This is a genomic window from Mucilaginibacter sp. L196, from assembly GCF_009765905.1.
GTDB lineage: Bacteria > Bacteroidota > Bacteroidia > Sphingobacteriales > Sphingobacteriaceae > Mucilaginibacter.
In genome coordinates this window covers 625,313-740,655 of record NZ_LMUO01000009.1, presented here as the reverse complement: position 1 = coordinate 740,655, position 115,343 = coordinate 625,313, and the positions used below count along the sequence as shown (strand labels likewise).

General features: G+C 40.6%; 81 protein-coding genes and 1 tRNA gene (2 of these 82 running past the window's edge). 27 read left to right on the top strand and 55 right to left on the bottom strand.

All coding sequences use genetic code 11. The features are described 5' to 3' along the window. From GSQ74_RS06760 to GSQ74_RS06735, 6 genes are all read right to left on the bottom strand, one after another. Positions 1–241 carry the start of a DUF4856 domain-containing protein gene (locus GSQ74_RS06760; RefSeq protein WP_158991406.1) on the bottom strand. It extends 854 nt beyond the left edge of the window, so the window shows 241 of its 1,095 coding nt (coding positions 1–241); the start codon lies at positions 239–241; its stop codon lies beyond the left edge, outside the window. Between the two features lie 87 nt (positions 242–328). Further along, a complete protein-coding gene (locus tag GSQ74_RS06755; RefSeq protein ID WP_158991403.1) occupies positions 329–955 on the bottom strand; it encodes a response regulator transcription factor in 627 nt (208 codons plus the stop codon). A gap of 252 nt (positions 956–1,207) precedes the next feature. Then, positions 1,208–2,221 carry a hypothetical protein gene (locus tag GSQ74_RS06750; RefSeq protein ID WP_158991401.1) on the bottom strand — a complete coding sequence of 338 codons (1,014 nt, stop codon included), beginning with the start codon at positions 2,219–2,221 and terminating at the stop codon, positions 1,208–1,210. An 11-nt stretch (positions 2,222–2,232) separates the two neighbouring features. Next, positions 2,233–2,922, bottom strand: coding sequence for a DUF4157 domain-containing protein (locus GSQ74_RS06745; protein ID WP_158991398.1), 690 nt, complete (start codon positions 2,920–2,922; stop codon positions 2,233–2,235). Further along, the gene (locus GSQ74_RS06740; protein ID WP_158991396.1) at positions 2,912–3,115 is read right to left on the bottom strand and encodes a hypothetical protein; all 204 of its coding nucleotides are present in this window, start codon (positions 3,113–3,115) and stop codon (positions 2,912–2,914) included. The genes GSQ74_RS06745 and GSQ74_RS06740 overlap by 11 nt, the downstream gene beginning before the upstream one ends. Positions 3,116–3,459: 344 nt before the next feature. Next, on the bottom strand, positions 3,460–6,246 hold the full coding sequence (locus tag GSQ74_RS06735; protein WP_216846683.1) for a DUF5695 domain-containing protein: 2,787 nt from the start codon (positions 6,244–6,246) through the stop codon (positions 3,460–3,462). Between the two features lie 237 nt (positions 6,247–6,483). On the opposite strand from GSQ74_RS06735, the gene GSQ74_RS06730 reads away from it, so the two are divergent. Then, positions 6,484–10,056 (top strand): family 43 glycosylhydrolase, encoded by a 3,573-nt coding sequence (locus GSQ74_RS06730; protein WP_158991393.1) that lies wholly within the window; start codon positions 6,484–6,486, stop codon positions 10,054–10,056. A 134-nt stretch (positions 10,057–10,190) separates the two neighbouring features. On the opposite strand, the gene GSQ74_RS06725 is transcribed toward GSQ74_RS06730, so the two are convergent. Beyond that, on the bottom strand, positions 10,191–12,482 hold the full coding sequence (locus GSQ74_RS06725) for a S9 family peptidase (protein WP_254060824.1): 2,292 nt from the start codon (positions 12,480–12,482) through the stop codon (positions 10,191–10,193). Positions 12,483–12,784: 302 nt separating this feature from the next. Between GSQ74_RS06725 and GSQ74_RS06720 the strand changes: the two genes are divergently transcribed. Next, positions 12,785–14,560, top strand: coding sequence for an aminopeptidase P family protein (locus GSQ74_RS06720; protein ID WP_158991391.1), 1,776 nt, complete (start codon positions 12,785–12,787; stop codon positions 14,558–14,560). Between the two features lie 50 nt (positions 14,561–14,610). On the opposite strand, the gene GSQ74_RS06715 is transcribed toward GSQ74_RS06720, so the two are convergent. From GSQ74_RS06715 to GSQ74_RS06675, 9 genes are all read right to left on the bottom strand, one after another. Continuing rightward, entirely contained in the window at positions 14,611–16,065 is a 1,455-nt protein-coding gene (locus GSQ74_RS06715) for an APC family permease (RefSeq protein WP_158991388.1), read from the bottom strand. Between the two features lie 48 nt (positions 16,066–16,113). Beyond that, positions 16,114–17,937 (bottom strand): DUF885 family protein, encoded by a 1,824-nt coding sequence (locus tag GSQ74_RS06710; protein WP_158991386.1) that lies wholly within the window; start codon positions 17,935–17,937, stop codon positions 16,114–16,116. 186 nt (positions 17,938–18,123) lie between these two features. Further along, complete coding sequence (locus GSQ74_RS06705) at positions 18,124–19,026, bottom strand: AraC family transcriptional regulator (RefSeq protein WP_158991384.1); 903 nt, start codon at positions 19,024–19,026, stop codon at positions 18,124–18,126. A 336-nt stretch (positions 19,027–19,362) separates the two neighbouring features. After that, on the bottom strand, positions 19,363–20,607 hold the full coding sequence (locus GSQ74_RS06700) for an FAD-binding oxidoreductase (RefSeq protein ID WP_158991381.1): 1,245 nt from the start codon (positions 20,605–20,607) through the stop codon (positions 19,363–19,365). A 53-nt stretch (positions 20,608–20,660) separates the two neighbouring features. Continuing rightward, positions 20,661–21,662 (bottom strand): 4-hydroxyproline epimerase, encoded by a 1,002-nt coding sequence (locus tag GSQ74_RS06695; protein ID WP_158991378.1) that lies wholly within the window; start codon positions 21,660–21,662, stop codon positions 20,661–20,663. 1 nt (position 21,663) lies between these two features. After that, positions 21,664–23,247, bottom strand: coding sequence for an aldehyde dehydrogenase (NADP(+)) (locus GSQ74_RS06690; protein WP_158991374.1), 1,584 nt, complete (start codon positions 23,245–23,247; stop codon positions 21,664–21,666). A gap of 12 nt (positions 23,248–23,259) precedes the next feature. After that, positions 23,260–24,195: a dihydrodipicolinate synthase family protein gene (locus tag GSQ74_RS06685; RefSeq protein ID WP_158991371.1), complete on the bottom strand. Its 936-nt coding sequence runs from the start codon at positions 24,193–24,195 to the stop codon at positions 23,260–23,262. Positions 24,196–24,293: 98 nt separating this feature from the next. Next, positions 24,294–25,682, bottom strand: a complete 1,389-nt coding sequence (locus tag GSQ74_RS06680) for a SusD/RagB family nutrient-binding outer membrane lipoprotein (RefSeq protein WP_158991369.1) — start codon at positions 25,680–25,682, stop codon at positions 24,294–24,296. A 26-nt stretch (positions 25,683–25,708) separates the two neighbouring features. Then, positions 25,709–28,732, bottom strand: a complete 3,024-nt coding sequence (locus GSQ74_RS06675; RefSeq protein ID WP_158991366.1) for a SusC/RagA family TonB-linked outer membrane protein — start codon at positions 28,730–28,732, stop codon at positions 25,709–25,711. A 302-nt stretch (positions 28,733–29,034) separates the two neighbouring features. On the opposite strand from GSQ74_RS06675, the gene GSQ74_RS06670 reads away from it, so the two are divergent. After that, the gene (locus tag GSQ74_RS06670; protein ID WP_158991363.1) at positions 29,035–31,401 is read left to right on the top strand and encodes a glycoside hydrolase family 127 protein; all 2,367 of its coding nucleotides are present in this window, start codon (positions 29,035–29,037) and stop codon (positions 31,399–31,401) included. Positions 31,402–31,487: 86 nt separating this feature from the next. On the opposite strand, the gene GSQ74_RS06665 is transcribed toward GSQ74_RS06670, so the two are convergent. The 10 genes from GSQ74_RS06665 to GSQ74_RS06620 form a co-directional block, all read right to left on the bottom strand. Continuing rightward, entirely contained in the window at positions 31,488–32,723 is a 1,236-nt protein-coding gene (locus tag GSQ74_RS06665) for an MFS transporter (RefSeq protein WP_158991360.1), read from the bottom strand. A gap of 86 nt (positions 32,724–32,809) precedes the next feature. Beyond that, on the bottom strand, positions 32,810–35,815 hold the full coding sequence (locus GSQ74_RS06660) for a glycoside hydrolase domain-containing protein (protein ID WP_254060823.1): 3,006 nt from the start codon (positions 35,813–35,815) through the stop codon (positions 32,810–32,812). A gap of 56 nt (positions 35,816–35,871) precedes the next feature. Then, complete coding sequence (locus tag GSQ74_RS06655) at positions 35,872–37,044, bottom strand: exo-alpha-sialidase (RefSeq protein WP_158991357.1); 1,173 nt, start codon at positions 37,042–37,044, stop codon at positions 35,872–35,874. Beyond that, positions 37,041–38,222, bottom strand: coding sequence for an AGE family epimerase/isomerase (locus GSQ74_RS06650; protein WP_158991354.1), 1,182 nt, complete (start codon positions 38,220–38,222; stop codon positions 37,041–37,043). The genes GSQ74_RS06655 and GSQ74_RS06650 overlap by 4 nt, the downstream gene beginning before the upstream one ends. Position 38,223: 1 nt before the next feature. Beyond that, positions 38,224–40,329 (bottom strand): GDSL-type esterase/lipase family protein, encoded by a 2,106-nt coding sequence (locus GSQ74_RS06645; RefSeq protein ID WP_158991352.1) that lies wholly within the window; start codon positions 40,327–40,329, stop codon positions 38,224–38,226. Positions 40,330–40,376: 47 nt separating this feature from the next. Then, positions 40,377–41,612, bottom strand: coding sequence for an MFS transporter (locus GSQ74_RS06640; protein WP_158991349.1), 1,236 nt, complete (start codon positions 41,610–41,612; stop codon positions 40,377–40,379). Beyond that, positions 41,609–42,796, bottom strand: a complete 1,188-nt coding sequence (locus GSQ74_RS06635) for a kelch repeat-containing protein (protein WP_158991346.1) — start codon at positions 42,794–42,796, stop codon at positions 41,609–41,611. Before GSQ74_RS06635 ends, GSQ74_RS06640 begins: the two co-directional genes overlap by 4 nt. A gap of 10 nt (positions 42,797–42,806) precedes the next feature. Continuing rightward, complete coding sequence (locus tag GSQ74_RS06630; RefSeq protein WP_158991344.1) at positions 42,807–43,736, bottom strand: dihydrodipicolinate synthase family protein; 930 nt, start codon at positions 43,734–43,736, stop codon at positions 42,807–42,809. 140 nt (positions 43,737–43,876) lie between these two features. Beyond that, positions 43,877–45,436, bottom strand: a complete 1,560-nt coding sequence (nanU, locus tag GSQ74_RS06625; protein WP_158991341.1) for a SusD family outer membrane lipoprotein NanU — start codon at positions 45,434–45,436, stop codon at positions 43,877–43,879. 17 nt (positions 45,437–45,453) lie between these two features. After that, a complete protein-coding gene (locus GSQ74_RS06620) occupies positions 45,454–48,804 on the bottom strand; it encodes a TonB-dependent receptor (protein ID WP_158991338.1) in 3,351 nt (1,116 codons plus the stop codon). A 294-nt stretch (positions 48,805–49,098) separates the two neighbouring features. Between GSQ74_RS06620 and GSQ74_RS06615 the strand changes: the two genes are divergently transcribed. Beyond that, entirely contained in the window at positions 49,099–49,806 is a 708-nt protein-coding gene (locus tag GSQ74_RS06615) for a FadR/GntR family transcriptional regulator (RefSeq protein ID WP_158991335.1), read from the top strand. 8 nt (positions 49,807–49,814) lie between these two features. On the opposite strand, the gene GSQ74_RS06610 is transcribed toward GSQ74_RS06615, so the two are convergent. The 3 genes from GSQ74_RS06610 to GSQ74_RS06600 all read right to left on the bottom strand — a co-directional run bounded on the left by GSQ74_RS06610 (position 49,815) and on the right by GSQ74_RS06600 (position 56,474). Further along, positions 49,815–52,415: a family 20 glycosylhydrolase gene (locus tag GSQ74_RS06610; protein ID WP_158991333.1), complete on the bottom strand. Its 2,601-nt coding sequence runs from the start codon at positions 52,413–52,415 to the stop codon at positions 49,815–49,817. A gap of 367 nt (positions 52,416–52,782) precedes the next feature. Next, a complete protein-coding gene (locus GSQ74_RS06605) occupies positions 52,783–54,078 on the bottom strand; it encodes a DUF3472 domain-containing protein (protein WP_158991331.1) in 1,296 nt (431 codons plus the stop codon). 74 nt (positions 54,079–54,152) lie between these two features. Next, positions 54,153–56,474, bottom strand: coding sequence for a glycoside hydrolase family 20 protein (locus GSQ74_RS06600; protein ID WP_158991329.1), 2,322 nt, complete (start codon positions 56,472–56,474; stop codon positions 54,153–54,155). 185 nt (positions 56,475–56,659) lie between these two features. On the opposite strand from GSQ74_RS06600, the gene GSQ74_RS06595 reads away from it, so the two are divergent. Both GSQ74_RS06595 and GSQ74_RS06590 read left to right on the top strand, forming a co-directional pair. Then, entirely contained in the window at positions 56,660–58,510 is a 1,851-nt protein-coding gene (locus GSQ74_RS06595; RefSeq protein WP_158991327.1) for a beta-galactosidase, read from the top strand. Between the two features lie 112 nt (positions 58,511–58,622). Then, positions 58,623–59,693: a LacI family DNA-binding transcriptional regulator gene (locus tag GSQ74_RS06590; protein WP_158991324.1), complete on the top strand. Its 1,071-nt coding sequence runs from the start codon at positions 58,623–58,625 to the stop codon at positions 59,691–59,693. A gap of 45 nt (positions 59,694–59,738) precedes the next feature. Here GSQ74_RS06590 and GSQ74_RS06585 read toward each other — a convergent pair whose 3' ends face one another. Then, entirely contained in the window at positions 59,739–61,142 is a 1,404-nt protein-coding gene (locus tag GSQ74_RS06585) for a hypothetical protein (RefSeq protein WP_216846682.1), read from the bottom strand. Positions 61,143–61,337: 195 nt separating this feature from the next. Between GSQ74_RS06585 and GSQ74_RS06580 the strand changes: the two genes are divergently transcribed. Beyond that, positions 61,338–63,074 (top strand): thiamine pyrophosphate-dependent enzyme, encoded by a 1,737-nt coding sequence (locus GSQ74_RS06580; RefSeq protein ID WP_158991321.1) that lies wholly within the window; start codon positions 61,338–61,340, stop codon positions 63,072–63,074. 75 nt (positions 63,075–63,149) lie between these two features. On the opposite strand, the gene GSQ74_RS06575 is transcribed toward GSQ74_RS06580, so the two are convergent. The 8 genes from GSQ74_RS06575 to GSQ74_RS06540 form a co-directional block, all read right to left on the bottom strand. Continuing rightward, the gene (locus GSQ74_RS06575; RefSeq protein WP_158991319.1) at positions 63,150–63,785 is read right to left on the bottom strand and encodes a trimeric intracellular cation channel family protein; all 636 of its coding nucleotides are present in this window, start codon (positions 63,783–63,785) and stop codon (positions 63,150–63,152) included. A 57-nt stretch (positions 63,786–63,842) separates the two neighbouring features. Beyond that, positions 63,843–64,232: an OsmC family protein gene (locus tag GSQ74_RS06570; RefSeq protein ID WP_158991317.1), complete on the bottom strand. Its 390-nt coding sequence runs from the start codon at positions 64,230–64,232 to the stop codon at positions 63,843–63,845. 2 nt (positions 64,233–64,234) lie between these two features. Further along, positions 64,235–65,119, bottom strand: coding sequence for a pirin family protein (locus GSQ74_RS06565; RefSeq protein ID WP_158991314.1), 885 nt, complete (start codon positions 65,117–65,119; stop codon positions 64,235–64,237). A gap of 12 nt (positions 65,120–65,131) precedes the next feature. Beyond that, positions 65,132–66,013 (bottom strand): urea transporter, encoded by an 882-nt coding sequence (locus GSQ74_RS06560; protein WP_158991311.1) that lies wholly within the window; start codon positions 66,011–66,013, stop codon positions 65,132–65,134. Positions 66,014–66,232: 219 nt separating this feature from the next. Then, positions 66,233–67,126: a LysR family transcriptional regulator gene (locus GSQ74_RS06555; protein ID WP_158991308.1), complete on the bottom strand. Its 894-nt coding sequence runs from the start codon at positions 67,124–67,126 to the stop codon at positions 66,233–66,235. A gap of 43 nt (positions 67,127–67,169) precedes the next feature. Next, entirely contained in the window at positions 67,170–67,598 is a 429-nt protein-coding gene (locus GSQ74_RS06550; protein WP_158991306.1) for a DUF1810 domain-containing protein, read from the bottom strand. 39 nt (positions 67,599–67,637) lie between these two features. Then, positions 67,638–69,932, bottom strand: coding sequence for a GH92 family glycosyl hydrolase (locus GSQ74_RS06545; protein WP_158991303.1), 2,295 nt, complete (start codon positions 69,930–69,932; stop codon positions 67,638–67,640). 81 nt (positions 69,933–70,013) lie between these two features. Next, positions 70,014–71,207 carry an anhydro-N-acetylmuramic acid kinase gene (locus GSQ74_RS06540; protein WP_158991300.1) on the bottom strand — a complete coding sequence of 398 codons (1,194 nt, stop codon included), beginning with the start codon at positions 71,205–71,207 and terminating at the stop codon, positions 70,014–70,016. A gap of 123 nt (positions 71,208–71,330) precedes the next feature. Here GSQ74_RS06540 and GSQ74_RS06535 point away from each other — a divergent pair, with 123 nt between their 5' ends. Both GSQ74_RS06535 and GSQ74_RS06530 read left to right on the top strand, forming a co-directional pair. Continuing rightward, positions 71,331–72,602, top strand: a complete 1,272-nt coding sequence (locus GSQ74_RS06535) for an acyltransferase family protein (protein WP_158991298.1) — start codon at positions 71,331–71,333, stop codon at positions 72,600–72,602. Between the two features lie 82 nt (positions 72,603–72,684). Then, positions 72,685–75,540, top strand: coding sequence for a pitrilysin family protein (locus tag GSQ74_RS06530; protein ID WP_158991295.1), 2,856 nt, complete (start codon positions 72,685–72,687; stop codon positions 75,538–75,540). A gap of 61 nt (positions 75,541–75,601) precedes the next feature. On the opposite strand, the gene GSQ74_RS06525 is transcribed toward GSQ74_RS06530, so the two are convergent. Continuing rightward, positions 75,602–77,251, bottom strand: a complete 1,650-nt coding sequence (locus tag GSQ74_RS06525; RefSeq protein WP_158991293.1) for a serine hydrolase — start codon at positions 77,249–77,251, stop codon at positions 75,602–75,604. An 80-nt stretch (positions 77,252–77,331) separates the two neighbouring features. Then, positions 77,332–77,919, bottom strand: coding sequence for a hypothetical protein (locus GSQ74_RS06520; RefSeq protein WP_158991290.1), 588 nt, complete (start codon positions 77,917–77,919; stop codon positions 77,332–77,334). Positions 77,920–77,976: 57 nt separating this feature from the next. On the opposite strand from GSQ74_RS06520, the gene GSQ74_RS06515 reads away from it, so the two are divergent. The 8 genes from GSQ74_RS06515 (at position 77,977) to hflX (ending at position 87,225) form a co-directional block, all read left to right on the top strand. After that, complete coding sequence (locus tag GSQ74_RS06515) at positions 77,977–80,565, top strand: ligase-associated DNA damage response DEXH box helicase (protein WP_158991287.1); 2,589 nt, start codon at positions 77,977–77,979, stop codon at positions 80,563–80,565. 226 nt (positions 80,566–80,791) lie between these two features. After that, positions 80,792–81,802 carry a recombinase RecA gene (gene recA, locus GSQ74_RS06510; protein ID WP_158991285.1) on the top strand — a complete coding sequence of 337 codons (1,011 nt, stop codon included), beginning with the start codon at positions 80,792–80,794 and terminating at the stop codon, positions 81,800–81,802. A gap of 162 nt (positions 81,803–81,964) precedes the next feature. Then, on the top strand, positions 81,965–82,423 hold the full coding sequence (locus GSQ74_RS06505; RefSeq protein WP_158991282.1) for a hypothetical protein: 459 nt from the start codon (positions 81,965–81,967) through the stop codon (positions 82,421–82,423). Positions 82,424–82,522: 99 nt separating this feature from the next. Then, positions 82,523–82,969, top strand: a complete 447-nt coding sequence (locus GSQ74_RS06500) for a cytochrome B (protein WP_158991280.1) — start codon at positions 82,523–82,525, stop codon at positions 82,967–82,969. A gap of 209 nt (positions 82,970–83,178) precedes the next feature. Continuing rightward, positions 83,179–84,588, top strand: a complete 1,410-nt coding sequence (locus GSQ74_RS06495; RefSeq protein WP_158991277.1) for an anthranilate synthase component I family protein — start codon at positions 83,179–83,181, stop codon at positions 84,586–84,588. 2 nt (positions 84,589–84,590) lie between these two features. Further along, positions 84,591–85,163: an aminodeoxychorismate/anthranilate synthase component II gene (locus GSQ74_RS06490; RefSeq protein ID WP_158991274.1), complete on the top strand. Its 573-nt coding sequence runs from the start codon at positions 84,591–84,593 to the stop codon at positions 85,161–85,163. After that, positions 85,160–85,945, top strand: a complete 786-nt coding sequence (gene trpC / locus GSQ74_RS06485; RefSeq protein WP_158991272.1) for an indole-3-glycerol phosphate synthase TrpC — start codon at positions 85,160–85,162, stop codon at positions 85,943–85,945. The genes GSQ74_RS06490 and trpC overlap by 4 nt, the downstream gene beginning before the upstream one ends. 95 nt (positions 85,946–86,040) lie before the next feature. After that, positions 86,041–87,225 (top strand): GTPase HflX, encoded by a 1,185-nt coding sequence (gene hflX, locus GSQ74_RS06480; protein ID WP_158991269.1) that lies wholly within the window; start codon positions 86,041–86,043, stop codon positions 87,223–87,225. 90 nt (positions 87,226–87,315) lie between these two features. Here hflX and GSQ74_RS06475 read toward each other — a convergent pair whose 3' ends face one another. The 4 genes from GSQ74_RS06475 to mqnB form a co-directional block, all read right to left on the bottom strand. Further along, positions 87,316–88,119: a methyltransferase domain-containing protein gene (locus tag GSQ74_RS06475; protein ID WP_158991266.1), complete on the bottom strand. Its 804-nt coding sequence runs from the start codon at positions 88,117–88,119 to the stop codon at positions 87,316–87,318. Between the two features lie 172 nt (positions 88,120–88,291). Next, complete coding sequence (locus tag GSQ74_RS06470) at positions 88,292–89,155, bottom strand: alpha/beta fold hydrolase (protein ID WP_158991262.1); 864 nt, start codon at positions 89,153–89,155, stop codon at positions 88,292–88,294. A gap of 176 nt (positions 89,156–89,331) precedes the next feature. Beyond that, positions 89,332–90,186, bottom strand: coding sequence for a menaquinone biosynthesis family protein (locus GSQ74_RS06465; RefSeq protein ID WP_158991260.1), 855 nt, complete (start codon positions 90,184–90,186; stop codon positions 89,332–89,334). Positions 90,187–90,247: 61 nt separating this feature from the next. Further along, positions 90,248–90,886 carry a futalosine hydrolase gene (gene mqnB, locus GSQ74_RS06460; protein WP_158991257.1) on the bottom strand — a complete coding sequence of 213 codons (639 nt, stop codon included), beginning with the start codon at positions 90,884–90,886 and terminating at the stop codon, positions 90,248–90,250. A gap of 78 nt (positions 90,887–90,964) precedes the next feature. On the opposite strand from mqnB, the gene GSQ74_RS06455 reads away from it, so the two are divergent. The 4 genes from GSQ74_RS06455 (at position 90,965) to GSQ74_RS06440 (ending at position 96,820) form a co-directional block, all read left to right on the top strand. Beyond that, on the top strand, positions 90,965–91,381 hold the full coding sequence (locus GSQ74_RS06455) for a 6-carboxytetrahydropterin synthase (protein WP_158991778.1): 417 nt from the start codon (positions 90,965–90,967) through the stop codon (positions 91,379–91,381). A 9-nt stretch (positions 91,382–91,390) separates the two neighbouring features. After that, positions 91,391–92,029, top strand: a complete 639-nt coding sequence (folE, locus tag GSQ74_RS06450) for a GTP cyclohydrolase I FolE (protein ID WP_158991254.1) — start codon at positions 91,391–91,393, stop codon at positions 92,027–92,029. A gap of 76 nt (positions 92,030–92,105) precedes the next feature. Continuing rightward, positions 92,106–92,993, top strand: a complete 888-nt coding sequence (gene fabD / locus GSQ74_RS06445) for an ACP S-malonyltransferase (protein ID WP_158991251.1) — start codon at positions 92,106–92,108, stop codon at positions 92,991–92,993. Positions 92,994–93,061: 68 nt separating this feature from the next. After that, entirely contained in the window at positions 93,062–96,820 is a 3,759-nt protein-coding gene (locus GSQ74_RS06440; protein ID WP_158991248.1) for an ATP-binding protein, read from the top strand. A 62-nt stretch (positions 96,821–96,882) separates the two neighbouring features. On the opposite strand, the gene GSQ74_RS06435 is transcribed toward GSQ74_RS06440, so the two are convergent. Next, positions 96,883–97,230: an iron-sulfur cluster assembly accessory protein gene (locus tag GSQ74_RS06435; RefSeq protein ID WP_158991245.1), complete on the bottom strand. Its 348-nt coding sequence runs from the start codon at positions 97,228–97,230 to the stop codon at positions 96,883–96,885. A 93-nt stretch (positions 97,231–97,323) separates the two neighbouring features. Between GSQ74_RS06435 and GSQ74_RS06430 the strand changes: the two genes are divergently transcribed. The 3 genes from GSQ74_RS06430 (at position 97,324) to dnaA (ending at position 101,214) form a co-directional block, all read left to right on the top strand. Then, entirely contained in the window at positions 97,324–97,854 is a 531-nt protein-coding gene (locus tag GSQ74_RS06430) for a hypothetical protein (protein ID WP_158991242.1), read from the top strand. Positions 97,855–97,860: 6 nt separating this feature from the next. Then, positions 97,861–99,408, top strand: a complete 1,548-nt coding sequence (locus GSQ74_RS06425) for a methylmalonyl-CoA mutase (RefSeq protein ID WP_158991238.1) — start codon at positions 97,861–97,863, stop codon at positions 99,406–99,408. Between the two features lie 378 nt (positions 99,409–99,786). Then, positions 99,787–101,214, top strand: coding sequence for a chromosomal replication initiator protein DnaA (gene dnaA / locus GSQ74_RS06420; protein ID WP_158991235.1), 1,428 nt, complete (start codon positions 99,787–99,789; stop codon positions 101,212–101,214). A 434-nt stretch (positions 101,215–101,648) separates the two neighbouring features. On the opposite strand, the gene GSQ74_RS06415 is transcribed toward dnaA, so the two are convergent. The 7 genes from GSQ74_RS06415 to tsaD form a co-directional block, all read right to left on the bottom strand. Beyond that, a complete protein-coding gene (locus GSQ74_RS06415) occupies positions 101,649–102,200 on the bottom strand; it encodes an NUDIX hydrolase (protein ID WP_158991232.1) in 552 nt (183 codons plus the stop codon). Next, entirely contained in the window at positions 102,197–102,598 is a 402-nt protein-coding gene (locus tag GSQ74_RS06410) for a hypothetical protein (RefSeq protein ID WP_158991229.1), read from the bottom strand. The genes GSQ74_RS06415 and GSQ74_RS06410 overlap by 4 nt, the downstream gene beginning before the upstream one ends. Positions 102,599–102,609: 11 nt before the next feature. Beyond that, positions 102,610–103,398, bottom strand: a complete 789-nt coding sequence (locus GSQ74_RS06405; protein ID WP_158991226.1) for a YgcG family protein — start codon at positions 103,396–103,398, stop codon at positions 102,610–102,612. A gap of 11 nt (positions 103,399–103,409) precedes the next feature. Next, on the bottom strand, positions 103,410–103,844 hold the full coding sequence (locus GSQ74_RS06400) for a TPM domain-containing protein (protein ID WP_158991223.1): 435 nt from the start codon (positions 103,842–103,844) through the stop codon (positions 103,410–103,412). Between the two features lie 99 nt (positions 103,845–103,943). Further along, positions 103,944–104,522, bottom strand: coding sequence for a LemA family protein (locus tag GSQ74_RS06395; protein WP_158991220.1), 579 nt, complete (start codon positions 104,520–104,522; stop codon positions 103,944–103,946). A gap of 288 nt (positions 104,523–104,810) precedes the next feature. Then, the gene (locus tag GSQ74_RS06390; protein WP_158991218.1) at positions 104,811–105,005 is read right to left on the bottom strand and encodes a hypothetical protein; all 195 of its coding nucleotides are present in this window, start codon (positions 105,003–105,005) and stop codon (positions 104,811–104,813) included. An 85-nt stretch (positions 105,006–105,090) separates the two neighbouring features. Further along, positions 105,091–106,092: a tRNA (adenosine(37)-N6)-threonylcarbamoyltransferase complex transferase subunit TsaD gene (gene tsaD, locus GSQ74_RS06385; protein WP_158991216.1), complete on the bottom strand. Its 1,002-nt coding sequence runs from the start codon at positions 106,090–106,092 to the stop codon at positions 105,091–105,093. 256 nt (positions 106,093–106,348) lie between these two features. On the opposite strand from tsaD, the gene GSQ74_RS06380 reads away from it, so the two are divergent. Beyond that, positions 106,349–110,782 carry a translocation/assembly module TamB domain-containing protein gene (locus GSQ74_RS06380; RefSeq protein ID WP_158991213.1) on the top strand — a complete coding sequence of 1,478 codons (4,434 nt, stop codon included), beginning with the start codon at positions 106,349–106,351 and terminating at the stop codon, positions 110,780–110,782. Here the strand turns inward: GSQ74_RS06380 and GSQ74_RS06375 are convergent. The 3 genes from GSQ74_RS06375 to GSQ74_RS06365 form a co-directional block, all read right to left on the bottom strand. Then, entirely contained in the window at positions 110,779–111,981 is a 1,203-nt protein-coding gene (locus GSQ74_RS06375; RefSeq protein WP_158991210.1) for a bifunctional 3,4-dihydroxy-2-butanone-4-phosphate synthase/GTP cyclohydrolase II, read from the bottom strand. The genes GSQ74_RS06380 and GSQ74_RS06375 overlap by 4 nt on opposite strands. A gap of 106 nt (positions 111,982–112,087) precedes the next feature. Beyond that, complete coding sequence (locus GSQ74_RS06370; RefSeq protein WP_158991207.1) at positions 112,088–113,503, bottom strand: LptF/LptG family permease; 1,416 nt, start codon at positions 113,501–113,503, stop codon at positions 112,088–112,090. A 94-nt stretch (positions 113,504–113,597) separates the two neighbouring features. After that, positions 113,598–113,978 carry an START-like domain-containing protein gene (locus tag GSQ74_RS06365; protein WP_158991204.1) on the bottom strand — a complete coding sequence of 127 codons (381 nt, stop codon included), beginning with the start codon at positions 113,976–113,978 and terminating at the stop codon, positions 113,598–113,600. Between the two features lie 155 nt (positions 113,979–114,133). Here GSQ74_RS06365 and GSQ74_RS06360 point away from each other — a divergent pair. Both GSQ74_RS06360 and GSQ74_RS06355 read left to right on the top strand, forming a co-directional pair. Then, positions 114,134–114,207, top strand: a tRNA-Met gene (locus GSQ74_RS06360). An 839-nt stretch (positions 114,208–115,046) separates the two neighbouring features. Next, positions 115,047–115,343, top strand: the beginning of a protein-coding gene (locus GSQ74_RS06355) for a DUF885 domain-containing protein (protein ID WP_158991201.1). Its footprint extends 1,014 nt past the window's final position; 297 of the gene's 1,311 nt are visible here — the first part of the coding sequence; the start codon lies at positions 115,047–115,049; its stop codon lies off the right edge, out of view.

Genomic DNA, 115,343 nt, shown 5'->3' with positions numbered 1-115,343 from the left:
ACATGTTCAGCAACCTTTGTCCGTCAACCGGCCCTGTGGTTGCAGATGCCATTAGCGCTGCCATTTCATTAGCCATACTTAAACGGATGCTGGCATCTGAATAATTAACATTGGCAAAATTGTAAGTTGCTGGAACAGTATAGGTTGGTGTAGGGTCTGTTTTGGTTGATGATTTTTTACAGCTTGTTGTAAATAACAATGCTGCTGAAATTAAACTAAGTGCGGTAAATGTTTTTTTCATGATGAGCTGTAGTGTTTTATTACGGCTCAAAAGTATAAGTAACCCAAAGGCGAGACAATACCCCCACGGGGGTAATTTATAATTAGTCTAAATAAGATTAGTATAACTCATCAAATCGGCGGCATTTTTGAAAGTAAAACCAATTTTTTTAATGATGTTTTTACGATGGGTCTTTATAGTATGTATGCTTAAAAATAACTTTTCAGCAATTTCCTTATTGGTCATACCCGCTGCAATCAGTTGAATAATCTCTGTTTCACGGGAAGATAAAGCATTTACAGGTTCTTCTCTTTCAGGTAGTAATTTACTCCCGAATAGGGTTTCAAAGGTATTCTTGCAAAAGAACTGTTCGCCATTAGCCGTTTTATAAACTGCTGTTACAAGTTCTTCCCTGCTGCATTCTTTAAACACATAATTTTTTATGCCCAGATCAATTATGTCCAAGACTTTATTCTTTGCAGCCCTGTTAGATAAAACAAGTATCCGGGCATAGCTATGATTTGAATAAACGTTTTGTATATCCTTTATGGTAAATCTGTTATTATAATCATGATCAATGATGATAACCTGTGGTTTTAGTTCAACAATGAGTTGCTCCATCTCACCAGAAGACTTGGCGCTACCTATAATTCGGATATCGATTATATCCAATAGCATTGATTTTATTCCCTCTCTCGTTAATATTTGGCTGTCTGCTATAAGAACATCAATCATTATTGTTTAGAATTATTCTAAACAATAGTACGGAGAGTTTTTTAAAAGAGTTGCCTGGGATTCTAAAATTGTAAAAATCTTATATCGATTGATTTTATAAGATCATAATTATTGGGTTTATTGTGTTCTGCTTATTGATAAAAGTTATAAGAAACCTGATCAACATTTTAGGTAACTTGCAATAGACATTTAAACGGGGCTACACAAATGATTTCTTTACTTGCTAATAAAAAGTATATATCTTGATTTGATTTAAAGATCTGCCACTTTCCTAAAGGTGTTGTTCGTCCCTGATTTCCCCTCGTGAGTAAAACTTTCCCAACCATTCGCCAGTAACATGCCATGCTGCTGCTCTTTCCCATCATAGCCCTCAGTCATTGTTTTTATATATTCATTGGCTGCTTTTCTTCCTATTTCTATGTATTGCTTCAATATGAATGTCTTAATTAAACTGTCTTTGGCACCTCGAACTTTAACCATAAAATCCCTGATCCACAATTGGTCCCTAGAGGTGTATTGGTCGAAAATAAAGCGTCCATTTTCAGTTTGGGCACGAAGTCCTTCAACAGAATGATCCACATCTATCTTTTGGGGAATCAGATTGTTTAAACTTTTACTGAATGATATTAATTGGGGTTTTGAAAAAGCGGGACGTTCGTTGTTTTTACTAAATGCCACCAACTGATCTATCGTGGGAGGAGTAAGCTTCCATTCTTCAATATCTGGTCCATTAGCATTTTTGATTGCCTCTTTAAATACCTTTTGGGCTGTAGCTAACTCTTCTATTCTCGCATCAGTTAAGTCCGTGTTCTTTTGGTATTTAATGTGTGACCTACCGAGTACCTTAAAATAGACAAGGAAATCCACCAACTCTTTTTGTAACTCACCGTCCTTAAATATTGTTGAAGTTATTTCGTTAATGAAAATCTCTTCGTACTTATGTGCAATAACCAGTTTGTTTTTCACATTGTGCAACTCATTCACCTCATGTGGTATTTTTTTACTATCATACATTTTTTCAATCACTATTCCTTCGCCATTTTTATAATCGAAAGCGATTCCTTTAGCACCGGTTACAGTTACATCAATTCCTAATTTATGTAGCTCAACGGCAAGCGAAGCCGCATACACACTACTATCGCAACCTGTTAAAATTATATTATTTCCCGAAGCTAACCCTTTTCCGTGCAAAAGACCGGCAAGAGCCTCTACGGAATGCCCCAAATAGCCCTGCCCCTCTTGAAAATGTCCATTTAGGTAATTCACCTTGTCAAACGTTATTCCATCAAGTTTATCGATTGAAAATATTTTTTTTCCATTATTTCTTCCTTTAAAAACTCATTGGTATTCTGGATTTCGGATTGGCTAATTAACCTTGAATACCCAATTGAAGCAATGTCCGAACTTTCATCCGCATCTGCTCCTTGAATAATTACTCTTTGGGCAGTACCAAGTTTATTACTTTTTGATGTAACATTTAAAGATTGGTTAGACCTAAGTTGAAAGGCTAAAGCCATAACTTTTTTCCCCATCGAATCTGCTTCTATCTCCAATCCTTCATTATCATTAACTGGAGTTGTACCTTTCATTTGCAAAGTTGGCTGCACTCTTCCCTGCTTCTGCTGCACCACATGCCAGGCCTCATGCGGCAAGTGTTTTTCCTGGCCTGGTGCAATATGTATATCGGTACCGTGGGCGTATGCGTGGGCCTGTAACTGCGCAGGTTTAGGCGAGTTATAATTCACCCTGACATCATTCATACTAATGCCCGAAAGGTTTTCAATCCCGACCTTTAAATTATCGGGCAGGCCTGTATTGTTAGCTTGCTTTTGTACTGGTTCAAATTTTCCATGTACAGGTTCCTCTTCTGTATTTTCTTTCCGTTGTACTATTTTGTTAGTTATATGATTATTTGCTAATACCTGAGAAGCCTCAAATTGCTTTACTTTCGGGCTATTATCTGCCATTTCCTGATACGCTTTCAATTGCTGTACCCGGGGGGCTGTTATTCATGGCTTCCTGTAATTTTCTTTGCGTAATGGCCTCAGGCCTGTTATCAACAAATTTAGACGCAGGGCTATTACTGTTTTGTTTTTGAACAGCTACGCTAGTGAACGCTTGAATTTTGTTTTGTTGGGTTTTGTCGGCGTGCATGCTCATTGTGAAATGATAATTGTGCATCAAGATACACTTTTAGATATAGAAAAGCCTAACATCTCTGTTGAGCTTGTCAAATCGGCTTGATAGTATCCGTAAGTTATAATGATTGGTTAGGATGTCTTAAGTCATCTAAAAATGGCATCAGTTGTTCGATTGTTGTCTCTGCCTCTCCGCCAGCACAAATGCTGCCCATTTTAGTGGGTGGCATTTTTTGTTTCGATACGACCTGAATTTATTCAGAGAAGTAAGGTAGTATGAGCCTTCAGTTATTGCTTTTGTTTAAGCCTTTCTTTTAATAACTACCAAAAATCTCAGAAGCTGTCTAAAAATGATAAAACCATTCTCTATGATCTACTTATTTCTATATTCAGCGGCTCATTAGTCAGGTTAATGACATATGCTCCCCGCTCCATTTTTGAAGGGCTAACTAATTTATATGTTGATGCGGAAGCCCCATTTGCAGGATGCTCTATATGCAGATAAGCCACAGGTGTATATTGATCGGCTGGATTTAATAATACATTCACTTTACCTGTTTCAGGATTAAACGTTACCGATTTAAATGTACCGGCATCTAATGTGAGCCATAAACCTGCAGGGGCAATATAAATACGTGATTTTGCCGCTGTAGTAATTTCTACATTAACCGCATCTGGCTTAATTGTCATGTTGCCGCCAAATACTAACCAGCCCAGCTCTTTATCATGTGTAATATAAGTGGCTGTATTTAATGCGTACCCAAAAAAGTTAGACCCATAATCCCCTGATAAACCGTCAATTTTTAATGTTGATGGATACGAGTGGAAAGCCGCAGGACCGAAACCATCCTGGGTAATATTAGATATAGAGCCCATTACACCGCCATAACCAACACGCAAAAGGTATAAGTCGTTTGGTTTAGCCCGGTATTCGCTTAAAACCGGAATGGCATTTATACCCGAGCCATAGTGATGAAGCTGACGCTCGATACGTTGCAATTTACCACCGTAAAGAAAATCCCAATATCTGCGTGCCGAGCCATTGTACCCCCAGTTAGGGATGGTAGGCATATACCCAAGTATGGCATCGATAGTTATTTCTGCTTTATCTGTATAACCAAAATATTCCGACCATAAATAAACCTCTTCCTGCCCTGTTGAATCCCATGGCATTTCACTACCAAACGGATACATCAATGTACGCCAGTGATCGGCTCTTACTTTCATCGCTTTTTCAAGCAAATCGGCCTTATCATTCCAGCCTTCTGCTTTCAGATCCATTAGTATTTTAAAGAAGACATCACCTTCCATTTGCCCAAATTGCACATAGTATGGCGCTTTATCTATCATTGCCATTGTGGTTTGGTAAGCATTATCCAAATACCATTGCCAGGTTTGCCCGCTAACTAAACCGGTATGGTAACGAGCCAAACGATACATTACCCAATGTGCCGAAGCAACATGTGGATAGTTATATGACCTGCCAATATCATTCGCGGCAACATGGTTCCAGGCCGACCAGGTATTCCAGCGGATACTATCACTGTAAGTACCTTTTGGTAACGAATCAGGTTGATAATAAAACACGCTTTTTTTCACACCGTATTTTTGTTCACCTTCACTATGTTGGATATTGCCCCATAAAGTGTGGTCCACAAAACGTTCCAATTTATCAACTTCAGCTTTATCGGGCTGTACCAATTCCTTCATCATAGCGCCAAGCCATGAACCTGCTCCACCCTCATCACTTAAACCAGCTATCCATGCCCGGTTATCCTGCGTTACCTGCTGCTTTTTATCATAATCATAAGTTATAACAGATTGATCGCGACCGAAAACATCTGATTTATTCTCATACCATTGCTTGGTGGTTAAAAAGTTGCCAAAATCTTTTAAAACATCTGTTTCTGGTTTTATCACCTTATAATTAATAGTTTGGCATAAACCATCAGCATAAGTAATGGTAAGCCTTGCCCTGCCCCATGTTACACCCTTTATATCATACGTTTTCCATTTACTTTCAGATGATGATGCCGGGGTGATAGCTAAGGCACCTTCAGGTTCAACCTGTATGGATTTTACTTCTTTAGGATAATTTAAAAAAAGCTTGGCATTAACATCCTGCGGTAACACATACCCGGGGATACCCACAGTAACAGGACGTTTATTTTCAGCAAGTTTATGCTCAATACCTTTAATAGAATCGGCAAGCAGGAACTTAACACCAAATGAAATCGTTTCGCCCGGATTTAGTTTAACAGAAGTTGGCGTGTTCCAAGGTTCAGCGTTTTTCCATTCATTTTCGGCATATGCTTTACTGTATACCATCCATTCGTAAAAACCTTCAAAATCAATCCCGCGCGGGGTTGGGTCATTGTTTAATGGGTTATAAGCCTCGAAAGGTGTTTTACCAAAAGGCACAACCACTAAAGCAGGGCCATGGCCATTTAAACGGGTAACTTGTAAGTAACCCGCGTCCTTACCAATATATGGGTCGTAAAAAACATTCTCAGCATGAGTTTCCTCAAGCGATTTGCCCTGCATAATGTTATTAAATATCATAGGTATACCTAATGAACCTATCTCAACCACTTTATCACTTTTATTCTTCAACTTGAATTGTAATACTAAATGGCCATCGGCCACCTTCCAATAACGTTGTATGTTTAAAGGAATATCGGCAGGCAACGTGGCTGAAAGATCAGCGGCAGCTAATACAGTTTTACTTTTATTTGGCATAGGGTTAACTGCTGCGCGTTTTGCTGCGGTAGAATATCCCTTCCAATCTGCGTCACCGGCCGACTTTAAACGAAGCTCAATATCTCCTAACTGGTACATGCCATCGCTGCTGCGCACTTTAAGGCGATCACCGGGAGTAAAATCAAATTTTTTATTGCTATTTGGCCTTAAAGCAGCAACAGTTTGTGAGGCTTTAACCAGTTGTAATTGAAAATCAGGAGTTGCATATGTTGATATGCCGCTTTCAAGTCCAAGGGTTGATGGCCTTTTTTCAAGAGCTTTCCATGGATCTTGCGCGTATGAATTATCAACACAAAAAAGACAAAGCGTGATAAGAAAGACACTGCATTTTAAGCGCTGGTTATTACGTTTTTGTGCTGGTTTTATTCTATCTAAAAAGTTGGATATTAACATAGTGTATTCGGGTACTAAAATTTATGATTGTAAAAGTAAAAGTTTAGCCCCCTTACAATTTACTGTAATTTGCCAACTTGTAGCAACTTATTATCCTGTTAATATTATTGAACAGGTGTTTCAGTATCAAAATATTATAACACGTTAATTAATTGCCACATTAGGTTAATTAATGAAAACAATGGGCTTTGTAACCTGCATATATTTGTATAAAGCATTATAAATTCCATCCTGAGTATGCGCTTACGCTCTGTCATTATATTTTACTTTCTTTTACTTTTACCCGGTTTTATACTGGCTCAAAAACCGCAATACCAGGCAGCGGGCAATGGCAATCCGGTAATACCGGGATATTTTGCAGATCCCACCGTTAAAAAGTTTGGAGACACTTATTATATATACGCTACTACCGATGGTAACGGTGGTGGCTTGGGCCCATCGCAAGTATGGACCTCCAAAGATTTTGTGAACTGGACTTTCCAGGATATGAACTGGCCGACAACCCATAACTATTGGGCACCAGATGTAGCGTATGGCAATGATGGTAAATACTACCTGTATTATTGCCAGCCAACGGTTGAAGTATATGGCGCGTCATCATCAACACCTGTTGGGCCGTGGACTCCATTATTTTCCGACGGCAAAGCCGTTGTACCAAATTACCTCGTACCGAAAGTAATAACGCTTGATGGACAAACTTTTAGAGATGATGACGGCAGATTTTACATGACCTGGGGCACATGGGGAATATATCCCGGTTTTGGCTGTGGTGTAGGTTTGCTTAACCCGGATATGCGTTCGTTTTCAAAAACTGGGCAAATACCCAACACGCTTGCCAAAGATTTTTTTGAAGGATCATTTATGTTTAAACGGAAAGGGATTTATTACCTGATGTATTCTTCAGGTTTTTGTGAAGATGGTACCTACCGTGTACAATATGCGCAAAGCAAAACAAGCCCGATGGAAGGTTTTACATTTGGCAAAAACAATCCCATCCTATCAACAAGTGCCGATGGGACAATTCATGGCCCCGGACACAACTCGGTACTGCAAATAGGAGATGATTATTATATCGTCTATCACAGGCATAATAACCCCCACTCGGGCGGTGGCTATAACAGGCAGGTTTGTGCCGATAAATTAGTTTTCGATGCTGATGGTAATATTGAAAAAGTTATTCCAACGCATACAGGTATAGGTTTTTTGGGGCCAAACAGTATCCCTTATCCCGACCTCGCCTATCAGAAAAAGGTAACGGCGTCCTCTTATTATAGCGATGATTACAAACCATCATTTGCTGTTGATGCCAATAACGGCACCTTATGGAAACCTAAGACCAATAACACCACACCACAATGGTTACAGGTGGATTTGGGTAAAGTAACACACGTAAAAAACGTGCTAACTCAATTTGAATACGCGACATGGTATTACCAATACTATATTGAATATTCAACAGATGGTAAACACTGGAGGCTTTTTGCAGATAAAAGAAATAACCTATGGCATGGCAGCCCCTACGTTGACAACGGAGATGTTAAAACAAGGTATATAAAATTGACCATCACCAACACAGAATACCCGGGACTGTACAAAGCTGTTTGGAACTTTAAAATATATGGTGAAGGAAATGCACCTTTAATGCCTGCAAATATTCATACGCCTACTGTAGTTAAAAAATATACGCAAAAGGGCTTATTAATTAATCTTGATGCGAACACCCTGCAACCGGGCGCCATGATAGGCAACTGGAATAATACCGGTATACTTAGTGGCAGCTTTAAAGCCGCAGGCAAAACGCCGTTTGTTGATATTATAGCAGGTAAAAAAGCGGTTGTATTTACCGGACTGCAATCGTTAAAATCATCTTTTAATGTGCCGCTTTCACTGGCGGGTAATAACAGCTATACGGTCTCATTCTGGGCTTATACATCGCAATTGAAAGATGAGAATCCGCTACTTTCCTGGGCAGTGGGCAACGACCAGCTTACAGGCGCGACGTTTGGCTATGGGACCAACCGCGATGCCGGTGCCGCCCAGCATATTGGCTTTGCCGATATTCAATACAACCACACACCCGCAGCAGTTAAATGGCATCATATAGCCATTACTTTCGATGGCACTTTTGAAAAGGTATATGTTGACGGCGAACTAAATAACCAGGAAAATAAAATGCTGTTTGTTAAACCTGCGGAGAACTTTTCACTCGGTAGCAAAAGCAATGGTGAAGCCTACTTTTCCGGGGCGATAGCATCCCTACAGGTTTATGATCGCCCTTTGGCTGATCCATCCATTAAAAACTTGTTCACACAGGTAAAGCAACCGGAAGTAGCTGTATACCTCGATGCTTCCAAATTACCTTACGGCGAATTGCAAAACTGGAAGAATGAAGGTTATATAGGCGGCGGTTTAAAGTCGGTTAAAGGTGGATTGGTTGTAGCAGATGTGGCAGGCAAAATAAGTGCGACTATAAAAGGCAATCAAGCTTTAAAATTAGATCAACCTTTAGGGTTAAAAAACAATTACAGCATCGCTATTAGTGTGTTTACTACCATCACCCAACAACATAAAATGATAGCCGGTTTTATGGGAGCAAGTGAAGATGAAAGCCTGTACACAAGTTCTGCAATAACACGGGGTAAATGGCATTACCTGGTTAAAACCGTTAATGGCAATAACGCGAAGGAATATATTGATGGACAGCTAATCTCTTCATCAAACACTACCCTAAGTACCACTATTGATACCTTACAGATAAGTGCTGAAAATGGGTTCTCAGGTGCTATTGCAGGCATCAGCATTTATAAACACGCGCTCACTGCTGATGAAGTAAAAGACTTGAATAACATTTGGGTAAAAAGCCTTCATGTCCCTATGGACACCGCATTGTTTTACAAACAAAATCCAAAAGCATTAACACCGGGAATAATCAGCATGCAGGCAGGCCATAATATTACAGATACCGCAAGCAATCTGCAATACAACTTTACACGCTTGTTTAATGGCACTATAAAAGAAAGCGGTTGGGTGGATAATCCTTATTATGTTGACTATGGACTTGATTCAAATAAGGGGTACAGTTACACTTTTAAAGTACGGGATAACTTAGGTAACGTAACCTCAAACAGCCCTGTAGCAATGGCATCAACGGCAGCATCCCAATTTGTTGTTTATACCGACACGTTTGCTAACCAGAAAGACTATTTAAATTCAAACACAAGCGCGTCAATCTGGGATGGCTTTATAGGCAAGGGCGATAAACAAACGGCATCAGGAATCAATGCTGTTAACGATACTTTAACCCTATCCTCAGAAGGCTCAAGCTGGGACGGTAACGCGCCTTATGGACCGTTCATCTACAAAAATGTAAAAGGAGATTTTATTGCTGAAGTTGAGGTTAGCAATGTGAGTGGATTAGCCCAAAAGAAAGTATTAGGGAACAACGATGTCGGGCTGATGATAAGAGCCGTCAACAGTTTAACAACAACCGAGCAGCTCCTGCAAAACAGTATCTTCCCCGCATGGAATGTAGGAAATCTTTTAACCAACTTTGTAGATGGAAACCGACAGCAATTAAATAAGCAATCGGGCTGGAATTATAATAAATACCTGCAAATACAGCGCGATGGCAATCTATTCTACCTGCGCACCAGCAACGACAAAATCAATTGGATTAACCTGCCCGGCAGCCCTGTATTACGAAATGATTTAGATCAAAAAGAAGTACAGGTGGGTTTGTATCAATGCACCTACGGGCCGGTCAAAGGCTTTGGAAGTTTCTCAAACTTTAGTTTGGTATTGAGTAAATAATGCTTGTAATTCAACCTCTGACGCTGCGCTCAGTGACGCTTTGCTATTGCAACAAAAAAAGCCTTGCAGTTTTCACATGCAAGGCCATAATTAACCAACCAACCTTTATTATTAACTAAACCTGTTACAAGCTATCAATGTTCGCCAATTTCTCTTCCCGGTGCATCTACATTCAGTAAATGCTTAACAAAAAAATCTCTTTTTTTCCTGCGTCCATAAGGGCCGCCATCGGTATGGTCTGCACCTGGTACCGTAAGCAGATCAAAATCCTTGTTATTTTTTATCAAAGCGTCTACAAAGCGATAGGTTGACTCAGGCGGCACATTTTCATCGGCCTCGCCAACAATCAGTAACAGGCTTCCCCCCAGTTTGCCCGCATTGGTAATGTTTGACTGCTGCTCATAGTGCGGACCAACAGGGTAACCCATCCATTGCTCGTTCCACCATTGTTTGTCAATACGGTTATCGTGGCAGCCACATGCTGATACAGCTGCTTTATAAAAATCTGAATGAAACAATACCGCTTGCGCCGAATTTTGGCCCCCTGCAGATTTACCATAGATCCCAACACGTGTAGTATCTGCTTGTGGATATTTTTTAGCCAACGCTTTTATCCATAAGATGCGGTCAGCAAAACCTCCGTCAATCAAATTCTTCCAGCAAACATCGTGGAAAGCTTTTGAGCGGTTTGCTGTCCCCATACCATCCGCTTGCACTACAATAAAACCAAGCTGCGCTATACTCTGCATTTCGTTAATCGGACTAAAACTTTTCGGTACGTAAGAATCCTGCGGACCGGCATAAACATATTCAATTATAGGATAGCTTTTTGCAGGGTCAAAATCAGCGGGGCGGTAAACCACGCCCCATATATCTGTTTTGCCATCCCTTCCTTTCGCTACAAATACCTCGGGCATTTTTAAGCCTGTTGCCAATAATGCCTGTGTATCGGTTTTTTCAACTTGCATTATCTTTTTGCGGTCATCCGTTTTGCATAATACGGTCACCGGTGCAACATTAACCTCGGAGTAAGTATCCAGGTAATATTTCCTGTCAGGCGAAAACACGACACTATGATTCCCTTTTTCAGGAGTCAGGTCAACCATGTTTTTCCCATCAAAACCTATGCGGTAGTAATGGATAAAATAAGGATCCTCTCCTGGGTTTATGCCGCTGGCTGTAAACCATATTTCGCGTTTTTTGCTGTCAACACTATCAATATCCCTTACCACCCAATTGCCTTTGGTTACCAGTTTTTGGCTACCTGTAATATCATTTACCAGGTAAATATGTCGCCAGCCGTCTTTTTCAGTTATCCATACTATTTCGTGGCTATCGGGTAAATAACGTGTGTATAAACGTTGTTCATAAATAAAGGTATTTGTTTTCTCATCAATAACATTCCGGGTTTTGCCATTGGTTACATCAACCTCAACAACCCTAAAACGCTGGTGTCCTCTGTCAACCTTTTCGTAAGTATAATATCTGTCGCTTCCTTTGCGCCAGTGGGCAGCAGGCGCCCCAAAAAAGTCTATAATATCCGCATCAACCTTAATTTTGCTTTTATCTGCTATGTTAAATATGTAAGGTGTATAAGTGCTGAACGGATCACCCGGCTGATCATATTCATGAGACCTCAATTGCCCCCGCGTTGTACCCGGAACCGAACTTAATACATAATACACCTTCTTTGGCTCAATAGGATTAATCAAATAACCAATAATATGTTTACTATCCGGCGACCATGAGAACTCACCATAAGGCTTATCCAAACTACCATCCCGGGTGATTTGCATTTCCTGATCGCCGCCAATCTGCTTTATAAAAAGGTTTCCTCCTTTGCTAAAGGCGCTCCATTTTCTGTCGGGCGATATAGAATCTCTTTGTACACTTTCCCAGCGATAAGTGCGGGATTGCAGGGGCCTTGAACTGTCGTACCAATTATAAGCGGTATCAGCCGTTTTGGCACATTGATAGGTATTTAAATTACACTGCAACCAGGTAGAGTCCATTTTAAAGGTAACCGATTTACCATCGGCACTAAAAAACATTTTGTTGATGTTAAGTTTTAGCTCATGTACACTAATACCTGTAGCCGTTTTAATACCATCTGCTAAACGTTGCTGATCGAATACTTTTTCTTTGGTGCCTTTTACCGTGTTTACATAGTAATATTCCTGCCCGTTATCCGGCAAATGTTTAACATACCAAAAACTATTATCCTGCTGCCAGTTGGCGTGGATGCTGGCATTAAGCGGGATTGTTTTTAGCAACGAATCCAAACGTTGTTGTTTGATATATGATTGTACAACGTCCTCCTTCGAAGGATAATATTGCTCAAGCTTTTGCTGTTGTGCATATATTATCTGCGCAAAAGTTAAGGCCAAACCACTTAGTAAAACCCGTTTTGAAAAAAGAAACATCATTATGTGTATTTTAGCTATTAGTGCTTACGAAAATATCATTATAAACCATCTGCTTTGTTGAATAAATTAGCTGATAGTAACCATGTTTTAACCCTGCTTATCCGATACCTTAATTAATCTTACACCATAGGGTGTGAAATTTAAACTCAACACGCACTGCTTTTCGACTGTATTTTAGTAAGTAGACATCTTATTTTAGTAGAAAATGTTCAAAAAAATTAAATATGGTTAACAACCGGATAAAATTTATGAAATACAATAAGGTTACTAATAGTAATTTTACCGCGTTAATCCGATGAAAAATGACAACTAAAGAAAAAATTGCCGCCATACGTGAGCAAATGAAGGAAAATAGAGTTGATGCTTACATTATCCCCTCTGCCGATCCGCACATCAGTGAATACCTGCCCGATCATTACAAATGCATTCAGTTTGCTTCTGGCTTTACCGGCTCCGCAGGCACATTGGTTATAACGCAAGATTTCGCGGGCTTATGGACCGATTTCCGATATTTTACCCAAGCTAATGAACAACTGCACAATAGTGGCTTTGAATTAGTTAAATTAAAAATACAACATGCACCTGAATATATTGCATGGCTGCATGAAACGCTTGCAGATAATGCCACAGTTGCTTTTAACGACAGGTTATTGTCGGTATTTTTAGGCCAGCTGTTAGAAAATCAACTGGCAGATAAAAATATTGAATTTAAAAGCTATGATCTTTTAGATTCGATATGGGAAGGCAGGCCAAAATTACCAATAGAACCTGCTTTTTTAATTGATACAAAATACGCCGGACAATCAACCACGGATAAATTAACCACATTAAGAAAATCGCTAAAAGCACTAAAAGCCGATTATCAATTAATATCCTCTTTGGATGATATTGCGTGGTTGTTTAACATCCGCGGTAAAGATGTAAGTTATAACCCGGTTGTTTTAAGCTTCGCATTGGTAAGCGCTAGCAGTGCTGTCTTGTTTATTGATCCGGTTAAATTATCATCTTCAGATGCGGAGGCTTTGCACAAATCAGGCGTAAAAACATTCCCATATACCGATATTGAAGATGCATTGGCCGCATTACCTGAGAATTGCAGCGTATTCATCGACCCAAAAAGAAACTGCTTTGGTGTGTTTAAGTTAATCCCGGTATCAGCAACTTTTATACATGATGTAAACCCCACCACACATTTTAAGGCTACTAAAAATGAAACTGAAGTAGCAAACATGCGCTCAGCGATGGTAAGGGATGGAGTTGCCATGACCCGCTTTTTTAAATGGATGGAAGAAAACATCGGCAAAATTAAGATAACCGAAATTACTGCTGCCGAAAAGCTGAAAGGTTTCCGCGCTGAGCAAGATGGGTTTGCAGGAGTAAGCTTCAATACAATAGGCGGCTACAAAGCTCATGGTGCTTTACCACATTATTTTGCAACCGCGGAAAGTGATGTTGAGATTTTAGAAGAAGGCTTATTTCTTGTTGATTCCGGCGGCCAGTACTTTTATGGCACTACAGATATTACACGCATGATAGCGCTTGGTAACAACACCGAGGAAGAAAGAACCGACTACACACTTGTTTTAAAGGCGATAATAGAGGGCTCTAAAACATTATACCCTAAAGGCACATGCGGTTACCAAATAGATGCGATATGCCGCAGGCCTTTGTGGGATTACGCGATAAACTACGGTCATGGCACCGGGCACGGTATCGGCTTTTATCTGAATGTGCATGAAGGGCCCCAGGTATTAAACCCAACTAACACCGCCGTACCACTTGAAATAGGTATGATTACCTCAATTGAACCCGGTATCTATCGACCTGGAAAACATGGCGTACGTATTGAGAACCTGGTATTAACCATCCAGAATGTGAGCAACGAGTTTAATGATTTCTACTCCTTTGAAACTCTCACACTCGCTTTGATAGATACTACATTGATCAAAAAAGAGCTGTTAGAGAACAGCCATATCCAATGGCTAAACAAATATCATGAAACAGTAGTTGAGCGCTTAAGCCCATACTTAACCGTTGAGGAACAAGCCTGGCTGAAAGAAAAAGCTAAAGCTATATAAAAAGTAAAAGGGGTATATGCCCCTTTTACTTTTTAGTGATATTTACGAATCTAAACCTCTGCAACCTCTTCCGTTAAAGGCTTTTGGTTACGCACTATCAAATAATACGCGGGGATGCCTGCCAATGTAATAATCAATCCCGGCCAGGTATAGTTAGGTTTAAATTTGATAAGTAGTATACAAAATGCAAGCCCCATAATAATATAAAGTATTGGCAATACCGGATAGCCAAAGGCTTTGTAAGGGCGCTCGGCGTTGGGGTGTTTTTTGCGAAGGATAAATATGCCGATGATGGTAAGCATATAAAATACAACTACCACAAATGATATCATATCCAGCAGATCACCATATCTGCCGCTTAAACCCCATATGCAGGCAAACAGGCATTGTATCCATAAACCATAGCCCGGTACCGCATTTTTGTTAAGAATGCCGGCTTTATTAAAAAACAGTCTGTCTTTAGCCATGGAGTAATATACCCTTGCTCCTGCCATTATCAAACCGTTATTGCAACCAAAGGTTGATATCATGATCAATACAGCTATGATAATTGTACTCGCGCTACCAAATATATGCTGCGATGCTGCTACCGCTACCCTGTCTTTATCAGCAGTTGCTATTTCGTGGAGTGACAGCACACCGGTATACATAATATTGGTCACAATATAAATAACGGTCACAATCAGGGTGCCTAATGCCAGGCTTAAGCCAATATTTCTTTTAGGGTTCTTGATCTCCCCGGCTATAAACGTTACGTTATTCCAGGAGTCGCTGCTAAAAATAGAACCAACCATTGACGAAGCAATTGCCCCTAAAGCAGCCACGGTGGTGTATGATGAAAAAGAACCGGATGTATTTAAAGCATGCAAATTCCAGGCATTGCTCCAATTGGCTTTCCATATATCGCCCTTAAGCGCAAAAAAACCAAATATAATCAATCCAAACAAACTTAGCAGTTTGGTTAATGTGAAAGTAGTTTGTATTACCTTACCACTTTTGATACCCCGGGTATTAACATAAGTAAGCAGTACAATAAGCACCATTGATACCAATTGTGCTGCACTGAAGGTAAAAAATCTTGCCTGCCCAATACTATTAACCCCAGTTTGAATCTTCCACAAAATATGCTCATCGCTTACAGCCGGAACCAGATAGGCCATAAATTTAGAGAAAGCTACCCCTACCGCGGCTATGGTAGCGGTTTGTATCACGGTAAAAAAACTCCAGCCATATAAAAACCCTACTAATGGGTTATATGCCTCCTTTAAATAAACATATTGCCCACCCGCCTTTGGGTACATGGCACTTAATTCGCCATAACTTAACGCGGCGGTAAGTGTCATAAAACCTGTTACCAGCCAAACAAAAATAAGCCATCCCGCACTGCCTACGCTCCGGGTAATATCTGCGCTTACTATAAATATACCGGAGCCTATCATGCTGCCTGCTACAAGCATAGTGGCATCAATTAATCTGAGGGATGGCTTAAAAGGAGTGTTGCTCATTGATTTCTTTCGGGATGATAATTGATACAGATAGTTTAATTATGGAATCTATTTATTGAAATCGTAAAACCTCCAATTGGTCTTAAAGTCTTTGCTTAATGGCGCCCCTGTAAGGGTAGCTCTTATCATCTCAACCGGGATAAGATTTTCCTTCATTACCGCATCATGGAATTGTTTATAGGTCATTTTTCCGCTATCAACCAGTTCGTGTTTCAGGCTCATGAATTGTAAAGCACCCACCAAATACGCAACCTGGTAAAGCGGACTATAATCACCCTGGAATGAACGCCTTACTTCACCTTCGGCATTTGCTTTTTCATGGCCTACGCTATCTACCAAAAAGTTGATGCATTGCTGCGGGGTCCAGTTACCTAAATGATAATTAAGCGAGAAGATAATACGCGCGCAACGGTGCATTCTCCAAAACAACATCCCCAAACGTTGCTCAGGCGTTTGCGCAAAACCTTTGTCGTACAATAACAATTCCCAATAAACCGCCCAACCTTCAATATTAAATGGTGTTGCAAAATCCTGGCGATATGGTTTATAACGCGAATCCATAAAATATTGCAGATTATGACCCGGAATAAGTTCATGCTGTACAGTAGCAGTCGAAAAATCAGGGTTATTGCCACGCATGCTCATCAGCTTGTTATCTTCTTGCATGCTATTGGTTGGGTAAGATATGCTAATCTCCTTACCGCCTGTAAAAAATGGATTTACCAATTGCCTTTGCGGGCTCATCATAATCATTCCCCAGGTTTCATCAGCCAATGGAGGTATAGTTATCAGGTCTCTCGCTTTAATAAAGTCTAATGACCTGTTATATATGCTTACAATCAGCTCCGGTTGTTTACCGGCTTCTACATAGCTGTTTTTAACTTGTTCCAATGCCTTTTTCCAGTCGTTACCATAACCCATCTCCTGCGATGCTTTCAGTACTTCCTTATTGCACCAGGCAAATTCTTTATTAGCCAATTTAATCAATTCTTCCGGTGTATAAGGGATCATTTCAACATTTAGCTGGTTAATCAATTCCTCACGACCGATTGGTACGCCCACAATGCCGCTGGTATCAGCTTTTTGCATGGTGTGCAATTTTCCCTTTTTTATAACCTGATTGCTATATGCGTCCAGGGCGCTATCCAATGCCCCATATGGCGCAGGTGCCCACCAGGTAAACATTGGATCATAACCATTATAAAAATCGTAGAAGTTCTTTAGGCGGCTCTTTAGTCCTATTACAGCATCATGTGCCGTTATCGCCAATGGCATGTCTAAAGATTGAAGCTTACTAAACTGGGCTGACTCTGATTTAAGCTCTTTTAGTACAGTATTAAGCGTATTAGCAACTTGCTGTCCGTTTACACTGGCACCGCGCCTGCGCTCCTTTTCTAAAAAATAAATGCTATCCGCAAAAGGGATATATTGCTTTATGCTGCTATATTTTTGTTCCTGTTTTTGAAGATAGTCTAGTTCAAATTGTATTTTTTTCTTTAGCAAGATATAGTCAACCTTACCATAAACACTGATGGAGTTAAAATCTATCTGATCAAGTTGTTTTAAATAATCATTATTTACTTCTACCAGTCTTTTTCTTTGTTCTGGCGAAAAGAATACCGGGTCTTTATCCTGATATTCCTGATTGGGATCAAGATGGTAGGGCCAGTAAAATTCTTTGATGGCCTGAATATCCTGCCCATATTGGATAACCGTACCGCTTACCTCCGTAGCCTGCTCATACATACTTGCCGGAACATTGGCAGTTTGGGCCTTTGCAACAGGTGCTGATGAAAGCAGGTATACGAAAAAAAGTGGGGCAATAAATAATTTTGATAAAATGCGGAACTGGTATTTTTTACAATAAATCATGATGAATAGGGTTGCCCTGCAACAAGGTTTGTAATACCTGAATATTGCCTGGATTTAACTTATAGCGTTATATGCTATAGCAAAAATAAAAGGATTGGTAACCGCAAAATCACCTAAATTATCTGTTACTAACTGTTTTTTACCTAATACCGCAGATTTAAAAAGTATACAGTTATATCAAGATAATTAGCTTGCTATTTTTGAAAGGCTCTTTACGTTTTTGAAATAGTTATCGAGGTATTCGCGTGGTGATATGCCAATTACACATTTAAAAACACGATTAAAGTTGGTGATGCTTTTAAACCCGCATTTGTATGCAACTGTTGATATGCTTTCAAATTTATGTGCTGTAAGTTTTTTACAGGCTTCGTTTATCCTTATCTCATTTAAAAAAGAGATAAAGGTATGGCCGGTATGTTTTTTAAAGTACCTGCAGAATGACTCAGGTGTCATATAAGCCTCCATCGCTACATCTTCAAGAGTGATAGGTTCACTATAATTTTGCATAATGTAGTTGTAGATGTTTCCTATCCTTATACCTTCGTTTTCGGTAATCGCGGGTATGCTGCCATATGACGAAAGCGGCTCAACTTTATTATTGACCTTAAGCAAGCTATCAAGCAAATTAAAGAATTGCATCAATTGCTCAGGACCAGATGTATTTTTAATGGCGTTCATTACCTGCGATACTTCATGGAAGTTATCATCAGGGATCTTAAATCCTTGCTGATGCTGTTGCAGGAATATTTTAAAGGTCTTCATTTCAGGAAGATCAAATAACCCGGCCAAAACTCCATCGGGATTAAAAAATATGGTGAAGGCTTTGATTGACCGTCCACTATCGGAAGCAAAATATTCAGGACTGCTTTTAAACAGATGAGGCAAGTTTGCGCCAAGAAGGTATATTTCTCCTGATGTGTAATCATGCATATTATTCCCTGCTATTAGGGTTCCCTCACCACGCTGTACCCATGTAATCTGCGCTTCAGTATGGCGATGTAAGTAAGGATAATGATAAGGTAACTCTACCTGATCAATTATTACGCTCTTGTCATGAGCTACCGGGATGGTAAATTGCAGTACTTTCATGAGATGATCCTTTAATTAATTATTGTTGAATTTACAATTAATTAACCTAAATATTAAAATTATTCTCAATATGGGGTAATATATGAGAAGTACAGGTTAATTTTCAGCAGCATGCTAAGTGCTTTATATGCGAAACAAGAGCCATTACCGTATTATCAACACTTAAACCAATCCACAACCAAGTATTATTTTGTTTTCGCCTAAATTATCAAAATAATATAAAAGAATCAACTTAATGTATCTATAATACTGATGATACGCCACCCGTAAAAAATGATACGCATAAAAAAAGGATAGCAAAAGCTATCCTTTTTTTATAAAAGTAAAAATGTGATTTTAAAAACGATTGGGCGAAAAGGCGTTAATATCAATTGCTGTTTTTGATCCTTTTATTACCTCGCTAACCAGTAATCCGGTTGCTGGGCCTAAACTCAGCCCCATCATACCGTGGCCCGTTGCTACAACAAGATTATTGTATTTATTGCTGCGGCCAATGTAAGGTAAACCATCCGGCGATGACGGCCTGAAACCAAACCATATATCTTCTTCTGCCGGGACTTCAGGCCGCAGGTTAGGAAAATATTGTGGAATAGATTCAACTATCCCCCTCACTCTGCTCATGTTTATCCGCTTGTTGATCTTGTCCAATTCCATCGTGCCACCATATCTTAAATTGCCATTCATTGGTGTTATGGCTACTCTTGCTTCGGCTAATAAGGCCGGTATATGCATTCGTTTTTCAGGCTCCTTAACCATAAAAGAATAACCTTTGCCCGGCATTAACGGCGCTTTAATATCAACCAGCTTAGCAATTGATGGCGACCATGAGCCACCTGCGATAATATAATTATCAGCCTGCCATTTTTGAGATCCTGTAAATACACCCAATACTGTCGATCCTGAAGTTTCAATCTTTGTCACTTCGTGGTTCCTTACAATATTTACGCCCTTTGCAGTAAGGTATCGCAATAAAGCCGCCATCAGCGCCTGTGGATACAAGTGGGCATCGCAACGATAATGGACAGCCCCCAAAACATCCAGTTCAAGATTTGGCTGAAGCGCTTTACACTGGGCAACACTTAACACTTCCATATCAAGGCCAAGTTTTCTGCCTTGCTCCGCTAAGTGAGCTTCTTCTTCACCTGCTTTTTCTGTTTTGTAAAACATCAGGATGCCGTTCTCGGTCAGCTCAAAATCAAAGCCTGATTCTTTAGCAAGGTCTTTATAAAGACTTTTACTAAGCAAGGATAATTCAGTCAATGGTTTTGCCGAATCTTCTACATGTTTATTGTTAGCATTCTTCAGAAATTTAATCCCCCACGAAACCAAATCAGGATTAAGCGATGGCTTAACATAAAATGGGCTTTTATTATTAAACATCCATCTTACGCCCTGCTTAATCATGCCGGGCGCAGCTAGTGGAACAAAGTGGCTTGGTACAATCATACCCGCATTGCCATAGGAGCAATTGTCTGTCAAATCGCCTTTATCTAAAATGGTGACCTCATAGCCTGCTTTTGTTAAATAATAAGCAGAGCTAAGCCCCATTATTCCGCCCCCAATAATCAATACTTTAGACATAATAATATTTTATATGCTTAAGCTATGGCCTAAGACTTCAAATCAAATTAGTGTTATATCACCTGAAAACCGTGCGCGTAAGGGTCGTCATCATCAATTTTTATGGTGTTGTAGCCATAAACTTTTGCCCAGCCTTCAATGCCTGGAATAATAGCGTCTATCTCTCCTATCTTCACCACATCTTCAACAGTACCAATAAATTTACTGCCGATGATGCTTTCATGGATGAACACATCGCCTTTTTTTAATTTACCTTTTGCATGCCATTGCGCCATCCTCGCAGATGTGCCGGTGCCGCATGGCGAGCGGTCGATTGCTTTATCGCCATAAAATACCGCGTTACGGGCAGTAGCATCAGCAGATAATGTTTTACCCGCCCATAAAATGTGCGTACAGGTATTTATGGTAGGATCTAATGGGTGAACAAACGTAAAATTCTGATTGATAAGATCACGAAAAACCCTACTCCATCCTATCAATTCACCGGCACTGTAATTCTCCAAGCCCTTAAAATTAGGCTGAGGATCAATTATCGCATAATAATTACCCCCGTAGGCTACGTCAAAAGTCAACGTACCCAAATCAGGGCATTCCAGTGTCAGGTTCTGCGCGGCAAGATATGCAGGCACATTAGTTAGCTTAACCGATGTAACCTTGCTACCCTCTTGCTTGTAATTAATAATAACCAAACCCGCAGGAGCCTCCATTCTTATAATTCCAGGGACTTTAGGTTTGATAAGGCCCTCTTCAATAGCTATGGTTATAGTACCGATAGTACCGTGCCCGCACATTGGCAAACAGCCGCTGGTTTCAATAAATAAAACAGCCACATCATTTTCGGGATTGCTGGGCTCGTACAAAATACTACCCGACATCATATCGTGACCACGCGGTTCAAACATTAAACCAGTGCGTATCCAATCATATTCTTTTAAAAAATGCTGGCGTTTTTCGCTCATGCTTGCGCCTTTAAGCGCTGGCCCGCCACCGGCAACCAACCTTACCGGGTTACCGCAAGTATGCGCATCGATACAAAAAAAAGTTTTACTTGCCATTTTAGTTTTTCGTGAGGTTGTTATCTATCTGCCTCCAAATTTTTAACGGGTTTGCTGCCTGCAATTCCAAAGGCAGCAGGCTATCTTCCCAATCCTGCCATGCAATAGGCCTTACAAACCTATAAATTGCACCTGTACCAACCGAAGTAAAACGACTGTCGCTTGTAGCCGGAAAGGGGCCGCCATGCTGCATTGCCGCGCAAACCTCAACACCTGTAGGTACATTATTCAATATTACACGGCCTGATATGTCGGCCAAGGCATTTAAGATGCCGGTGTGGTTCGATAATTCATCTTTTTCGGCCATAACGGTAGTTGTTAACTGGCCTTCTAATGATTCTATCACCTGTTGTAACTGTGTTATATTATCACAAACTACTACTAACGACCATGGGCCGAATATCTCTTCGCTATATTTTTTATTGGCGATGAAATCACTTGCGCCTACTGTTGCTACTGTCGCTACAGATTGATTGATTTTTTCGGTATTAACTGCTGTTGATTTAGCAATTAACTTAATACCCGGTTCGCCAATTATTTTATCTGAAAGTGATTCGTAGTTTTTCCATATCCCTATTGTTAACATGGTTGCTGATGGCGTGGTTTCAATAGCATCGCCAAGGGCAGAAAGAAAACGATCTAATCCTGCTGATTTTACAGCTAATATTAAACCGGGATTGGTACAAAACTGACCCGCCCCTAAGGTTATTGACGATGCATATCTTGCAGCTACTGATTCTGCCTGCGAATCAAGTATGCCGGGTAGTAGTACTACCGGGTTAATACTTCCCAATTCTGTGAATACAGGAATAACGCTTTTACGCTCCTGTGCCAATTTTAACAGCGCCATACCTCCGTGGTACGAACCTGTAAAAGCTACAGCCTTGGTTTGCTCGTGTTTAACTAATTCAGCGCCTGTGGCATAACCATCATCAAATAACAGTGAGAAAACGCCATCAGGCATACCTGTTTCTTTTGCAGCTTTGCTTATGGCCTGGCCAACCATGGCACTTGTACCGGGATGAGCCGGGTGAACCTTTACAACAACCGGGCAACCTGACGCTAATGCCGAAGCAGTGTCGCCACCGGCAACAGAAAATGCCAATGGAAAGTTACTCGCCCCAAAAACAACAACCGGGCCTATTGGCGAATACATTCTCCTGATATCGGGCTTTGGCAAAGGTGTGCGTTCAGAGTTGGCGGTATCAATTACAGCATCAACCCACGAACCTTCTTCAACAAGATTGGCAAACATATTTAGTTGCCCTGTTGTACGGCCTAATTCGCCGCTTAACCTTGCAACAGGCAAACCACTTTCGGCTACTGCCCTGTTTACCAGTGTTTCGCCTAAGGTTGTTATCTCTGCTGCAATAGCTCTTAAAAATTTTGCTTTATCAGCGGGAGCAACATTCTTGTAAACTTTGAATGCTGCAGTTGCAGCATTCAAAGCATTATTAACCATTAAAGTATCCGCTTTTTGAAAAGCACCTTCCAACTGCGCCCCTGTCGACGGATCAAAAGCTTTAAAACTTTCATCGTCGGCTAAAGCGTAATCGCAGGCTATTATATTATTACCATTTATCATTTAGCTTGTTTATTAAGCATTAACTTCATTTAACCTCCCCCAACTTCCTTCCGGTAATTCCGGGCGAATAGCTAAAGCAGAATTGATGATATTAAGAACTCTTTCGCGCTCTTTACCTTTTAACGGTAAACGAGGCGCTCTAACTTTTTCGGTTCCTATACCTGTGCCAACTTCTGCAAGTTTAATGTATTGTACTAATTTGGCATGGATATCCAACTCCAAAACCGGAAGGAACCAGCGGTGAATAGCAATTGCTTCCTGAAAACGGCCTGCCTTAACCAAACGGTATATGGCAACAGTTTCCTTCGGGAATGCATCAACCAAGCCCGCAACCCAACCGTGAGCCCCCATTATTAAGCTTTCTGTAGCTATAGGATCAACACCTGTAAATATCTTATACCTGTCGCCAAATTTATTGATAAGCCTGGTGGTATTAATAATATCCCTTGTTGACTCCTTTATAGCCTGGATGTTTTCATAAACTTTCAAACGCTCAAACATGTCAAGTGTTATCTCAATTTTATAATCAACCGGGTTATTATAAATCATGATAGGCAACGGCGTACTTTCAGCAATTGCAGATAAATAAGCGATAGTTTCATCCTCATCAGCATTGTAACGCATTGGCGGCAATAGCATTAAACCGTCAGCACCAAGTTCGTATGCCTTTTTTGCAACCGCAACTGCACTGCGGGTCGACTGTTCTGCAATATTCAATATTACAGGCACTTTACCTGCAACATATGCTAAGGTATGTTGTAATAACACGAATTTTTCATTTTCGGTTAGCACACTAGCTTCGCCTAAAGAGCCACCAAGTATTATACCATCCACACCTGCTTCAAGCTGTGCCTTAATATTTATGTCAAACGCGTCTAAGTCAAGCTCTTCATTTTCCGTAAACTTAGTTGTTACCGCAGGGAAAACCCCTTTCCATTCAAATTTCATATACGTTTAAAATCTTAATTTATTATTGTTCAAAGGTACCCGAAGGTAAGGTTTCAAAAACTTACAAATTACCAATTAGTTGTTTAATATTAACATGATTATTTCGCATCCCACCAAACGCGGTCAGTTAATATTGCTGATTGTTGCGGCTGCGCATTTGTTGTAATTTCAATTTCCGGATACAATACCCTTCTTGGAATATCAGACAAAGCATTTGGAACTTTTACCATTGTTGGGTATCCTGTTCTTCTCCAATCATTAAATATTTCCAAATTCAAATAGTTTGAAATGAATTTTTCTTCAATTATTCTTTGCTCAGCATTTGCAGCGGTTAATGTACCTCTTGAACTTAAATAAGTAGTTATATCAGCAGTAGCAACACCTACCTTAGTCATATGTGCTGTTACCGCGCTTTGATAAATGGATTGTGCCGCAGCATACCCTGAAACAATGTATGTAGCCTCTGCCTTTAAAAATAAGGTTTCGGAGTAGCTCATCATGTAAACCCCCGCACCTATACCCATATAAAAACTACTTGGATAAGAGTACGATTCCAAGTCGCCGGGTGCCGAAGCTCCAATTTGTCTACCGGTGTATAATCCTGTTTCTGTTGAGGGAGATACCATTTTAGATAAGCGCGGATCATTTCTTGTAACGAGCGTATCAACAAAATCCGATGAAATTACAGCTGTGCTCACCTGGTTAAAATTGTTATACCATGGATTTGTCTGGCCTGCAGCACCCGGGAATATATACTCCAGATCATCATCACTGCTTTGCATTGCATTTGTTAATGCTGTTAACGCAAGCTGCGCCTGTGCCGCCGCTGTATAACCCGGCGCTTTGGTTAAGTGCATATAGTAACGGGCCTTAAGTGAATAAGCCAGCATTTTCCATTTGCTCATATCACCTGTATAGAAAAAATCATCCCCTGAAGGTACAGTGGTAGTACCGGCATTAATATCGGCTATACCCTTATCCAGTAAAGTTTGAATATCATTGTAAATAGCTTCCTGTTTATCATACACAGGAGAAAGGTTTGCTGTACCTTGAAGCGCCTGACTGTAAGGAATATCACCCCACAGATCAGTTGCATTTCCGAGAGCAAGGGCTGATAATATTTGAGCTATAGCCGCATAATTTAGCTTACCATCGGCTACAGCTTTAGTATTCATGATTTTAAGGTTAATTAAAACCGTGTTGTAATAAACGCTCCAATCACCATCTAAATCTGAATTGATTTCCAGGTAAGTGCCGATTTGTGGCGGCGGTTGATTAATAGCTGTTGTTTGCATAAAGTTTTGAACTATAAAGGCAGCATTACCACCATACATTTCATCTGCTATAGCAATTTCAACGGGCGGCAGTATTGTTGCTTCTGTTCCGTCAACGGCGTTATTAGGGTCTGTGTTTACATCGATAAACTTTTTACATCCTGAGGATGCCAATAAGACAAAACCCATTATATATATTGATATCTTTTTCATTTTTAATCTTTATAAGGAATGAATAATTAGAAACTGGCTTTAATACTGAAAATATATGAACGGGAAGAGGGGGTTGAGAACGCGTAGATCCCCCAAACACTATTACCTGTTCCATAAGAACTTACTTCAGGATCAGCACCGGTAAAATGTGGGCTATATATCCATAAGTTATTTGCAGTAGCGCTGATTGACGCTGCTTTGAACGGTGTTTTCTTAAGGAAATCTTTATTCAGACTATAAGATAAGCTTACATTTCTTAACTTAATATATGTCCCGTCCTGTATTGATGCTTCATAAATTGAATTGATGTATTGATAATACGTTTGCGCGCCTACACTTACTGTATTTGGTTTACCTGTGGTAGCATTTACACCATCGATAACCCTTGGTGCACGGTTTTCCGTAGCATAAGAAGTGCCATAGTAGTCGCCATACAAGTCAACATCATTTTCAATATCGCCACCATCCTTCACATCAAACATAAAGCTGAATGTGACATTTTTGTACCTGAATGAGTTAGTTAAGCCTGCTGTCCAGTTTGGATTGGGGTTACCTACAATCCCCTGTGTTGAAGATTCTTCAGGCAAACCATCATCCCCAATAAGCAACTGACCGCTTGAGTTACGTGCATACCTGGTGCCATAAAACACATCATAAGGCTGGCCAACTATAATACGGCCTAATTGATCGGTAGTTTTGTATAACGACAGCACTTTGCTCCTGTTAAGACTAAAATTTAAATTAGCATCCCATTGAAAATCTTTTGTTTTTATTGGGGTTCCTGTTAACAATGCCTCAACACCTTTATTACGTAAACTTGCTGAGTTTACTGTAGTTGTTGCATAACCAGTTGATGGTGCAATTCCTACAGCTGAAATTAATCCATCGGTTGTTTTGCGGTTATAGTAAGAGAAATCAAACCCAAACCGGTTATTTAAGAACTTCATTTCCAAACCTGTTTCAGCTTCATTTAAGCGCTCATTTTGTAGATATGGATTTCCGTAATTGCTGCTAACAAGCAAACCTGCCTGGCCTTGATATGGAAATTGTATGCTATTTACATTTGCCGGTACATAAGGTGTATTCAGCACATAAGCCCCAACATTATCGTTACCAACAGAAGCATAAGACAATCTTAGTTTTCCGTAACTGATAATTTTAGAAAGCTCAGGCGATAACAATTCAGAGAATATGAACCCAGTAGCTACTGAACCATATGGATAAAAGTCTTTCGCGGTTGATAATACTGAACTACCATCATATCTACCTGTTAAGTTTAATGACAGGAATCTGTTGTATTCAATATTAGCCTGGCTATAAAACCCTATTTTACGCTCCGTTGAATGGCTCTCGGAAGCCGTAACGGTTGAAGCTCCAGCTATGTTATAATAACCGGGGATGCTTAAGCCGCTACCTAATTCGTAATAACTCTGGTTGTAGGTTGAAAGCAGGTTATTACCTACCAGAAAATTCACATTAAACTTTCCAAATTGTTTTGTAGCATTAGCAATCAGGTCGTTATTAAACTGCCTGAAGTTATTATTCTGCTCAATGATCTCGCCTAATGTCCCTATGTTAACACTTGGGTTTTCCCAATATTTATCTTGCTCGCCGTAAATATCAGCGCCACCTCTTTCAGTAATGGTTAACCATTTGGTTGGGGTAAAATTCAATGTCATTACCGGGGTAAAACGGTTAACATTATAATGATTCGATTCGTTGGCAGCAGCCCATAAAGGATTATTCCTTGAATTACGATATAACCTTTGCGTGCCATCAGCATTTTCGTAAGGATATGGGTTCCATGATACCGGCTCGCTGAATAGCGTGAATAGCGGCCCATTTGATGAACCTTCCGGAAGCCTGTCCTGATCTGAGTTGGTATAACCTAACTGGAAAGTAAAGTTCAGGTTATCCGTAATTGCGTTATTAAACTTGGTAAATAATGTATTTCTTTTAAAATCATTATTCGGCTCAGTTCCGGTTTGATCCAGGTAAGAATATGACACAAAATAGCTGCTTTTGTCGGCACCGCCTTCAACAGATACCGCGCTGTTAGAACTGTGGCCCGTTTTAAAAAAAGTTGAATAAGGGTCATACTTTTTTGCAGGAACACCATTTATTTTCAAGGTATCCATTGCAGGGCCCCATGAAGTACTGATTTTCCCAGCGGCATCGTCGCCATTATAAAATATACCATTAGTACCTTGGGCATAATCAGTTTGGCGTTTAGGTAAAATAGCATTGTCAAAAGAAAAGTCGGATGAAAATGTAACAACCGGTTTTTTGTTTCTGGAGCCACTTTTTGTAGTGATTAATATTACACCTCTTGCACCTGCCGAGCCATACAAGGTAGTGGCGGCAGCTCCTTTAAGTACGTTTACACTTTCAATTGTATTAGGGTCAATATCTGATATTCTGCTGCTACCTGCACCCGAAGCTCCCGAGTTAACGATACCGGTTTCTGAGTTATCAATTGGTACACCATCAAGAACTATCAAAGCTTGATTATTACCCGAGATAGATATAGCCCCTCTTATTACAACATTAACTGATGCACCCGGAGCACCGGTTGAACTGGTGATTTGTACACCCGCAAGCTTTCCGTCAAGCGCATTCAGCACATTGGCTTGCTTGGTTTCCATAATTTCATCACCCTTAATTTCCTGTGTGGCATAGGTTAACAACCTTTTTTCGCGTTTAATACCTAATGCGGTTACTACAACTTCATTCAGGCCTTTTGATTCGCTTTGGAGCATTACCCTAATTGTTTGTTTACCATCTATAGGTATTAATCGCGGGGTGTATCCAATGTATGAAACCTCAATTTTTGCTGAGCCCTGATAGTTAATAGTAAAATCACCATTAGCATCGGAAGTGGTTCCGGAACTGGCGCCTTTTATCTTAATAGATGCACCGCGGATGGCAACGCCTGTCGAATCAACAATTGTTCCTTTAAGCTGGTTAGCTTGCGAAAACGCATTGAAACTGAACGCCATTATAATAAGGTACAATGGCGTTATTTTTTTTAGTAATAGTTTAATCTTCATAGAGTTTGAGTTTGGGAAAATTCGTTATGGAAATAAATCAATTAGCACTGTGATAAAATTATGGAAAGGCAAAACCACTTTTTTTACCCTTATTATCCAATACTAACTGTATATTATCATAGCATTAACAGCGTATTAATCAAGTATTAATGACATTTTTAACAATATCTACCAAAAACAATATTTTATAATAAACAAGCTAAAATCCGGGTATCATCTATCAATTATCAGCCATGATAAATGCGCGGCCATTGCTAACTTTATCTTCTTGAATTTTAAAATCTCCATTTTTTAATAACCCGATGAAAAAATATTTTTTGATTACAACTTGTGGTATAGCTTCTTTAGTGCTTAATATAAACAGAGCCAAGGCCCAATCATATGTGCCCGAATTAAATGACAGCCGTATTAAAATAAAACCACAAGTACCTATAAAGGCTTATTCCTTTGATCTGAAGGATGTGCACCTTTTAGAAAGCCCTTTTAAAGATGCCATGGAAAAAGATGCAGCCTACCTGTTATCCATTGAGCCCGATAGACTGTTGTCAGGCTTTCGCTCACATTCAGGGTTAAAGCCAAAAGGCGCATTATATGAAGGTTGGGAATCCTCAGGGCTTGCAGGGCATACTTTGGGGCATTACCTATCGGCTATATCTATGCAATATGCATCAACAAAAGATCCTCGTTTTTTAGAGCGTGTTAATTATATTGTAAAGGAATTAAAAGAATGCCAGCTTGCACGTAAAACCGGCTATGTAGGCGCCATACCTAAAGAAGATACTATTTGGGCGGAAGTAAAGGCCGGAGATATTAAATCAAGAGGATTTGATTTAAATGGAGGATGGTCGCCATGGTACACGGTACATAAAGTTATGGCCGGTTTGCTGGATGCCTATTTTTATACAGGGAACCAGGATGCCCTTACTATTTGCAAGGGTATGGGAAATTGGACAGGTGAAACCATAAAAAACCTTAATGATGATCAGTTGCAAAAAATGTTGCTTTGCGAATACGGCGGTATGGCCGAAACATTAGCCAACTTATATGCTGTTACAGGTAATAAGAGTTATCTTGAATCTTCTTATAAATTTTACGATAAGCGCATCCTTGATCCAGTATCCGAAGGAAAAGATATTTTACCGGGTAAACACTCCAACACTCAAATTCCTAAAATAATAGCCAGCGCCCGGAGATATGAACTTACAGGTGATAAAAAAGATGAGGATATATCAACCAATTTCTGGAATATCATTACCCTACATCACTCCTATGCTACAGGAGGTAACAGTAATTATGAGTATTTAAGCGATCCTGATGAGTTAAATGATAAGCTTACAGATAATACCACCGAAACCTGTAACACTTATAACATGCTTAAACTCACCCGCCACTTATTCGCGGTCCATCCATCAGCAACATTAATGGATTTTTACGAGAAAGCATTGTATAACCACATTCTAGCCTCACAAAACCATGACGATGGAATGATGACCTATTTTGTACCATTACGGATGGGTGGAAGAAAAGAATACAGTACGCCCTTTACCACCTTCACTTGCTGCGTTGGCTCGGGAATGGAGAACCATGTAAAATATAACGAGAGCATTTATTTTCAGGGTGCCGATGGTAGCTTATATGTGAATCTGTTTATTCCGTCGGTACTTAATTGGAAAGCGAAAGGGGTTACCATCACCCAACATACATCGCTGCCTTCAAATGATGTGATCAATTTCACCATCAACACCGTTAAGCCATCAACTTTTGCAATACGTATTCGCAAACCTAAATGGACAAGTGGTTATATTGTTAAAATTAATGGCGCTATACAACAGATAGTTGCTGATGAGGAAGGTTACCTGGTATTGAACCACAAATGGAAAAATGAGGATAAGATAGAATTCATCACTCCTGAAAAAATTTACACCGAACAAATGCCCGATAACCAATCGCGCAAGGCTTTATTTTATGGCCCGGTATTGCTTGCAGGCGAGTTAGGTAATACTGAGCCTGATCCGCTTAAAGGTGTACCTGTTTTTGTCACCAGCGAAACAGACCCTAACAAATGGTTGCAGATGGTAGACAAAAAAACACTTGAATTTAAAACCGTTGATATTTCAAAACCGGAAGAGGTAAGACTTATCCCTTTTAACGAAACAAAGAACGAATTTTATACCGTTTATTGGGACGTGTTCAGCCCATCTACCTGGACGGTACAGCAAAAGGCTTACGATGAAGAAAAAATAAAACAACAAGAACTCGAGGCCCATACTACCGATATTATACGCCTAGGTGAAATGCAGCCCGAACGCGACCATAACTTTACCGGTAAAAATGAAGTGACAGGCGAGGACCACCAAAAGAAATGGCGTTTAGCACAGGATGGCGGCTTCCTGAGTTTTGAGATGAAAACCGATCCTAATGCGCACAACACGCTAATCAACAGCTATTGGGGTATGGATAACCGCGGTAGAGTATTTGATATTTATGTAGATACCGTTAAGCTGACTACAGAGGACCTCAATAAGTTTAAGGAGAGCAAATTTTATAACATATCTTATGAAATCCCTATTGAGATTACCAAAGGCAAATCAAAGGTTACTATTAAACTTGTACCAAAAACAGGCAACGATGCCGGCCCCGTGTATGGTAGCAGAATGATAAAAGACTAATAATTAATTTCCAAACCAATGTATTCAAACGGCGGTAATCTTTTCAGGTTACCGCCGTTTGTGCATTTACTCTATCTATAACTTTTTTAAATAGCAATGCCTTTGCTGTTAGGCTTAGACTTGTTATATTCCAGAGAAGCCAGCATTATACTAATACCGGCCGCTATCGCGCCAAATAAATAGATCTCACTGTAGTTACCCCCTTCGGCTATTAACCCTGCCAGGGGAGCTGTAAGGCCTATACCTAAATCAAAGAAAGCATTGTAAGCGGCAATGGCAATGCCCCGGTTTTCAGCAAGCACATTTTTTAAAGCCATCACCCCAAAAGATGGAAAAACCAACGACATGCCAATACCAGTTAATCCGGCACCGCATATTCCGGCAGTTGCATTCGGGGCTTTCCATATTAATACCTGGCCGACAATCTCGACCAATAACGAGATCATTGCTACTTTGCCGCCTCCAAATTTATCAGGCAGATGCGCCAAAAATATCCTGACAACAATATAACCCGCGCCGAAAGCCGTAATAGCTAAATAGGCTCCCTGCCAGGATTGCTGGATAAAATAAAGGGTAATAAAAGAGGCAATGCCACCAAAACCAAAACTGGATAAAGCAAGACCAGTTCCTGATTTCCAAACCAATTGCACCGCCTTATAAAAGGGCAATTTAACTGCCTGTTTAGCTAGAACAACATCAGGCAATAGCAGCATTATCCCAAAGCTAAGCAACGGGAATAGCATAATGCTGCCGAATGCCACCCCTAACGAAAACTTGGTGGCCAGAAAAACGCCCAGCGGCGCACCACAAGCCATTCCTCCATACATTCCCATCCCGTTCCATACCATAACTTTGCCGGTATTATTTGATCCAACCAGGTTAAAACCCCATGTAAAAATGCCAATAACCAGGAAACTTTCGCCAATGCCCAGCAGTATCCTTCCACCGATCAAGATAGCAAGACTAAGCAATCGAAACGACGAAAGAGAAGAAGACAATAAACAAAACACAGCGGAAAGAGAGGAAAAGATTAACCCTGTTGTTGCAGATGCTCTACCGCCCTTGGTATCGGCAATCCGGCCTGCAAAATGGCGTGTACAAAGCGTTGCGGCATATTGGGTGCCAATAACCACTCCTACTACCAAATTACCAAAAAGCAATTGATTATGAACATAAGCAGGTAATACACCCAGCGATATGCCCATGATCAAAAATTCGGGGAAAATAATGGCAAATATTTTAAACAGATAACCTGAAATCTTTGGGGTCGGTAAAGCTTCGGAGCTGTTAAGCCCGGTATTTTTTTTATGTCTGAAAAGCATTCGTTATAAACAAATAAGTCGCGGCATACTCCGTGAAGTATGCCGCGAAATTACAGGTGTTTTTATTCTATAGTATCGATAACCTGTTACTGCTGTTGGATAATTAACAGCCAGCCTTTACCTTTTTCAACCGGTATATCATCGGATGCTGAAAACTGACTAGCCACCTGGAAACCTTTTATTGCAGGCGCTACGATAGTTGCTTTGGCAGGATCAATATGTAAAGCTTTCCAATCAATCAGCAGCTTTATTTTTTTGTCCGTAGCTGCCCAGCTTGCAATAGCCACCATTGCTTTTTTATCCTTTTTATAAACAGTAGCCAGTATTTCAGGATCAGTTGTTTTTACCGGATTGGTTTTTACCCAATAGCCTATCATGCGGCTGCCTTTTATTCCGAAATCATCCCAGGCTTTCCATATTGGTCGCGGGTCGGCATTATCAGACCATGGCATCCGGTTGGTCATGCCATATATCATCCCTCTCCATGGATTACCCCCGCCCTGCAACATCTCTCCCATAAGCCCGAAAGGTATCCCCGAAACTTCTGTAAGAAAGAATGCAGGATCATTATGCTGATAATCAAAATATTCGCCAAACCATAAGCGGTTCAGGTAAGGGAATTGATCCATGTAAAGATTAGCACTGTTGTTAAATCCGTCGCGATCATCATATTGATTAGCCGAATGCAGATCAATAATGCCGGGGTGTCCGTTTTGAGTAAGGACACGTTTAATGCGCTTCATTGTTGTACGGTCATATGCTACATCATCCAGATAAATACCGTCAATCCCAACGTTGTTTACCAGCCAGTTCATTCCCTCAACATAATAATTGTGCCAGCGGCTCATTCCGCTATTCACAATGGCCATATCTCTTACCTCGGGTACATACCAACCTGCAATGTAATCACTGTCCAAATGTTCCTGTAGCCAGGCATGGCCGCCACCTTTTCCTGTCGAGTAAACTTCGTGTCCCAAACTACGCAGCGGGAATAACTCGTAAGCGCTGTTTGAAAGCTCACGAACAGTATTGTAAATTTTTACTTTCAGCCCCAAATTATGCGCTGAATCAATATAAGCTTTCATGGCATCATGCGCGATGAACGGATAATTGATATATGGGTTAATAGGTGTGCCATGATGTATATTTATAACCGTAGCACCCTTTGCCTTAATGCTATCAACATTATCATACTTATGATAAAAACGTAATGACCATTGCTGCTCGGTGTTTATAGCATGAAAAGGCGTAATCATTAGGTTAATATCATAATACAGCGTATCTCCTTTTTTCATGGTGCGTTTACCGCTGTAACAGTTCACGTCGGTTTTATCTTTATTTTCAGAAATATCAATACCACCTTCGCCATTATTACCCCATGAAACAGGAAGCAACAAAGGTTTTTGCAGATAGAAATTTGTATTCAGCGGGCGTACATAATGCTGATCTCTTAGCGAGAACTGTAGCCCTGCATTAACATCGCCTACCCAGGCTCCGTCTTGATTTTTATGCGCTACGTCCCATTTCCAGCTATAAGCTGCTGGCATTTTAGTGCCCTTCAGGTTAAGCCCCATCATATATTGCGCCACATCCTTTTTAAACGGTATCACCATAGCAATGTCGTTCAAATCAATATTCTTCCGCGCGATCATCTGAATGCGGTAATGCATAAAGCCGTCAAATTCTATACCGCCCTTTACTTTCATCAGCAGCGAGGCTGAGCGACTAGTAGAAGACCAGCTTACCTGGCCGGGTTCAACATCGTTAAAAATCGGTTTGCTAGTTGTCCATTTAATGGCTGTGCCTGTTTTATCCTTAACAACCCATTGAAAAGGCGACTTCAAAATTTGCCGCGGCAGCTTGCCGATGCTGGTCATTTCCTCCGTAAAATAGGTTTCAACCTGTGCCGGTAAACCATTATCAGCAATCGTCAATTTCCGCCCAAGCAAACTAATAGTATTTCCGGCAAGCGTTAATGGAATATAAGGTTTGATAACATCATTCTTTTGCCCCATGCTAGAGTTCAGCCAGGTTAACCTTGTCTGTTTCCAGGGCTCGTTTACACCACCATCAGCAAGCACACGATTCGTAACTACCAAAGTAATTTTGACCATAGTTGGCGGCGCATCATTGGCTGTTACCGTTACTGTGCCTTTGTATATCCCCGCACCTGTGTTTTGGGGTAGATTAACCAAACACCAAAAAGTTTGTATGTGTCCAGCAGGAACATCCACTATTTTACTTATAATGGTATTATCCCAATTCCTTCCATCTGTATTCAAGCAGGAGAATAAACTTGCAGGTATTATTCCGCCAGAAGTACTTTTCAGGTCAGCAAATTTTATTTTAACATTCCGAATCTCTTTGTTAAATGCATACAAACCCAGCTGATAGCTAAAATTTTCGCCTTTTGCCGCCGTATCAATAAAATTCACGTTTGCACCTTTGTTTATCCAGCGCTCAGGAATATCCGTAGTCATTTTAATCGGATGCAGCCTGTCTTCAGGAAAAACAAGGTAGAGTTTATGCTGATTAGCAGCTATTAAACCGTCAACCTCTGCGCGGGTGGCTATCACCTCCATCGGGTAAAAACTGTTCAGCGCATTTATGGCCTCCAGGCATATTAAATTTGCCTTGGTTACCGACTGACTTTGCAAGCCTTTTAACCATTCACCATCAACGTGATTGCTCCATTTCTGATACACCGCATGCGGATAGTTTGATTTTGGATCTACATGATAAGGCAGATAATAAATATAATAAGTACCTGCACCTGAAGTGGGCTCAAAATAAATCATCCCGCTTTCACGTGTTAACTCGCCAGCTTTTACATTATAAATTCTTTTGTCCGTAGCTGAGTCAACTACAATAATGTTTTTTTCGGCTGGATTATCCCGCCTGCGCCATGGGATCCATACACTGGCTGCCCCGGCCGTATGCGAAACTTTAACAATAGCGCGATGATTGCCCAACGAATCGGGATTCCATTCATTATGCCCCGAAATATATTTTACTTGCTGTGCCCTTGCTGGGCTGCAACCAAACGTAAAAATCACTATCGCTACAGCCGCTGTTCTTAATATATTTTTCAAATTTAAACGAACCATGTTATTTTGATATTCTAGTCGCAGGTGCAATATTTTGCCACTTATTTTTTCCAGTCGATTATAGTAAAAATTAACTGTTTATAATCATCCTTCTCATAAAACACACCAATCTCGTTAGCCGATAATTTAACTAAATCGGAGTAGCCGGTATAATCACCCTTATAGCCATCCGGAGATTTTGCAATAACCTCGCTAAAAGGCCATGTCTTACCCTCGTTATAACTGATGCGCAAGGTAAGGTTATCCCTGCTGGTGGTATCGGCATTATTACAAAAAGCCAATATGCTTTTCCCATGTTTTTGGCCTATGTTGAGTATACTGCCCTGGCAAACAGGGTCGGGAAGCTGCCGATCGAAATAAGTGGTATCCCAGTTTTTACCCCCATTTTTGCTTATAGCCACTATTCTCGCTTTTACATTACCCAGCTGGTTGCGCGCATTAAGCATCACACGGGAATCAGAAAGCTCGGTTGCCATTACTTCATTGCCACCAGGCATAGGGACATCATCACTTATTTTAAATGTTTTGCCATGATCATCAGTGTAGTATCCGAACGCTCTTCCATCCGCATATCTTTTTTGCGGGGCACCGGCAGAATGATTGGCAGCAACATAAATGCGGTTTTTATATCTCCCTGCCACTAATTGTATGGCATGCCCGGGTGTATTGGCATAACTGCGCCAGTCCTCTACAAAATTATAGTCTTTATTAAAACTTGGCTGTTTAGGTTTATGTACCTGCAAAGTAATATTGACCGCGTCCGACCAGCTTTTACCATTGTCAACAGATGTTTTATACCATACTTCCCTAACGCCCAAACCCCTACGCAGCTTTGCTTCCGATACGTTTCCGGTATTGTAAAACAGAAATATACGTCCTTTGGGATAAGCCGGATCCGACATATCAACAACCGGGGCTGAATTATCTGTTTGAAGCGTATCATTTGACGCAACCACCTGTAAACCACTCCATGTTTTACCATTATCTTCACTACGTTTAAGTACCACTTTAACGTTTCCAAAATCACCTGCACCGTTTACTCTTCCCTCACAAAAGGCAAGCAGGTCGCCATTAGGAGCTTTGATTATAGCCGGGATACGAAATGTTTTATAACCTTCCGTCCCGGAAACAAAAACAGGCACACCCGTTGTCTGTGCCTGTACAATCGTAATACCTGTTATACAAAACAGCAGATAAATTAATAATGATCTCATTTTTTATAATTTTTTAAGATTTCAAGGCAATACCATTCCTGCCGAGGCAAATGAAAAGGGCCCTTAAATAGGTTACCTTTTGCAGTTTGCGCAATGCTGCCATCGCGATGCAGGTAGCCGAACCACTCCCCATGTTCCTTATCATGAAAATGACTATAAGCATAATCATGCACCAGTTTGTGCCATTCCGCGTACTTTTCATCTCCGGTCATGGTATATGCCAATAAGGTGGCAATGATCACTTCATTATGAGGCCACCAAAACTTCATATCCTGCCAGTATTCCTGTACGGGCTTGTTGTACACATCTCGGTAATACAAAATACCACCATGGTCTTTATCCCAGCCACGTTCCCACATATAATCAAGCATCTGGCAACCCAGCGCGATCAGATGCGGATCATTGTTCCGGTATTTCGCCTCATGCAAAATAAACCAGGCACCCTCTATAGCATGCCCCGGGTTAAGCGTACGGCCATCAATATGGTCTATTATACTTCCATCGGGAGCAACCTGTTCCATCACACACCTGATGTCATGTTTTATAAAATCGGTTTCAATTTCCTTTATCCATTGGCTGATATATTCATCGCACCTGGGGTCACCAATGGTTTCCCTTAATTGCTGCGCGGTGTTGATCATGATCATCGGTACGCCAATACCCTTAGCCGGGCGCGTTGAAGTAAACTTCGGCGGCAACAAACCGGGTATCGTTGCATAGTCTATACATTTACCAAACAGGTATCGTGCTTTCTCGGCAGCAGCTTCATCGCCGGAGGCCTTAGCATATGCAGCCATTGCGATAACGGCAAATGTTTCAGAAAAATAATAACGGCGTTTGCGTATCGGGCTTCCATCACGGGTTACGTGAAAGAACATCTGGCCATCGGTATCAAAACAATGTTGATTCAAAAAATCTATACCGACTTTGGCACCTTCCAGCCATTCTTGCTTAGGAGCTACGGTATTATAAAGCGTTGCTAATAACCAGGCGGCACGACCCTGTATCCAAACCGCCTTATCATCATCAATCAGACTGCCATCACGGTCACGCATCAGCAAATACCCACCAAACTCCGTGTCAATCGACCTCGGGAACCAAAAGGGTACTGTATCATTTAATAATTGATCCTGATAAAAATCAGCTAGTCTTTCCAAGTCATGTGTTGTATAACTCATCTTATTCAAATTTTTTATTATCGTGAAGGGGAAGGATAAATGTAGATGCCGGCAAACCTGAATTATTTACCAGGTTAGCATGTGTATAAGGCTGCATGCCATAAAACACCGTTTTTATCTTTTCGCCCGAGGGGATTCTTAGCCATACCTGGTTATTTTTTATGGCTGCGCTCACAGGCAAACGCTCGCCCTTTTCATTTACCAATTCAAAGCCGATTAATGATTTACCGTCATTGGTGGCCAGTTTATTGTTAAAAGTGATCATGACAGCGTTGTTCTTTTGAACCATTGAAACTACTGCCGGTCCATCGGCTATTACTGGCTCATGATAAGTATAGCGCCGGACCAGCAAGGCCAGCCGGTCAGCAACTACCGCTTTTCGCTTGTAATGCACATTTAACGAGTCGCCCATATCCATACTTACAGCCATATGTACCCCCGGGATTTGCTGCTGCATTTTGTTTTCCATATCCCTAAATGCAGGCCAGGACGGACGATTTATACCGGATAACTGAACAAAGTAAAAAGGAAGCTGATAACCCCATTTTTGCCGCCAGCTGCCAACCATTGTTTTAAACAAAAGGCGGTACAGATCCGGTTGGTCAGCATCGCTTTCGCCCTGATACCAGATAACGCCGCTAACCGGAAAATTAACCAGGTTGGCTATACCTGCTTCATAATTATAACAGGGGTCATAAGGATGGCGCTGGCCGAAAGCAGTCGCATTTTTTAAATTAACGTCGGCACGATCCCGGCACCATTTCATCAAAAAGTCTGATTTTCTCCAGTTACTCAGCATATCAACCAAAATGGGATCATGCTCCATCGTATAACGATCGATCCACGAATCAATAGGTGAGCCGCCTACGGCTATTTCGATAATTCCTATTGGAACATGCTCCGATGAATTTATTTTTTTCGCGAAATAATAGCCAATCGCAGAAAAATCTTTTGCAGAAAGCGCGCTGGCTGTTTTCCATGATCCGGAAAAGTATGCCAGTTTATTAATCTTAGTTAAGGCAGTGCTGTCCCAAACAACCGCATCCGGCTGTCTAAGCACCTCCATATTGCATAGCCTGATCATTTTGCTATCAGCGGCTTTTTGAATTTCGGATTGCCCATCAGCCTCCTGATTAAGTGGAAATGCCATATTAGACTGGCCTGAACATATCCACACATCGCCGATCAATATATTTTTGAGGGTAATAACGGAATCGTGATCTTTTATAGTCAGGTTAAACGGCCCTCCGGCATGCATAGCGGGCAGCATAACCTTCCAGTAGCCATCCATATCAGCTGTAGCCGTCCATTTATGTTGTTGAAAGTATACCTGGAGTAAGTCTCCGGCGTTGGCCCTTCCGGTGAGTGGTATTTGCGTATTTCTTTGCAACACCATGTTATCACTAAATGTAGCCGGGATTTCCAGACTGCCATGATAGCCGATGATGGCATCAGAAATAGTAGATGCTAGTATTGATGCTCCTTCCTTATCCGGGTGAATATTATCTGCAAACAGGTTCGGGCGTGCATATAGTGGTGAATGTAAATCGATCAGCCCAACATGGTTTACACGTGCAATCTCGGGAATAAGGTTTTGTATTTTCCAGTACCAATCCCTGGTTCCTGATTTAAAACGGGGATGACCACTGAATATAGGCGTTAGCCTGCATATGTATATTTTAACGGCAGGGTTTGCTTTCCTGAATTGAGCAATTAGCCAGGCATAATCTGCTTCAAAATCATCATGATAATCCGGCCAATCTCTGGGGTCTGTATCATTTAAGCCGAGATGTATAATGGCAATGTCGGGAGCAAAGGAGGTAGCTGCCTCAAATTCGGGTGTTTTATAATAGGGGTTATGGCCTTTTTTCAATAGTGTAGCACCACTGTGACCAAAATTTCTTACATCATAATTGCTACCTAATAATGCCTGCAGCTGTACCGGATAACATTCTTGTTCCCTGTGCTGAAGGCCATAGCCATAAGTAACCGAGTTGCCAACACAAGCAACTTTAATCGCCTTTTTTTGAGCAAAAAGGGACAAACTCATAAACAAAAGTGTGGTTAGTATTATCGGTGTTATCTTTTGTTTATTGTTCAATCTCATGATTTATATTATTTATTATTTAATAAAAGCGCCCGCTAAGCAACGGATTATACAGCATCTTTTTCTCCGGGACGCAAAAAGTATAGTTGAGCTGCTAAGGCCAGCAATACAATGCCAGCCAGCATCGCGAAATCTTTACCGAGGTTTCCGGCATCTGATGATTTACCCAGCAGACCGGTAATTATCGCACCGGCAAACACCCCTGTCATATTCATAATTCCATACGCAGTGCCCCGGTAACGGGATGCTACAAACTGGCACAGGATGGGCATATTGTTCGCGTCGAATATGCCGTAGCCCAATCCAAAACAAACTGCTGCACCGGCAACGGCATAGAAAGTATGTCCAAAGCCCATCAATAATAAGGCTGGTATGGTCAACCCCAAACCGATTACGCTGGTATAAATACGGCCTTTCGCATTTTTTTGAACCCATCTATCTGACAAAATTCCGCCAAATATCACCCCAATAAATGAAGACGCGGCAATGGCTATTGTTGAAACCGGGCCTGCCTTGGCCATAGGTATATTTAAGTTTTGCGCGAAGAGCGTAGGTAACCAGTTTTTACAGGCCCAACCGGGAACACTTGCAACCGCGAAGTAAAAAACAATGACCCAAAAGGAGATATTGGCAAACAAAATTGCCAAACCTTTAACCGTTGGTAATTTGTCGGAGGAGATGGGAAGATCCTCCAATATTTTTTCTGCCTGAGTTTTTTTCCCTCTTAAGAACAAGATCAATACCAGGGAATAGATCATACCTGTTAGCCCAAAATAGTGAAAAGTAGTTTGCCAGGAATATGCCGCGGCCGCGGTAGCACCAAAGCCGCCTAATGCTTGCCCGGCGTAAAACCCGGTCATATGGATGCCTATAGCGAGGGAACGGGTCTTGGACGAGTGAAAATCCGCGATTAATGATAACCCGGCAGGAATATACAGGGCTTCACTCACCCCCATTATAGCTCTAAGCCAATAAACCTGATTATAGGTGGTAGCATAACCCATACTGAAGGTAACTCCCGACCAAACAAATAAGCTTAAAATTATCAGCCATTTACGATTGAACTTATCGGCTATAAAACCAGAAACCGGGCTCATACAACCATATACCCATAGGAAAATAGCCATCAGGTAACCGAAATTAGTTGCCGAGTTCAATTCAGCTATATTTAGCTGCATGGTCGGTTTCATAACGGCCAGCATTTGTCGGTCCATGTAATTCAACAGGGCCACTACCCAAAGTAACCCAACTAAAACCCAGGGATAATTTTTCTCGTTGATCATTTTGCGTTATAAAACTCACCCATTGTTATGGCCGCGGTACGAGTGCCCGGCTTTATTTCACCACATGGAATAAAAATTTCGTTATCCCATTTTACGGCTGTTGTTGTAACCTGGCCGTAAAAGGGTAAGCTACCCATTAGTTCCCAGGTGTTTTTTAGTGTATTATAAATATACACATCCTTGCTAAATCCGGGGTGATGATTTAACAGCTGTAATTTTTCATTTTGTAATTGTTTTTTTTCAACATCATTACGGGCATGGCTGATCCAGTTATTAAATACCTCTATCTGGTGAAAAATTTTGCCTTTATCTCCGCCGATAAGAATAATATCATGATCACCTTCTGCAACAGCGGTGCCTGCCGACATGGTAGTTGTCGTATTACCATCGCCAACCGGGGCTAGCCTGATCCATTTATTTTCCTGCGGATCATAACAAAAGGTATTATTATGCAATGTACTTATACCTGCTGGTGTACTGCTACGGCCTCCAATTATATAAATGCAGGGATACTTACCATTTGACTGCGTAACGACAACAGAATGCGACATCGCTATCGGCATTGGCGGCAAGGTTTCCCATTGCTTTATTGCCGCACCCAGGTTTAATTTGAAGCATTTATTGCTTGGTATGCCCCTGCTTTCTCCTCCAAATAAATAAATCACATTTCCTATACTTATCATACAGGCATTTGCCAGCGGAACAGGCAACGAGGGTAGGTTTTGAAAACTAACATCCTGTTGTTTTTTGTCCCACTTCATCAAGAACACTTCCGAGCTGCAATCGGAAGTTTCTGTTTCACCACCCGCGCATACTACCCCTGCCGCTATTGAAGTACTTGCGCCATATGCGACTTTCCTTGCTAAATGTTTTGTTTTAGGACTTAGCCATGTAAATCCATTTTCTCCATGTTTTTCCAGGACGTATATATCGTCGTAATGTATTTTTTTTCCGCCCTGCCATGGCTTTGCCCCATCTGCAAAATTTGAACCTCCTGCAACCAATAACACATCATTACTAACCCCTGTAAAAACACCGGCCAGGCCTAATTGCTTATTACTATTAATGGTTGGCAATTGTGTAGGTTGCGACCATGTTATATGTTTTGTATTATTCTGGGCGATGTCTTTTAAGGAGAATAGCATTATGTATATAGTAAAGAAAAGTGCAATAATGATTTTCACTTCTATTGTTTTATTGTTTCATGCTCGATTTAAACCCGTTAAATCCCAGTGCTTGAACATCGGCTGTAAAGTGCTTAAATTGTTCACTATCCATATTCTTTACCGGTAGTCTAAACTCTCCGCAATCTACTTCAACAAGTTTCATATAAGCCTTGCCAACAGAGATGCCGCCGTATTTTCCAAGCAGCCTTATCATATCGATAGATTTTTGCTGAAGTGCCCGGGCCTTTGTTAAATCATTTTGATTAAATGCCGTGATCATTTCCAGATAAAGAGATGGAGCATAATTAAAGGTACTACCAACAGCGCCTTTTGCACCTAATACCAGGGCCGATAGCATATTTTCATCTCTTCCCCAAAGCATATCATATTTGCCATTCTTAAAGCTCATGCAGCTCTGAAAGTCCATAAAATCCTCGTGGGTATATTTAATTCCTGCAAAGTTATTCAGTTTACCGTCCAGCGCTTCAAGCATGCTCAACATCGCAAAGTTAGCCCCAGTTAATACAGGTATATGATAATAATAAAAAGGCATATCCGGAACTGTTTCTGCAATTTCCAGGCACATTTTGGCTAAAACATCAACAGTAGCCGGTTTAAAATAAGAGGGTGATGTAAACGATACACCATACAAATTCAAGAATTGGGCATGTTTGGCCAATTCTTTACAATCACTAATACTATTGCCGCCTAATAAGGTCATTACCTTAAAGTTAGTGTCATTTACCGTAGCCGAAGCCCAGGCCTCAGCAACTTGCATTTTTTCGTTGGTAGTTAGGGAAACACCTTCTCCGGTAGATCCACAAATGAAAGCGCCGGTTACGCCATTATGTTTTAAAAACCGATAATAATCAGGTATAATAGCAGTATTCAGTTGCCCGTTTTTATCCATCGGCGTAAAAGGAGCAGCTATTAATCCTTGTAAATGTTCAAATTTCATAACTAGTTGTTTTATTAATGCTTTAATAGCCGGGCACGTGGTTAAATTTTCTTTAGATACCGGGGCCACCACTCCCCGGTATTTCTAAAGTCTCTATTAAACCAAACTAATCCCCTACCCTAAAGCAGAGTTTCTTTATATTAAAATGATGAATAACCAGGTGTTTGCTTTAACAATGGATCGTTTACCAACGTTTGCTTATCAATCGGCCATAATAAAGCGTATGCATTTGCCACCGTCAATGCGGTATGTTCGTACACATAGCTATCACCCATGCTTCTTAAATCATACCATCTTTTTCCTTCAAAAATAAATTCAAAGAAACGCTCCTGTAAAATTGCCTCTCTGGGGTTGGCATCTACAGCCTGGTTAGGGTAGCTCATTGTGGCCGCATCATAATTTGCTCCATATGCCCTTGACCTTACCATATTAATCTCAGTAGCCGGGCTTTCGCCCAGGTAAACTTCGGCAGTCGCTTTCAATAAAAGCAAATCAGCATAACGGTATATTGGAAAGTCATTTGTGATCGATCTTACCCCTGCATTTTGTTCGCCCGCGTATTTATCAACAAAACAGCCGGCCATTTTATATGCTCCGCTTACTTTGGTATAACATGGTTGTATGGTAGCCAGCCTCCTGCTGTCAAGAGGATTAAACTGCCTGAAAGTGGATATTTTTATAGGGGCCCGCAGCAAGCCACCCCAGTTATCGGTAGTTGCGTTAAACTGGCGGTTTTGTATTGAATCATAATAAGCAATTATCAGGTTATTTTGTGGCACAAAGGAGCTTTGCACCCAAGCCATTGCATATTCATTAAGTGTATTGTGGATCGCGAATATGATCTCATTATTACCCCTGTTTGTAGTAGCAAAAACGCTTGAATAAGATGGCAATAGTGCTAAAGAAGGAACATTAGTCTGAATGGTGTTTAACGCAGTCAACGCAGTTGTGGCATCAGCGGTGCTGGAATTATGACTGCTTGTCCATAAATAAACTTCGGCCTTAAGCATTAACGTAGCTGATAATGACCAGTATCCTTTTGAATTCATAAACGCGTAATTTGTACCAAAGCTGGCTACCGACTGATCTATATCTGATTTAATAAGCGTCATTACACTTGCCGCAGGCGACTGCGTCTGATTCAGGTTATTGATGTTAACCACAATAGGTGTAGTAGTTATAATAGCATCGCCCCAACTGCGGTAGATTTGGAAATAATAGAAAGCGCGCATGCCATAACATATACCTAGGTAATAACTTTTATTTGCTGGTGTAACAACGGTTGTAGTATTTAAATTGGCTATCATAGTATTGATTTGGCCAATGTTAAAATAAAAGTTATTCGCTGTGGATACACTAGGAGGGAAACCATAATTATTTACGCCTGCAGTATTCAGATCTAGCGTTTCCTCCCACATTTTTTCCAATCCCTGTGTAGCTTCACCAGTAAATGCTGTGCTCGACCCGGGGTCAGTTCCAAATATATCTGCACGCATTTCACCTAAGCGCTGAAAACTTTCAGTCTGGGCACGAAAGACGCTGTGAATACCCGCAATATAAGCATCAAACTGCGTGGCTGTTTTAAAGTAAGTACTATTACTTATCTGGCTCACTGGCGACAGGTTTAGATCCTTGCGACAGGAAGGTATCAGGGTTAGTACACCCAATCCCGATAACAATATGATTATATATTTTTTCATTGTTAATTGATTAATAGTTATAAAGAAACTGAAACGCCTAATACATAAGTACGCGGTGTAGGGTAGGTACCCTGATAAATGCCATTAATAGTAGTGGCGCCAGTAGCCGGTGAGCCGGGGGTAGCTGCTGCGCCGGCAGTAACAGGTGCTTCAGGATCAGGACCGCTGAAACTTTTTACATAAAAGAGATTTTCACCACTTACAAATATTCGTGCGGATTTAAACACATGGCTTTTTGCCAGCAGCGCCTTAGGAAAATTGTAGGACAGGCTGATCTCACGGCAGGCCATATAATTGCCACTTTGATAAAATTCTGAATTCTCACCGTCCAAATTCGCGTTTCCATTATTGCCTCTTGTGTAATTAGCACCTGAACCTACCACCTGATCGGCATAAGTTACCCGTGGAATCATTGTATTGGTGTTGGTTGGTGACCAGGAATTGGTCATTTCACTTATCATATTAAACGTTCCCTGGTATTGGCCTAATGACCTGGCTTCAAAATCATTATAAATTACATTCCCTAATGAAAAATCGAACCGGGTATATAACGAGAATCCTTTATAAGAAGCATTAAAATTATATCCGCCTGTCCAATCAGGGAATATGTTGCCCAGGTAAACCTGATCGCGTGAGTCAATGATGCCATCATGATTCACGTCTTCCCAGTTTACATCGCCTGGTACAATATGCCCACCCGGCCCGGCAGGAAGGTTTGGCCCGGTAACGCCTCCAATTTCATCGTTGCGGTTTCCTGCTATAGCTTTTATTTGCGCCTCATTCTGGAAAATGCCAAGCTCTTTATAACCATATACCTGGCCTAGCGGCTGACCCTGCTGTATACCTTCTACATTTATCAACTTGCCGGTTTTAGGGTCAAATACCTGTGTGGTACCTACCCCATTATTGGGTTGGCCATTATTAGGTAGTTTCAGGACTTTATTTTTATCATAAGATGCGGTCGCGCCAAAATCAAGCCTGAATCCGTTAGGGCTGTTAATCAGATTAGCCTTTAATGTAAATTCAATGCCTTTGTTCTGGTAGGTGCCATCGTTTGTTAAAATACTTGAAAAGCCTACATCAGTTGGCAAAGTCAGGTTTGTAAGTAGATTGCTGTTAATCTTATCATAATAGTCCACAATTAAACTTATGCGGTCATGCAAAAAGCCCAAATCGATCCCCACGTCCTTAGTGGTACTGGTTTCCCATTGTAAGTTAGGATCGGGAAGTTGTGTGGCGGTAATAGCGCCATTCCCATTATATTGAGGATATGTAGTTGTTGCGTTATAGGTGCCCTGATAAAGGTAGGGGTTGTTTTGTAAGGACCCTACATTACCGTTTGCGCCATAACTAATACGGGGCTTAATAGTAGATATTATTTTACTGATGCCTGAGTTTTGAAAGAAATCTTCTTTTGCTATGTTCCATCCGGCAGACATGCCCGGGAAATAACCAATCCTATTTTGAGCAGCAAATGCTGACACACCATCTTCCCTCAATACCGCAGTAAACAAGTATTTTTGATCATAATCATAATTGAACCTTGCAAAACTGGATATAATCCTGAAATCTGTTTTGACACTGGTATTATTACCGGCTGCAAATAGCGTAGATGCGTTTGCAGTTGGTATATTATCAGTAGGCGCATTTGTTCCATAAACCTCATCACCAAAAGTTGATATATCATAATACTCACCTCCTGCTAATAAGTTGAAATTATTTTTCCCAAATGATTTAGTATAATTTAAAGTACCATCATAGGTCTGTGTGAATGTCCTGTTATAAATTGTAGTTGAAGGCCGTGTTACGTTTCCACCCTGTGGGGTAGTGAACATCTGCGCTAAAGTTTGCGTTTCCTCAGTAAAGTTTTGTATCAGGTTTTGGTAATAATAACCGCTGCCCGATACTTTGAAAGATAAGCCAGGAATTATAGTCCAGTTAACAGCTGCATTGGCTACAATATTATCAACCTCATTACTGTTTATTTCATGCTGCAGATAATATAATGGGTTACCGTCTGAGGCTGAATTCCCGGGATCAGGAACTGTATTAGCCGCATTTAGCCATGGGTTAAACGTTGGCTGTAACGATAAAGTCCGGTAAAATGTACTTAAATCGCTGGCTACAGGGCCTGCATTTTGTGAATCGGAGAAAGTAACACCGCTGGTTATTTCAACATTAGGCTTTACTTTATACGAACCGTTGAAATTTCCTGTATACCGCTTGTAGTCAGAACCGATAACAACTCCGGGCTCATGATAATAATCAAGGCTCGAGTAATAAGTACCCTTATCATTTCCTCCAGACGCGCTAAGGTAATGGTCTTCAGTTTGGGTATTTCTGAATACCATATCCTGAATTTCTTTTTCATTATCCTTGAAAATAATTTGCGTACCTGGATCAGCAGGATCATTCATTAGCTGCCATCCTTGTTTTAATAGATATTGATTAGATGGGGTTGATTCCTGTATGTCGTATTGTGCCAGCGCGGTAGGGGTTGTGCTTAACCCATACCCAGCGGAAGAGTTGATTGCCGCTAACGAACGTCCTGAATTTAAACTGCCTAACCGGCCGTAATAAATATATTGCTGCGCATCCAGAAACTGGTAACCTTGCCTATTCTGATTAAAGCCTGTAGTATATTTATAATTTATATCAGATGATCCCTGCTTACCCTTTTTTAAGGTAATAAGTATAACACCATTGCTTGCTCTTGAACCATAAATGGCTGTTGCCGCAGCATCTTTCAAAACATCGATAGAAGCAATATCTTCTTCAGCTATATCATTATATGACCTCACCACTCCATCCACAATGATAAGTGGTTGCTGTGGACTACTGATAGAAGCGCCCCCGCGCAGGGTAATTAATGGTGCCGCCCCCGGCTGACCTGTCTGGCTGATCACTTGCAAACCGGATACCGTTCCCTGTAATGCCGTTGCCACGTTAGAGCGAGGCTGCGTAGCTAAAACTTGCTGATCAAGCTTAGCCACAGCACTTGTTACCGTTTCTCTTGATTGTGTACCGTAACCAACAACCAAAACTTCATTTAAATTTTTAGTTTCCGGCACCAGGGATACGTTAATAGCACCTTGAGTTTTAACCTTTACTTCTGTTGGTGAATACCCAACAAATCTAAATACCAACACATCTCCACTTGCAGCTTTAATGCTGAATGCCCCGTTTACATCAGTTTGAGTACCATTAGTGGTCCCCTTTACTGCAACAGTCACCCCCGGTAGGGGACCGTGATCATCCGAAGCAATTACCTGCCCGGTGATTTTGATGTTTTGGGCCTGAACTACGGAACAGAGAAGCATCCCCATTACCAATAACCACGCCCGGTAGTAAGTAAAATTTAGTTTCATAATTTTTAGTTTTTAGTTTGCATTATGTCATACATAATGCAAGTATAAAAATTACAATTATTAATTCCAAGTAATTAAATCATAAATTTTAGTGCCTGAATTACTGAGTGTTAGATGTACACTTTAGAAAAAACAAGAAAAAAGGCCCATATTAGGCAATGGAGACATATTATAAAAAAAATAAATTTTTAATTTATTATGTCTGACATAAAACTTTTTTGTGAAATTGTTTAAGTTTGTGAAAACTTATCCTTTATTTACGGCTAAAAGGTCGTAAGGCTTATTACTGAATTTATGAAATCGATCAATCTTATTGAAAGTCTGCGTAATGTTGATACAAGCTCTCTTGTTGACAAGGTAGAGAAAAATTTAATAGAACTTTTTATAGAAAAAGAATTTAAAGTGGGTGATACTATTCCTACCGAGCTCGAGCTAAAAGAAGCCATGGGGGTAAGCAGGACCGTTATCAGGGAAGCATTACTCCGGTTAAGGATGATCGGCCTTATAGATTCAAAGAAACGCCGGGGTGCCGTTATTACCAGCCCGGACCTGACGGCTGTTTTACAAAAAAGCATGAACCCGCAGATGCTGGATGACAATACGCTACGGGAAATTTTCGAGATGAGGTTATCGCTTGAGATCGGAATGGCCGACTTTATTATACAGCGTGTTACGCCGGAGGATATTGTCGAATTGAAGGCCATTGTAAAGACTGAACCTAAGAAGGCGCAAGCGCATTTATTCCAGATTGAACAGGAAATCAAATTTCACGCAAAACTGTATGACATTACGGGTAATGAAACACTGAAGAACTTCCAGAAAATGCTATTGCCCATATTTCACTATGTACACCAAAGCGGGCTGCTCAAAAAACAAATTGTTTTAAAACAGTTTGTTTCACATGCCGGCCTTATTGAACTTATCGAAAAGGGGTCTGCTGAAAAACTGAGGAACGGGATACGCAATCACCTGGAAAATCACTTTTCGCGTTTGTTTGAATAACTGCCCAGCTAATTAGTTGAATAAGTGAACTGATCATCGCTGATGAAATTTTGACCTGATGGTTTAACAAAAACCGCGGTAAACATCCATTTTACCGGGTTTTCCCAATTACCTGAACGGAAGCTGCCCACGGGTAGTTTAATCAGCAGCTGATTCCACCCCTGATGCATATGTACGGCGGTTGGTACACGGTATTCATAGCCTTCATCCATAAGCGGGCTTTCTATATTTCCTTTCTCTCCGGCATGCGCCCAATGAGGGGGAGGAATTAGTTCGCCGTTTATCCAGATCTCGCTGCTGCGGTTATCCCATGTATTTAATTCGGGTGTTGATGTTGGTACAGACCGGGATATATTATAAAATCCTATCCACATTAAAGCACTGGTATCGCGGTTACTCCAAACATTCGCAACAGCGTAGTAAGTCGTACTATCAGCAGGCTTAGTCAATACGCCTCTCACTTCAGGATACCAGAAATGCCTTAATATAATTGTCCCCCCGGTAACCGGTAAATATTTTTGCTTTCCTGGTCGAAAGCTTTTTTTTTCAGGAGCGAATTTAGTCGTCAAAACACCTTTATTGGCATATGGCCCGTAAAGTTTCCATTTAATACCTGATTGCTTTATATAAGGAAAAGGCGTATCAGCAAAATATTGCTTTTGCTGATCAATGAGCCGGTTTTCAAAAGCTGAAAAAGTAGCGCTATCTATAATACCGGTGTGCCAGCCATCAGTGCCGCCCCCCCTCCAACTTCTTTCCGCAAAAGTTAACATGGCAGGATACACGGGGTTCATCGTCAGTATATCCTCTTGTTTTATTACATTTCGGTCGGGCCATAAGCATAATATGCCGCCTAATTTTTTTACGCTTCCACTATCGCAATCATTAATCTTACGATTAAAAATACTGATCACACTTTCGAGCGGATCCATGTGATTGATATACAGGTTACGTGAATCAATATAGCTGATCCGAGGATCAACAGGACCGTCTTTTACCCATAGTTGGCGTATAGTAGCCGTATCCAGGTTACCCCCGGGCGACCATGCGATAGTTTGTTTACCTTGTTCGTGGACGAATTGTATAACTGCCGGTAAGAAGTTTTTATTGGTTATTTTCACCTCATCGCCACCTATATTTAAATAGGGGATGTTGTATTCATCACAAACCTCTTTCAGGATATTTTTTACGATCAGCATACCCGAATCACTTTGCATATCGCAATGAAAAGCGCGCCTGAAAGCGGCGCTATGCCCCGGCATATCAATTTCCGGTATCAGGGTAATATATCTTTCCTTACAGAATTTAATGAGGTCCTTTAACTCATCAACCGTATAAAAAGCTCCTTTATTGCGTTCCATGTTATCCGCCTGTGTCAGTTGCGGGTATTGTTTTATCTGTAAACGCCAGGCAATATCTTCGGTCAGGTGCAAATGAAAAACATTAAGTTTATATCTTGCCATCACCTCGATCTGCTGTTTAAGCATATCCACAGATTCAAAATTACGGCCGACGTCCACCATGTAACCCCGCCAATTGAAAGCAGGATAATCTGTGATAGCAACGCCATCTATAACACTATTATCCCGCATCAGCTGTGCAAGTGTTTGAACAGCATTAAAACAATCATGCCGTGTGCCCGCCACTATACTAACGCGATTGCTGTTTACCTGAAACTGGTAAGCTTCTTCATTTACTCCGTGAGTAAGCACATTTTGACGCTCCAGTATGATTTGAGGTTCACCATTGTTGAGTACGTGGTCAGAAATTTTGGCGATTAGTCCTTTTTGCAGCATCAGCTGTTGCAGGCCGACTGCTACACTTCTAAACATCGTATCCGTTACCACTATATAGTGGCATCTGTAAAGCGGGAAGAGATCATTTGTCCAGTTAATTGACCGGGGCAACGGAACAATAGATGGTCGGGCTTGCAGATCGTATACATAGGGATAGATCAGGTGTTTCCACAACATATAGCCTCTGCCCTTTTCATGCAAACCATCATTGGTAAAAGCCGTATCCAGTTGCTGCTGAGCATTAGTAAACGAGGGGTATAGGTTAATAAATGTATATTGATGATCAGCGGCTCCTTTTTCAAGCAGCAGGTCCACCTGCTTTATCTGCTCTTCCTTATTAACATGGCTGGGGAATTTATTAAAAGTATTGTTAACCGGTAGGATGCTCTGTACGTATAGTCGCGTATCGGGCGATTCCCGGTGTATCCTATCGGCGATCAGAAAAATGTTCTTTGCAACGCTATCCGGAGCGCGGCCTGCGGCAAGATCATTAACGCCAATAAGCAAAAATATTTTCGACGGCTTACGGCTGGTAACTTCATCAAGCCGGTTTAAAACACCTGCAGTTACATCACCGCTGATCCCCCTATTTTTTATCGTTTGATCACTAAATAATTCACCCCATTCACTTCCGTTGGTTATGCTGTTCCCCTGGAATATAATATCATTTTTTGTTTCCGGAAGCACCCTGAAAAGTGAAGACCGTTGCTGATAAAATGTCGGAAAAGATTGATCATACTTACCTTCCGGTTTAATCTGTCCAAAGGCATAACCACTTACCGTTAACAATACCAAAACAATAATTCGTTTCATTTTCGCTTATAACTTAAATAAGATTAGACGCCGTCATCCAAGTCACACATATTTTGAAAGCGGAGTAATCACGCCCGGATAACCGGCAGTGAAAGTAGTAATAGGAACTGACAGTCGCTTATTTGGAGCCCAGATTTCACCAGACAAACGTTTGCATAGCGCCATTTAGAAGCTGTTTAAAATGATAAAGTATCGTCATTGCGAGGAACGAAGCAATCTATATACTTTACAGAGCTACTCTATAGATTCAGCACCTTTCTAATCGTCTTGCCTATGTAGAGATTGCTTCGTTCCTCGCAATGACGCTTTGTTTTTGTGTTTATATAGAAAACATTCAATCATTTTTAAACAGCGTCTAAGATGAACATTATTTTGCAGGTAATCCGAAAACCTGCGGTTGATGACCGTTAGCTTTCCGGACAAAAGTTTGATTAAGGATTGTAAACTTGTTAAAAAAGCCACCATTCTTTAAATAAAATGCCCCTCCGTTCAATCCGCCGCCATAATCTTTTCGGTATTTCATTTTTGCGGTAGCATCGCCTGTAAAGGTCGCTTTTGTCAGTTCTTGCCAATTGCCGTTCCGGTCACCAATCCACTGATTATTAAAAAAGGCCATCCTCGTCTTATCCCCTTGCTCAGGAATAAAATTTTCAACAAAGGAATACAGATTTGTTAAGCCGGTAACCGTTTGCGGCCGACTGAATCTTGCAACCAAATACCATTTATTTAGGTTGATATCTTTAAAATAAGCTGTAAAGATGGTCGATTTATGTATTGTATCAGGTTCTGCACTTAATAAAAAAGCATAGGTGCTGCCAGCTACCCACGGATAGATCATGTAGCTTTGTCCTCCCGATCCCTCATTGCCAAATTCCCCGATATGAGTTTGGCTTCCTTTTTTTATCAACTTAATACGCATACTATCAGGAATGCTTTTGGGATCCTCCGTATTGAAAGGGCTCCAAACAGAAAATAATATCCTCCGCTCAATTGTTGAATTAACCTGCATCCCAAAATATCCCTGACCAAACCCATCAGCCTGAAAATAGGATCCTATAACATCCATCCCGACGGGAACAGTCACCTCATTATAAAACCAACGGACCGTATTAAACTTTTTAGGTATACCATATCGTAGATGCACAGAGGGCCCCCGCCTGCCATAGTGAAAAGAACTCCCTGTTGCTACATAGCTAATTCCCGTATCGGCCCTAGCCGCGTGTATGATCAGATCTGACACATCAGCATAAACCTCCCCTGTTTTACTAATACCTTTAAGTTCAACCGTAAGATAACCGGGATCGCTCACAAAAAAGCCTCCTATTTTCACGGTATCATACGCCGTGTTAGCTACCTGTTTAATAAAAGTTCTGTTCCCAACCTTTATTTGGATGGTGCTTTTCCCTTGGGGTACACGTAACCGTAAGGCAACAGCAAGATTTTGCTTAACTGAAACCTTAAAATAAATTTTGCATACAGACTGTTGTTCTTTCCAGTTCATCAAACCGGCATCCACTATTGTTGCTGGGGCATTTACCCAGGCATTGCCTCCCAATGGAATAACAATATTGGGCTTTATCTGCAAAGTATCAGCAGCAAAAACCCTTGTATCAATCAACAGCATGCAACCGATAAACTGGCAAATGATTATTAGTTTTCTCATAGTTTATAATTAACGCCGCACAAATGTTTGTCCTGATGTTTTAGATAATTACTGCTGATAGCTTGATTGTCCTATTACTCAACTTTAACCTCATCAACAAAAAGCCACGCTTGATTTCCTTCTCCCGGAGAACCTTTTGGAATAAGCCCATCGCATTTTGCAACTATCTTTACGTATCTCGCGCTTATATGCCCTAATCCTGTCTTTAAAATATGGGATCCATCTTTGGTTGTTTGCAGGTCGGCCAGCCTTGCTACTTCTTTAAAATCTACCCCATTATCCGAAACCGATATACTTACCCATTGCGGCATATAAACCCAATCTGATGGTTTATTAAAAAACCTCGTTGTGATGGTATCCATATATTGCGATGTACCCAAATCAATTGTTCCGTCAAAATCCTGTCCGTCCCAACCCAGCCATTCGCCGTCATTAAACCTGCTATCGCTTCCCAAAATTCCATTATTCCAGGCATGTTCGCCACCTTTATTGTAGGACTTACTCGGTGGAGTTACTAATGTGGATGGATGCCCTGTACCCTTATTTATGGTAAATGCTTTGTTCACCTCGTCAACCAGTATACCATTATAAATTACACCAGCATTTATTTCAGCATCTTTAGTTATGGTGATAGGGCCTGTATATTTAAATGAATTAACCGTTGGATGGGAACCATCTGTGGTATAATACACATCATAACCCTTCGGAATGCCTGCTAGCTGTGCCTTCACCAACTTTGTTACCGAATCAACTGAAGTAGTCATTTGAATGTCGAACATATGGCGTGAATAGTTGACGTGATAGTAATCCAACCTTTTGATATAAGACAAAAGCCTGCTCAAAAATTGATCATAAGGTTGTTTATTGGTAGTCCATGCTACTTCGGCCAGTGCTATAGCCCTCGGGAAATACATATATTCAGCATGCTCAGGCGTTGGTACAGATTCCGTCCATAGATTACCCTGGGTTCCGATTATTAACTTTGCCTGTTCTGGCGTTAAACCATCCGGCACTGGATGATAACCATAAACAGTGGCAAGGGTAGTTAAACCCTCAAATGCAGGAGGTTCTGAGCTATCGGCAGACTGATAATGATCAAAATAACAATAGTCGCCTGGTGTCATTATTACCTGGTGGCCTAATTTTGCAGCATCAATACCGCCCTGTTCTCCGCGCCAGCTCATAACGGTCGCGTTGGGTGCTAAGCCGCCCTCTAAAATCTCATCCCAGCCAATAATCCTTCTTCCTTTTTGGTTGACAAATTTTTCAATCCTTTTTATAAAATAGCTTTGCAGTTCATCTACGGAATTTAGATGTTCATCTTTCATCCGTTGAAGGCATATCGGGCATTTGCGCCAATTTTCCTTAGATGCTTCGTCTCCGGCTATATGGATATATTTAGATGGAAAAACATCCATCACCTCGGTTAGTATATCAGTCAGGAAAATAAAGGTCGAATCCTTGGTACAAAATTCATTCTGTATTTGCGATGGATATGGGAATGCCTTGCCTGTACTATCTAAACAAGCAAATTGGGGATAAGCGGCAAGCGCAGCCTCTGCATGAGCAGGCATTTCAATTTCCGGAATAATGGTAATAAATTTAGATTGCGCGTAAGCAACCAGCTTGCGTAACTGATCCTGTGTATAAAAGCCGCCGTAAAGCGTATCATTCGGTCGTGACGCATAATCATAGGTGGTGTTGAAAGCCGTTCCTTTACGGTAAGCGCCAATTTGTGTAAGTTTTGGATACTTCTTACTCTCAAAGCGCCAGCCCTGGCTATCTGTTAAATGCAAATGCAGGGTATTCATTTTTTGCATAGCCATCAGGTCAACCATTTTTTCCAGGAAACTGTATGGCATAAAGTGTCGCGCCACATCAAGCATTAAACCACGGTAAGCAAATGCCGGAGCATCATCAATTATAACTGCCTGAGCTTTCCATTGTACATTTTTCACCAGCGTTGGGCTCTCTATTTCTGTTGGGAGTAATTGTAATAATGATTGAACAGCGTAAAATACCCCCGTAGGTGTTCCGGCTTCAATCTTAATACTACTCGGGCTGATTTCCAGATGATAACCTTCCGGTTGTTTTATGTTATCCGTTAGCCTTACAAGAATATCATGGCTACGTAATTTGCCGGTAGTTTTCAGTTTGATGCCGCCAGCTTTTTGAAATTTTAGAATCAGCGGACTAATAGCTACAGCCAGTTCTTTATCCTGATGATTATAAATAATGCGCGTGGCCTTGGTTATAACAAACTCCCCGGGCATAACCTTAACAGCATTGGGATACGGAATAATATTTATAGTTTGACTAAAAGCAGTTTGGAAAAAGCTGATGACAAGCAGTAGAATAATCAGGGTAAGAATCCGTTTTGATAAATTTACAATCACTTTAATACAAATTAGATTAAGATACCGCAAGTTAGCAATTAGCCTATAATGACCCGTAAATTCGAGTTATTAACCCTACGCAAACGTTTGTGTTTAACTGTAGCAGCTATTTTGTGGTTAATGAGCATAAAATAGTTAATTTCGTTTGTATAAAATTACTTACTACTAACACTGCTAAAATTAATATGAATAAAAGAGTTGTTTGCCTGCTATTATGTTGTTTACTTGCTTCAAAAGCCTTTAGCCAGGTGAAGCATACTTTTGAAGTTAGTGATGGCGCGTTTAAATACGACGGAAAAACCATCCAGATACATTCAGGGGAAATGCATTTTGCACGTGTGCCTGCACCTTACTGGCGTCATCGGTTAAAAATGATGCGGGCCATGGGCCTTAATGCTGTTGCCACCTATATATTTTGGAATTACCAGGAAACAGCACCCGGCGTTTGGGACTTTAAGACAGGCAATCATAACATCAGGGAGTTTATAAAAATTGCCCAGGAGGAAGGTTTAATGGTTATACTCAGACCGGGGCCATATGCCTGCGCCGAGTGGGAATTTGGAGGCTACCCGTGGTGGCTTCTGAAAAACAAGGATCTGGTGATCAGAAGTAATAACCGGCAATTTCTTGATTCATGCAAGGTATATATAAATAAACTGGCTGATCAGGTCAGGGATCTTCAAATCACACATGGTGGACCCGTGATTATGGTACAGGCAGAAAATGAATTTGGATCATATGTAATCCAGCGAAAGGATATTTCCTTAGCGGATCATAAAGCTTACAGCGCTGCAATAAAAAAACTATTGATCGAGGCAGGAATAGATGTCCCTTTATATACATCAGATGGCAGCAACGCGTTTGAAGGGGGGGCCATTACCGGCACACTGCCCACCGCTAATGGCGAAACAGATATACAACGGTTAAAAAAATCGGTTAACCAATACCACGGTGGCAAGGGCCCTTATATGGTTGCCGAATACTATCCCGGCTGGCTGGACCACTGGGGCGAAAAATTTGAAAAAGTCACGACAGAAGGTGTGGTTAAAGATTTAGAAGCTTACTTAAAAGACAGTGTATCGTTTAATCTGTATATGGTACATGGCGGCACTAACTTTGGTTTTACAAGTGGTGCAAATTACAGCAAAGAACATCAGTTGCAACCCGACCTAACCAGTTACGACTATGATGCACCTATTTCAGAATCCGGCTGGGTAACGCCTAAATTTACAGCCATACGTAACTTATTAAAAAAATATGTGAGTTATCCTGTTCCTGCTATTCCTGAACAAATTCCCGTTATACAAATCCCACCGGTTAAATTAACGGCAACTGTGAACTTACTGAATTTAGTAAACCATATGACACCTGTGGTGGCTGATACCCCTGAAACATTTGAAAGCCTTAACCAAGGGACCGGGTATATTTTATACAGCCGTAAATTTAGCCAACCAATAAATGGCTCGTTGGATATTGAGGGATTAAGGGACTACGCTACCATCTATGTAAATGGACAAAAAGTGGCTGAACTTAATCGCCAGCAAAATAAATTTACCTGCGACATCAATATTCCGGCTAACGCGCGCCTTGATATTTTAGTTGAGAACATGGGCCGCATTAACTATGGCAGCGAAATTATCCATAACTCAAAAGGAATTATAAGCCCGGTTGTAATTAATGGCAAAAACATCACCGGAAACTGGAAAATGTACAAATTCCCTATGAGCAAAACGCCGGTTCTGAGCCATAGCGCTATAAACATTAAAGGAAACCCGACAATTTATCAGGGTAGATTTAAGTTAGCGGCCATTGGGGATACATTTTTGGATATGCACACCTGGGGAAAAGGTATTGTATTTGTAAATGGACACAATCTTGGGAGATACTGGAACATCGGCCCTCAGCAAACACTTTATTTACCCTGCTGCTGGTTAAAAAAGGGCAACAATGTAATTACTGTTTTTGAACAGCAAAATGATAATCCACAACACGAAATTGTGACGGTTAAAGCACCGGTACTTGATGAATTGCGTTAAATAATTCAGTAACAAACCGGATGCTTTGGTGCTGAACGTTTGTTAGATATTTGTTTGTTAGATATTTTTTATCAATATTGCATTATGTATAACATAATGCAATATTGATAAAATGTATTCAAAGCCAGCTACCATAACAGAAATTGCCTCCCTTTTAAATATTTCCCCATCAACGGTATCAAGGGCACTTCATGATCATTCAAGTATCGGGCAGGCTACAAGGGTAAAAGTAAGGAATCTGGCAACGCAGCTTAATTACGAGCCTAACCTATCGGCTATATCTTTTCAGAAAGGCAGAAACTATACCATTGGTGTCATATTGCCGGAGCTTTCAGAATCATTCTTTTCTACCGTAGTTAACGCCATTGAAGATACTGCCGCGAAACAAAATTATACCGTATTAATAGCCCAGTCGCATGAAAATACGGAGCATGAAAAGCAATTGGTAAAAAGAATGAAGGATCATCGTGTAGATGGATTGCTGGTTTCCATTGCCAAAAACACAACAAATATTGATCATTTTCAATGCCTGAAAAATTATAACATTCCGGTGGTGTTCTTTGATCGCGTTCCTCCAATTGCACAAACGCATTTTGTGGGCTGTAACATCAAAACCGGGACCATTGAAGCGATGAACTATTTATTAAAAAAAGGCCATCGTGTTATTGGAATGATCAACGGGCCAAAAACATTATTTGCATGCGAAGAAAGGCGTGAAGGATATATTGAGGCCATGACAAAAAATCGGTTAAAATTTGATCCATCAATGATTGTTAATTGCGACCTGACCGAACAGGGAACACTCATGGCCTATCGTGAATTACTTGCTAATAAAAGAAAACCGACAGCCATCATAACATTTAATGATTACCTGGCTTTATTCGCGATCAATTATTCGCGCCACTCCAACAACGCAACGGATAAGGATATTGAGTTTGTTAGCTATTCAAATCTCCCGCTTGTTCACTATATGGATGTTGTACCGGCCGCTTCTGTCGAACAGTTTCCATATTTACAAGGGCAGAAAGCAACAGATATTCTAATGCAGCTGCTGGATCAGAAAAACGAAAACAACCATATACCGCTGGGGTATTACAAAGTAAAAATAGAGTCGCAGTTAATGGAATCCGGAAAATCACACGCGATAAAAGCAAGCAATAAACTTGCTGATACCATAGCCTGATAATAGCCCACTAAATCAATGTTTTAGCGGGCTATGTGGTATTGATTACTGATTTGTTTCGACAATATTGCCTTTTGCACCTTTAGCCGAAAGGCCTGTACGATCGGTCACCTTGCCACCAGAAATTTTGACGGCGATCCCTTGTTTTGATACCGCCGAAATATTGGTTAATGGTGTTTCCCCATTATTGGAAACAAGTACAGCAATTGAATCATCGCCATTGGCAGCTATATCTCCTTTAACATTCAATTCGTGTACAATTCCTCCCTCTACATGATAAGAGGTTACATTGTTACCATGAGTTGTAATACCGCCTGAAATTTTCAATTGCTTAATCTCTCCACCAGGCTTAACACTAATGGCATTGGCAGGCAAGGTCATAATTACCCCTTTAACAAGCGATTCCCCTACAGAGCCATTGGTAACAACTCCGTTTTTTACTTCGATACTGCCTACCGCTTTGCTAAACTGCATCCCGATAGAACCATTTCCATGCGTAATTATAGAATGGAAAACGGCCTTTTTAACCGTACCATCATACTGGTTAAAGCCACGTGCACCTGAACCAAAAGTTTCAACTTTATCTTTGGCTTCAAACTCATCAACAGTTCCAAAGTTTACAAAGCCAATACCGCTTGGCCCGTACGATGTAATCGGTTTTTCAGCCACCCATTTCTCTACATATCCCCAGGTATCTAATACCATATCATTTACCCCATAAGTGGTTACCGAACCTTTGTGTGTCAGGCTTTTTACTTTAACGCCATTTACAATAAAAACACCGGCGGTTATCATATCCGGTTGCCCAAAAGGCAGCATCCCGTTCGAGTAAATATCGCCTGTAGTTATCGTATCCGCTATTACCCAGCCGCCATTGTCGCCAAACCCGCAAATAAATAAGCCGGAGCCAATTACTGGAGCCCCCTTTCGCCCTAAGCAGATGTTGGTTAAAGTAGCGTTGATTACGCTATCCAGATCGCTGTTAAAGTTATAAACCGTAAAAGCACCCTGATAAACATTAACACCATATTTTTGTGGCTGTTCTGAATATCTGCGGGCATCGCAAGCCACAATATCAATGTTATCGGCAACCAATTTTGTTTTATTGGTACCCGTCCTGGTCAATATTTGAACCTGGCCTGTAATAGTAAGGTTTTTCAGGGATAGTGTTCCTAAATCAGGATGGTTGCTTAACGTATAAATGGCCCGGTTATTAGGATTGGTTTGGATGGTCAAATTGCTAACTTCATTATCGGCAGTAAGGCCAATTCCATCACCATTGTTAAAACTAATAATGCAGCGTTCTTTATTAACCCCCGTAATGCTAAAACCAACTGGTAAATTAATTGAATATGGGCAAAGAATAGAGGTTTGTATTTCTAAGTTTTGAGGTGCATTGTTATTCAATGCAACCATCAAATCGGCTAATGAATTGATTGCTGTTTTCATGTTTTCTATTGATTGGGGTGTTTTAATTAGTAAGCAGATAACGCTTAAAGATATACAATGTTTCCTATTTGCATGGTGCAGATATTTTTTCCAAACAACCTATTCACAATATCGTTACATGTATAATTCGCGCCTGAATAATATTAATTTAGTGATTAAATCAGATCTCATTTTATTAACCAAAAACTATAAGCCATGAGCAAACAAGTAGCAGATCAACTGGTAGAAATGCTGGTAGAAAACGGGGTAAAAAGAATTTATGCCGTTACCGGCGATAGCTTAAATCATTTGAATGATGCGGTAAGGCGAAGTGGCAAAATAAAATGGATACACGTAAGGCATGAAGAGGTTGGCGCGTACGCAGCAGCGGCGGAAGCAGAGCTGGAAGGGCTTGCCTGCTGCGCGGGTAGCTGCGGCCCGGGGCATATACATCTTATCAATGGGCTTTATGACGCGCACCGTACCGGTGTACCCGTAATTGCTATTGCCTCAACTATAAACACACCTGAATTCGGTCAGGATTATTTCCAGAGCACCAATACTATAAAGTTGTTTGACGATTGCAGTTGCTACAACCAGGTGGCAACTACCGCTGCGCAGGCCCCGCGTATGTTTCAGGCTGCTATTCAACATGCCATTCATCATAAAGGGGTAGCTGTATTTGGCCTGCCGGGCGATGTATCATCCATGCCGGCAGAAGAAAGCATTGCCTCCCGGCAAAACTTCAGCTGTGAAACGATTTTAAGGCCTGCCGACAATGAATTGCAAGGCCTGGCTGATATACTCAATAAATATCCAAAAATTACCATATTTTGTGGCTACGGCGCCCGTGAGGCACACGATGAAATTGTACAGCTTGCTGCCGCGTTGCAAGCCCCTGTAGGTTATTCTTTCCGCGGTAAAATGGGTATGCAATATGATAATCCGTACGAAGTGGGTATGACTGGCTTGCTGGGCTTACCTTCTGCATACCATAGCATGCACGAATCTGATGTTGTTTTATTGCTGGGTACCGATTTCCCTTATGTACCTTTTATGCCGACTAACAACAAGATTATACAAGTTGATGAAAAACCAGAAAGATTGGGCAGGCGGGCCAAACTGGAGCTGGGGCTATGCGGGAATATCACAGACACAGTAAAAGCATTATTGCCATTGATCACAAAGAAAGAAGATGATAGTTTTCTGAAAGCACAGCTGAGCTTGTATGATAAGGTAAAAGATCACCTGCAAACCTACGTGAATAATGTTGGCGCGGAAGATATGATCCAGCCCGAGTATGTTGCCTCCGTAATAAATGAGCTGGCCGCAAAAGATGCCATCTTCACCCTTGATACGGGGATGAGTTGCGTATGGGGTGCCCGGTATATACACGCTACAGGGCAGCGAAAATTCCTCGGTTCATTTAATCATGGCTCAATGGCTAATGCTATGCCTATGGCCATTGGTGCCGCCTTATGCTATCCGGGCAGGCAGGTAGTTGCATTGTGTGGTGATGGGGGGCTATCTATGTTACTTGGCGACCTGGCTACCATTAAGCAATATAACTTGCCAATAAAGTTAATCGTATTTAATAACCGGGCCCTGGGGATGGTAAAACTGGAAATGGAAGTTGATGGATTACCTGATAATGAAACAGATATGATTAACCCCGATTTCGCTCTTGTAGCCCAGGCAATGGGATTTAAAGGCATTTCTGTTCATCATCAAAGCGAGGTTAAAGGTGCTATTGCACAAGCTATAAAGGAAGATGGGCCTGTACTCTTAAATATACTAACCAACCCCAATGCTTTAGCAATGCCCCCTAAAATAGAGTGGGAACAGGCAAAAGGATATGCCATAACCATGGGCAAATTAATATTGGGCGGCAGGATGGATGAGGTGCTGGATATTATCAAATCTAACTATAAACACCTTTCGGATGTGATCTGATAATTTCCAGTTGGGCAAATTTTATTTTTTAGAATAAGCATCTAATGAGATAACAGAATAGCAAATCTATTTTTATTAATCTGATGTTTTTTCATCTGCATAAACAGGCAGGTTCCAATGATAGCGGAGCGCCAGCAAACGTAATGCGAAACATGTAATTAAAGCAACGATGGAAACCCAGTCGGCTGTTAGCCATTTTAAATAATCCCCTAAAACCACAATTAAAGCCCCAACAAGGGCTGCTGATGCATAAATTTCTTTTGCCAATATAACGGGAATGCGATTAAGCAAAATATCGCGCAATACGCCGCCGCCAACTGCTGTAGTGATACCCAGAAGAACGGCAACCTCCCCGTTATGACCATAAGCAAGCGCTTTTTGCGCGCCAGTAACAGCAAATAACGACAGGCCCAATGCATCAAAAAACAGCACCGGATGGTTAACCCGTTGTACAAAAGGGTATAAACCAATGGTCATTCCGGTAGCTAAAATCGCGACAGCCAAATAATGCCAGTTAGCTAAGCCCGCTGGTGGGATGGCCCCGATACACACATCACGAATAATGCCGCCGCCACAGGCTACTGTAAATGCAATAGCGCAAATCCCGAAAAGATCCAGGCCTCTTTGTTTTGCCGCCACCGCGCCGCTTATGGCAAAAGCAAAAGTCCCCGCCAAATCAAGCAAATCGTAGAGCCAATGTAATTTATCCATCTAAAATCTATAAGTGGCTAATTGAATATGATGACTTCATTTTTTAAAAACAGAGGCTTACACCAATACCGTTTCAATAACAATAGGATGGGTTAATATTTTATGAATAGGGCAGGCATTAGCAACGGCTAATAACCGGGTACGTTGTTCCTCGTGAAGATTGCCTGTAATCTGCAGTTTCCTGATTAATTTAGTTTGCCCTTCTTCGTCGATAAGCTCAACTGATGCTTCTACTTTTTCCAGATCCCAGGCTTTGCGATCGGCATACATGCGCACTGTAGCACAGGTGCATGCACCGAGGGCCGATGCCAGCAATTCTTTAGGCGAAAAGCCTTTGTCCTGTCCGCCTTTTGCAACCGGTTCATCAGCGATAACCACATTGCCTGTTGGTGATTCAATCTCAATCTTGTAAAGTTCTGTGCCGATACTTGCTTTAATTGCTGCCATGATTATTTTTTGTTAAATATTGGATAAGGTACAAATTCTGTTTCATCTCCTTTTATTTTATCAAACGTTTGTGCTATCCATTTTTGTTTAGCGGCGTTGATCAGCTCCTTATCGGTAGCAACAAAATTCCAGTCAATAAAGCGTTCCTCGGCAAAGGGCTCGCCGCCAAACAGGTAAATGGTGCTGTCGGCGGCTATAGTAAACTCGCACAGGGCGCTTTCCTTAGCTACTAATAATTGTTTGGGGTGATAAATATTTCCTTCACTTTCAATATTGCCCTGGAGTATGTACAATCCTACTTCTCCATATAGCTCATAGCCAATATTAACCGTTTGTTTGGTTTTGCTTTTAATCTCAACCATAAACAGCTTGCTATAAACCGGAACGGGTGATTTATGGCCAAATGCTTCGCCTGCTATCAGCTTAAATTGCAGATCACCGGATGCCCATGCCGGCAGCTCCGCTCCATCAATATGAAAAAACTCAGGTGCCATTTGTTCCAGTTCCTTTGGCAGTGCAACCCATATCTGCAAACCATGCATTATCTGATCTGCATGATGTATATATTCTGGTATCCGTTCAGAATGTACTATTCCCTTACCCGCTGTCATCCAGTTTACAGCCCCAGGTTTTATTTCAACAACATTCCCTAATGTATCCCTGTGCATTATGCTGCCTTCGAATAAAAAGGTAAGTGTAGAAAGGCCGATGTGCGGATGCGGCAGCACATCAAAGCTTTGTCGCTCTATTAGTTTTACCGGCCCCATGTGGTCAATAAAAATAAAAGGGCCAACCATTCTTTTTTCCCGGAATGGCAGTAGGCGGCCAACCATAAAATTACCAATACTGGCTGCTCTTTCTTCAATGATGAGATTGATATTTGACATAACCGTAATTGTTTATTGCTTCAATTTTAATTGAACTGTTTGTTTTACCATTTTTATAACGATAGTGAGCCAGGTAGCCAACACAAACGGGAATGTTAGCACAGGCAAGTTCAGATGCCTCATTTGGATTGTGATCAGTACGGACAATACAACCGACATTAATGTCATTAAAACATCCTCTGCCTTATTACCCGCAAAGGTAATGGAACAAATCACCGCGTTATAACTCAGTAAGCCTAGATAAATATCATGCATAGGTACTTTTAATTGGTAGGCCAGCATAGCGCTTAATGCAGTGCCAACAATAGCATAAATCGCGGCAATTGGGCAGCTAATAAAAACCCCAATCATAAAAAGTATTCCGGCCCAAATGTTATCTTGAAAGTTAACCTGCCCGAAACCACGGGAAAATAATGCAAGATAATTATTTGCATAAGTAGCGGGGGACGCAGGTTGCAACTGTATTAAAGCCGGGAAATAGTGGAAAACACATAATAGCAACCAGGTAACCAGGATGAACGGAAAAGTATAAGCGGGGACTTTTTTTACAATAAATAAATGCTGTATAATAGTTGCCAGGGCTGAGCCAATAAGAATAGTGATCCAGACTATAATAGATGGTTGAAAAAAACAAATCATAGCAACACCCACCAGCGTTGGACTGAAGCCATAAAGCCCGCTATTGATTTCATCTTCGTCATATTTTAATAGCCTTGCAGTAAGGGTTCCTGTAATTACAGCTATTGCTGCGCCAAGCCCCATCATTAATGAACCACAGCTTATTCCGGCAAGAAAAAACAGACCCGTCCATGTACTGTTCTGCAACATAATTTGCCCAATACCTTTCAAGAAAGGGCTTACTATACCTAAAAAGTTTTGCTTTTGTTTAGTCATTGGTAACAATAAAGATGAGGAGAATGTAAGAATTTTTCACGATTTAGGAGTAAATATAAAATGAAACGTCAATTGTCTGAACCTGAATTTATTGAATTAAAGAATTTCCCGAATTCTAAAAGTTCAACAAATTTCAAAAAATTTGAGTTCAGACAATTTCGCCCTTCGCTCGCAATTGACGATGGCTTTATCATTTTCAAACAACTTTTAAGTAAATTTTTACAATTTATAACTCCTGGCAAAACGAATAAATAATTCAGTTAATGATGAAGGTTGCCCATAATGCTGTATAAAGTTAAAAGGACGTTCAATAGTAAGGCCTTTTACATCAATTATACGGCATTCGTTATTCTTTAATTCCTTTAATATGGAGTGGATGGATAAAAATGCGAGACAATTGCTATGCAATAAATATGATTTTATACTTTCAGTACCACCCAACTGCATTTCAATCTGAAGGTCGGATAGTTTTAAATTGTGGGGCTTTAGTGCATGAGCTATCACATCAAGCGTACCCGATCCGGGCTCGCGTAATAACAATGGATAATTTGGCAGCTCTTCTGGTTTAATAACATCCTTCTTAATAATTGGATTATTAAGAGCACTAACCAACACCAACTCATCATTTAAATATTCCTCGTACCTAATTTGCGGGTTACGAGATATACCTTCAATAATACCAAATTCAATCTCTTTATTTAATAAAGCCAGCTCAATCTCCTCCGTATTCCCGGTGATCAGCAATACCTTTATATCCTTAAATTTTTTATGAAACTGCGCCAAAATCGGCGGTATAATATATTGCGCCACCGTTGTACTGGCGCCAATGCGCAAAACACCGCTGTGCTGCTTAACCAGCAGATTCATATCATAATCCAGCTCGCGGTAAATTTCCAATAACCGTTCTGCATATTGCAGCAGCATTTCGCCGGCTGGGGTTAACAGTATCCGCTTGTTACCACTACGCTCAAATAACGAAACCTTAAACTGCGCTTCCAGTTCCTTAATATGCTTGGTTACGGCAGGCTGGCTAATATAAAGCTCGGCAGAGGCCTTAGTGAAATTAAGCCTTTTGGCAACCGTATAAAATACCTGCAAGCGAAAGTCGAGCATAAAAGATTGTTAAACGATAAATGTAATAATTTATCAAGAAGGATTAATTTTCAGAAATCATCTGTAATGTAGTCCTATCCTTTTCTCCGTCAAAAAACTTATCCAAGACTGATTGAAATACAGGATTAGTTTTAGATAAAGCCGCAAAAAGTGTCATGGATGATTTAAGCTTTCGGTCATCAGGTTTGCCAAAAATTTTATTAGCATCGCTTTCTCGCAGGTCAAGTAATGCCTTGCAAATAGCAACCAACCTATCGCCTAAAATAGGGTGATTCAAAAACGAGTGAGCCTCTACAATATCCTTTATTCCGTAATACTTCGAGGTTTCGCTAAAACCCAGACCATATATCTGCGGAAAAATATACCACATCCAATGGCTGCGTTTCCTGCCATTTTTTATCTCAGATAGCGCAATAGCATAATCTGCCTTTTGAGCATCTAAGAATCTTTCGAGCTTATTATCAAAAACCATACTATTTAAACTATTGTCTGATAGTATGGTTTTGAATAATTATTTATGCCTGCTTCCCATAAAGAATGTGATCTCGCCGCCATTCATAATATCAGCATGGGAGATAAAATATCCATCCAACGGCTTGCCATTTAACAGAATCTTTTGGATATATACATTTTTAGGGCTTTGGTTTTTAACGTTGATGGTAAACGTTTTGCCATCCTCTAAATTAATCACAGCCCCATTAACCGCCGGGCTGCCGATAGCATATTGATCCGATCCCGGTGCAACTGGGTAAAAGCCCATCGCGCTGAATATATACCAGGCGCTCATTTGGCCGGTATCATCGTTACCACCTAAGCCATCGGGGGTTGGCTTATACATTTTAGGCAGTATCATACGTATTTTGTCCTGTGTTTTCCAGGGCTCATTCGTCCAATCGTATAAATAAGCATCGTGGTGCGATGGCTCATTACCATGCACATAATTGCCAATAATACCGTCTTTGGTAATATCTTCTGTTTCGGCAAAATATTTATCCGGCAGGTTATAACTAAACAAGCTGTCTTCGTAAATAATAAAACGCTTATCTCCGCCCATCGCCTTTATCAGGCCTTTTGGATCTTGTGGTACATACAGCGTATAGTTCCAGGCATTGCCTTCAATAAAACCCATACCTATTGTGGTAAACGGATCGAATTTTGTTTTTCTCCAGGTGCCATCTGCCTCTTTTGGATGCATAAAGCCCGATTGTGGATCAAATACATTCTTCCAATTTTCGGAATATTTGATAAAACGATCATATACATCCATGCGGTTCAGCTTTTTAGCCATTTGGGCGATGCACCAATCGTCATAAGCATATTCTAAGGTTGATGATACCGAGTTATCGTCCTTTTCATCCGGGATGTACCCCATATCCATAAACAATCCTGTGCTTTGGTAATCACGATGGGTGGCAGTAACGATACAGGCATCCAGCGCTTTGTTGGCATCAAATGGCGCATTCCCTTTCACCACGGCATCAGCAATTACCGATACACTGTGGAAACCACTCATACACCAGTTCTCATTAGCAGAATTGCTCCAAACCGGCAACATATGCTCCGGACTTTGGTCGTAATGGGCCAGCATTGATTTTATCATATCCGCATTGCGGTCAGGTTCAATAATATTGAACAGCGGGTGCAGCGCACGGTGGGTATCCCATAAACTGAAAGTAGTGTAATTGGTAAAACCATCCGCTTTATGTATGTTTTGGTCGAGGCCTTTGTACTGACCATCCTCATCCATATAAACAGTTGGATTGATCATGGCATGATACATCGAGGTATAAAAATTCACCTTATCATCATAACTCGCGTTAATTACAATTTTATGCAGTTCTTTTTCCCATAGCGCCTGCCCGTCATTCTTCACTTTGTCAAAATCCCAGCCCGGTATCTCGACTTGCATGTTGTTTAATGCGCCGTCCATACTAACCGGCGATAGCGCCATTTTTATTTTGATCTTTTCGCCTTCCTCGGTCTTAAAGTCGAACCAAAGTTTTAATTGTCTTGCCGCTATTTCCGGAAAATTCTTCACGTGGTTAAACTTGCCCCAGAATCCTCCATAAACTTCATGCTTCGAAAAGTTTTTGTAACCCATTTGGATGAAGGGCTTATTAAAAGTCATGGCGAAATAAAGTGTACGGGTACGTGCCCAGCCATTGGTTTGGCGATAACCTACAATGGTGCTATCGTTAACCATTCGTACATACGTCCACACGTTTTTGTCGGGATAGTTATAGATACCAGCCATCAGGTCGAGAATAATATGCGCGTTATCTGATTTCGGGAAGGTGTATTGATGAAAACCAACTCTTGCGCTGGTCGTCATTTCGGCAATAATACCGCTGGCATCCAATTTCACTTTGTAATAGTTGGCTTCGCTTACCTCATTAGCATGTGAGTATGCCGAACGGTAACCACTACCCGGCTTATCTGCCGTACCGGGATTTAACTTCAGCTCGCCAACAGTTGGCATCACTAAAAAATCACCCAGATCTGAGTGGCCTGTTCCACTAAAGTGGGTATGACTAAAGCCTACAATGGTTTTATCCTCATACTGATAACCCGCGCAGTATTTATATACATCGGGATTATAATGGCCATTCAGATCATAACTCGGCGTATCCGTCTCCGGACTAAGCTGCACCATCCCAAAAGGCACAGTTGCACCCGGGAAAGTATGCCCCATCCGTTCCGTACCGATGATGGGTTTTACGTATTGAACTAAGTTATTGTCAGATTTTTTTTGCGCATTAGCCATTAAAGCAGCGCAGGCGAAAAGTACGGTCAGCGTTTTTTTCATCAGGGCGAGGTGGGTGTCAGTTAAAACACAAATATAGAACGAAAACTATATGCATTCAGCTTTTGTATTGTAAAAGTGACCTCAGCCCGGGAAACTAAATTTTCCCATTAAAACCGCTGGGTTATTGCCAATTTTCATAGGCTCGCCACATAAAGCTTCATTACCTAATAAGGCAAATAGGATCGCTTCTTTTGCATCGGGGTCAATCCCTAAAGCGTCTGTATTTTTAATGGCTGCATGCGGCAGATATTTTTTTAATTGCGCTGCGATAAAAGGATTCCGCGCACCGCCCCCGCTAAGAAAAACTTGCAGATCATCTACCTTAAACTTAGCTTCAATAAATTGAGCAATTGATATTGCCGTAAGCGCACTCAATGTACTTATTAAATCTTCGGCACTAATAGCTAAAGTATCCGATCTCTTTTGCGCATCTGCCACGAAATCCAGATTAAACAATTCCGGCCCTGTTGTTTTAGGTGATAATTCTTTAAAGAAAGGATTACTAAACAATTCATCAAGGAGAGCCTTGTTTACGTTACCCGAGTAAGCGATTTTCGAATCTTCATCATAAGGCTTATCAAAATATTTGCGACAGGCCGCATCAATCAGCGTATTGCCCGGGCCAATATCGGTACATAAAATATTTTGGTAATTGCCATCGGCAGGCAGGTAGGTTAAATTAGCAATACCACCAATGTTCAGTAATATTCTGTCCTCGCCGGTTTTGTTACCTAATATTACATCGCCGTATAAAGCTAATGGTGCGCCCTCTCCACCGGCCGCGATATGCTTTTGCCTGAAATCGCTAATGGTTAATATCCCGGTTTTCACCGCTATATGGTCGCCATCACCAATTTGCAGGGTAGCGTTTGGGTAACCTACTTTTTGATGCAGCCTTTTTGGTGCGTGATAGATAGTTTGCCCATGGCTGGCTATAAAATCAACAGTTTCAGGTTCGATATTCCACTCGGCAAGGGCTTGCAAAACTAATTCCGCATGGTAAGTACCAATGTACTCATTCAGCAAAACAACTTTTTCCAGGTCGACCGTTTTTTGGGCGAACACCTGCTGAACATCTGTTTTAAAATCAGCGGGATAAGGTATCGTTACAAAATCCTCCAGCTTAAATTTAGTTGTGAGGCCGTTGCCGCTAAAGCTGCACAAAGCAATATCCAACCCATCAAGCGAAGTGCCCGACATTAAGCCTATGCCTAATCGCTCATCTTTGCAGGCAATGTTAAAAAGCTTTTGCAGGTTGTGGTTAAACGCTAACATAGGCCTATGTTAGCTTAACTATTACACTTTTTGCCATTATCGGTGTATTTTTTTTTACAATAACGTGCCATAAGTTTATTAATAATTATAAATTTAATCGCTTTATAAATTTAAACTATTACAATGGAACCTGAAGTTAAAACCAAACAGCCGCGTTTACTCTCGCTCGACGTATTTAGGGGAGCCGCAATGGCCGCGATGGTTTTAGTAAATGACCCGGGAGATTGGGGACATATCTACCCGCCGCTGGAACATTCCAAATGGAACGGCTGCACACCAACCGATCTTATCTTTCCATTCTTCCTATTTATGGTAGGGGTATCTATCGTTTATGCGATGGAAAGTAAAAAAGCCCTTGTAGAAAATCATGGACAAATTATCATACATGCTTTCAGGCGTATGGTAACGCTTATTTTTATTACGCTGCTAGTACAACTTTTTTACCATCCGTTTCCGGGTACTATTCAATGTATTGGTATAATAGTGCTTATTGGGTTAGTGTTGTACGTTAATACCACTCAAAAAACGTTAATATGGGCGCTAACCTTGGTTGTAATAAGTGTATTGGCTTGGTTATTCTACCACACACAAGTGGTAACACTACGCCTACCTGGGGTTTTGCAACGGATAGCTATAGTTTACTTTATTGGCACTTTGCTTTACTTAAAAACATCAGCCAAAACCATAAAATGGGTATTTATTGGTTCATTGGTGGGGTACTGGATAATTATGTGCTTTATACCTGTACCGGGAGTGGGTTATGCTAACCTTAACCCTGAAACAAATATGGGTGCATTTATAGACAGGCTTGTATTTACTACTAACCACCTTTGGAACGAAGCTCATACCTGGGACCCTGAAGGTTTACTAGGCACATTACCCTCATTAGGCACCGGTTTGTTTGGGATGATGGTAGGCGGCTGGCTAAAACGTAGAGATCGTGATGATACAACCAAGGTTACCTGGATGTTTATTTATGGCCTTTTAGCCGTTACTGCTTCGCTAATATGGGATTTATTTTTCCCGATTAACAAATCATTATGGACAAGCTCTTTTGTACTGTATACAGGCGGTTTAGCTACCATGACATTAGCTACATTATACTGGCTGATAGATGTACAAGGCTATAAAAAATACACTTCGTTTTTTGTGGCCTTTGGTATTAATGCCATAACAGCTTATATCTTGTCTGACATTGTACCCGGCACTATCGCATTGATAAAAATAAACTCCGGCGGAAAAAACATTGATGCTTACAGTTACATTTATCAAACCGTGTTTGTACCGCACTTCAGTCCGGTTAATGCTTCATTAGCTGGCGGGATAGCCTTTACATTGCTTATATACCTAATGGTTTGGGTATTATATAAGCGTAAAATAATTATTAAGGTGTAATCGCTTTAATGCTTACAATACTTTGAAACTAAAAAATACGTTTTGCACTTTAGCACTAAATATATTCCTATAATTTAAACTAATGAATTTTAACAAGAACATCTCCGTAGCGGTTTTGGCTTTGCTGATGGCTTCAGGCGGAGCATTTGCCCAGGTAAAGAAAAAGCCTCTTGCTCATAAACCAATTACGGCTCCATCAATAAATGATGTCGACCTTTTGCCTGTCGATCATAATGTTATCATCGGTAAACTACCAAACGGTTTAACCTATTACATACGTGCTAATACCGAACCTAAAAACAGGGCCCAATTATATTTAGTTAACAAAGTAGGCTCTGTTTTAGAGACCGATGCGCAGCAAGGCCTGGCTCACTTTACCGAGCACATGTCATTTGATGGCACACGCGATTTTCCTAAAAATCAATTGGTTGATTACCTGCAAAAATCAGGCGTAAAATTTGGCGCGGATTTAAACGCGGCCACAACTTTTGATGAAACAGTTTACGAACTGCCATTACCAACTGATAGCGTAGCTGTATTTGAAAAAGGCTTTAATATACTAGCCAACTGGGCAGGATACGATACGTTTGACCCAGCCGAATTAGACAGAGAGCGCGGTGTTGTTTTAGAAGAAGCGCGCCAGCGTGGTAAAAATGCACAGGAACGCTTACAGCAACAAATTTACCCGGTATTGTTTAACAACTCCCGGTATGCTACCCGTTTACCAATTGGTAAAGAAGAAATTATAAAAACAATAAGCGCTGACGCTATCAGAGAGTTCTATCACGATTGGTACCGCCCGGATTTGCAGGCGGTAATAGTTGTGGGCGATTTTGATCCGAAACGCGTAGAAGAACTGATCAAACAAAACTTTTCATCACTTAAAAATCCACCTGTTGAAAAACCAAGAATCATATATAACGATCCACCAAGCCCGGGAACCAGCATTGTTGTAGCCACCGACAAGGAGTTTCCGTATACTTTGGCTGAGATAATAGTTAAACACCCCGAAACTATTGTTAAAACCGGTTCGCAATATTTACAAGGCGTTAGGGTAGCTTTATTTAACCAGATGCTAAACGCCCGCATAGGCGAACTTAGCCAAAAACGTAACCCGCCTTTCTTATATGGGCAAGCATCATATGGCCCATTTTTGGGCAGGCAGGATGCTTTTATAACTGTAGCGGTATCCAAGTCGGATAGTGATTTGGAAGTTGCTGTTAAAGCAGTAGCAACAGAAACGGAACGCGCGCGCAGATTTGGCTTTACTTCAACCGAGTTAGAGCGTGCAAAACAAAATGCCTTGCAGCAATTACAAAACGAATATAAAGAAAGAGGCAAAACCGCATCATCAGATTACGTTGAAGAGTATGAACAACACTTTTTAAAGGGGCAGGCGATACCCGGGATTGATTTTGAATACAATTTTTATGTAAACAACATTGGCAAAATCACGCTTGCCGAAATGAACGCGATGGCAGGTAAGTTTATCAGCGATCAAAATAGAGTGATTGTAATTGAAGCTCCTGATAAAGAAAAAACCACCCTGCCTAACCAGGCAACTGTACTTAGTTGGTTAAGCGCTGCCGGTAATAACTTAACACCTTATGTTGATAATGTTAGCACCAAGCCCCTGTTGGATAAACCACCGATACCAAGCACAACTGTTAGAGCCGCAAGCGATGATTCAATTGGTACTGCAACGCTTACCTTAAGCAACGGCGTAAGAATCATACTAAAACCAACCGACTTTAAAAACGACCAGATATTGATCAGCGGTTACGCCTTTGGTGGTACATCATTAGCAAGCGATGATGATTTCACATCAGCAAACCTGGCAGGTGATATTGTTGGCAGCAGTGGCGTGGGTAATTTCAACCAAATACAGTTGGGAAAAATGCTGGCAGGCAAAAATGTTAGCCTAACACCTTATATCAGCGATAATGCACAAGGAATAAACGGAAGCTCATCTCCACAAGATTTTGAAACCGCCTTGCAATTGCTTTACCTGTATTTCACCCAGCCACGTAAAGATCCGGACATCTGGCAATCAACAATTACCCAGGCAAATGCATTTTTAAACAATCGTGGCCTTGACCCTAATAATGTTTACAGGGATACCGTTGCTGCTGTTTTGAGCAACTACAATTTCCGCGGCATGACGACCACCCCAGGCAGACTAAATGCAGCCAGTCTTGATAAAGCTTACAGCTTTTACAAAGACAGGTTTGCTGATGCAAGCGGATTTACATTCACTTTTGTAGGTAATTTTGATATGGGTAATATTAAGCCCTTATTGGAAACCTATTTAGGCGGATTACCATCAACCAATAGTAAAGAAACTTATAAGAATTTAAACATTCACCCACCTGCGGGGCAAATAACCAAAACTGTTTATAAAGGCATTGGCGATAAAGCCACCGTAGAATTGGTATTTAGTGGCAGTTATGATTATAACGAGCTTAACAACGTGCAAATGGATGCGCTTGAGGCCATAATACAACTTAAGCTGATTGATCGCCTGCGCCAGGAAGAAAGCGGCGTTTATTCGCCGGGAGTTAGGGCTAGTTACGTAAAAATACCCGACAGCCGTTATACTTTTACAATATACTTTACCTGCGCCCCTGCAAATGTTGACAAACTGATTGCCGCAACCCTTGACGAGATCAATAAAATTAAACAAAGCGGTGCCCAGCAAACAGATATCCAGAAGTTTACATCTGAGGATACGCGTTCAACCGAGGTACAGATAAGGCAGAATGTTTTTTGGGCAGGATATTTAGCAAGTGGCAGTCAAACCCAGGCTAATCCGCATCGTATTATAAATTATATTAAAAATTTAAATACAGTAACCATACAAAGCACCAAGGATGCAGCTAACAAATACTTAAGCGGTGATAACTTTATAAAATTTATATTGCTGCCTGAGAAAAAATAAATCATTTTTTTAATAAAAAAGCGTCTTTGTTAACATTACAAAGACGCTTTTTTTATGCTGATTAATTAATTTTATTGAAGCTAATATCACGGGCATCACTCGTTGAAAGTTCACAACCTACAACTTTATTTTGGGGGTCTCTTTTAAAAAGAATATTTATCCGTAAAGGATTAAGGTCAGCATCTGATTTAATATTAAAGTCAAAATCCTGGCTATATGTGGGCAATAGTGTTGCATCTTTAATGTTGTCCTTTTCTATCATCAGCTTACCATCTTTTAATACAATGATGAAATTACTTTCAGTTTCTGATGAGTAGTAATTACCGGTAAAAGCCTGTAAATATTTGACGGTTATTTCACTATTCTTTTCTTTGGTAAATAACAAGTTCCTTTTATCTTCAGTATGTAAAACAAAGCCTCCCGAACTATTGAATCTCAGTGATGATGATTTATAACTAAACGATGAGTCATTTATTGGCATCAATGCGGTATCATTAAAATAAAGCGTATCCTTAATTAATGCAATTTTCGTACCCTGGTTTGTTTTGGTGTATCGATACCATCCTAAAAGTTCTTTAGCTTTTCCTAGTTTTAAATGTGATGGATTTCCGGTTTTAACATCTGTATTAGCTGATATATTTTTAATAAATAAATTTTCAATATGTTCTATTTCATCAAATAATCCGGATTTAAATTCGGTTGTATTACTAAGCCAGGCTATCGATAAATGTAAAGCCGGAAAACTTTCAACAATACCCACATAACCGGCAGTTTGCCCATCATGATAAATTTCTTTTACACCATTCAGTTTGTCAACAAATAAGCCAGCTGCATAATGTGTTTCCGCCCCTCCTATTATTGGTTCAATAGTTAATTGCTGTTGTAATAAGCCCGGGTTTCCTAATTTATTATTCAGGTAAAAATCATTCCATTTCAATAAATCTTCTGTTGTGGTTAATAAACCGCCGGGGCCATAAACGTTTTCATTAGGCATATTTATGGTATAAATACCATCATTTTTCGAGTAGGCTATCGCCCTGTTTGGCACCACCTTTTTATAGCTATCACGCCACAAGGTATGCGTCATCCCGGCAGGGTTAAAAATATATTTTCGGGTAAAATCGGGCAGTGTCATTCCGCTTACCTTTTCAACTATCATTGTCAACAAAACATAGTTAGAATTGCTGTATATAAATTCCGTTCCGGGTACGTTATTTAACTTCTTTTGCCGGCAAAGCATCTTTAACACATCTTCGTTAGCGTACGCTTTAGTGGTTCGCGGCCACCCGGCTATTGCAGCTAAGTCGCTCCATTCGCGTAACCCGCTGGTATGGTGCAAAAGATTTTCCAACCTAATAACCGAACCATAATTGGGTAATTGAGGGAAATACTTTCTTACATCATCATTTAATGATAGTTTGCCTTGCTGTGCTAACAATAAAATTGATGCCGCGGTAAATTGTTTAGATATAGAGGCCGCCTCGCTTACCGTTATGGTTGTATACGGCACATGATGATCAAGATCAGCCAATCCCCAGGCTTTTGAAAAAATCAGCTTTTCGTTTTGGCTGATGGATAATTGTCCACCCGGGTTTTCGGGTTGATAGCGATGAAATAAATTATTTATACTATTTACAGTATCGCTTAAATTTTGCGCAGAAGCAGGAAGATAAATTGCGGTTAAGAGAATAAGTAATGGTAATCTTTTCATAGCTTAAATATGATACTTTATCATAATACAAGCCATACGCTAATTCATTTATTAACAATTAATAACATTTGAATAATTTGTTAATGAACATTTAAATAAGTTGCCGAGCTATCGTTTGGAGCGTGTATATATACTGCCAAACATTTACCAGTTGAGTCAACTTCAAAACCTATGCCTGCCTGGTAATTATCATACAACCAAAATTTTTTGTTGCCGGGAGCACGATGTTTTTTTAGCTTGTATAATTTTATAACATCTTTAATTTCCGAACCTGCTCCACCATAATCGGCGGTTTTAAAGCTGGGCGATGTTTCGCGTATTTCTTTTACATAGTTTGCCTTTTTATTTGCAGCGCCCATATTACGGTCGGCATAAATACTGGTTTGATGTACATTTTTACCTTTTTTATCAAACCAAGCCATAAATGATGCGCCCATTGCAGCATCACGCCAATCTGGCTTGCCCAATTTTGCCACTACGCTATCCACGTTTTCATTAATATAAATATTGCCTATCCGCTTACCAGGCACTATCATTCTAGCAGGTTCAATGGTTTTTAAAGGCGTATCGACAGCGTGTATGCTATCGGCTAAACTTTTGTGTGTCGACATGGTATTACAGCCAAGTATCAATAAGGTAATGGCTGGGATAAAGAGGTATTTAAACATGACTACATTAAATATTTTATACTATAACTAAATCTATTCAATTTTGTTATTTGCAATATGATTTCTGTTGGACAGCAAGTTATTCGCCGTTGGTACAAGCAAAAAAACTGGGAGCAATTCGCATTTCAGAGCGAGATGGAAGCAGCTTATTTGAGCGGATTTTCGGGCCTGTTAAATGCTCCAACCGGCAGTGGTAAAACATTCGCTTTATTTTTGCCTTTTTTAGCAGATTACATCAACAAATATCCGGATAGTTATACGAAAAATAAAAACAATGGTTTGCTAATGCTTTGGATAACTCCATTGCGCGCCCTAACCAATGATATAAAAAAGGCAATGCAGGAAGTTTGCGACGAAATTGGCATCCCCTGGAAAATAGCTACCCGCACCGGCGATACCCCGGCAGCCGAAAAAGCGGCACTAAAGAAGAAACTGCCGGAGGTGCTTTTAACAACTCCAGAAAGCCTGCACCTGATGCTCGCCCAAAAAGAATATCCTAAAATATTCAACGGCCTGCAAGTGGTAGTAATTGACGAATGGCATGAGCTTTTAGGCACCAAAAGAGGCGTGCAGGTAGAGTTGGGGTTATCGAGATTAAAGTGGGTGGCGGGGAGTGAGGTGCGAAGTGCCTATAATGGTCAATCACTGAAAACCGCGCTCCCCGCTCAGTATACCTCGCTCCGCATCTGGGGTATCTCCGCAACCATCGGTAATCTTGAACAAGCCGCGGAAGTTTTGCTGGGCAATGATTTTCCGGCGGATAGAGTAACCATGGTTCGTGCCAACCTGGAGAAGAAATTGCTGATCAAATCCATCATTCCTGAAAATATTGAAAGCTATTCGTGGTCGGGGCACATCGGTATAAAACTATTGCCGCAGGTGATGGAGATCGTCGCTAAAAGCAAAACAACCTTAATATTTACCAATACCCGTTCGCAATCGGAGATATGGTATCATGCTATTTTAGATAATTACCCAGAGTATGCGGGCGTTATGGCCATGCACCATGGGTCATTAGATAATGAGTTGCGCAATTGGGTAGAAGCTGCCTTACATGCCGAAGCCTTGAAGGTTGTGGTTTGTACATCGAGTCTGGATTTAGGTGTTGATTTTAGACCTGTTGATACGGTTATACAGGTAGGCAGCCATAAAGGTGTCGCTCGTTTTATGCAGCGCGCCGGGCGAAGCGGCCACCACCCGGGAGCTGTATCCAAAGCATATTTTGTGCCTACGCATTCCCTGGAATTATTGGAAGGCGCTGCATTAAAAGAGGGTATCAAAAAAGGAATCTTCGAAAGCCGCGACCCGATGCTACTGACCATGGATGTGCTGATACAGTTTATGGTTACGTTGGCAGTATCCGAAGGATTTAGTGCTGACGAGTTATTTAAAGAGGTAAAAACCACTTTCGCTTTTGCGGATCTAACCCGCAATGAATTTAGCCAGCTTTTAGATTTCATCACCAACGGTGGCAAGACCCTCGCTCAATACGATGAGTTTTTAAAGGTTGAGCTAGATAATGGTTTATATAAGGTAAACAACCGCCGGGTGGCTATGCGGCATAGGTTAAGTATAGGCACCATTACCAGCGAGTTAAGCATCCGAGTTAAATGGTTAAGCGGCGGTAGTTTAGGCACTATTGAGGAGAGTTTTGTATCCAAACTTAAACCGGGCAACACCTTTTGGTTTGCAGGCCGCAGCTTAGAGTTTGTGAGGGTAAAGGAAATGACGGCTTATGTTAGGAAATCAAATTCAAACAAAGGCCTTATCCCAAGCTGGAATGGTGGGCGAATGCCATTATCATCTCAATTATCTGCGGTATTTCGTGATAAACTGGATGAGGTTGCCCATGGTATTGAAAAGGATGAAGAAGTAATTGCCTTAAAGCCGCTATTTAAATTGCAGGAGGAGTTATCGCACCTACCGCAAAGTCATGAATTTTTGATCGAGTCCTTTAAATCCACCGAGGGGCATCATTTATTATTTTATCCTTTTGAAGGTAGGTTGGTTCATGAGGGCATGGCTTCGTTATTGGCCTATCGCATCAGCAAAATCAGGAGCGCCAGTTTTTCCATCGCCATGAATGATTATGGTTTTGAGTTGTTAACCGACGATGATGTGCCGATTGAAGAGATATTGGAGGATGCCAGTTTCTTCTCCATTGATTATTTATTGGAAGATATTCAGCACAGCTTAAATGCTAATGAGATGGCTCGCAGGCGATTTAGAGACATCGCCCATATTGGCGGATTGGTGTTCACCGGCTATCCCGGCCAGCAGGTGAAGAATAAACATTTACAGGCATCGACTTCCTTACTTTTTGAGGTATTCAGTGAATACGAACCGGACAATTTGCTGGTGAGGCAGGCTTATAATGAGGCATTAGCTTTTCAATTAGAAGAGTTCAGGCTCCGCATGGCTTTGCAGCGCATCGAAAAACAAAGCATAATACTAAAAACCATTGAACGCCCTACCCCATTCGCGTTCCCAATTATGGTTGATAGTTTAGGGCGTGAAAAGTTAACCACAGAAACATTTGAAGAACGTATAGCCAAAATGGCCCGCCGCTATGGCGCCGAGGGTCTTCCCGATGCTGAAAACAAGCGCAGCCGCAAACCGGGAATTGTTAGGAAAAAAGGGCTTTAGTTATGTTAATTGTTAATAACGATTTCGGTAAATCTTTTACATTTACTCTTATACTCCTTGTCTTGCTGAGGAACGAAGCATCTATCCACTAATCTGCAAGCGGCGAGCTTATCGATAGATTCTTCACTACGTTCAGAATGATAAAAAGATAAATATTAAACATTTTACTAAATAAATTAGCATTTATAAATAATTACATTTACATTTGTTTTGAATTATTACAAAGATGAACGCAAACGCAGAAAAATTAAAAGCATTACAGCTTACTTTAGATAAGCTGGAAAAATCATACGGAAAAGGTACCATCATGAAATTGGGTGATACTGCCATTGAAGCTACTGAGGTAATATCAACCGGTTCATTAGGGTTGGATATAGCTTTGGGTGTTGGCGGTTTGCCTAAAGGCCGTGTTGTTGAAATATACGGCCCGGAATCATCAGGTAAAACAACCTTGGCTATTCATGCTATTGCTGAATCGCAGAAAAAAGGTGGCATTGCCGCTTTTATTGATGCGGAGCATGCGTTCGACCGTTTTTATGCTAAGAAATTAGGTGTTGACGTGGAAAATCTTTTGATCTCTCAACCCGATAACGGTGAGCAGGCTTTAGAAATTGCCGATAACCTGATCCGTTCAGGCGCTATTGATATTTTGGTAATCGACTCTGTTGCTGCCTTAGTGCCAAAAAGCGAGATTGAAGGCGAAATGGGTGATTCGAAAATGGGCTTACAGGCCAGGTTAATGTCGCAGGCATTACGTAAATTAACCGGTACCATCAGCAAAACCGGATGCTGCTGTATATTCATCAACCAATTACGCGAGAAAATCGGCGTAATGTTCGGTAACCCGGAAACTACTACCGGTGGTAACGCCTTGAAATTCTATGCTTCGGTACGTTTGGATGTACGCCGTATATCTCAGATAAAAGATTCTGATGAAGTGTCAGGTAACCGTGTAAAGGTTAAGATCGTTAAAAATAAAGTGGCACCGCCGTTCCGTATTGCTGAGTTTGACATTATGTTTGGCGAAGGCATATCCAAAGTTGGTGAGATCATCGACTTAGGTGTTGAGCATAACATCATTAAAAAAGCAGGTTCATGGTTTAGCTACGGCGAAACCCGTTTAGGCCAGGGCCGTGATGCCGTTAAAACTTTATTACTTGACAATATTGAACTAATGGAAGAACTAGAAAACAAGATTAAAGAAGTAGTAACCGGCGAACATTTAGCCGAAGTTTAGTTTCTTTTGATTTCATAGATTTAAGGTGTTATTGCACCGATATTGAAAACCTTCTCTTAAACAGAGAAGGTTTTCTTGTTTGACGGATGCGGCTATATAGTTCCTTAAGTTTGCTCTTTCCTGTTCATTTTTATATATTTAGTGGATATTTACTATCTAAGTATGAAAACTAAACCAACTTTATCCCTAATTATATTCTTAATGTTTTCATCAAGCTTTACCAACTCTTACAATACCAACAGATCAAATAAAAATACTAAACGGCCTTCCGAGAATATTAAATTGATTCATATTTTAAAGGACAAAAAGGGTAATAAATTAGGCGACGTTTATATCGAGAACTTTAAGAATGACATTTTCAAAAGATTACTAATCACAATCGTTAAAGCTGGTAAAATAGATACTTTGTATTTTATCAATGAATGTCAATTTATCAATCCAAAAGGAATTAATATGAAATATCCAAAAGAAAACTTCAACGGATACAAGATTGATTCTTTTACCGATGATTCAATTCAACTATTTGGATTGGGCAAAAATTCTGTTGGGACTTCTGATCCAATAATTATTAAATGGAATATTAAAAAAAGATTATTCGAGATATTCTATACTTCTGAGTAATCATTCTCCAATTGTAATTAACCAATTTTAAATTACCATGATTTAATTACTTGGTTCATAAATCCAATAAAATGTATATTCGAATAATATTTTAACAAGATGAATTTATATCAAATTTTACTACAAGCGCATTCGGGTTTCCGGTTTATTGTAATGGTGTTGCTATTGCTAGCTATTTTGCAATCATTGGCAGGCTGGTTTGGTAACCGCCCGTACACTAATGTCAACCGAAAAATAAATATGTTTACCATGATATCGGCACATATCCAATTGCTGATTGGCTTGGGCTTGTATTTCGTTAGTCCGCTGGTACAGTTTAGCAAAACCGCTATGCAGGATCATGATACCCGCTATTGGACGGTTGAGCACATCACCATGATGATATTTGCTATCGCATTAATAACAGTAGGCCATATCCGCTCTAAGAAAGTATTGGCGCCTGCGGCTAAACATCGCACCATCGCTGTATTTTATTTATTGGCGCTGTTAGTCATTGTATTAGCTATTGTACAGAGTATGCGCCCATTTTTTGGGGTGAGCCATTAAAATAAATTGAGAAAAAGTTTGCAAATTCAATTTTCTTTATAAATTTGCTCCCGCTATGATCAAAATCAACCAAACTAACCTGTGGTGGCACCAACAAAATTGGCAGCCGGATACTATTTGATCTTATAGATTAACCAATTGTAAACCTATTTGGAACCCGGCGAATATAATTCACCGGGTTTTTTTGTTTTAAGTCGATAATATAAAGAATGAAAAAGTTTAAAATAATTACCACACATAAAAAGCTACTTGCTGATACTACCACGCCCGTAAGCATATATTTACGCCTGCGGGATGTGTTCCCTAATTCGTTATTACTGGAAAGCTCCGACTACCATAGTCGCGAAAACAGCACCAGCTACATTTGCTGCGAGCCTATTGCAGGGCTACTGCTGAATGACGGCGAACTAAAAAAGAAATACCCCAATGGTACAACCGAAACCTATAAACTCGGTGAATTTGAATTAATAGACCAGATCAACGGTTTTTTAAGCAGCTTCGAAACGAATGAAACCGGGTTGAAGATCATCTCGAATGGCTTGTTCGGTTATTTCACCCACGAAGCAGTTGAACATTTTGAAACCATCAAACTAAAAAAGACCGACGACGACAGCAAAAAAATCCCGGAGATGCAGTACAATATGTACCGCTATGTTATCGCTATAGATCACTTCAAAAATGAGTTATACATCTCTTACAACCAACCAGAAGGACAGGATGCGAGCAATGGCATCGAGAAAATAGAATACCTGATCAAAAACAAAAACTTCCCGGAGTATACTTTTAAAAGCGATGAGGCTGAACAATCTAACTTAACCAACGAAGGCTTTATGGCGATAGTGGAAAAGATGAAGCAGCATATCTATCGCGGCGATGTTTTCCAGATCGTACCGTCACGTGCATTCTCTAAAAAGTTTTTGGGCGATGAGTTTAACGTTTATCGTGCTTTGCGCTCTATCAACCCGTCACCTTATTTGTTTTATTTTGATTACGGCAATTTCAGGATCTTTGGTTCATCGCCGGAGGCACAGATCACTATTAAAAACAGGGTTGCCAGTATATTCCCTATCGCGGGCACATTTAAACGTACAGGTGATGATATTAAGGATGCTGAATTAGCGCAAAAACTTATTGAAGATCCAAAAGAATCTGCTGAACACGTAATGCTGGTTGATTTGGCCCGTAACGACCTGAGCAGGCATTGCGAGCAGGTAGAAGTTAAAGCATTTAAAGAAGTACAATATTATTCACACCTGATTCATTTGGTATCCCATGTTAGCGGTAAGTTATTACCAGGCGTGGCATCATTCAAAATTGTTGCGGATACCTTCCCGGCCGGTACATTAAGCGGCGCGCCAAAATACCGCGCCATGGAGATCATCGACCAAAACGAGAAAACTAAACGCAGCTTTTATAGCGGCGCCATTGGTTACTTAGGCTTTAACGGCGATTTTAACCATGCCATCATGATCCGCTCGTTTTTAAGTAAGAATAACACCCTGCATTATCAGGCAGGTGCGGGCATTGTTGCCGGCTCGATAGCTGAAAGCGAGTTAAAAGAAGTTGATAACAAAATTGCGGCTTTAAGAAAAGCCATTGAATTAGCAGAGGAATTATAAAAATGAAAAATATATTAATAATAGATAATTACGATTCCTTCACCTACAATTTGGTGCATTTGGTTAACGAGATTGGCCTGCAATGCGACGTTTGGAGGAATGATAAGTTTAATATCGACGATGTGGATGCTTATGATAAAATCATCCTGTCACCGGGCCCGGGCATACCTTCTGAGGCTGGCTTATTGCTGGATGTGATCAAAAAATATTCGTCTACTAAAAGTATTTTTGGCGTTTGCTTAGGTCAGCAGGCCATTGCCGAGGTATTTGGCGGGGAGTTGTATAACTTAAAACAGCCTATGCACGGTATCGCCACCCCAATAAAAGTAACTGACAAAAGCGAAAAACTCTTTGTTGGTTTGCCGGAAAACTTTAAAGTAGGCAGGTATCATTCGTGGGTGGTGGATGAAAAATCTATCCCAGATGTATTAAATGTTACTGCCATTGACGAAGAAGATAATTCGGTTATGGCGTTAAGGCATAAAGAATATGATGTACGCGGTGTACAATTTCACCCGGAATCGATATTAACAGAATTTGGTAAAGAAATGATGGCAAACTGGATAGGCGCATGAATATTTTAGATAAAATAGTAGCCAATAAACTTAAGGAAGTAGCAGCGGCTAAAAATAAAACATCTTTTACCCAGCTTGAGGAATCAGAGTTTTTCTCACGGGAAACGTATTCATTCCGAGACTTTTTATTAGCTCCTGACCGTACCGGAATCATTGCGGAGTTTAAACGCAAATCGCCGTCTAAGGGAATCATTAACGATAAAGTAAAGGTCGCGACAGTAACCAATGCTTATGCTGAGGCTGGTGCATCTGCGTTATCGGTATTAACTGATAAACAGTTCTTCATGGGTCGTAAGGCGGATCTGATCAGGGCGAGGCAGGCTAATACCATCCCCGTACTGCGTAAGGATTTTATGATTGATGAGTACCAGTTGATAGAAGCCAAAGCTTTAGGCGCTGATATTATTTTGCTGATCGCCGCGATATTGACGCCCGCGCAGATTCAGCAGCTGGCATCATTGGCAAAAAGTTTGGGCTTAAATGTATTGCTGGAAGTGCATAATTTGGAAGAATTGGAACGAAGTATTAATCCTAACGTGGATGCCATTGGTGTAAACAACCGTAACCTGGCTGACTTTACGGTTTCGGTAGAAACCTCATTTAAATTGGGAGAACATATCCCAAAAGAGTTTTTGAAGATCTCGGAAAGCGCTATCAGCAATACGGATGTTATAAAGGAACTGAAGAAAGCAGGCTTTAATGGTTTTTTAATTGGTGAAAATTTTATGAAGCAAGCTGATCCGGGATTGGCGATGAGGGAATTTGTTGAGGGATTGAAATAAGTGCAATCTGTCAGGAATAGTTTGGGTTTAATGACATTTTAGGTTATTATTTTACCTAAATTTAACTTGGCAATTGATTTGATATACAGTATTTAATGAAGCAAAAATTTTATGATACTGCTGTGAAGCAGGAAAGGGCTGTGCTGGTTGGTGTGATTACTCAATATGAAACCGCTGAGCAGTCTAAAGAATATTTAGAGGAACTACAATTTTTGGTGGATACCGCCGGAGCGGAGACTGTTAAAATTTTCACCCAGAAGCTTCAAAAACCCGACAGGTCTACTTTTGTAGGCGCGGGGCGTTTGGAGGATATTAGAGCCTTTGTTACTGAAGAAGAAATTGATATTGTAGTTTTTGACGATGAGCTTACGCCATCGCAATTACGTAATATAGAGAATGTGTTGGGTGTAAAAATACTCGACCGCAATAACCTGATACTGGATATTTTCGCTGGTCGTGCGCAAACAGCGCAGGCTAAAAGCCAGGTTGAACTGGCCCAATTGCAATACTTGTTGCCCCGATTGACCCGTTTATGGACTCACTTAGAGCGCCAAAAAGGTGGTATCGGTATGCGTGGCCCGGGTGAGTCGCAGATTGAGACTGACAGGCGTCTGATCCTTGAAAAAATATCTTTACTCAAAGAAAAATTAAAATTAATAGACCGTCAAAACGAAACGCAGCGTAAAAACCGCGTAGCTATGGTTAGGGTGGCATTGGTGGGTTATACCAACGTTGGCAAATCAACCATTATGAACATGATCTCCAAATCGGAGGTTTTCGCGGAGAATAAGCTATTCGCTACGCTGGATACTACGGTTAGGAAAGTAGTGATTGAAAATGTGCCATTTTTATTATCGGATACTGTTGGATTCATTCGCAAACTGCCTCACCATTTGGTAGAGTGTTTTAAATCTACTCTGGATGAAGTGCGCGAGGCTGATATTTTGATACACGTGGTTGATGTTTCGCACCCGAACTTTGAGGATCAGATCAGGACGGTTAATGAAACATTGAAAGACCTGGGTGTTATTGATAAACCAACCATCACTTTATTTAACAAAATTGATGCTTATCAACCAATACAAAACCATGAGGGCGAAGAGGTGGAACCTTTAACGCTTGATGATTTTAAACATAGCTGGATGGCGAAAAATAATAGTCCAGCAATATTTATATCGGCTACTCAAAGAGAAAATATTGACGAATTCAGGAAATTGTTGTATGACATGGTAGTTGAAATACATGCGGCGAGGTATCCGTATGATCAGTTGTTATATTAATATTAAACTTGTCAGACTTACGAAGTTTTTGAAACTTAAGTCTTTAACCATTTAACTGTGCGTTCATTTGTAACGAGCACTTAAAATACTTCAAATCTTTTTAAGCACATAAAACACACTTTGAGGCGCTATACGCTGCATTTTGCGCGTGGCGTGGTAGCGTAAGTTGCGGTAAAATATCTTTGATAACCATTTATCCAGCAGTATATAGTTTTTATATGTATAAATAGGTTGCTTTGAAAATTTGATCCATATACGCTGCAAAAAGGCGGTTATGGTAAAGCATAATCCTTCGTTTATAATTTGTACTGGTTGCTTCGCTAAAATATCTCTGAAAATATTTAAAGGGATACCTCTTTCATTGGCAGTTAAGCCTTTGCGTGGTTTTGTCCAGTCGCCCATTGAAATAACGGGCTCGCGTATTAATATATAACCGCCCTTTTTGGTAATGCGGATTAATTCCGAAATCACATAGGAAACATTGGGAATATGATGAAGCGTACCGAATGATGTTACCAGGTCAAAGTCTTCATCAGGGTAATTAATAGTTCCGGAAATTTCTGGCGCAGTATAAACAGGTTTTATGCTGCCTATCTTTTCGGATCGCAAATGCTCAGAGGGTTCAATGATATGTAAATTACTTATCCGGTCAATAATTATATCAAATTCGTGCCCCCAGGCTGCACCCAGGCCTAGTACATTAGTAAAATGCTCGCCTTTTAAATAACTAAAGCCATGTAAGTTGTTTAATGCATGGTAGCCGTAGGTATACGTTTCGGAGTTTTTGCTCCCCAGGTTGGCATAAGCTTCTTTTTCTTGGTTGTACCAGTTTTCTATCTGCTCAATAGTAAAATCATCGCCGTATAATACTTTATCGTTAAGGTATGGGTCCATCAATCTAAGGGTTAATTGATGGTACTACGTGGCATTAAACCCAAACGCGGGGCTAAAAACTGCGAATGGGGCAATATTTAAATTTTAATTTTAACCCAGCGTTTTAGGGTTTATTTACGTAGCCGGGGATAAAGTGTACAGATTCTTCGCTCCACTCAGAATGACAGGTAGTTTACGAATTTCCCTTTTTAATATCCCGAATAACTTTCTCCAATAGCAAGTTAAAATCCGCCGGGGCTTCTATCATTGGAAAATGCCCGGTACCGTGTATATACAGTAACTGATAAGGGATTTTATTTCTTATTAACCCGGTAGTGCCTGCCGGATGCACATCACTATTGATAAGATACAATTTCATTTTTACCTGATGAAGCTTGGCAAGTTCATCAAAACTATTGCCTTGCTCCAATGCGGCTGCGGCGATAGTTGTATCCGCATGGGCAACATCGTTAAGCACTCTTGCCTGTATAGCAGTACTTGTTGTTTTTGAAAAGAGATCCTGTTTAAAATAGGGAACAGCAACAGATTTGAAGTTATGCTTTAATACTGCAATGGCATCTGCAAAATCTTTTTTGGAGGCTGCATTTTCTATGTGGCCAACGTTTTTAAAATTATCTATGCCTACCAATCCAATCACTTTCGGATTGTTAATTGCGGCCTCTAATACGATATCGCCAGCCATGGAATGGCCTATTAATATTACATTTGTTAATTTTAACTGGCTGATAACAGAATCAACATCCCTTCCATAAGCGTAGGTCGACCAATCTGTACGGTTTTTACCTGACCCGCCAAAGCCGGGCATATCAAATGCTACTACTCTATATCTTTTGCTAAAATAGGCTACCTGGTTACTCCAATAGCTTTTGTTAATGCACCATCCATGTACAAATAATAAGGTAGTATCACCTTTACCGGTATCGGTATAAGCTATATTTACTCCCTGATCGTCAACATCTTTATGTTCGCTATGATTACAAGAGAATATTGTTGTCAATAAGATCAAAGGCAATAATCGACGGGATATTTTTTTCATGACAGGTGATTATATAGTGCAACTTAACACTATTCCCTATCAACAGAAAATCCCCTTTGAAAGCTTAACTTTATTTAACAGCTTGTCATTCTGTGCATAGCGAAGAATCTATCGATCGGCATTTGCGCCATCTATAACGGATAGATTCTTCGTTGCACTCAGAATGACAAAAGGGATTATATCCCTGTTAAGAACAACTCATCCTTAATCTCCGGGATCACATTTTTCTCTGCCGCGGTATCAAATAATAGCTTGATGGCTTTTTTGCCTTCTTCGCCTAATTCTACGGAGTATTTGTTTACGTAAAGATCAATGTGTTTGTACATTACCTCTTCGCTCATTTCCTGGGCATGTGAGCGGATGTATTCGAGGCCTGATTTTGGGTTGGAGAAAGCAAACTCTACCGAGCGGCGCAATACACGGTTTATTTTATGCTGAACATCTAATGGTAAAGTACGGTTGGCTACAATGCCGCCAAGCGGGATGGCTAAGCCGGTTTCCTTTTCCCAGAAATCACCTAAGTCGATGATTTTTTTTAAGCCTTTATCCTGGTAAGTGAAGCGGTTTTCGTGGATGATGAGGCCAATATCAACACGCCCATCTAATACTGCATTTTCAATATCTGAGAAAACTAACTCTTGTTTATTAAGCGCATTCGGGAAAGCCAATCCTAAAAGAAAATTAGCAGTAGTATATCTTCCGGGGATGCCGATTTTGAGTTGTGTGTTTGGTTTTGCCAGTTCTGCACGAAGTTTTTCGGGATCATCTTTACAGATCAACATCGGCCCAACGCCAAAACCTAATGCGCTACCTGAATCCAGCAGCACATAGCTATCGGCCACATAAGCAAAAGCATGGTAACTTAATTTGGTAATATCCAGTTCGCCACGGAAAGCTTTTTGGTTGAGGGTTTCTACGTCATCATAAAAAACTTCAAATTCTAAACCTTCGGTGTCAATTTTATGATGGATAAGCGCATCAAAAATAAAAGTATCATTTGGGCAGGGGGAAAAACCGAGCGATAGTGTCATGGTGGTGAGTAGTTGATTTTGTTGATTAGGTGAGTGGTTGATCAGTCAAAACAAAAACCATTTAACCAATCAACCACTCACTATTTACTAGTTCAGCAGCAAATGTATTCAGATTTTTTATGGCGAGCCCTATTTGCCAGGCATCGCGGTTACGTTTTTCTACATAATTTGACACTGCCCTGATTTGCATGCAGGGCACGCCCATCTGCCGACAGGCATGAAAGAATGCGGCACCCTCCATACTCTCTATTTGGGCATTAATACGGCTGCCTAATTTGTAAATGGATGCTTCGTTACCATGCACGGTATTCACCGTAATGGCATTGGTTTTTCTCAGGTTAAATTGGGCAGGCAGAGAGTAAGTTGATTTAAAACTACTCTCGCCAAAGCCTAGTTGATCAATCGTGATAAAGTCATCATCATCCTCAGCACCTAACTCAGCAAGGGTATCTTCGGTAATTTCAACCACATCACCCAAAGCAATGCTGCGGTCGAAACTACCGGCAATACCTAAATTTATAGCTAGGTCATATTGATTTGTTACCAAATGCTTGCCTAAAGCGAAAGATGTGGCTACCATGCCAGCGCCGGTGATTAAGAAGTCGATGGTCGATAGTCCATAGTCTATAGCCTTACTTTCAACTTTTGACTTTAAACTTTCGACTTCAAACTTAGTAGCTGCCACGATTAATATCCGCATTGTCAAATATTTTTTGACAGCTAAGATAAAACATATGCCTTGTTTTTGTTTTGTATATTTGCACCCACAATTGTTATGATGATACATATAACGCGCAAAGAACATTTTAATGCGGCCCACAGGATGTACCGCGAGGAATGGAGCGCCGAAAAAAATGATGAGGTTTTTGGCAAATGTGCCAACCCAAACTGGCATGGCCATAACTATAACCTGTTTGTAACGGTTAAAGGCCACGTTACCCATGCGACAGGTTATCTGATTGACCTAAAGGAGCTTAAAATAATTATTAATGATTATGTAATCGAAAAACTCGACCATAAAAACATTAATAAGGATGTTGACTTTATGGCTGGCAAAATGGCATCAACAGAGTTGCTTTGCATTGAGATATTTAACCAGTTGAAGGCTCCTATCGAGGCTTACGAAGGGGTGTTTTTGCACTCTGTTAAATTGTACGAAACCGAAAATAATTCCGCTGAATATTTCGGCGAATAATCTACTATAATGATTAACGAAAACAATATTCCTGATCGCGAAGACGATATTGAAGGATATGTAAAAATTGACAGGTATAATCCTGAACTCATCACCAGCCTATCAGAAAATTATCTGAATGTTTTAAAACACATCGGCGAAAAACCTGAACGCGAAGGCTTATTAAAAACTCCCGAGCGTATGGCTAAAGCCATGCTGTACCTGACACAGGGTTACGACCTTGATGCTAAAGAAATAATGGAGTCGGCTATGTTTAAAGAGGAATATAGCCAGATGGTAATTGTAAAGGATATAGAAGTATACTCGATGTGCGAGCACCATATGTTGCCATTCTTCGGCAAGGCGCATGTTGCTTATATCCCTAACGGGCATGTAGTAGGCCTTAGTAAAATACCACGTGTAGTTGATGTTTTTGCCCGTCGCTTACAGGTACAGGAACGTTTAACCAACGAGATCAGGGATTGTATTCAGGAAACTTTGAACCCACTTGGCGTAGGTATAGTAATTGAGTGCCGCCACCTATGCATGAGCATGCGCGGCGTACAAAAGCAAAACTCGGTTACCACTACATCGGCATTCACCGGTGCATTTTTAAACGAAAAAACCAGAACAGAATTTCTAAATTTGATTTCAGCGAAGTTAAGTTAAGTGGTGAGTAGTTTTAACTTATTCAACTCGATCAACCACTTAACTCAATCAACTAATAAACCAATCAACCAAAACAATGAAAGCATATATTTTTCCGGGGCAGGGTGCCCAGTTTGTTGGAATGGGTAAAGACTTGTATGAAAAGTCGGCACAAGCCCGTGAATTATTTGAAAAAGCTAACGAGATTTTAGGATTCAGGATAACTGACATTATGTTTGATGGCACCGATGAGGGCCTTAAACAAACCAATGTTACCCAGCCTGCTATATTTTTACATTCGGTTATTTTAGCCAAGGTTTTGGGTGATGATTTTAAACCAGAAATGGTTGCCGGTCACTCTTTAGGCGAATTTTCTGCTTTGGTATCTGCCGGGGCATTGTCATTTGAGGATGGTTTACGTTTGGTTGCGGCCCGTGCCAATGCCATGCAAAAAGCTTGCGAAATACAACCATCAACCATGGCTGCTATTTTAGGTTTGGATGATTTTACTGTGGAGGATATATGCCACCGCATCAGCAATGTAGTTGTACCCGCGAATTACAACTGCCCAGGCCAGTTAGTTATATCAGGTACAATTGCCGGTGTTGATGAGGCTTGTGAATTGATGACTGCTGCCGGAGCGAAACGTGCTTTAAAACTTAATGTTGGTGGCGCATTCCACTCGCCGTTAATGGAAGCCGCTAGGGTTGAGCTGGAGCATGCCATTGTACATACCGAAATTAAAGCGCCAATATGCCCTATCTACCAAAATATTGATGCTAAACCATATACCGATCCTGCGCACATCAAGCATAACCTTATAGCCCAGTTAACCGGCCCGGTGAGGTGGACACAAACAGTTGTACGTATGCTTGAAGATGGCGCAACCTCATTTACAGAAGTTGGCCCCGGAAGTGTACTACAAGGCCTTGTAAAAAAGGTAAACAGGCAAATTCCTACCGAAAACGCCGAATTACCGCAATAATATTACAAACATCTGTGCTATACGGGTGTTTGTTAATGTAATTTTACCTAATTGAAAACACAGGCACTTTGAGTACATCCGGGAAAATACGCTTACTGTTGGCTTTATTGTTTGTCAGTTTATTATTTACTGCAACAATAGTTCAAAGTACATACACGCCCGTAAATAACCTCGATCAAACTGCCACCATCCTTGAAAACAATCTTCATACCAAGGAAAGGGATGTAACTGCATTATTTAATAACAAGGCATCCTTTGACAACCTAAAAACGCTCCAGAACCGCCCTAACGAAGCTTTAAGATTTATAAATGATTATACAGTAGATAAAGGTATATGGCTTATAACGTACACAAATGATAGTGTTAGCTTTTGGACTGGCGTAAAGGTTATCCCGCAGGAAAATAACCATATAAAAGAAGGCGTTTCATTTATACAAGGGCCTAACGGCTATTATGAGGCCATTAAAAAAAGCGCCGGTAATTTCTCCGCCATCTTTTATATTAGTATCAAGGTAAATTATCCATTTCAAAATCAATATCTCCAAAACAGGTTTGCAAGAAACTTGCTGAATGATAATAATATTGAAATAGCTGATTTTACCGACAGCAACGTTTATGGCATACACAGCTGCATTAATAATCAATACCTGTTCTCGGTTAAATTAACCCATAACGAAGTTAACCACCGCTTTTTTTATTTTGAGCTCATAGCCTGGCTATTAACTTTTTTAACCTTATGCGTATTAATTCACACTATTTGCAAATACTTTGTAGTTAAGGGTAAAGTTTATATCTCATTAGTAATTTTAGGGGTATTTATAATTATAGTGCGCTATGTATCGCTGCATTATAATTGGCCTCATTTTATTTACGGCCTAACTATTTTTGAATCCTCCATATACACGCCGGGGCATTCGCATCTTTCATTAGGCGATTTTTGCCTGAATATATTATTCGTTTCGTGGTTTGTGGCGTTTATTTATAACCAACGGCGGTTACTTTTAACAACATCAGTAAGCAAAGCAGCAAGCTATTTAATTACTATAGCCGGTACAATTATACTTATTGTAACATCAACCATATTACTTGACCTTTTTTATGGGTTGATAGCAAATGCCAAAATAAGCTTTGATGTATACAACGTTTTCAACTTGTCGCGCTTTAGTTTATTAGGCTTATTAATGCTATGCTTTTGTTTCCTGATACTGTTTTTAATAAATGATACATTTTTATATATAACCCACAGGTTACAAATACCCGAGAAGCGTAAAACCGTTATCTTCTTATCGGGCATAATAATAGCAACCGCAGCCACCGCTTTATACCAGGAATTTAGTCTGTTTTATATCCTCCTGGCTGTTGCGGTTTTCATCAGGGCTTATGCATATAAATACAATTCCGGCAAAATAGATTCTACAAGCTTTATTATTATTGTTTTTGTTTTTGCCTTGATCTCCTTTTTAAAATATCAGCATGTAGAAGCTGTTAAAGAGGCGGAAACCCGGGTAGCGCTAATTCAAAAATTGGAGATTCCGGATGATGTAACCGCGGATATTATTTTTAACAGGATAGAAAAACAAATTATAAACGACCAGACTATTGTTAATTATTTTAACGACAGCCTGCATTATAGTAACCTGAAAAGTCGTTTCCAAAAGATATATTTTGATGGATATTTATCCAAATACACTTATAATATTCACGAATTTAATGAGAATGGGCAGCCTGTAGCTGGCGACAAGAATTACCCGTTAAATGTGTTTAAAGACCTGGTACTTTACAGCTCATTTAAAGTATCCGATTATTTCTACCGGGAAAACGAATCTTTTGGCTTCCAAAATTATTTTGCCATTCTGCCTGTTTCCAAGAATAACATGGTTGTAGGAACCATAGTTGTTGAACTAAAATCAAAGCCTTTACAACCTTCCGGCTCGTTCCCAGATCTGTTGAAAGACGATAACATACAGGCCGATGACCGGTTTAAGGATTATTCATTTGCATTTTATAGCGATAATAAACTAGTAAGCAAAAGCGGCAGCTATAGTTACGACCTAGTGAATACTACTTTTAAAGGCCACCTTAAAAATTACACTTCCGTAATAACACAAAGCAGCCATCCCGATTGGTATAAAAATTTAATAACTTATAGTCACTTAATCTATCAGCCAAGCGAACGCACACTAATAGTTGTAAGTAAAGAAGAGAATACTCTTTTTTACAGCATATCATCGCTTACTTTCTTTTTCATACTGCTGCTTTTGTTCAGTCTTATAGTTATTGTTGTACGGCTGCTCTGGGTACGAATTAAGATCCTGAGTATAAGCGACAATAGCTTTAAATGGATATTTAAAATAAATTTCGAGAAGATCCTCTATAAAACACGCATCCAGTTTTCTATTATCGCGGCTGTTGTGGTTACGTTAATATTTGTTGGCTTTATTACTTTCCTTTCGCTAAGCACTCAATATAATGAGCAGCAGGAGAATATGATCCGCGATAAAATAAGCCATATTACCACGGCCTTTGAAAGCGGCTTGTTTGATAAATATTTAGGCAATATTAATGAAGAAAGCCAGGCCGATTTTGATGAACTGGCCAGCACCTACTCTACTGATTTGGTTTTGTATGATCAAAACGGCATCCCATTGATTACTACGCAGCCCAAAATTTATGATGATGGCCTGCAATTCCGCCGGATGAATGCACATGCATTTATTTACCTGAGTAAGTTTAAAAGATCGGAGTTTGTGAATGATGAAACCATTGGCGAGTTACATTATAAAGCCGCTTATGCCCCTTTAATCAATTCAAAAAACGAGACTATAGCTTACTTACAATTGCCTTATTTTTCAAATCAGGCTGATTATAACGCGCGCATTATATCATTATTAAATATAATGATTAACGTTTACGCCTTGATATTCATTGTAGTAGGTTTATTTGCCGTAATTATTGCCCGGCAGATAACGGCCCCGCTTAGCTTTATCCAGCTTAGCTTAAGCAAGATTATTTACGGTAAAAAGAACGAACCTATAAAGTGGGAACGCGATGATGAAATTGGCGCGCTGGTGAATGAGTATAATAAAATGATAGCGGCCTTAGAGAACAGCGCCCAAAAACTTGCCCAGTCTGAACGTGAAAGTGCCTGGCGCGAGATGGCTAAACAGGTTGCCCACGAGATAAAAAACCCGCTAACGCCGCTTAAACTCGGTTTGCAATTACTGGAGAAATCGTGGCGTGATAAAGACCCCAAGTTTGATGCAAAGTTTGAGCGTTTCAGCAAATCATTTGTAGAGCAGATTGAGAGTTTATCTTCCATTGCATCGGAATTCTCCTCGTTCGCTAAAATGCCCGATACCCATATTGAGCGCATTAGTGTTTTTGATATGCTTAACCAGGCGGTTACCATTTTTAACCAGATGGATAACATTAAAATAAATTACCAGGCACCCGCTGATCCATTTTACATTAATGCCGACCGCGACCAGATATTGCGTTGCTTTAACAATCTGTTAAAAAACGCGATAGAAGCTACGCACCAGGATAAGTTGGGTGTTATTGATATTAGTTACCTGATAAGCAGCAAAAGCATATTGCTTAGCCTAAAGGATAATGGCAATGGCATACCTGAGAATATGCGCGAAAAAATATTTGAGCCTAATTTCACTACAAAAAGTTCGGGTACGGGTTTAGGGCTGGCCTTTGTTAAAAACTCTATTGAAAATGCGGGTGGCAAGGTTTGGTTTGAAACCATACAAGGCGTAGGTACTACATTTTATTTGAGCTTGCCTTCGGCAGATGCGCCTGATAAAAATAACAAGGCATAAAAAATTCCCCTCTTTTTGGGAGGGGATGATCATCAGCCTAGTGGCTAAATATTATAATATCTTTATACAGAAAACGAAGTACCGCAACCACAAGTGCTGGCAGCATTCGGGTTGTTAAAGGTAAATCCACGAGCATTTAATCCGTCGGAGAAATCAATTTGCATACCTGCAAGGTATAAACCATGCGCTTTGTGCATGTATACCTTAATATCGTTAATATAATAGGTATGGTCGCCTTCCTTTGGTTGGTCGAAGCCTAAAACGTAGCTCATACCTGAGCAACCGCCGCCTTCAACGCCAATGCGCAAGCCAAAATCATCACCTAATTCCTGCTGATCTTTCAGCTTTTTAAGTTCTTTAACGGCGCCTTCAGTAAAGGTAACCGGTGCGATATCAACAACAGTACTCATCTTATTTTTAATTAACTACACAAATATAATGTAAAATGCAGATTTTTGTTGCAGAGCCAATTATTTATGACCTCTGCATAACATTCAACTATTATGGCAATGTATCCGTATTTATTAGATATAGTAAAATATACCATTTCGGGCCTTGGCGTGGTTTGGATAGCGTTCTATCTGATCAAACCTTATCTTGATAAATCGGAACGCATCCAACTGCTTGAATTTAAAAAATCTATAGCTAATCATACACTTCCATTGCGCTTACAGGCTTATGAGCGTATTGTGTTATTTATGGAGCGCATCAACCCGCAAAATATGCTGGTGCGTTTAAATGCGGGTAGCCACAGCGCAACCGAATTACACAGTATTATTATAGCTGAAATACGCAGCGAATATCAACATAACATCACCCAACAAATTTATGTAAGCAGCAGGGCCTGGGGTGTAGCCAAGCGTGTTAAGGATGATACCTTAAATATTGTAACCAACGCCATGAAGAGCCTGCCCGAAAATGCAAGCGGTTTAGACTTGGGTAAAGTTATTTTGGTACAACTAAGCCAAATGGAACACGACCCCTATGAATTGGGTGCAGAATTATTGAGAAAAGACCTGGAACAATTATTTTAGATAAAGATGCCCGATAAAAAATTTACCACCACTTCCGGAATTGAGATTAAGGAGGTGTATACCGGGCCGTCTGAAATGAATGAGCTGCCGGGCGAGTTTCCTTACACGCGCGGCATCCAAAAAGATATGTATCGCGGCCGGCCGTGGACCATGCGCCAATATGCGGGCTTCTCTACCGCCGAGGAATCAAACAAGCGTTACCATTATTTACTCGGCCAGGGAACTATGGGTCTGTCAGTTGCTTTTGACCTGCCGACGCAGATTGGTTATGACTCAGACCATGAGCTTGCAGAAGGCGAAGTTGGCAAAGTTGGTGTGGCTATAGACTCACTAAAAGATATTGAGATATTGTTTGATGGCATCGAACTAAAGAATATTACCACCAGCATGACCATTAATGCTACCGCGGCTATATTATTAGCCATGTACATCGCGCTAGCAAAAAAACAAGGTGCTGACTTGAAGCAGATCTCTGGCACTATACAGAACGATATATTAAAGGAGTATGCCGCGCGCGGTACTTATATATACCCGCCGCAGCCATCCATGCGGTTAATAACTGATGTGTTTGAGTATTGCAGCAAGGAAGTGCCTAAATGGAACACTATCTCTATATCCGGCTATCATATCCGCGAAGCGGGATCGACCGCGGTACAGGAACTGGCATTTACCCTCGCCAACGGCAAAACCTATTTAAAGGCAGCGCTCGACAAGGGGCTTGATATAAATGTATTCGCTAAGCGGTTATCGTTTTTCTTCAATTGCCATAATAACTTTTTTGAGGAGATTGCTAAGTTCAGGGCTGCGAGGCGGATGTGGGCGCATATTACAAAAGAACTGGGTGCTACCGATGCAGGTGCGCAAAAATTACGTTTCCATACCCAAACTGGTGGCTCTACCTTAACAGCGCAGCAACCTATGAATAACATAGTACGGGTGAGTAACCAGGCACTGGCGGCTGTGCTAGGTGGCACACAATCCTTACACACCAATGGCTACGACGAAGCACTATCGTTACCAACAGAAGCCGCAGCTAAGATCGCTTTACGCACCCAGCAAATCATCGCTTTTGAAAGTGGCGCTACGGATACCGTTGATCCGCTGGCGGGATCATACTTTGTAGAATCATTGACCGATGAGATAGAGAGGGCTGCCCAGGTTTATATTGATAAGATAGATGCCATGGGCGGATCGGTAAAAGCCATTGAACAGGATTACATGCAGCAGGAGATTGCCTCATCAGCCTACCAATACCAAAATGATATTGAAAGCGGCGACAGGATAATTGTTGGCGTTAACAAATTTACCCAGGAAGAAGCGGCCGCAACCAATGTTTTCAGGGTAGATGATTCCATCCGTATCCATCAGATGGAAAAATTAGACCGTTTGAAAGCTGAACGGGATAGTAACGCGGTTACTCAAGCCTTACAAAACCTACAGCAAGCAGCTAAAGGCAAACAAAACCTAATGCCTTATATATTGACAGCGGTAGAGTGTTATGCAACACTTGGCGAAATCTCGGATTCGCTTCGCGCTGTTTTTGGGGAATACTAAAAACCCTCCTAAACAATTTTCATTTTATTTCACTCAGTAACATACTTTTAAAATTTAACAGTTGTTTCAGCCAAACTATCGGGGTTTTAAAACGTATTAAGAGTAAGGGAACGCAATGTTTTTAACCGAATTTATTATCACGAATATTAAAACGCAAAAAAGTTTCTTGAAAGTATTTTTGACTGATATTGGTTACGAAGTATACTAATTTAAGTTGAACTTACAATAAAAATAGGGTTAATAAACAGTGAATATATTTGATAAAAAAGTGAAAATATAATTTTTTTATCCGCTTTTTTTTAGAATATTCGATGTTCCGTAGCAGCCTCAAAGGATGTTTCACTGGGGGTTGGAAATCAACTTTTTATAATAATACATATGGAAAAAACTTGTACTAACGTTTGGAATAGCTGTCTCCAGATCATAAAAGATAACATACCGGCTCAAAGTTTTAAAACTTGGTTCGAGCCGATAAAAGCTTTGAGGATGGAGGGCAGTGTATTGACCATACAGGTACCAAGTTTATTCTTTTACGAATGGCTTGAAGAGCATTACGTGGGCCTGTTACGTAAGACTATAAAAAAACAATTAGGTGATGATGGGCGTTTAGAGTATAATATTGTAGTTGAACAGTCATCTGCAAGCAAACCATATACAACAAACATGCCTTCAAACGGAAACGGAGCGGAATCAAAGAATCAGTCGATGCCGATACCTATTTCTATAAATAAGGATATTAAGAACCCGTTCGTAATACCCGGTTTAAAGAAATTAAATGTTGACCCACAGCTTAATCGTAATTACACCTTCGAAAACTTTATTGAAGGTGATTGCAATCGTTTGGCCCGCTCAGCAGGTTACGCGGTAGCTGCAAAACCGGGTGGTACCTCATTTAACCCATTAATGATATATGGTGGTGTTGGTTTAGGTAAAACTCACTTAGCGCAAGCCATCGGTAACCAAATAAAACAAACACTGCCGGATAAGCTGGTACTTTATGTATCATGCGAGAAATTCACCCAGCAATTTGTTGATGCCCTTAAACACAATAACATAAACGATTTTGTGAACTTTTACCAGGCGATTGATGTACTGATCATGGATGATGTACACAACTTTGCCGGTAAAGAAAAAACACAGGATTTCTTCTTCCATATATTTAACCACCTGCACCAATCAGGCAAGCAGTTGATCATCACATCGGATAAAGCGCCTAAAGATTTGGCTGGTTTAGAAGAACGTTTGCTTTCAAGGTTCAAATGGGGACTATCCGCTGATTTGCAGATTCCTGATTTGGAAACCCGTATGGCGATCCTGAAAAACAAGATTTACCAGGATGGTATTGAATTATCAAACGATGTGGTAGAATATGTTGCCCACAATATAGATAATAACGTACGTGAGCTGGAAGGTGCCATGGTATCGTTATTAGCACAATCAACCTTGAACCGTAAGGAGATAGATTTGAATTTGGCTAAACAAATGCTGAAAAACTTTGTGAAGAACTCATCGAAAGAAATTTCGATGGAGTACATACAAAACTTGGTTTGCGAGTATTTTGAAGTGCCAATTGATATGGTAAAGTCACAAACCCGTAAACGCGAGATTGTACAGGCAAGGCAAATATCAATGTACCTGGCTAAAGCGCATACTAAAAGCTCATTAAAATCAATTGGTAGTTTCTTTGGTGGCCGCGATCACTCTACCGTGATATATGCATGCCAAACCGTTGAAGATTTGATTGATACTGATAAGAAGTTTAAAGGCTACGTTGCCGATATTCAGAAGAAATTGAAGATGTCGTAAGGCAATTCGGATTTCGGACGTTAAGATAATGAAAGGCGCAAGGGATTGCGCCTTTTTCGTTTGGCAGCGGTTTTTCTCTACACCCGTCATTGCGAGCGAAGCGCGGCAATCCCCGACTTTGCATATTCGCTCTGTATAGTTTGGGATTGCCGCGTTCCGCTCGCAATGACGTTAGAGACCTAATTTAGACTTACGAAGTTTTTTGAAACTTCGTAAGTCTAACAGGCAATGTTTATAAATAGCTTTGTCATTCTGAGGGACGAAGAATCTGTACAGTGTAAACTACTTTACAGATTCTTCACTTCGTTCAGAATGACAGGGTGTAAAATTAATGTTGGCTAGCCCCCATCGGCGCTGTAAAGCCTGGGATTGCCACGCTTCGCTCGCAATGACGCTTCGGGGTGTAAAGTTGCCGGACTTGATCTAAGAATTGATTATTTAATCTCCCCCAACTTCATCAACGCGTAAAATAAGCCGGTGCAATGCAGAGCCTGAATTATCTTATTATCAGCTAAGAGTTGTTTTATTTCGGCGATGGTGTATTCTTCAACTATTAGCTCTTCGTGCTCATCAAGATCTTGATCCTGCACTTTTTTGCCGCCTTTGGCCAGGTAGCAGTAGGTATGGTTGTTGGCAGTGGATGGGTTGGCGTAAACTGTGGCAATCAATTCAATATCATCAAACTGATAGCCTGTTTCTTCCAGCAATTCGCGGCGCATGGCCACTTCAGGTTTTTCGTCGCCATCAATTACACCTCCGGGTATTTCTAATGACACAATGCCTGCCGCATGGCGGTATTGGCGCACCATCAGTACTTTATTATCTTCAGTAATAGCTACGGCATTAACCCAATTTGGGTATTCGAGTACATAATAGTCGTCAACTATGCGCCCATCCGGCATTTCGCATTTATCGGTTCTTAGGGTTGCCCAGGGGCCTTTGTGTATATATTCGGAGTGAAGTATTTTCCAGGTAAGAGCGTTCATTGTTGGCTGAAGTATTTATATATCGTCTTTCGTTTATCAATATTTTCGAAAGACTCGTAATGATGTTTTTGTTCTAACAGATCGAAAATTGCCAATACCTTTTTTAATAAAAGTTGTATTTTCTCATCTTGCTTAAAAGGCTCTGCAAACATATATAATAGTTGGCTAAGAGCATTTAATTTTTCAATGCTGTAAGTTTCAGATCGAATACGTTCGGCAAATTCAATTTCACTTAAAGCCAACAAATTTCCCAGGTCAGTATCATATTCCTTTTGCAGAATGCCACTTAGCTGATGATCAAACTCCGTATAGTTACCTTCAGCCTTTAAGCCCATCAGTTTAGCCAAAAACTCGGCAAATTTACGAGCTTCATTCAGCATAAAATCTTTTTGAAACATAACTACCAGGTTTACCAGCTGCCGCTGCTGCCGCCGCCGCCGAAGTCGCCGCCACCGAAACCGCCAAAGCCGCCACCACCGCCGGAATCTCCGCCGCCGAAGCCACCGCCTCCGCCCCAGCCGCCACCACGACCTGAGCTGCCTAACATATCACCGGCTAAAAACCACCAGAACGGACTTGCTCCGCCCCTGCCACCGATGATCTGTCCGCCGCCGCCACGGTTACGGAAAATCATGATCAGGATAAAAATGATGATCACTATAATTATACCTGCTGCATTGCCATTATTACTGCCATGCTGAGGCTTTTTACTGGCCTTAAATTCGCCTTTTGTGTATTTGATGAGGTCGTTTACCGCCGCGTCTAATCCGCCGTAATAATCGCCTTGTTTAAAACGAGGGGTTATATCGTTTTGAATGATCTCATGGGTAATTACATCCGGAACAGCACCTTCTAATCCATAACCGATCTGTATAGTTACTTTATGCTGATCCATAGCTGCCAATATCAGCAAGCCATTGTTGTTGCCTTTTTGACCTATGCCCCATTTGCGACCAAGTGCCGCGGCGTATTGGTCGATGTCATAATCGCCTACTGATTTCATCAGCACGATAGCTATCTGTGTTGATGAGGTATCATTAAAAGCCACCAGTTTATTTTCCAGCAATTGCTGATCGCCGGGAGATAACGTATTGGTATAATCCGTTATTAGCGCATTGGGCTTAGGTGGAAAATCCTGTGAGAAAGCGGTAAAACCACTTGCCAGCAGAACAAAGAAAAGTATAAGTTTTTTAAACATGATGTTTGTTTTTATTCGCCGTCCATAAAGGCAATGTCATCGGATAATTCGTTAGTATCATCGGCATTATGCGGGAAAAATTTCTGCAGGTGATCGCCAGCTATTTTAAGGCCGGTAACAATACCTTCCACCAAATCGCCTAATTTAAAATGCTCCAGCATATCCTCTTTGGTACTATCCCAAAAATCAGCAGGAACCACTTTATTGATCCCGGCGTCGCCTATAATAGCAAATTTGCGGTCGACAGTAGCCACATATACCAATACCCCGTTACGATGCTTGGTTTTATGCATATCCAGCTTATGGAAATATTTTGCTGCGCGATCAAGTACATTCTCGCTACAGTTTTTTTCGAGACAAACCCGTATTTGCCCTGAAGTATGCTTTTCGGCATCTTCAATCGCGATACGTATGCGGTGTTGCTCTTCTTCGGTAAATAAAGCCATTGTTAGTTGATTAGAGATTGGAGGTTAGAGATTAGTTATTAAAGGTAAAATTAGAGACTGAAGTTACTAATCTCCAGCCTCCAACCTCTAATCACTAAATTAGAACTGGACAGTAGGCACCTTGCTTGCACCGGCATCTGCCTGAAAATAACCTTTTTCGGTAAAGCCGAACATTTTGGCGGTTATGTTTGCCGGGAACGAACGGATCTTGCTGTTATATTCCTGCACCGCGCTGTTAAAATCTAAACGGGCAATATTGATACGGTTTTCGGTACCTTCTAACTGTGCCTGTAATGCGGTAAAGTTATCATTAGCTTTTAATTGCGGATAGTTTTCTGATGCTACCAATAAACGACCTAAGGCGGTGCTTAACTGGCCTTGCGCTGCCTGGTATTTCTGGATTGTTTCCGGTGTAAGCTTAGTTGGGTCAACCTGTATTGATGTTGCCCTTGCACGCGCGTTGGTTACATCAACCAAAGTACTTTTCTCGAAGTTGGCTACGCCTTTAACGGTGTTCACTAAGTTAGGGATCAGATCGGCACGGCGCTGGTACTGGCTTTCAACGGCGCCCCATTTGGCTTTAACGTTCTCGTCCATTTGCACCATGCTGTTGTAACTGCACGAGCTTAAACCCATAACAGACATTACTAATAATATTGCTGTGAATAGCTTTTTCATTGTTTTTGTAGATTGATTAATTATTGTTTGATTTTAGAGTACAAAACGTATACCGTTGTTACAATTTGGCCGCTAAATGCCATATTGGCAAGGTATTAATTGCTTTGCCGGATAAATATAGTTAAACGAATTGATTAACAGGCCATCAGTATGATTGCCGACAGATTCAAATTTCGGAAATTAGAATGAGATTTGTGCTGACAGTATTTTGTCAGTAGGAGCCCCCACTAAATCTCCCCCGGTAGGGGAGACTTAAAATTATGTCGTAAACCTTTAGAGAAATAAGAATTAAAAATCATACACCTTAGTATAAGGCGCAAACATGTGTTTATAATACATGTAGATGACAACCATAACCACCAACCCTATTATTACGGCAAGGCCTATCGTGCCTTTTCTTTTATCCTGGCGTACCAGCCACACTAAAAATGCTATTAAGGGGATTACGAAAATTATCCAAAATATGTAGGCGGCTCCGTTCATGCTGACCCCCCGACCCCCTAAAGGGGGAGTTGAAGGAATGCAAAGTTAAAATATTTTTCAAATGTTCCCCTTTTAGGCTGAGGGATTATAATGGCATCCTGGCCAATGGCGCAACATCCTGACCAACAAATTCGGCTTTCAGGTATTTGTGGTAACCGGCGATGGCTATCATCGCGGCATTATCGGTACAGTACTCCAGTTTGGGGATGAAGCAGTTCCAGCCGTTTTTATTTCCCATGGCCAGCAAGCCTTCGCGTAAACCTGTATTAGCTGATACGCCTCCCGCAAGGGCAATATCTTTAATACCGTACTCATCAGCGGCTCGTTTAAGTTTGTTGAGCAGAATGGTGGCTATGCGCTTTTCTACCGAGGCGCAAATATCGTTCAGGTTTTCCTCAATAAAATTGGGGTTAAGCTTAACGTTGTTCTGGATGAAATATAAGATCGACGTTTTTAACCCGCTAAAGCTAAAATCCAATCCGGGTATCTGGGGCTCAGGGAATTTATAGGCGTCAGGATTACCTGAGCGGGCATGTTTATCAATCAACGGGCCGCCAGGATATGGCAGGCCTAATATTTTGCTGGTTTTATCCATTGCCTCGCCTGCTGCATCATCAGTAGTTTGGCCGATAACCTGCATATCGAAATAATCCTTTACCAAAACGATCTGGGTATGTCCGCCTGAAACCGTCAGACATAAAAAAGGGAACGATGGCTTTGGATCACCTATAAAATGAGCCAAAACGTGGGCCTGCATGTGGTTAACTTCTATGAGTGGCAGGTTTTTTGCCAAGGCAAAAGCTTTGGCAAATGACACCCCTACCAAAAGTGAACCTAAAAGTCCAGGTCCGCGGGTAAAAGCTACCGCAGTAACATCATTTTTACTTACTTTTGCGGCAAGTAATGCTTGCTGAACCGCAGGGACAATGTTTTGCTGATGAACACGCGAAGCAAGTTCGGGTACAACACCGCCATAAGCCTGATGAATGGTTTGATTAGCAATAACATTGCTTAATATCACACCATCGGCACAAATGGCTGCAGAGGTATCGTCGCAAGAGGATTCAATGGCAAGTATTATGGGCATGGTAAAAAGTTAAAAGTCGAAAGTTAAAAGTCAAAGTTGGGATGATATTTACGCGGTGATAAAACTTTATTTTGAACCTTGGGTTAAAAACAAAGTCAAAACATCCGCATATAAGCTTCAAAAGTTTTGAATTTTTACTTTTAATTTTTGAATTAAATACAAAGTTATTAAAAAAGTACTCAAAATAGCGTTAGGATTGGTGTTGCTCGTTTTTTTGACGCTGAGCATACTGTTACTTGTTTTTCAATATAAACCCGTGCAAACCTGGGCAGCCAGGAAGGGTGCAGCCTATCTATCTGAAAAATTGCATACCAAGGTTAGCATAGGTAGCCTCTACCTGGAACCATTCTCGTCTATAGTATTGGAAGATTTTTATGTGCTGGACCAGAAAAAAGATACGCTGGTTAACATGTCAAAATTAACCGTCGACATCAACGCGTTTTCATTATTCCACAGCATAAAACAGCATACCCTTGATTTGAGCCTGGTAAAACTGGATAACAGTTCTGTTTATTTAAAAGAATATAAGGACAGCACCAGCAACGTTAAATTTATTGTTGACTTTTTTAGTTCCCCCGATACTTCAAAATCAACCGGTAAGCCGTGGAATGTAATTTTCGGGAAAGTAGCGGTTAATAACCTCCATTTCCGCTATAAGAATTACACAGTAGATACCCTGATAAAGGGGGTAAATTTTGATGATGTTGATGTTAAAAAGTTCAGTACGGTGATTGACAGTATGGACGTTATACACCACTTGTTTAAAGGTTATGTACACAACCTTACCCTGCACGAAAAAAGTGGCGCATATATCAAGAACCTTACCGCCGACGCGACGGTTGATACCAACCTGATACTCACCAAGCACCTGTTTTTGCAAACAGCCAACTCCATGGTTAAGGATTATTTCAGGATGAAATTTAAATCCTTTGATGATTTTGCAGACATTGAGGATAAGGTGATGATGGATGCCGATTTCAAATCGTCGCATGTATCGTCAAAAGATATTTCCCTTTTTACAGATGGCTTAGATCATGTGCATTTTGAGCTTGGGGTTGATGGTAAGATACATGGTATGGTACGCCACCTGACCGCTAAAAATTTATTGATAACCGGCGGACAGGCAACCTACATTCGCGGGGATTTTAGTTTGAGAGGGTTGCCTGATTGGGACAATACCTTTTTGGAACTGAAATTCGACCAACTATCAACCAATAAAAAGGACCTGGATTATTTATACAGCAACTTTACCGGGACGAAAGGCGCGAAGGTGCCTGACATGATAGGCAAATTTGGCAACATTAATTTTACCGGGAGATTTACAGGTTTACAGAATGATTTTGTGGCGTTCGGCACATTTAAAACTAAGCTGGGCCGCTTCGATCCGGATATTAACTTAAAGATCGACAAAAAAGGAATCCCTGCATATAGCGGCAAAATAAGCACCTCAGACTTTGATTTGGGTGGCTTGCTCGATAACGATGCCATTGGACGCGCTACCCTATCTGCCAACGTTAAAGGAAGCGGTGACGAGCTTAAAAACCTGACCGAAAATTTAGATGCGCAGATAGGCTATATCAACTATAATGGTTACGATTACCATAACCTGAATGTAAAAGGCACTTTTATAAAGAAAATTGCTGATGCCAAAATCAGCATTAATGATAACAATGTTAAGCTAAACATGGCGGGAACAGTGGACCTGAACCCTGCTTTAACCGCTTATAATTTTACCGCGGATATTAAAGATGCGCACCTGCATACGCTTAAACTGTTGAAAGATACTATCACTTTAACAACAGTACTTAAAACCAAATTCAGCGGGAATAGCCTTGAGAATTTACAGGGACATATTGAGCTTACACCGATCAGGATAATTGATCCGAGAAATAATTACGTGGTGGATTCCATTGATCTTTCAGCTCATGGCAAGGGTGACAACCGCATATTGGCACTAAAATCAGACATTGCGGAGGCCAATATCCATGGTTCGTTTGACCTGGCTACGCTCCCATCTTATTTTAAACAGATCGCTAAGAAATATATCCCATCGTTAAACATAGCCACCGTTACTCCCAAACCGCAGCACTTTGAGTTTAACCTGGCGCTTAAAAATATGAGTCCGCTTTTGGCGCTTTTTGATCCGGACCTAAAAATACCTGACCAGGGAACTTTTGTGGGTGAGTTTGACTCATCAAATGAAACAGCTACATTAAATGGCTATGTTAAAACCATCCAATATGGCACGACAGTGTTCCATGACCTTATTTTGGACGAAAGTACAACCAATGGTCAATTAGGGCTGAACATTTCTTTGAGCAAAATAAACATTACGGATAGCCTGTTCATCAAAAATATTGACATATCAAACGCACTTAGAAGAGACAGCCTTAACTTCAACATAAAACTGGCTGATAAAGACGCGACTAACCAGCTGGATCTTTACGGTTTGGTTGAATTTGGGCGGGATACTACGGCTAAATTAAAACTGCTTCCATCGGATGTTATTCTGGAGCATCAAGACTGGAAACTAACCGACCAGGTGAGGATAAAATTTTTGGATGGTAAAACCGAGATTGATGGTTTTCAGCTATCAAATGGCCCGCAAAAGGTTAAGATAAACGGGTTTATATCCAGCAACCCGGAGGATAAACTGAAGCTGGAGTTCGAGAAATTCAACATGAACACATTTGACCAGTTAACCAAAGTTTCAGGTGTATCCTTAAAAGGATCGCTTAATGGGAATGTGACATTTAGTTCTATTACAAATACGCCGGGGATAGACGCGCATTTAAACATCGACTCGCTAAACATGAATAAAACATTGGTTGGCGATGTAAAAATTGAATCAACATTGGGTAATGACCGTAAGGAAGCTGATGTAAAAATGAGTATCAACAACAATGGCACCGAAACCATGAATATTACCGGGGCTTACAATCTTACCAAGGAGGCCGAGGCTAACGCGCTTGATTTTAAAGTAAAAATGGACCATGTGCAAACGGTAATATTTGATCCTTTTATCCGCGACCTTGTATCAGACCCTAAAGGCACCGTATCAAGCGATTTGTCGCTTACCGGCCCGGCATCTAAGCCACAAATGAATGGTACAGTTACTTTGGATAATACCGGCGTTACTGTTAATTACCTTAAAACCGCATTTACAGTTAGTGATAAGCTAACAGTAACCAATAGTGTTATTGATGTTGACGGCATGGTATTAAAGGATGCGTACGGAGGCACGGGAGAGGTAAAAGGTAAAGTTGATTTGAATAACTTAGATAACCCCGATATAGAGGCAACAGTAACCGCTAAAAACTTGCTTGCTTTAAATACTACATTCAGGGATAATCACCTTTACTATGGCAAGGCTTACGGTACGGGCACATTCTCATTCAATGGCCCTGTTAATACCATGAATATTAATATTAAAGCACATACGCTTGCAGGTACGGTGTTTAACATACCGCTGAACACTTCAACAACCGCCGGAGATTATGATTTCATAAGATTTGTAAGCCATAAAGACAGCACCAAAGTAGTAGCGCCTAAAAATGCTTTTGATGGGGTAACACTTAACCTTGACCTTACTGTTGATGAAAAAACTATAGTTAAAATAACTACGGATTACGGCGTGTTAGAAGGTAGCGGCACAACCAATAACCTAAATCTGAATATTAACAGTCTAGGTGATTTTAACATGTACGGCGACTTTTTAATATCGACAGGAAAGTTTGAGTTTACGGCTAAAAACTTCATCAGTAAAAACTTTACCGTGAACCAGGGCGGCACCATACGCTGGACAGGCGACCCGGCCAATGCTGACATTAACCTGAATGCTATTTACGAGGTGCGTACAGACATTTCGCCACTTTACCAGGCGGCAGGTTTGGCATCACCAAAAGGAGCGGAAAACGTGCTGGTACAGGCTGAACTGATCATCACCAAATCGTTATTACACCCAACTATCGACTTTGATTTTAACTTCCCTACAGATCCATCAATTAAGGATGATTTGGGAACTTATCTTACCGATTATAATAACCGTAGCCAGCAGGCATTAAGTATTATTGTGCGCCGGAATTTTGCATCAGGAACTCCAAATAGTTTAACTAACCAGGTATTTAGTACAGCCGGCGAAGCGGTGAGCGAGTTCGCGTTTAATAAATTGAACACCTTTATCTCACAATCAAACATCAAGAATTTCGACTTAAACCTGCGTTCATTTAATGACGCGAGCGCATCATTAAGATTATTTAACAGCAGGCTGGTATTTAACGGGAGCTTATTTACCACCACCGGCAGTAATGACCTGTTTAACAACTCCACACAAAACAGTTTATTCAATTCAAATTTTAACAGCCTAACCAAGGATTTTGAAGCACAATATTTGTTGCGCAAGAGCGGAGACCTTACGGCCAAGTACTCCTACCGGGTATTAAATACCACCACCTTAAATACCATTGACCAGTTGAGCGTTCAATATGTAAACGGTGTGGGCCTTACCTATCAGCGTGATTTTGATACCTTCGGAGAGTTTTTCAGGAACCTCTTTAGAAAAAACAGCGGCAGTAAGAGTAAGAGCAAAACACCTACTCCAATTCCGCCTAAGACAGATACCCCCACCTTAACAGAACCACCCAGCCCGGGCTCAAACAGCAATGAAAAATCCGACGGGGATGATAATTAATGATCGCGCAGTATAGCGTGGTTCATTTTATCTCTTTTGGTTAACAGGTAAGCCTCGTTATGTGGGTTAGGTGCTATTTCTATTGGTAAGTTCTCAACAACCTCTAAACCATAACCAATTAAACCAGCACGTTTTTTAGGATTATTTGATAATAAACGCATTTTTGATACACCCAGGCTGCGCAATATTTGCGCACCAATACCATAATCGCGCTCATCCATTTTAAAGCCTAATTTTATGTTGGCATCAACAGTATCAAAGCCGTTTTCCTGTAAATGATATGCTTTTAGTTTGTTTACCAGACCAATGCCACGGCCTTCCTGATTCATGTATACAATAACACCTTTACCTTCTTTTTGGATGATTTCCATGGCTTTATGCAACTGAGGGCCGCAATCACACCTGCATGAGCCAAAAATATCGCCGGTAACACATGAACTATGCACACGCACCAGTATCGGTTCATCAGGCTCCCAGGTGCCTTTAACAAGCGCCAGGTGGTTTTCGCCGGTATCAATTTGGGTATAGGCTATCATATCAAAATCGCCCCACTCGGTTGGCATTTTCACAGCAACCTCGCGGGTAACCATTGATTCTGTAGCCAAACGATATTCTATCAGGTCTTTTATAGATACTATTTTAAGATCATGTTCTTTAGCGATAATTAATAGTTCAGGCAAACGGGCCATTTCGCCATCCTCCTTCATAATTTCGCATATTACACCGGCAGGCTCAAATCCGGCTAAAACAGCCAGGTCGATAGCAGCCTCGGTGTGGCCTGTACGGCGCAACACACCACCATCTTTTGCTATTAGCGGGAATATATGACCCGGCCGACCTAAATGCTCAGGCATAACAGCAGGATCAATTAAAGCCAATACTGTTTTTGAACGATCGGAAGCAGAAATGCCGGTAGTACACCCTTCCAGCACATCAACCGAAACGGTAAAGTTTGTTTCGTGCGATGTGGTATTATGGCTCACCATCGGTTCCAGATCAAGCTCACGGGCACGTTGGCGGGTAATAGGCGCGCAAACCAAACCACGACCATACTTTACCATAAAGTTTATAGTCTCGGGTGTCGCATTACGGGCGGCGGTTAAAAAATCGCCCTCGTTTTCCCTATTTTCATCATCAACAACTATTATGGTTTTGCCGGCTTTTATAGCCTCTATCGCTTCAAGTATTGTATTTAACATGGTTGTACGGTTACGTATCGGCAAGCTGCAAAGGTTGCCTTTGTATTAAATTTGAACAAAGTTACAGGATAATAAAGTTAATAGGGTCGGTGCTTTGTAAAATATATTAAGCCTCTGCCCGGCGGAATATCCTCTTAAAAAACTTTTTATAAGAGTCGGCATCAAATATAGCTGAATCAGTTATCGCCTTGTATGATAGGAAAAGCCCTATAGGTGTTAGAATAATAATGGATATCCACATACCTAATATTGGCGATACATTACCATCTTTTACTGATTTTTCGCCTATGGTTGATATGATGTAATATATCAGGAAAAATGCTACTGATACAACCACCGGCAGGCCTAAGCCGCCTTTACGTATAATGGCTCCAAGTGGGGCACCAATTAAAAACAACACCAGGCAAACTGCCGATAGGGTATATTTCTTTTGATACTCAACCAATGATTTACGGATATTTTGGGCATTATCGTGATTACGGGAATCGTTATCTTTTACCAGGCTCTGGATAGAGCGTGCTTCACTGGAACCATTAGATACAGCGGCAAGTTGTTCGCTAAGTGTTAAACTTTTATTGGCGATGGCAAGGGCTGGTGCTTTTGCGGTAGTTGTTTTTTTAGGAAGATTAAAATACCGCATGTAAGGTGTTATCATACGATAACCGACCTGTACAGAACTATCAATAGCATGCTGTGTATCTTTTTTGTACTTGCGTAATTGTTTTATGTTCATCATCTGGAACGCAGACTTAAACCCATTTTCGTCCGTACGGGAAAGCTTAAAGCCCGAAAGGTCAAACTTCAGTTCCATATCTTTAAAACGGAAGCGCATTAATCGTTGGCGGGTGTTATAACCAACATCTCCTGCCGATTCTTCATAGCGAACGCCATCCTTAAGCTTTAACACCAAATCCTTATCGCCGGGAGTACGGTACATTCTACCTTCTTTGGCAAACAGTACCGAGTTGTTTTCTGAATTCTGATCTTTTTTATAGATCATAACGCCATATAGCGCCTGGCCATCGGCTCCTTTTTTTTCAACCCTGATGGTAAAACCGGGGAAGCTGTTGCTGAACACACCTTCGGGTAATAACGTTGCCGAGCGCTGCTGCCTTACATCATACAAAAGAGAAAAATACTTTAAGTTGGCCACCGGCAACATATAATCGGAGAAAATAAACGCCGAGACACTGAGTATGGATACGATAATGATCATGGGGTACATGGCCCTGCTTAGCGATATACCGGCCGCTTTTATAGCCACCAGCTCATAATTTTCGCCAAGGCTGCCGTAGGTCATGATGGTGGAGAGCAGTACAGATAAGGGCAGCGCCATAGCCACATTGGTTGCCGATGAATACAACATCAGCTCCAGAATAACGTACCAGGCGAATCCTTTACCTATAAGATCATCGATGTATTTGAATAAAAATAGCATCAATAACACAAACATCACTATAATGAAGGTTGATAGAAAAGGCCTTATAAATGATTTAAGTATTAAAAGATGAATTTTTTTCATCAGGATATATCAGCGTTTTGGGAATAAAATGCACGATGCCTAATTAAGCACAGTGCAAATTTAAAAACGTAAAATTAAGGAAAATTGTATTAGCTCAGGCACCTAATACGCTAATGAGGTATTCAATTTGATTATCCCAGATGAGTTTACGCTCATCAATAGTTTCTTCGGTAGCAAAATCGGTTATACCCAGGGCTACATCATTGGTTAGCTCGTCCTGCAAAATTTCCATCTCGAAATAATACTGCGGATCATCATCAACCCAACGAAATTTAACCAGCTTGTTTTCTTTAAGCATTAGCAATTTGGCGTTTTGCTGTTCATCATCCCAGGTAAAAGTATACACCTGGTCGCGAACGGTTACGTCATCAGCAAACCATTGTGTTAAGCCGTTTGATTCGCTTAAAAAGCTATATAGAATGCGCGGAGATGATTTTATCTCATACTCCATAGTGAATTTTTTCTTTTCAGACATACCAGGTTTACAATAGAATAACGCGATTAGGAGTAAATGTTAACATTTTTTCTAAAGAAAACGAATTTCTGCTATATTTGCAAACCTTTTTAGGATGTGTTATTAACAATACAGCAACCGGCGTTACCATACCGGCAGCAATAACACAAATATAAGGCGGGGTAGCTCAGATGGTTAGAGCGTAGGATTCATAACCCTAAGGTCGGCAGTTCGATCCTGCTCCCCGCTACGCAATCGGCGAAAGCCTTGAAAGTCGAACTTCTCTATTGAGAGTCAAGCACTTTCAAGGCTTTGTTGTTTTTTACGATTGATCTTAAATTGTAAATTTTAGTAAATAATTGATATATAGATATTTACATGTTCGATCTTGCTTCGATTAACCGAATCGGTATAATTTATATAATATACTCATAACCAACATGGTTAAAGGTTCGACCAATCTTTTATCAAAAAACATAGTCATTAACCTCGAGATTCCGCTCAAATTTACCACCTTATTCCGGTTTAAAACTTTGTCGTCTTTCTTAGATTGAGTACATCTAAGTTGCCTTATTGTTCGATCTTGCTTAGAGATTTAACAATGGGCATGAATTTATTTGAAGCAGATCGCGAAAAAGAGACCTTTATCCGCTATCATACCCAGAATGTCGCGAAAATTAATTATTCAAATATCGCAATAATTTACGCAATTTGGTTTTCAAGCGAATCTTAACGTTTTTGACGTACACTGCGGGTTTCAACACCCCGGAATGTCTATACTTAATGGCATTTTGTCAAAATCCAGTACTGTATAAAGCAACCGTCAACTAATCTTTTACGCTTATACTATAGCTAAAAAATATCGATCAGTTATAATAAATCCTTTCCCAATCAAACAGGTTTTTTATAAAACGATTCAGACTCGGTCTGTAAACAACCAAGGATTAGCTGTAATAATTTATTTGAATAGTATTTTTTTATGTAACAAGAAGTGTAATACTTAGTCGAATAAACAAAAATAGCTGTCTATATTGAGCCCTTGCGAGTCTAAAGTAGGGGATTTACGTATTTATCCACCTTTATTACTCCATGAAAATTCACGCTGCCTTAATTTTTACCGCTTATTCCTTGTTTAATCCGAAACCGCAACCAAGTTTCGACACATTTACCCATAGTTTTGTTATTGGTTACCATGCTCTTCCTATACCAGGATTAGGAATGGGCTACATCGATGATCTGCACGAGATAGAGCCAAAGGATACCATCAAAAAAGAAATCGTATTTTTTAATAGTATCAAAAATCAATTGCGTCAATATAAACTGTCTACACTTTCAGCCGTTCAGCAACAGGACTATCTTCAGATAAAGTTCGAAACGACGATGAAC

Excerpts from the sequence above, each read along its gene's own strand:
- GSQ74_RS06730 (WP_158991393.1), top strand. The coding sequence starts at position 6,484 with ATGCGCTTACGCTCTGTCATTATATTTTACTTTCTTTTACTTTTACCC.
- GSQ74_RS06650 (WP_158991354.1), bottom strand. The coding sequence starts at position 38,222 with ATGAGTTATACAACACATGACTTGGAAAGACTAGCTGATTTTTATCAG.
- GSQ74_RS06425 (WP_158991238.1), top strand. The coding sequence starts at position 97,861 with ATGCCCGATAAAAAATTTACCACCACTTCCGGAATTGAGATTAAGGAG.
- hflX (WP_158991269.1), top strand. The coding sequence starts at position 86,041 with ATGAAGCAAAAATTTTATGATACTGCTGTGAAGCAGGAAAGGGCTGTG.
- GSQ74_RS06520 (WP_158991290.1), bottom strand. The coding sequence starts at position 77,919 with ATGTTTAAATACCTCTTTATCCCAGCCATTACCTTATTGATACTTGGC.
- GSQ74_RS06430 (WP_158991242.1), top strand. The coding sequence starts at position 97,324 with ATGGCAATGTATCCGTATTTATTAGATATAGTAAAATATACCATTTCG.
- recA (WP_158991285.1), top strand. The coding sequence starts at position 80,792 with ATGAACGCAAACGCAGAAAAATTAAAAGCATTACAGCTTACTTTAGAT.
- GSQ74_RS06740 (WP_158991396.1), bottom strand. The coding sequence starts at position 3,115 with ATGAGCATGCACGCCGACAAAACCCAACAAAACAAAATTCAAGCGTTC.
- GSQ74_RS06710 (WP_158991386.1), bottom strand. The coding sequence starts at position 17,937 with ATGATTTATTGTAAAAAATACCAGTTCCGCATTTTATCAAAATTATTT.
- GSQ74_RS06605 (WP_158991331.1), bottom strand. The coding sequence starts at position 54,078 with ATGAGAAAACTAATAATCATTTGCCAGTTTATCGGTTGCATGCTGTTG.
- GSQ74_RS06640 (WP_158991349.1), bottom strand. The coding sequence starts at position 41,612 with ATGATCAACGAGAAAAATTATCCCTGGGTTTTAGTTGGGTTACTTTGG.
- GSQ74_RS06490 (WP_158991274.1), top strand. The coding sequence starts at position 84,591 with ATGAAAAATATATTAATAATAGATAATTACGATTCCTTCACCTACAAT.
- GSQ74_RS06540 (WP_158991300.1), bottom strand. The coding sequence starts at position 71,207 with ATGTTAGCGTTTAACCACAACCTGCAAAAGCTTTTTAACATTGCCTGC.
- GSQ74_RS06525 (WP_158991293.1), bottom strand. The coding sequence starts at position 77,251 with ATGAAAAGATTACCATTACTTATTCTCTTAACCGCAATTTATCTTCCT.
- GSQ74_RS06435 (WP_158991245.1), bottom strand. The coding sequence starts at position 97,230 with ATGAGTACTGTTGTTGATATCGCACCGGTTACCTTTACTGAAGGCGCC.
- GSQ74_RS06405 (WP_158991226.1), bottom strand. The coding sequence starts at position 103,398 with ATGTTTAAAAAACTTATACTTTTCTTTGTTCTGCTGGCAAGTGGTTTT.
- GSQ74_RS06535 (WP_158991298.1), top strand. The coding sequence starts at position 71,331 with ATGGAACCTGAAGTTAAAACCAAACAGCCGCGTTTACTCTCGCTCGAC.
- GSQ74_RS06580 (WP_158991321.1), top strand. The coding sequence starts at position 61,338 with ATGAGCAAACAAGTAGCAGATCAACTGGTAGAAATGCTGGTAGAAAAC.
- GSQ74_RS06720 (WP_158991391.1), top strand. The coding sequence starts at position 12,785 with ATGACAACTAAAGAAAAAATTGCCGCCATACGTGAGCAAATGAAGGAA.
- GSQ74_RS06695 (WP_158991378.1), bottom strand. The coding sequence starts at position 21,662 with ATGGCAAGTAAAACTTTTTTTTGTATCGATGCGCATACTTGCGGTAAC.
- GSQ74_RS06585 (WP_216846682.1), bottom strand. The coding sequence starts at position 61,142 with ATGAAAACAGCAATCAATTCATTAGCCGATTTGATGGTTGCATTGAAT.
- GSQ74_RS06610 (WP_158991333.1), bottom strand. The coding sequence starts at position 52,415 with ATGAAACGAATTATTGTTTTGGTATTGTTAACGGTAAGTGGTTATGCC.
- GSQ74_RS06415 (WP_158991232.1), bottom strand. The coding sequence starts at position 102,200 with ATGAACGCTCTTACCTGGAAAATACTTCACTCCGAATATATACACAAA.
- GSQ74_RS06505 (WP_158991282.1), top strand. The coding sequence starts at position 81,965 with ATGAAAACTAAACCAACTTTATCCCTAATTATATTCTTAATGTTTTCA.
- GSQ74_RS06515 (WP_158991287.1), top strand. The coding sequence starts at position 77,977 with ATGATTTCTGTTGGACAGCAAGTTATTCGCCGTTGGTACAAGCAAAAA.
- GSQ74_RS06410 (WP_158991229.1), bottom strand. The coding sequence starts at position 102,598 with ATGTTTCAAAAAGATTTTATGCTGAATGAAGCTCGTAAATTTGCCGAG.
- GSQ74_RS06595 (WP_158991327.1), top strand. The coding sequence starts at position 56,660 with ATGAATAAAAGAGTTGTTTGCCTGCTATTATGTTGTTTACTTGCTTCA.
- folE (WP_158991254.1), top strand. The coding sequence starts at position 91,391 with ATGATTAACGAAAACAATATTCCTGATCGCGAAGACGATATTGAAGGA.
- GSQ74_RS06560 (WP_158991311.1), bottom strand. The coding sequence starts at position 66,013 with ATGACTAAACAAAAGCAAAACTTTTTAGGTATAGTAAGCCCTTTCTTG.
- GSQ74_RS06370 (WP_158991207.1), bottom strand. The coding sequence starts at position 113,503 with ATGAAAAAAATTCATCTTTTAATACTTAAATCATTTATAAGGCCTTTT.
- GSQ74_RS06675 (WP_158991366.1), bottom strand. The coding sequence starts at position 28,732 with ATGAAGATTAAACTATTACTAAAAAAAATAACGCCATTGTACCTTATT.
- GSQ74_RS06550 (WP_158991306.1), bottom strand. The coding sequence starts at position 67,598 with ATGGTTTTTGATAATAAGCTCGAAAGATTCTTAGATGCTCAAAAGGCA.
- GSQ74_RS06400 (WP_158991223.1), bottom strand. The coding sequence starts at position 103,844 with ATGGCTTTATTTACCGAAGAAGAGCAACACCGCATACGTATCGCGATT.
- GSQ74_RS06590 (WP_158991324.1), top strand. The coding sequence starts at position 58,623 with ATGTATTCAAAGCCAGCTACCATAACAGAAATTGCCTCCCTTTTAAAT.
- GSQ74_RS06690 (WP_158991374.1), bottom strand. The coding sequence starts at position 23,247 with ATGATAAATGGTAATAATATAATAGCCTGCGATTACGCTTTAGCCGAC.
- GSQ74_RS06365 (WP_158991204.1), bottom strand. The coding sequence starts at position 113,978 with ATGTCTGAAAAGAAAAAATTCACTATGGAGTATGAGATAAAATCATCT.
- GSQ74_RS06565 (WP_158991314.1), bottom strand. The coding sequence starts at position 65,119 with ATGTCAAATATCAATCTCATCATTGAAGAAAGAGCAGCCAGTATTGGT.
- GSQ74_RS06475 (WP_158991266.1), bottom strand. The coding sequence starts at position 88,119 with ATGGACCCATACCTTAACGATAAAGTATTATACGGCGATGATTTTACT.
- GSQ74_RS06465 (WP_158991260.1), bottom strand. The coding sequence starts at position 90,186 with ATGACACTATCGCTCGGTTTTTCCCCCTGCCCAAATGATACTTTTATT.
- GSQ74_RS06455 (WP_158991778.1), top strand. The coding sequence starts at position 90,965 with ATGATACATATAACGCGCAAAGAACATTTTAATGCGGCCCACAGGATG.
- GSQ74_RS06375 (WP_158991210.1), bottom strand. The coding sequence starts at position 111,981 with ATGTTAAATACAATACTTGAAGCGATAGAGGCTATAAAAGCCGGCAAA.
- GSQ74_RS06755 (WP_158991403.1), bottom strand. The coding sequence starts at position 955 with ATGATTGATGTTCTTATAGCAGACAGCCAAATATTAACGAGAGAGGGA.
- GSQ74_RS06555 (WP_158991308.1), bottom strand. The coding sequence starts at position 67,126 with ATGCTCGACTTTCGCTTGCAGGTATTTTATACGGTTGCCAAAAGGCTT.
- GSQ74_RS06705 (WP_158991384.1), bottom strand. The coding sequence starts at position 19,026 with ATGAAAGTACTGCAATTTACCATCCCGGTAGCTCATGACAAGAGCGTA.
- GSQ74_RS06725 (WP_254060824.1), bottom strand. The coding sequence starts at position 12,482 with ATGATGTTTCTTTTTTCAAAACGGGTTTTACTAAGTGGTTTGGCCTTA.
- tsaD (WP_158991216.1), bottom strand. The coding sequence starts at position 106,092 with ATGCCCATAATACTTGCCATTGAATCCTCTTGCGACGATACCTCTGCA.
- GSQ74_RS06495 (WP_158991277.1), top strand. The coding sequence starts at position 83,179 with ATGAAAAAGTTTAAAATAATTACCACACATAAAAAGCTACTTGCTGAT.
- GSQ74_RS06745 (WP_158991398.1), bottom strand. The coding sequence starts at position 2,922 with ATGGCAGATAATAGCCCGAAAGTAAAGCAATTTGAGGCTTCTCAGGTA.
- GSQ74_RS06500 (WP_158991280.1), top strand. The coding sequence starts at position 82,523 with ATGAATTTATATCAAATTTTACTACAAGCGCATTCGGGTTTCCGGTTT.
- GSQ74_RS06575 (WP_158991319.1), bottom strand. The coding sequence starts at position 63,785 with ATGGATAAATTACATTGGCTCTACGATTTGCTTGATTTGGCGGGGACT.
- GSQ74_RS06735 (WP_216846683.1), bottom strand. The coding sequence starts at position 6,246 with ATGTTAATATCCAACTTTTTAGATAGAATAAAACCAGCACAAAAACGT.
- GSQ74_RS06615 (WP_158991335.1), top strand. The coding sequence starts at position 49,099 with ATGAAATCGATCAATCTTATTGAAAGTCTGCGTAATGTTGATACAAGC.
- GSQ74_RS06545 (WP_158991303.1), bottom strand. The coding sequence starts at position 69,932 with ATGAAAAAAACGCTGACCGTACTTTTCGCCTGCGCTGCTTTAATGGCT.
- GSQ74_RS06390 (WP_158991218.1), bottom strand. The coding sequence starts at position 105,005 with ATGAACGGAGCCGCCTACATATTTTGGATAATTTTCGTAATCCCCTTA.
- GSQ74_RS06665 (WP_158991360.1), bottom strand. The coding sequence starts at position 32,723 with ATGCTTTTCAGACATAAAAAAAATACCGGGCTTAACAGCTCCGAAGCT.
- GSQ74_RS06680 (WP_158991369.1), bottom strand. The coding sequence starts at position 25,682 with ATGAAAAAGATATCAATATATATAATGGGTTTTGTCTTATTGGCATCC.
- GSQ74_RS06470 (WP_158991262.1), bottom strand. The coding sequence starts at position 89,155 with ATGAAAAAAATATCCCGTCGATTATTGCCTTTGATCTTATTGACAACA.
- GSQ74_RS06530 (WP_158991295.1), top strand. The coding sequence starts at position 72,685 with ATGAATTTTAACAAGAACATCTCCGTAGCGGTTTTGGCTTTGCTGATG.
- GSQ74_RS06570 (WP_158991317.1), bottom strand. The coding sequence starts at position 64,232 with ATGGCAGCAATTAAAGCAAGTATCGGCACAGAACTTTACAAGATTGAG.
- GSQ74_RS06715 (WP_158991388.1), bottom strand. The coding sequence starts at position 16,065 with ATGAGCAACACTCCTTTTAAGCCATCCCTCAGATTAATTGATGCCACT.
- trpC (WP_158991272.1), top strand. The coding sequence starts at position 85,160 with ATGAATATTTTAGATAAAATAGTAGCCAATAAACTTAAGGAAGTAGCA.
- nanU (WP_158991341.1), bottom strand. The coding sequence starts at position 45,436 with ATGAAAAAATATATAATCATATTGTTATCGGGATTGGGTGTACTAACC.
- GSQ74_RS06670 (WP_158991363.1), top strand. The coding sequence starts at position 29,035 with ATGAAAAAATATTTTTTGATTACAACTTGTGGTATAGCTTCTTTAGTG.
- dnaA (WP_158991235.1), top strand. The coding sequence starts at position 99,787 with ATGGAAAAAACTTGTACTAACGTTTGGAATAGCTGTCTCCAGATCATA.
- GSQ74_RS06395 (WP_158991220.1), bottom strand. The coding sequence starts at position 104,522 with ATGAAAAAGCTATTCACAGCAATATTATTAGTAATGTCTGTTATGGGT.
- GSQ74_RS06700 (WP_158991381.1), bottom strand. The coding sequence starts at position 20,607 with ATGTCTAAAGTATTGATTATTGGGGGCGGAATAATGGGGCTTAGCTCT.
- mqnB (WP_158991257.1), bottom strand. The coding sequence starts at position 90,886 with ATGCGGATATTAATCGTGGCAGCTACTAAGTTTGAAGTCGAAAGTTTA.
- GSQ74_RS06685 (WP_158991371.1), bottom strand. The coding sequence starts at position 24,195 with ATGAAATTTGAATGGAAAGGGGTTTTCCCTGCGGTAACAACTAAGTTT.
- GSQ74_RS06655 (WP_158991357.1), bottom strand. The coding sequence starts at position 37,044 with ATGAGATCATTATTAATTTATCTGCTGTTTTGTATAACAGGTATTACG.
- fabD (WP_158991251.1), top strand. The coding sequence starts at position 92,106 with ATGAAAGCATATATTTTTCCGGGGCAGGGTGCCCAGTTTGTTGGAATG.
- GSQ74_RS06630 (WP_158991344.1), bottom strand. The coding sequence starts at position 43,736 with ATGAAATTTGAACATTTACAAGGATTAATAGCTGCTCCTTTTACGCCG.
- GSQ74_RS06620 (WP_158991338.1), bottom strand. The coding sequence starts at position 48,804 with ATGAAACTAAATTTTACTTACTACCGGGCGTGGTTATTGGTAATGGGG.
- GSQ74_RS06645 (WP_158991352.1), bottom strand. The coding sequence starts at position 40,329 with ATGAGATTGAACAATAAACAAAAGATAACACCGATAATACTAACCACA.